Genomic DNA, 113,869 nt, shown 5'->3' on the forward strand with positions numbered 1-113,869 from the left:
TCAGTCGTCGGCGGTTCAGTCGTCGGCGGTTCAGTCGTCGGCGGCACTGCTTCCTCGGTACCCTCGTCTGCAGTGCCGCCTTCGATTTCCTCAATCAGGTTCGCCGCCTCATTCGGGAAGGCGAACGCCAGCGGGTCGACGTTCTCGACAATGCGCAGCAGACGCACGAAGTCGTTACCTTCGCCACCGCTGCCACCGCTCAGGCCGGCGGCCGGATCTTCAAGCAATTCGTTGAGATCCGCACCTTCCGCCAGCGCCTGCAGCACCTCGGCCACCGAGGCGTCGGCGACGGCGGCGGCCGGCGCATCGGCGCGGGCGGTCTCGACCATCTCGCCACTGAGCGCGACGGACTGGTTCTCCACCACCGAGAACAGCTCGCCATCCGCAAGGGCCAGCTCGACGCGGGCACCCGCCCCCGTCACCACCGTCTCGCCTTCATACAGGGCGTCGCCCGCCTTCAGCAGCCGCAGACTACCGTCCGCCGCACGAGCCTGAACGCTTCCGCTGACTGCCACAACCGTTGCAATGATGCTGGCCATTTTGCGTCTCCTTGCGCTGCGGGGCGGACGGTATGCGACCGCCGCCCGCGATCTGTCGATTCACGTTTTGAGGCTACGCGGGTCGCCCCCGCGGGGACATTGGACGGAGGTACGAGGGCCGTGAAACGCGTCACGCCGCACGGTCGAAACGACCTCAGATGAGGTGTTCTTCGTCGTCCTCGAGCAGCCTCAGCTGGCGGTGCGCGGCACGCGCGTTCTCGCGCGCGAGCAGCTTCTGCTGCGCGGCCGGCGGAAAGTCGGTGAAGCGAATCACGGAGCGATCGATGAGCAGCTCGATCAGGTCCTCGAGCACGCGCACCAGGCCGAGGTCCGTCGCGCGCAGCTCATCGTCCGCACCGACCTGCGCGAGAAAGCGGGCCAGCTCGGGCGAGGCCGGGTCGATGGCCTCCCAGGAGCTGCCCGCCGGATCGTCGGTGTCCGGTGCCTCCGCGCGCACCGCGACGATCGCGCGATCACTTCCACGCTGAACGTAAGCCATCTTTCAGCCCGCCAGATCAGCGTCGGCGCCATGACCGAGGCGCAGCATGAGTTGCAGGCGATCGCGCACGCCAAGCTTGGAGAACACCATGCCGAGATGCGCCTTCACCGTGCGCTCGGCGATCCCGAGACGCTCGGCGACTTCCTTGTTCGACAGCCCGTCGGCGACGGCGCGGGCGACCTCGAGCTCGCGCGCCGACAGCGAATCCAGCTCGCTGGCCGCCGGTCGCGGCGGCAGGGCCGACGCCAGTGTGCCAAGGAGGCGGCTCATCAGCGCTTCGCCCAGCCACAGGCCGCCGTGCGCGACCACCAGCCCGACCTCACGCAGCAGGCCGGGGCTCGCCGCGATATGGCAGTAAGCGCGTGCGCCAGCGGCAAGGGCATCGCGCGCCTCGCCCACCTCGGGCACGGCAGACATCACCACCACCGCAGCCTGCGGCGCGCGCTGGCGCAGTGCGGTGAGCGTCGCGCGCCAGTCCGGCCCGGATGCGGGCAGCCACAGCACGGAGCCACTCGGCAACGCCGCCGACAGGTCGGATACGGCCAGGGTTCGCCCCTCCGGGAAGGCGCCCTGCCAGCGAGCGGTGAGTTCGCCGGGCGCGCCGGCAATCAGGTAGTTGTTCATGATCAGCGCTCCGTCAATGCATTGGCCTTGGCACGCAGCACAGGTTTCAGGAGGTAGGACAGGATGGTCTTCTTGCCCGTCAGCACGTCGACCTGGGCGACCATGCCCGGAATGATCGGCAGCCCCTCGCCCAGCACCGTTTCCCGGGTGCGGACGCGGACCACGTAGAAGGTGTTGCCGCGCTCGTCGGTGACGGTGTCGGCACTGATGTGCTCGACCTCCGCCTCGAGGCCGCCGTAGATCGAGAAGTCGTAGGCGGTGAATTTCACCATTGCCGTCTGTCCCGGGCGCAGGAAGGCGATATCCTGCGGCTTGATCCGCGCTTCCAGGATCAGGGCATCGTCCAGCGGCACGATCTCGACGATCTTGTTGCCCGGCTGGACCACCCCGCCGACGGTGTTGAGCAGCAGCCGCTGCACCGTGCCACGCACCGGGGAGCGCAGTTCCGCATGCTTGACCTTGTCCTGCAGGGCGCGCGCGCCTTCCGACAAGGTGCCCAGCCGCGCCAGCGTGTCCGAAAGTTCGTTGCGCAGCTGGTTGCGCACATTGAGCTCGACTTCCTCGATCTTGCGCTGGGCCTCGTCGATGCCGGCGCGCACGCGCGAGATCTGCGCCGCGGACTGATTGCGGTCGCCGCGCAGGCGGGCCAGTTCCCGTTCGAGCCGCAGCAGCTCCACTTCGGACACGGCACCGGAATTGATCAGCGGCCGGGTCACCTGCAGTTCGCGCTCGACCAGTTGCAACGCACTGTTCGCCTGCTGGTTGCGCGCCTGCGCCTCGTTCAGTTCCTGGCGGCGCTGGTTGAGCTGCTCGCGCGCGATCGACAACTGGGCCGCCATCTCGGCACGGCTCGATTCGTACAGCCGCCGCTCGTGCGCGACGATGTCCGGCGCCGCCAGTTCCACTTCGGGCGGCGGCGCGAACGGCGTGCCCTGCGTCAGCGCCTCGAGGCGGGCAGCCTTTGCGCGCAGTGCATGCGAGCCGGCCTGGCTCTCGCGCAGGTGCGATTCGAAGCGGGTGGAGTCGATGCGCAGCAGGAGCTGGCCGACATCGACCACATCGCCCTCGCGCACGGCGAGTTCCTCGACCACGCCGCCATCCACCGCCTGCACCACCTGGAGTTGCGAGGACGGCACGACGCGGGCCTCGCCGCGCGTCACCTCGTCGATTGGCGCGAAGGCTGCCCACGCGATCAGTGCCAGCACCAGCACCAGACCAACGCGCAGCAGCACGCGCGCGCGCAGGGGTTCCTGCTGCAGTCGCACCCAGTCCGCGTCGTCGGCCCAATCCAGGCGTTCGGCGCGCGGTGGCAGCACGCTGCGGCGGGTCGCGTCGTGCGCGGGCACAGGGGGCGGCAGCGGCCGCATCTCGGGCGCACCCATCACGACGCCCTCCCGACCCGGCCTTGGCGCAGCGCATCCATGACCTGCTTGCGCGGCCCGTCGGCCACAACCCGGCCACCATCGATGACGATGATGCGATCGACCAGATCGAGCAGCGAATTGCGGTGCGTGACCACCACCATCGTGCGGCCGTGAACGAATTCACCCAGCCGCTGCTTCACCTGTTCCTCACTGGTGTGGTCCATTGCCGCAGTCGGCTCGTCGAGCAGCAGGATCGACGGCGAATGCACCACCGCGCGGGCGATGCCCACCGCCTGGCGCTGGCCGCCGGAGAGCGATTCGCCGCGCTCGCCGACAGGCATGTCGAAGCCCTGTGGATGGGCATTGGCGTGCTCGAGGATGCCGCCGATGCCGGCCGCCCGCACCACGTCCTCATCCTCGGCGAAGGGTACGCCGAAGGTGATGTTGTCGCGCAGCGTGCCGTAGAACAGCGTCACGTCCTGGCTGACGTAGCCGATCTGGCGGCGCAGCTCGGCCGGATCGAGCTGGCGCAGGTCGATGCCGTCGACCAGCACCGCGCCCTGCGTCGGCCGGTAGAGCCCGAGGATGAGCTTCTCGATCGTGCTCTTGCCCGAGCCCACGCGCCCGATGATGGCCACGTGCTCGCCGGCGCGGATGCGGAACGACACGTTGCGCAAGGCCTCGGCAGTCTGGCCGGGATAGCTGAAGGCCACGTCACGGAACTCGATGTCGCCGCGCAGGTGGCCGCGCGAGATGAAGCCGCGGCCCTCAGGCCGCTCGACCTCGCGCGCCATCATCTGGTCGAGCGAGCGCAGCGCGGTGAAGGCGTTGTGATACTGCATCAGCAGGCCGACGACCTGCCCCGCCGGCGCCATGGCGCGCGAAGACAGCAGGTAGCAGGCGATCAGCCCGCCCATCGACAGCTTGCCGTCGGCGATCAGATACACGCCGAGCGCGATCATCGCCACACTGACGGTCTGCTGCACGAAGGCGGCACCATTCATCGCGCTCGACGCCAGCAGGCGCAGGCGCGCGGTCGCATGGGACAGCAACGCCACGCTCTGCTCCCAACGGCGCTGGATCACCGATTCGGCGACCTGGGTCTTGACGGCCTCGAGCCCGACCAGCCCTTCGACCAGCCCGGCATTGCGGGCGGCGCTGGCGCGATAGGTGGTTTCCGCCAGCTCGCGCATGCGACGCTGCATCGTCGCCGCGTAAAGGGCCAGCAGCGTCACGCCGATCGCAAAGGGCAGGATCATCAGCGGCGCGATCCAGGCAATCACCAGCAGGAACAGCAGGGCAAAAGGGAGATCGACGAAGGCGACGACGGTGGCCGAGCCGATGAAGTCGCGCACCGACTCGAAGGCGCGCAGGTTGGCCGCGAACGAACCCGCCGAGGCCGGCCGCTCCTCCATGCGCATGCCCAGCACGCGCTCCATGATGTGGGTCGAGATGCGCACGTCGGCCCGGCTGCTGGCAAGGTCGACGAAATGCCCGCGCAGCGTGCGCAGCGCCACCTCGCCCACGAGCACGATCATCAGACCGGCAGCCAGCACCCACAGCGTCTCGAAGGCTTGGTTCGGCACCACGCGGTCATACACGTTCATGACGAACAGCGGCATCCCGATGGCGAAAAGGTTGATCAGGAAGGCCGCGACAAGTACGTCGCGGTACAGGCTTCGGTTGGCGGCGATCTCGCTCCAGAACCAGTGCGCGCCCTTGCGCGTGGTGACTTCGGGCGCGCGTGCATCGAAGTGGACGCGCGGTCGGGCGTAGAGGGTCCGGCCGGCATAGATGGCCTCGAGTTCGGCGCGCGGCAGCTCGACGGCAGTGTCGCCCAGTTCGGGGAAGATCAGCCGCGCCCGCGCCCCATCCTCGGTCCACCCGGCCAGCACGCAGGCGCGGTTGTCACGCAGCAGCAGGATGGCCGGCAGCAGCGCGCGGTTCAGCGCGTCGAGCGACGCAGCCACCACCTGGCTGCTCATGTTCGCGCGCCGCGCGGCGCGATCGAAGAGGGACGGCGTCAGGCCGTCCGGCCCAACCGGCAGCCCGGCAAGCAGCGAATCCGCCGTTGCGGTCAGCCCATGCAGGTTAGCCAGCACGAGCAAGCATTCGAGCAGGTCGTTGGCACGGGTCTGGCGCGAGGCGCCGGCGTCGCCGGCCCCATGCACGTGCCGCACCTGCGGCGAGGGCTGCGGCGCTTCAATACATCCAACAGAATCAACAGCTTCGGGTTTGCGCACGATGAAATCGTCAAAACCATGACGCGATTCATTATCAAACCCACGCTCCATGATGGCGAGCGCTAAGTCACCGCAAAGCGGTACAAAGTCACCGGCCGCGGTGCTTCAGCGGGCGCGCAGGCTCGATGCGCCTGAACGGAGGACGGAATTGCGGCGCAGGCGCGCATCGCCCACAATGGATTCGTCCCGTCCGCCCCGAGCGTCTGCCCCTTCCAACCCGCTTTTGCCGGAGCCCTGCATGCAAGCCGACCAGCGTCGAGCCCACGTCCGCGTCCCCTTCATCGAGGACGCCATCCTGATGCTCGAGAATGAAACCGCCACCTGCGAGCTGCACGACATCTCGCTGAAGGGGGCGCTGATTCTTGCGCCGGCCAGCCCGGATCTGCGGGTGGGCGCACCGTGCACGCTGCATATCCGCCTCGGTGACGACGACAGCAGCGTGATCGAGATCCGCGGGCACATCGCGCGCAGCGGCGAAGACCACGCCACGCCGCTGGCCGGCATCGCGTTCGAGGATATCGATGTGGACAGCATGACCCACCTGCGCCGGCTCATGGAGTTGAACCTGGGCGACCCGGCACTGATGGAGCGCGAGCTGTCCGCCCTGCTCCACGACTGAGACGGCCCCCAACCCGGCTCAGCGCGGCAGCGGGTCCTTGTATTCCTCGACCTTCATGCCGCGCATCTGGTAGCCGGCGCTGCCCATCTCGGACTCGACGCGACCGACGTTCAACACGCCATTCACCCACACCGGCGACATGTTCAAGCCCGCCGGCACGGGTTTGTCCGGAATCACGTGGATGAGCTGGTTGGCAGGCGGTGGCGGCACATGCACGCAGGCGCCGAAATAGGGCACGAGCAGGAATTCGCGGATGGTCTTGCCATCGCTCTCGAGCGGCACGACGAAGCCGGGAATGCGCACCTGCTGGCCCGAGAAGCGATCGACCACCGGCGCACGATCCCATTCGGCACGCATGCGCGCCATCACTTCGGTGGCCCGCGGATCGTTGTCCTGCAGGGCGTCGAGATCCAGATCAGCGAAGAATTTCTGCGGGTCCCAGTCGGCCGGGATCAGGTCGTCCCAGCTGATCTCACGAAAGGCCGCCTTGCCCGCAGCCTTGCCGCCCTTCGCAGGCGCAGCGAGGCGGTCGCCGACCTTGTAGTCGCCCCCTGCCGCACCCCCGGACTGCGCGGCGGCTGACGCCGACAGGCCGACGCCAGCCACCATCAGGACGGCCACGACGACCGATTGCAAACGTCTCGAATAAACCATCTCAGATCCTTATCGTCAGGCCGTCGGCCAGCGAGTAACGGTAGGCCCGCCAGGCCGGCACCAGGCTCGCCAGCAGACTGGCTGCAATCACGGCGCCCAGCAGACGCCACTCGCCTGCAGACGGCCCGCCCAGCCCAAGGTTCAAGCCCCAGGTGGCAGCCAGCCCGGGCGCCGCCAGCGCGCCCGCACCATATAGCAGACCGAGACCGAGCACGATGCCCGCCAGCGACAGAAGCACGCTCTCGAGCGCAAGCAGCGCGAACACCTGCGGCGGGCTGGCCCCGAGCGCGCGCAGGATCGCCAGTTCACGCCGGCGCTCGCCCAGGCTCGCAACCACCACGGCGACCAGGCCCGCCAGCCCCACCACGACCACCAGTGCCGACACCGCCAGCAGCGCCCGCTCGGCGACGCCGACCAGCGACCACAGCTCCTGCAGCGTGGCGCCCGGCAGGATCGCGGTCAGCGGCTCCTCGCCCATCGTGTTGATCTGGCGCTGCACGCGGAACACCGCGATGCGGCTGTCGAGACCGACCAGCGCCGCGGTCACGGACTTCGGACTCAGGTCGAACTTGCGCACATGTTCGGGCCCGATGGCGAGGCCCGGGATCGGCGCGCCGCCATGCCAGTCGACATGGATCGCCTCGATGCCCTCGAGCCCCACCAGCACCGCCCGGTCCACCGGTGTACCGCTACGCGCCAGCACGCCGACGATGGTGAAGGGCTTGTCGGCATGGTCGGCGAAACGCGGCCCGCCCTCCCCGCCCAGGCTGCCATGGCTCAGCACGATCCGCTGGCCGACGGCGTAGCCGAAGCGCGCCGCGACCTCGGCGCCGACGACCGCCTCGAACAGCCCGTCTGGCGCAGGCGCGAACGCTTTCCCCTGCGCAAAAGCCAGCGCGCGGCCCTCGCCGTGGCGGTAGTGGCGGAAGAAATCGTCCGTCGTGCCGACCACGCGCATGCCACGGTGCGAGTCCCCGAGCGACAGCGGCACCAGCCACTTCACCTGCGGCAGCGCCGCGACGCGCTGCATGCTCTGCCACGACACGTTGTTGCTGGCGTGACCGATGTGGAACACCGAGTACAGCAGCAGCTGCACTGCCCCACCGCGCGCGCCGACGATCAGGTCGGTGCCCGACACCGTCTGCGCAAAGCCGTCGCGCGCATCGTTGCGCACGCGCTCCACCCCGAGCAGCAGCGCGACCGACAGCGCGACCGCGACCACGGTGAGCAGCGCCGACAGACGCCGGTTGGCGATGCTGCGCAGGCTCAGGCTCAACAGCGGCGTCATGCCGCAGCCTCCCCGGAAACCGCAGCCTGGTTGATCTGCGCCAGGTCGACGATGCGGTCGAAGTGGCGCGCCAGGCGCAGGTCATGGCTGACGAAGAGCAGGGCCGCACCGGCCTCGGCGCATTCGTCGAGCAGCAGGTCGATGAAGGCCTGCTGGCGGTCGGCATCCAGCGCGGACGTCGGCTCGTCAGCGACGATCAGCCCCGGTCGGCCGATCAGGGCACGAGCAGCGGCGACACGCTGCTGCTGACCGACCGACAGTTCCGCCGCCGACCGATGCAGCACGTCGCCGAGCTCGAGCCGGCTCGCCAGACGCTGGGCTTCGGCTTCTGCCGACGTACCGCGCACGGCCAGCCGTGCGCGCCGTGCGGCGGAGAACCGGCAGGCAAGCAGGATGTTGTCGCGCGCTGACAGATAGGGCAGCAGGTTGAAGAGCTGGAAGACGAAACCCACGTGGTCGGCACGAAAACGGTCGCGTACCCCCGCCGACAACCGCGCCAGCGGCTGCCCCGCGACGCTGACCGTACCCGCCTGCGGCAGGATCACGCCGCCCACCAGCGACAGCAGCGTGGTCTTGCCGCTGCCGCTCGGGCCACGCAGGAACACGCGCTCGCCGCCGCCGACGGCAAACTGCTCGATCGCCAGGCAGTCTCGCGCCGCACCCGGCCAGCGGTAACGCATCGCTGCCACTGCGACGGCCGGCACATCTCGCCCCGCAGCCGTCTGTCGCTGCATCACAGGGGCAGCTCGGCCCGATCGGCCGTCAGCACTGCCGCGCCCTGCCCGCGGGCAGTCGCCCGCTCTGTCCGGAGTTCGCGCAAGCGGGGGAACGCGCCAAACAGCCCGACGCCCAGGCTCTCCAGTGCCGCCGGACGGGCGCAATCGAAACGGTATGCCGCCACCAGTTCCGCGTGCCCGTCACCTGCCGGCGCGGCATGTGCATGGGCGTGGTCATGGCCATGATCGTGGCGCCTGCCCTGCAGCCAGGGCGAATCGAGCGCGACATCCGTCAGGCGGCAATCGGCCGCCGCGGACGGCTGGAACAGCCCGGCACCGTTGCGCAGCACCGCCTCGGCGTCGGCCATCGCCTTGCGTTCGGCCGGCGTGCGGGGCTTGTGCTCGAAGCCCACCAGGCTGTCGAGCGGGCTGGCGAACTCGACGATCAGCGCACTGCCGTCGGCCACGACACGCAACTCGGCGACACCGTGTTCATGCGGTGCATGCGCATGCTGGGCCCGGGCGGGTGCGCTCGCGACGATTCCCGTGAGCACGACGGCGGCAAGGACTGCAGATTTCATGTCTTCTCCCAAAACGGTAGCGTACTGACGATCGATTCAAATGCTACAATGTTGCATCAAAAGCCGGCCCACGACCAGACTGCCATGCCTGATTACGCGCCTCACAGCCATCCTCACCCGAGCGCCCGCGACCTCATTGCCGCCCACGGCGGTCGCGTTACGCGCACGCGTATCGCGGTCATCGAGACGCTGCAGGCCGCTCAGCATCCGCTGTCGCACGACGAGATCGGCGCCGCACTGGCGGCAGCCGACATCGCTCACGACCGCGTCACGCTTTACCGCGCGCTCGACTGGCTGGTCGAGCAGGGCATCGCCCAGCGCATCGCCGGCGGCGAACGCGCATGGCGCTTCGAGATCCGCCACGACGGCGCGCACCGCCACGCCCATTTCCACTGCGACCGCTGTGGCCAGATCCTGTGCCTCGAGGAGGTCCCAACCGAGACCAGCCCGGCACTGCCTGCGGGCTTCGAGCTGGACCGTACCGAACTGGTTCTCCATGGCGCCTGCGCCGACTGCGGACGACAGGGCGCAAAGGCCGGCACGCGATGACGACGCCGACCTCGCACCTGCACGAGCACGCCGGCGGCCACGATCACCCGCCGTCCCACGCGCATTCGCACTTGCCGCGGCTGGCGCGCGCCTTCCCGCCACGCAGCCTGCTCGGCCTGGGCGTGCCCGCCCGCCTCGGCCTCGCATCACTCGCCACCGGCCTGCTGTGGCTCGCCGTGCTGTGGGCGTTGAACTGAAATGCATCCCGTTCCTCCGCCGCTGATCCGCATCGAGAACCTCACGCTGGGCTACGACCGCCACCCGGCGGTCCACCACCTGAACGGCGACATTCCCGCGGGTGCGCTGGTGGCCGTCATCGGCCCGAACGGCGCCGGCAAGTCGACCCTGCTCAAGGGGCTGGCCGGTGAGCTGCGCCCCATCGGCGGCCGCATCCTGATGCCGACGCTGCCGCCCGGCGCGCTGGCCTACCTGCCGCAGCGCGGCGAGATCGACCACAGCTTTCCGGTGTCGGTATTCGATGTCGTCGCCATGGGGCTGTGGCGCGAAGTGGGCGCCTTCGGCGGCCTGTCGCGCGCGCAGCGCCAGCGGGTGCGCGACGCGCTGGCCGCGGTGGGCCTGTCGGGCTTCGAGTCGCGGCCGATCGGCTCGCTGTCGGGCGGACAGTTGCAGCGCGCGCGCTTTGCCCGCCTGATCCTGCAGGACGCACCGCTGATCCTGCTCGACGAGCCCTTCGCCGCCATCGACAGCCGCACGGTGGACGATCTGGTGCAGCTCATCCTCGACTGGCATCGCGAGGGCCGCACCGTGCTGACCGTGGTGCACGATCTCGAGCAGGTGCGCCGCCATTTTCCCACCAGCCTGCTGCTGTCGCGCGAGCCGGTAGCCTTCGGCCCGACTGCCCAGGTGCTCACGCCCAAGATGCTGGCGCGCGCTCGCCGGCTGTCCGAGGCCTTCGACGAAGACGCCCCCGAGTGCCACATCGAGCTGCCCGAAGGCAGCGCGCCCGCGGAATCCGAACCGCAGGTGCATCAACACGGGCACGGACACGAGCCCCCCGAACACAACCACCGTCACTGAGCGCACCGCTCCGCCGCCCATCCGAGTTGCCCACGACGTGATCGAATTCCTCGTTTCCCCGTTCACCGACTTCGCCTTCATGCGCCGCGCGCTGGCCGGTTGCCTGGCGCTCGCGCTCGGCGCCACGCCGGTCGGCGTGTTCCTGCTGCTGCGCCGCATGAGCCTGATGGGCGATGCGATGAGCCACGCCATCCTGCCTGGCGCGGCGCTGGGCTATCTCGCCTTCGGCCTGTCGCTCGGTGCGATGACGGTCGGCGGCATCGTCGCCGGCCTGGTCGTGGTACTGGCCGCCGGTCTGGTGACGCGGGCCTCGGTCCTGAAGGAAGACGCCAGCCTCGCCGCCTTCTACCTGCTGTCGCTGGCAGCGGGCGTGATGATCGTGTCGCTGCGCGGGCGCAACCTCGACCTGCTGCACGTGCTGTTCGGCTCGGTGCTGGCGCTGGACGACGGCTCGCTGCTGCTGATCGCCTCGATCGCCACCGTGACGCTGTTCTGCCTGGCGCTGCTGTTCCGGCCGCTGGTGATGGAGTGCTTCGACCCCGCCTTCCTGCGCGGTGTCAGCCGCTGGTCGCCGGTGGCGCACTACGGCTTCCTGATGCTCGTGGTGCTCAACCTGGTCAGTGGCTTCCATGCGCTCGGTACGCTGATGGCAGTCGGCATCATGATCCTGCCGTCGGCCGCCGCGCGCCTTTGGGCGAAGGGCCTGCCAATGCTGCTCGCGCTGGCCGTGCTGTTCGCCTTCGCCAGCGGCGTGACCGGCCTGCTGCTGTCCTTCCATGCCGACGTCCCCGCCGGGCCGGCCATCGTCCTGGTATGCGGCGTGGTCTATTTCATCTCGCTGCTCGCCGCGCCGGGCGGGCTGCTGGTGGGCCGACTGCCGGTCCGCCATCACCTCAAGTCCTGATTCCCTACCCTCCCCTGTCTCCCGGAAACACTGCCATGACGCACGCCCGCCCCCTGCTGCGCCGGTTCGCCGGCCTCTGCACACTGTTCGCCCTTTCGAGTTCGGCCGCCCTGGCCCAGACCCCGCAACTCGAGGTCACGGCCAGCTTCAGCATCCTCGGCGACCTGGTCCATCAGGTTGGCGGCGACAAGGTCCGGGTGCGCACCCTGGTCGGACCCGACGAAGATGCTCACGCTTTCCAGCCACGCCCATCGGACGCGCGCGACATCGGCGCCTCGGCGCTCGTCGTGGTCAACGGGCTCGGCTTCGACGACTGGATGACGCGGCTGGCGCGCTCCGGCGGTTACAAGGGCGAAGTGGTGATTGCCAGCAAGGGCGTGAAGACGCTCGAGATGGACGACCACGGCCACGACCACAAGCACGGGCATGCCGCCGATCCGCACGCCTGGCAGGACATCGGGAATGCGCAGCAGTACGTCGCCAACATCGCTGCAGCGCTGGCTGCCGCCGACCCCGCCAACGCGGAGACCTACCGGAACAACGCCGAACGCTACGGCGGCGAACTGAAGGCCCTCGACGCCGAAATCCGCAGCGCCTTCGCCGCGCTGCCGGCCGAGCGCCGCAAGGTCGTAAGTTCACACGACGCCTTCGCCTACTTCGGCGAGGCCTATGGCATCCGCTTCCTGTCGCCGGTGGGCGTGTCGAACAACGCCGAGCCAACCGCCAAGGGTGTCGCCCGCCTGATCGGGCAACTGAAGAAGGAGAAGATCCCGGCGGTCTTCATCGAGAACGTCGCAGATCCGCGCCTGATCGAGCGCATCCGCGCCGAAAGCGGCACCCGCGTGGGCGGCACGCTGTATTCGGATGCCCTATCCGCTTCAGGCGGCCCGGCGCCCGATTACCTGTCGATGATGCGCGCGAACTTCAGGGCGCTGCACGAAGCGCTCGCCACCCAGTAAGGCAGCGACGGCCGGGGAATCGCCCCCGGCCCGCCTCAGCCAAATACGCTGTGCAGCATCTTGGCGCACAGCGCCATCAGCAGGCCGGCGAAGATCTTCTTCAGCGTGGCGACAGGCAGGCGGTGCGCAAGCGACGCGCCGATCGGCGCCATCCACATGCTCACCAGCGCCACCAGTACCAGCGCAGGCACATAGACATAGCCGAGCGTGAGCGGCGGCGTGCCCGGCGCATTCCAGCCATTGACCAGGTAGCCGATCGTACCGGCAATGGCGATCGGCAAGCCGATGGCCGCCGAGGTGCCGATCGCGTTCTGCACCTTGACGTTGCACCAGGTCATGAAGGGCACGGACAGCGAGCCGCCACCGATTGCCACCAGGGCCGACACGCCACCGATACCCAGTCCGGCGACTGTCATGCCCGCCGCACCGGGCAGGTCACGGCTGGGCTTGGGCTTGATGTTGAGCAGCATCTGGATCGACACGTAGGCCATGAACACGGCGAAGAAGATCGCCAGCGCCGCCGTATTGACCCGGGACGCGATGAAGGTCGCGCCGAACGTGCCGGCGAGGATGCCCGGCGTGATAAGGCGCACCACGTCCCAGCGCACCGCGCCATGCGCATGGTGCGCACGCAGGCTGGATACCGAGGTCAACACGATGGCGGCCATCGATGTGCCGAGCGCCATATGCACGACCTGCTCGAGCGGAAAGCCCTGCGCCAGGAACAGCGTGGTCAGCATCGGCACCATGATGCCACCGCCGCCGACGCCAAGCAGGCCGGCGAAGAAACCGACCGCCGCCCCCAATACGGGGTAGGTCAGCCACCAGATATCGAAAGTCATGCCCGTTGATCCATCAGTACGAAGGCGGCACGGCCGCCAAGGCGCGGGACTATTCCCGCTTCGACGCCGGAATGCAAGGCCTGGCCACGGCACACTGGCACCCCGTTAACGAAAAAAGCGCAACCGTACAACTGGCTGCGCTTTTGTCTGGCCCCCCGCCTGTGCCGTCTCCGCCGGGCATCCTGAACCATGGGTTCAGGGAGGTCGCATCCCTTCCGCTTCAGGATCACCCGCAGGGGGCGTTCACACCAGCGGCATCGATGGTCAGCAACCGTGTCTCTCGACTATTGGTTCAAGGAATCTACGACTTCGACGAACACTGCAGGGGATTGATCGGTATTGCGTATTGGCACCCTCAGAAGAGTTTTTCCTGCTGGGCCAGCACCCCATCGAGGCGTGCTTTCATGAGTCCGATTCTACGCTTCACGCCCGGCATGTCAAACCCGTTACCACGCTGGTGCTGCAGAAACTCATGGGCGATGTTGAGGGCGGTCATGACCGCCAGCTTCTCGCCGGATGCGTTCGACTTGGCGCCAAGTTCGCGGAACTTGTCGTCAAGATAGGCGACGGTCGCCAGCAGCTCGTCCCTCGTCTCGGGGGTGCAGGAAACGCGATACTCCTTCCCGAGCAACATTACGTCCAGATGATCCATCGACACGTCCTTCAGGCCTCCGGCAGTTTGTCGAGCAGGGCTTCGAGGCGCCCGATCGCCAGCTTGAGCTTGGCAGCAAGCTGGCGATTCTCCGCATCGAGCTGGGCAACGCGACCGTGCAGGCCGATGTTCTCGGCCTTGACGCGGTCGTGCAGGCTGATCAGTTGCTCGAGCTGGGCTTCGAGCTGGGCGAGTTCGCTATCCATGGCGCCGATCGTAGACAGGGGATTCCGGACGGTCAATCAGCGCTGGACCTGGGTCACGTCGCGCACCGCGCCGGTGTCGGCCGAGGTCGTCAGCGCGGCGTAGGCCTGCAGCGCGGCCGAGACGGCGCGCTGGCGATTCACCGGCTTCCATGCCGCACTGCCTTTTGCTTCCATCCCGGCGCGGCGCGCCGCAAGCTCGGCGTCGGCAACAGCGAGGTGGATACGGCGGTTCGGGATGTCGATCTCGATGGTGTCGCCGTCCTCGACCAGCGCAATCGCACCACCGCAGGCCGCCTCGGGCGAGGCGTGGCCGATCGACAGGCCGGAGGTGCCACCCGAGAAACGGCCATCCGTCAGCAGCGCGCACTCCTTGCCCAGGCCGCGGCTCTTCAGGTACGAAGTCGGGTAGAGCATCTCCTGCATGCCAGGGCCACCCTTGGGGCCTTCGTAGCGGATGATGACGACGTCGCCGGCCTGCACCTGCTCGCCGAGAATGCCTTCGACCGCATCCTCCTGGCTTTCATAGACGCGCGCCTTGCCGGTGAACTTCCAGATGGATTCATCCACGCCGGCGGTCTTCACGATGCAGCCCTTCTCGGCGATGTTGCCGTACAGCACGGCAAGGCCGCCGTCCTGGCTGAAGGCGTGCGCCTTGTCGCGGATGATGCCTTGAGAGCGATCCATGTCGAGCTCATTCCAGCGCCGGTCCTGCGAGAACGCGACCTGCGTCGGCACGCCGCCGGGCGCCGCGCGATAGAGGGTGAACACCGAGGTGTCGTGCGCCTGCATGATGTCCCAGCGCGACAGGGCTTCGGCCATGGTCTTGCTGTGTACGGTCGGGACGTCGCGGTTGAGCAGGCCGGCGCGATCGAGCTCGCCGAGGATGCCCATGATGCCGCCGGCGCGATGCACGTCCTCGATATGCACGTCGGCCACGGCGGGCGCCACCTTGCACAGGCAGGGCACGCGGCGGCTGATGCGGTCGATGTCCTTCATCGTGAAGTCGACGCCGGCCTCGCGCGCCGCCGCCAGAAGGTGCAGCACGGTGTTGGTCGAGCCACCCATCGCCACGTCCAGGCTGATCGCGTTCTCGAAGGCCTTGAAGCTGGCGATCGAGCGCGGCAGCACCGAGGCGTCGTCCTTTTCGTAGTATCGGCGAGCGAGGTCGACGATGCGGCGGCCCGCTTCCTTGAACAGCTGCTCGCGGTCGGCGTGGGTCGCCAGCGTGGTGCCGTTGCCCGGCAGCGACAGGCCCAGCGCCTCGGTGAGACAGTTCATCGAGTTGGCGGTGAACATGCCCGAGCACGAACCGCAAGTCGGGCAGGCGGAACGCTCGATAGCGTCCACTTCCTCGTCCGAACAGTTCTTGTCCGCGGCCTTCACCATGGCATCAACCAGGTCGAGCGAAATGACCTTGGCCTCCCACTTGACCTTGCCCGCTTCCATAGGCCCACCCGAGACGAAGATCGCCGGAATATTGAGGCGCAGCGCGGCCATCAGCATGCCCGGGGTGATCTTGTCGCAGTTCGAGATGCACACCAGCGCATCGGCGGTGTGGGCGTTGCACATGTACTCGACGCTGTCGGCGATGAGCTCGCGCGAGGGCAGCGAATACAGCATGCCGCCGTGACCCATGGCGATGCCGTCATCGACCGCGATGGTGTTGAATTCCTTGGCGACACCGCCTGCGGCCTCGATCTCGCGCGCAACCAATTGGCCCAGATCCTTCAAATGCACGTGACCGGGCACGAACTGGGTGAAGCTGTTGGCGATGGCGATGATCGGCTTGCTGAAGTCTTCGTCCTTCATGCCCGTGGCGCGCCACAGGGCGCGGGCACCAGCCATGTTGCGGCCAGCGGTGGAAGTGCGGGAACGATACTGGGGCATGACGACGCTCCGGAAAAGCTGCGGGAAAGCGTGTGATTCTAACGCGGGCGACGAAGCATGCGTATCATCCGGGCTCTCGACTTTCGCCAGGAGCCGTCATGCAGGACACCCCCGTCACCGACACTGCCAGCGAACCGGGCTTCGACCTCGATGCTGCCGAGATTCGCGTGCTCGGCGTGCTGATCGAGAAATCCTTCATCACCCCCGACGCCTACCCGATGTCGGTCAATGGCATCGTCACCGGCTGCAACCAGCTTACCGCGCGCGAGCCGGTGATGAGCCTGTCCGAATCCGAAGTCCAGGCCGCGATCGACAGCCTGATCGGCCGCCGCCTCGTCGCCAAGCGCGACCAGCCCAGCGCACGCGTCGCCAAGTACGAACACCTTGTGCGCCTGCGCCATTCGCTGCCGCCCGCCGAACAGGCCGTGCTGGCGATGCTGATGCTGCGCGGCGCGCAGACCGCCGGAGAACTGCGCCAGCGCTGCGAGCGCCTGCACCGCTTCGACGACATCGCCGCGGTGGATGCGGTGCTCGAGCATCTGGCGGAGAAATACCCGCCGCTGGCAGCCGCCCTGCCGCGCGCACCTGGCACCAAGGAAACGCGCCACGTCCATCTGCTGGGTGGCCAGGCCGCCGTCGACGAGATGGCCGACAGCCTGCAGTCCGGTGGCGGCTCGAGCGTCGGCCGCGGTCGCGTTGCGGAACTCGAGGACGAGATCCGCCGTCTGCGGGAAGACTTCGATGCCTTGCGGCGCGAGTTCGACACCTTCCGCCAGCAGTTCGACTGATCGCAAAGGGGCCTGCCATCACGGCCCCGCCCAACCCTGCCCACGCCCATGCTGACCCACCCGCAATTCGACCCCATCGCCCTTTCCATCGGTCCGCTCTCGGTACGCTGGTACGGCCTCATGTACCTGATCGCCTTCGTGCTCTTCGTCGTGCTCGGGCGTCTGCATGCGCGCCGCCGCCCCGAGCTGGGCTGGAATGCGCAGATGATCGACGACCTGCTGATGTACGGCGTGCTGGGCGTGATCGTCGGCGGCCGCCTGGGCGAAGTGCTGTTCTTCCAGCCCGGCTACTACCTGCAGCATCCGGGTGAGATCCTCGCCATCTGGAAGGGCGGCATGAGCTTCCATGGTGGCTTCCTCGGCGTACTGGCGGCGATGTGGTTGTACGGGCGGCGTCACGGCAAGGGCTTCTGGCAGGTCACCGACTTCATCGCGCCGCTGGTACCGACCGGCCTGGCGGCGGGCCGCATCGGCAACTTCATCAACGGCGAACTGTGGGGCCGACCAGTGGAGGCGGACCTGCCGTGGTCGATGATCTTCCCTTGGGTGGACGCCTTGCCGCGCCACCCGTCGCAGCTTTACCAGGCGATGGGCGAGGGCCTGCTGCTGTTTGCGCTCCTGTGGTGGTACTCGGCCAGCCCGCGCCCCGTGCGCGCAGTGTCAGCCGTTTTCCTGATCGGCTATGGCAGCCTGCGCTTCGCCGCGGAGTTCTTCCGCACGCCAGACCCCGGCATCTTCGGCACGCTCGCGCTTGGTCTGTCCACCGCGCAATGGCTGTGCGTACCCATGGTCATCGTCGGTGCGGGCCTGCTGCTGCACAGCCGTCGCTGAACCGGCTCGGCTGGCCACGAGTCGAACCGAACGGGGAACGCCGACGGCTTCGGGGCCGTGAAGAAGGTCCTGCCATTTCCTTCCTTTCCTGCCCATTTCGGGCCCAAGACGGGCGCCCCGCGTTATGATCCGTGGAAACACGCATGACGTATGAGGGGGAACACATGACGGCCGCAGGACTGGTTTCGCGAAGCCTTTCGAGGATGCGTCAGCTGGTCGGCGGGCAGGCCAGGCGCGACGCCGAGCCGAGCACCCGCGACCTTGAGCGCATCCGCAGCCAGCTGCAGGAGTGCGCCGAAGGACGGGGCGGCGAGATCTCGACGCGACAGCGCGCCGCAAGGCTCGCCGAGACCTATCTCCGCCTCGACGATGCCGGTCGCCGCGCGGTATTGAAGATGATCGCGCTCGAGTTCGGCCCCGACCCGGCACGCGTCAACACCGCGCACAAGGCCTACCAGGCTGCCGTCGGCACCCCCGGCCAGTGGGACGCGGAGGCCCAGCTCAGGGCCGCGATGCGTTCCCGCCGGCTGCGCATCCTCACGCAGTTCAACGCCATTCCGCAGGGCGTCAAGTTCCTGGTGGACCTGCGCGCCGACCTGTTGCGCTTCGTTGCCGACGAGCCGCTGCTCAAGCCGCTCGACCGCGAACTGGAAGCCCGTCTGTCGGCCTGGTTCGACGTCGGCTTCCTGGAGTTGCAGCGCATTACCTGGAGCTCGCCCGCCGCGCTGCTCGAGAAGCTCGTCGAGTACGAGGCGGTGCACGAGATCCGCTCGTGGGACGACCTCAAGAACCGTCTCGACTCCGACCGCCGCTGCTACGCCTTCTTCCATCCGCGCATGCCGCTCGAGCCGCTGATCTTCGTGCAGGTCGCGTTGCTCGAGGACCTGGCCGACGACGTACAGCGGCTGCTCGACATCGAGGCTCCGCTCACCGACGCGAGCAAGGCCACGACGGCCATCTTCTATTCGATCAGCGCCACGCAGACCGGCCTGCGCGGCGTGTCCTTCGGTAACTTCCTGCTCAAGCGCGTCGTGGACGACCTGCAGCGCGACTTCCCGCGCCTCAAGACCTTCGCCACGCTGTCGCCGATTCCCGGGCTCGTGCGCTGGGCGCAGAAGAATCCTCAGGAGCTCGCCGCGGCGATCACGCCCTCCGACTGGAAGCGCCTCGCCGCAGCCGGCATCGACAGCCCGGACTCGCCACGCCTTGCCCGCATTCTCGAGGCCAGCGCGGAATGGACCGAGGACGAAGCGCTCGCACGCGCCCTGCGCGACCCGTTGCTCAAGCTGGCGGCGCGTTACCTGGTGCATGCCAGCCGCGACGGCAAGCCGGTGGATGCAGTCGCCCGCTTCCACCTCGGCAACGGCGCCCGCGTCGAACGCCTCAACTGGCTCGCCGATACCTCGGCCAAGGGCCTCGGCCAGTCATGGGGCATCATGGTCAATTACCTCTACGACCCCGACCGCATCGAGACCAACCTCGAGGCCTTCGCCAGCGAGGGCCGCATCGATGCCTCCGCCGCGGTCAAACGACAGGCGCGACGCTGACACGACAACCGGCCCCATGACCCTCTCCCGCCCGCGCCCTCCACGCCAAGCCCCTGCGCGCTGAGAACCCAAGCATGCGCCTTCCCTTTCACCGCGCATCGATCCGGGTCCGCCTGCTGCTGGCCAGCACGACCGTGCAGGTCGTATTGCTGAGCCTGCTGCTCGCCAACAGTGTGCGCCTGATGAACGACGCCGCATCGGCCAGTCTCGACACGACCATCAGCCAGAACGCCAGCATGCTGCATGCGATGGCGACGGCCTACGGAGAACAGCAGCGCTACGAGGCGCTGGAAGACGTGCTCGGCGAACTCCTGGCAGGCACGACGGAAGGCCTGGTCTACGTGCGCATCGTCGCACCGGACCAGACGCCGCTCGTCAGCGCCGGGCTACCCGACATGGCGCAGCTCCCCGCGGCGACCGAGCCGGGTACCGGATTCTTCTCGCGCCTGCGCGGTGATGGACTGGTGCATGTGCGCCACCCCCTGCTGCTGCCGCGCAACGAAGTCGGATTCATGCAGTTCGGCGTTTCAGTGCAGACCCTCGCCGCCGCCCGGCGCGCGATCACCGAGCAGGGCCTGGTGATCGCCCTGGTCGAAATCGCGCTGACTTTCGTGCTGCTGTCGACTGTCGGCTACTTCCTCACGCGCAATCTCGGGCGCCTGCTGGCGGGCAGCCGGGCGATTGCCGACGGGCATCTCGACCACCGCGTCCCGGCGCGAGGCGACGACGAACTGGCAGTCATCGCCCGCCACTTCAACATCATGGCGTCGACCCTGCAGCGGCGCGTCGCCGAACTGCAGGAGAGCGCCGCGCGCCTGAAGGCCAGCGAAGAACGCCATGCGCTGGCCATGCGCGGCGCCAACGACGGCCTGTGGGACTGGGACATCCCGACCGGTACAGCCTATTACTCGGACCGCTTCTGCGAGATCCTCGGCCTCGCACCGGGTACTCTGCCGAACGTGCCCCAGGCCTTTCTCGAATACATCCACCCGGACGACGTCGCCCTCTACCGCGAACGGATGGTCGCCCATCTCAAGGGCGAAAGCAGCCAGTTCATGATGGAACACCGGGTACGCCAGCCGGCCGGCGACTACCGCTGGGTACTCACCCGCGGCGTCGCGCGCCCGAACGGCAAGGCGCGCGTCGGCCGCATGGCGGGCTCCATCAGCGACATCGACCAGCGCAAGCGGGCCGAGCAACAACTGATCCATGATGCGCTGCACGACGGGCTCACCGGCCTGCCGAACCGAGCGCTGTTCATCGAGCACGTCAACCACGCGCTTGCCCAGCGCCGCCGCGACGAAGGTTTCCAGCTGGCGGTACTGGCGATCAACGTCGAACGCTTCAGCCTCGTCAATGACAGCTACGGCCACGCGGTCGGCGACGATCTGTTGCGACGCGTGGCCAACCACATCACCTCGTTGATGCGCGAAGGCGACGTCGTCGCCCGCGTCGGCGGCGACCAGTTCGCCGTACTGCTCAACGGCCTGCAGAATTCCGCCGAAGCGCTGCGGATCGGCGAGTCGCTGATCGCGCTGCCTGCCTTCGTGGTGCGCAGCGCCGACCGCATCCTGCATCCACGCTGCCGGATCGGCGTCGCCCTCAGCGAGGACGACGAGGATGCACAGGGGCTGCTGCGCGATGCCGACAATGCCTTGCACAAGGCCCGGCAGAGCGAATCGGCGCCGATCGAGTTCTTCCATGCCTCGATGCACGCGCAGGCCGTCCGGGCCCTGCAACTGGAGTCCGACCTGCGCTGGGCGCTCGCCCATGGCGGACTCGCAGTGCATTACCAGCCCATCGTGTCGCTCACCACGCGCCGGACCTCCAGCTTCGAGGCGCTGGTACGCTGGCCGCACGCCACCCATGGCCTGCTGTCGCCGTCCGAGTTCATCCCGCTGGCCGAGACGCTGGACCTGATCCACGACCTCGGCATGGAGGTACTGCGCATCACCTGTGCCGACCTGCGCCGCTGGCGCGATGCCGCGCCCGACGCGCCGCCCGCGCGAGTGAGCGTCAATCTTTCTGCGCGCCAGCTGGCACGCCCGATGCTGACGACCGAGCTGCTCGCGGTCATCGACCGCCATGGCGTCGCGCACGACCAGATCCGCTTCGAGGTCACCGAAAGCCTGCTCGCACATCCGGCCGGACCAGCGATGAAGACGCTGCGCGACCTGCGCTCAGCCGGCATCGAGATCCTGATCGACGATTTCGGCACGGGTTACTCGACGCTGAGCTACCTGCACACGATGCCCTGCAACCAGGTGAAGCTGGACGGTTCCTTCGTGCGTTCGATCACCGAGGATCTCCGGTTGCGCGCGATCGTCCGCCGCAGCATCGAGCTTGCGCACGACCTCGGCATCGCCGTCGTCGCCGAATGCATCGAGGACGAACGGCAACTCGAGGTCCTGCGCGCCCTGGGCTGCGACTTCGGCCAAGGCTATCTTTTCGCGCGCGCGATGGACCGTGACGCCGCGCAACAATGGCTGCGCGGCGAATCACCGTCGCGACAAGCTGCGCACTGAAGGATGCGGCCGATGCCATCCTCCTCCCGCCGCTCCGTGCTCCGGACCTGGATCGCACGCTGCGCGGCGCTGGCGGCTCTGCTGGCGCCTGCCGTACATGCGGAGGTGATTCTCGTCACATCGGCCGATTCGAATGTGGACACGCTGAGCCGCGAGGAGGCCGAGCAGCTGTACCTCGGCCGCCGATCCTCGCTTGCCGACGGCCGCCCCCTGCTGCTGCTGGACCTGCCGCCGGGCCCGGTGCGCGATCAGTTCTACCGCCTGCTGACGGGGAAGAACCCGAGCCAGATCCGGGCTTACTGGTCGCGCATGGTCTTTACCGGCCGTGCCCTGCCGCCACGCGAATCCGTCAGCGTCGAAGACGCCCGCCGCTTGCTGCTGGAGAACCCCGGCACGGTCGGTTATCTCCCGGACACCTTCGCGAGCGACCCAAGCCTGCACATCCTGCTCCATCTGGAGTAGCGAACGCCTGCGCCGCGAGACGTGGTGCGATTGACGCGATCTCGCGTCCGTGATGTAATGCGAATCGTTCTTATTTTTGTAATCAGATCATGTCGATCAGCCCGTCCGACTCGCCCTCCTGCGCAGAACCGGTTCATGCCGGCACCTCCTCGGTGCGCACCTCGCAAGCAGGCGGGACAGGTCCGACGCTGTCGAGCGAGGCTCTGCTGGCAGGCCGCACGGCAGTGACGATCGAGCATCTGGGCGAGCGCTACGTCCTGCGCGCAACGCGCTCCGGCAAGTTGATCCTGACCAAGTGAAGCGCCCGCGCGACCGGGCAGAATCCAGCAACGAGGCTTAAACTATGTACGTCTGTGTGTGCAATGCCGTCACCGAACGCCACATCGTTGCCGCCGTGCGCGAGGGCGCCACGACCCTGCGCCATTTGCGGCGGGATCTCGGCGTGACGGCCGAGTGCGGTCGTTGCGCGAAGTGCGCGCATGACTGCCTTCGGGCGACTCTGGCCGAGCACACCAGTGAGCCCGCCGCGACACGCCCCGTGTTCGCGCGGCCTACGTTCCCGCTCGCTCTGGAGGCGATATGAAAGGCGACAAGAAGGTCATCCAGTTCCTCAACAAGCAACTCACCATCGAGCTGACTGCGATCAACCAGTACTTCCTGCATGCGCGCATGTACAAGAACTGGGGCTTCACCCGCCTCGGCAAGCATGAGTACGAGGAGTCGATCGAGGAGATGAAGCATGCCGACATGCTGATCGAGCGCGTGCTGTTCCTCGAGGGCCTGCCTAACCTGCAGAACCTCGACAAGCTGCTGATCGGCGAAAACGTGCCCGAATGCATGCAGGGCGACCTCAAGCTCGAACTCGGCGGTCGCGCCAACCTGATCGAAGCGATCGCCTACTGCGAGTCCTGTAAGGACTACGTGTCGCGCGAGCTCTTCGAGCACATCCTCGAGGACACCGAAGAACACATCGACTACCTCGAGACCCAGCTCGGCCTGATCGACAGCGTCGGCCTGCAGAACTACCTCCAGTCACAGATGGAGCCCAGCGCTTCCTGACCCTGACCACGCGCGCCCCACCGGGCGCGCGTTCAATTGCCGATGACCTCCGCTGCCCACGCGCTCCCGCCGTTGCCACTCTATCCGCCCCCCGATCCACGTAAGTACCGGCTCGAGTCCGTCGGCGCCTCCGTCCGGCTGCCGGGAGCGGGCCTGCGTCTCACCCGTGGCACCGGCACCCAGCGTGCGGGCGTGGCGGCCCTGGTCGTGTTCGCGCATCTTGCCGGTCTGGCAACGCTGGCCCATCTGGCGACGCGCCCCGTCGTGGTACCGGAACTGACGAGCATCACACTCGCACTGATTCCGGCCGAGCCCGCCGTCCAGCCGGTTTCGCCGGCGCCGGTCGACGTTCCTCCCCCACCTGCGCCACCTGAACCCAAGGTCGAGAAGGTCGAGCCGCCGAAACCTCTGCCGCCCAAGCCCGCAGCGAAACCGAAACCCCGTCCGGCGCCAACGCCGAAAGTCACGGAGTCACCGACCGCCCTGACCGAGAACACACCCGCGCCCGAGCCCGAGCCCAGCCCGCCGGCTCCCGCCGAACCTGTCGCCGCGGCACCAGCCACTCAACCCACGGCACCAGCTGCCGCCGCGCCGGCCGCGGCAGCGCCGATCACGGCGGCACGCTTCGATGCGGCCTACCTCAACAACCCGGCACCCGCCTACCCCATGCTGTCGCGCCGTCTGCGCGAGGAAGGCCAGGTCATGCTGCGCGTCCTGGTGTCGCCCGACGGCCGGCCGAACCGTATCGAACTGCGTACCAGCTCGGGTTCCGACCGCCTCGACCGCGCGGCCGAAGAGGCCGTCGCACGCTGGCGCTTCGTGCCGGCCCGCCAGGGCGACACGGCGGTCGAAGCCTGGGTGCTGGTGCCGATCGTATTCAAACTCAAAGGAAACTGAACGATGGAAACAACGCAGGCCTTCGGCCTTGCTCACCTGTGGGCGCAATCCGATGCCGTGATCCGCGCCGTCGCGCTCATGTTGCTGGTGATGTCGATCACCAGCTGGTATCTCATCATCGCCCGCGGCCTGCGCCAGTTGCGCGCACGGCGCCATGAAGGCGCGGTGGAAGCCTTCTGGACGGCACCGGACCTGGACAGTGGCCTCAAGCGTCTCAGCACCCAGGCACCCGACTCGCCCTTCGAAGCCCTCGCACAGCAGGGTGCGGCCGCCGCACAGCACATCCGCCGCCACACCGCCAGCGAAACGCTGGGTGGCAAGCTCGATGCCGACGAAGTCATCACACGCGCGCTGCGCAAGTCGATCGCGCTGTCGACGGCGGGCCTCGAGTCGGGCATGACGGTGCTCGCCTCGATCGGCTCCACCGCCCCCTTCGTCGGCCTGTTCGGCACGGTGTGGGGCATCTACCACGCGCTGGTCAACATCAGCGCCTCGGGCATGGCGACGCTGGACAAGGTTGCCGGCCCCGTCGGCGAAGCACTGATCATGACCGCCTTCGGCCTCTTCGTCGCAATCCCGGCCGTGCTCGCCTACAACGCCATCACGCGCGCCAATCGCGTCGAACTGTCCGAGCTGGACGCCTTCGCGCATGATCTGCACGCCTGGTTCTCGACCGGCGCCCGCATCGCACCAGTGACCGCGCAGGCAGCCAACGATCGCTCGCCCGCCAAGGTCGTGGCGCCGATCGGCGGGACGGCCAACGGAGCCGCATGATGGCCTTCGGCGGCTTCAACTCCGGGGACAGCCGTCCCCTGCAAAGCGAAATCAACATGGTGCCGCTGATCGACGTCATGCTGGTGCTGCTGATCGTGTTCATGATCACTGCACCGCTGCTGACGCACTCGGTCAAGATCGACCTGCCGCAGGCCTCGAGCCAGCCCACGCAGGAGAAACCGGAAACGGTGTCGTTGTCGATCAACGGCGAAGGCAAGCTGTTCTGGAACAACGACGCCCTCGACGACGCGGCCCTGCCGGCACGCCTGAAGGCCGCCGCCGAACAGAAGCCGCAGCCGGAGCTGCACCTGCGAGCCGACCGCGAGACGCGCTACCAGAAGCTCGCCGAGGTGATGTCGCTGGCACGCGAGGCGGGCATCGAGAAGATGGGCTTCATCACCCAGCCGAGCAGCGAGCCGGACGTCCGATAGTTCGCGGACGGAAGGAAGAAAAGGAACGCGGCCGCCCTTGTGGCGGCCGTTCTACATCCGGCAGCGCGTTCAGCCGCGCTTGCCGCGCACCCGGATGATCACGTCGACCTGCTCGAGTTCGATGCCCTCGGGCAGATGCGGCACGCCGACGACGGTGAGTTCGTCCGCCGCGACATCGCGCACTTCACCGGTATCGACGTCGTAAAGGTGGTAATGCGGGTCGGTGTTCGAATCGAACACCACCCGGTCCGGATCAACGATCAGTTCGCGTACCAAGTTCTTCTCGCGGAACAGGCGCAGCGTGTTGTAGACCGTGGCGCGGGAGGTGTCGGGCGCATTGACGCGCACCCGCTCGAGCACCTGATCGGCCGACAGATGCACCGGGCGCGCGAACAGGACGCGTGCAATCTCGATGCGCTGCTGGGTCACGGGGACGCCGACGCTGCGCAGGCAGGCAATCGCGTCTTGAGTGCTATGTAGGTTCATGTCTCTCTCTGGGCCCGTCCGGGTCTTGTCTTGTCTTCGGGACGAATGCGAAGCAGCTTCAAGTCTACGCCCGCCATTGCGTCCGTGCAAAAAAGCCCGGCCCTCCTTGAGGAGTCGGCCGGGCTCTTATTGCAAGGCTTACTGCCAGGGATTCGGCTTCGGCGTCGCGTTGGACGACGGCGGCAGGATCGGCATCACGAAGGTCGGCTGGTCGCCGGTCAGCGTCTTCAGGAAGGCGACGATGTCGGAGATCTCCTGTTCGCTGTACTTGCGACCCAGTTGCAGGCGGCCCATGAGCTCCACCGCCTGTTCCAGCGTCGCGGCTTCGCCGTCGTGGAAGTACGGGTAGGTGAGCTCCACGTTGCGCAGTGTGGGCACCTTGAAGTTCATGCGGTCTTCATCCTTGCCGGTGACGCCCGCACGGCCTTCGGCCGGGTTGTTCGTCTTGTACGGCTCGAACAGACCCATCTTCTGGAACGAGGTACCGCCGGCCGCCGGACCGTTGTGGCAGGCCACGCAGCCGCTTTCCTTGAACAGGCCATAGCCGGCGAGTTCGCGGTCGTTCAGCGCCTTGTCGTCGCCCTTCAGCCACTGGTCGAACGGCGAGTTCGGCGTGACGAGGGTTTCCTCGAAGGCGGCGATCGCCTGGGTGATCTTGTCGATGTTGATGTCGGCCGAACCGAACACCGACTTGAACTCCGCCACATAGCCCGGGATGGTACGCAGCGTGCCGACGGCGAGGTCGTGGGTGAAGGCCATCTCGCCCGGGTTGGCGATCGGGCCACCGGCCTGCTCCTTCAGGTCAGCCGCACGGCCGTCCCAGAACTGCGCCACGGCCAGGCTGGAGTTCAGCACGGTCGGCGAGTTGATCGGGCCCTGCTGCCACTTGTCGCCGATCGAGGTCTTCAGGTTGTCGCTGCCGCCCATCGACAGGTTGTGACAGGAGTTGCAGGAGATGAAGCCCGAGCGCGACAGGCGCGGATCGAAATATAGCTTCTTGCCCAGCTCGACCAGTGCCGGGTTGGTGACCTTGGCCGGCTGGATCGGCTGGATCGGTTCGTCGCGAACCGACGCGGCCCAGGCGGTGCCGGCCACGGCCAGCGCGGAAGCAATCGCAATCGCCTTCAACTTCATGGTGTTCTCCTTGCTTGATTGAAGCCTTGTTTTGAGACTGTTTTAGACTTGATCTAAATTTGACGCCCATTAGACCCGTGCTTGCAGCCGGCTTTCTTGATCCAGATCAGAAGTCGTGCGTGGTCCGATCGGTGGCTTCAATACGATACAAAGGCGCGTGCAGCGAACGTCTATGCTTGGCCCACTGTCTTCCAGAGGCCACGCGACGGCCCCTCCGACCTTTCCAAACGACACAATGACCCAATCCTCTCCCAACGCCCGCCACCGCGGCTTGCGCACCGGTATCGTCCTCATCGTGCTCGGCCTGGCTGCAACCGGCGCCTGGCTGGCCTGGCCGCAGCTTGTCGGCCGCAGCGATCCACTCGCCGCCTACCAGTTCGCCACCGTGCAGCGCGGCGACGTCGAAGATCTCGTGACCGCCACCGGCACGCTGCAGCCGCGCGATTATGTCGATGTCGGCGCCCAGGTTTCCGGCCAGCTCGAGAAGATCCATGTCGAGGTCGGCAGCGAGGTGAAGGAAGGCGACCTGCTCGCCGAGATCGACCCCACGGTCTACCGCGCGAGGGTCGACGCCTCGCGCGCGCAGCTGCGCAACCTGCGCGCCTCGCTGAAGGAGCGCGAGGCGCAACTCGCCCTGGCGCACATCCAGTTGCGCCGCCAGCAAGCGCTGATGGCCGAGGACGCCACCACCAAGGAGAGCCTGCAGACCGCCGAAGCAAGCGCCAAGTCGGCCGAGGCGCAGCTCGAGGCACTCGGCGCCCAGATCGAGCAGATCGAATCCACGCTGCGCGCCGACGAGGCCAACCTGCAGTACGCCCGCATCCTGTCGCCGATGAGCGGCACCGTGGTGTCGATCACCGCCCGCCAGGGCCAGACGCTCAACACCAACCAGCAGGCGCCGGTGATCCTGCGTGTTGCCGACCTCAACACCATGACGGTGCAGACCCAGGTGTCGGAAGCCGACATCAGCCGCCTCAAGCTCGGCATGGACGCCTACTTCACGACGCTGGGCGGTGGTGGGAAGCGCTGGCAGGGCAGACTCGAGAAGATCGAACCGACGCCGACCGTGACCAACAACGTGGTGCTCTACAACGCACTGTTCGACGTGCAGAACCCCGACGGCCTGCTGATGACGCAGATGACGGCGCAGGTCTTCTTCGTCGTCGCCCAGGCGAAGGATGCCTTGCTGGTGCCGATGGCGGCGCTGGCTCAGGGCGCCATCCGGCCCGCACCGGCGGCCGGCGGCGCCCGCACCGGCGGTGGCGCGAGCGGTTCGAACAACGGCGGCGGCGAAGCCTCTGGCGCCAGTCGCACTGGCGGTCCGCGCCCTGGCACATCGCGCGCCCCACTTTCGGGCGGCACGGTCAAGGTCCTCAACGCGGGCGGCGTGCTGGAGGAACGCAAGGTGCGCATCGGCGTATCCAACCGGGTGCAGGCCCAGGTTCTGGAAGGCCTCGAGGAAGGCGAGCGCGTCGTCGCCGGCCTTGGCAGCAGTGGCGCCGAAAGCAGCAACCGTCCGCAGATGCCGCCCAGACTATGAAGGCCGAACGTCTTCCACCGCTGGATTCGACCGCGTCGTCCACGCCCGCGTCGACCACCACGGCGCCGCTGATCGCACTGCAGGGCATCACGCGCAGCTTTCGCAACGGAGAGGTCGAGACCCAGGTGCTGCACGGCATAGACCTCGAGATCCACCCCGGTGAGTTCGTTGCTATCGTCGGCGCCTCCGGTTCGGGCAAGTCGACGCTGATGAACATCCTCGGCTGCCTCGACCGTCCGACCAGCGGCACCTACCGCTTCATGGGCGAGGACGTCGCCGGCTTCGACCGTGACGCGCTTGCGCGGGTGCGGCGCGAGGCCTTCGGCTTCGTGTTCCAGAGCTACAACCTGATCGGCGGTGCCACCGCGCGCGAGAACGTCGAGGTCCCGGCCGTGTATTCCGGCATGCCGCCCGACGAACGCCACCAGCGCGCGTCCGAACTGCTGTCGACGCTGGGGCTGGCCGAACGTGTCCACCACCGCCCCAACCAGCTCTCGGGCGGTCAGCAGCAACGCGTGTCGATCGCGCGCGCACTGATGAACGGCGGTCGCATCATCCTCGCCGACGAGCCGACCGGCGCGCTCGACAGCAAGAGCGGCGCCGAGGTCATGAAGCTGCTGCGCGAGCTGTCCGCCGCCGGCCACACCATCGTGCTGATCACGCACGAGCGCGAGGTCGCCGAGCAGGCGCAACGCATCATCGAGATCCGTGACGGCCGCATCGTCGCCGACCCCGGCCCGCGCCTGCCGCAGGCCCCTGAGCCCGACTTCGCCCCGCACATCGATCGCACCTCGCCGCTGTCGGACGTCGTCGAGGCCACCCGCACCGCGCTGCGGGCGCTGCGGGCCAACCTGTTCCGCGCCATCCTGACGCTGCTCGGCATCGTCATCGGCGTGGCCTCCGTAATCGCCATGCTCGCAATCGGTGACGGTGCCAAGCAGAAGGTCATCGACCAGGTCAGCGCGATGGGCACCAACCTGCTCACGATCCGCCCCGGGGCGCCCAATACGCGCGGGCGGGACGCGCCCGCGACGCTGGTGATCGAGGACGTGCAGGCCATCGCCGAACTGCCGAACGTGCTCGCCTCGGTCCCCGAGCAAGGGGGCACGATTACGGTGCGCACCGGCAACGTCGACCACCGCACCAGCGTCAATGCCACCTCGGCCGACTACGTCGTCGCGCGCAACTGGGCGCCCGCCGCCGGCACCTTCTTCAGCGCCGAGGACGAGGCGCGCTACGCCACGGTCGCCGTGCTCGGGCAGACGGTGGCCCGGGCCCTGTTCCCGGCCGGTGACGGCATCGGCCAGTTCGTGCTGGTGAACAACATCCCCTTCCAGGTGGTCGGCGTGATGACACCCAAGGGCGCCACGCCCTGGGGGCAGGACCAGGACGACATCGTGTTCGTGCCCTACACCACCGGCAGCCTGCGCATCACCGGCCAGCGCTTCCTGCGCAACGTCACGGTGGCGGTGGAGGACGTCGCGCAGATCGACGACACCCAGGCCGAGGTCACGAGCCTGCTGCTGGCACGCCACGGCGTCGAGGATTTCCAGATCCGAAACATGGCCTCGGTGATCGACACCGTGTCCGAGACGCAGAACACGCTCACCATCCTGCTCGGCACGGTGGCGGCGATCTCGCTGCTGGTAGGCGGCATCGGCGTCATGAACATCATGCTGGTGTCGGTGACCGAGCGCACGCGCGAGATCGGCATCCGCATGGCGACCGGCGCACGCATGAAGAACATCCTGCAGCAGTTCCTGATCGAAGCGCTGGTCGTGTCCGCCGTCGGCGGGCTGATCGGGGTGGCGGTCGGGCTGGGCAGTGCGGCGATCATCGCGCGCTTCGGCACCGCGGTGCAGTACTCGCTGACGCCAGTCGTGCTCGCCTTCAGCTGCGCCTTCCTCACCGGCCTCATCTTCGGCTACCTGCCGGCGCGCAAGGCCGCCCGGCTCGATCCCGTCGTCGCCCTGGCGTCGGAATGAAACAGAACGCCCCGCACATGCACTCCCTTCACGCCCACCCTCACCCTACCCACACCCCCATCGGAAAGCGCGTCGCGCTCGCCCTTCTCGCCGCAGGTGTCCTGGGCGGCTGCGCCATCACCGAGCCGGTCGTGCGCCCCGAACTCGCGCTGCCCGATCAGTGGTCCGAGGCCGCATCCGGCACCGCAGCGAAGCTTCCTGACACCTGGTGGCAGGGCTTCGGCTCGCCGCAGCTCGACGCACTGGTCGCCGAGGCCCTGCTCGCCGCGCCCGACCTGCTGATCCAGGCCGAGCGCGTGGTACAGGCCGAACTGGCATTGCGCCAGGCCGGCGCCTCGTTGCTGCCCTCGCTGTCGCTCGCCGGCGGCAGCGGCGTGCAGAGCGCGGAAGGTGACGAATCCGGCTCGACCAGCGTCAACCTAAACGCACGCTATGAAGTCGATCTGTGGGGCCGCCTGGCCGCAAGCCGAGACGCAAGCCGCGCCAACCTCGCAGCGACGCGCTTCGACCACGACGCGGCGCGCCTGTCGATGGCGGCCAACGTTGCCACGCTGTGGTTCCAAAGCCTGGCGCTCGAGGAACGCGTCGACATCGCGCGCCAGAACCTGACGATCGCCGAACGCGTGCTGCGCGTCGTGCAGGCGCGCTACGACAACGGTGCCGCGTCGGCGCTGGAGCTCAGCCAGCAGCGCAGCACGGTGCTGAACCAGCGCAAGGCCATCGAGCCACTCGAAGTCAGCCTGCGCCAGACGCGCTCGGCGCTTGCCACCCTGCTCGGGCGCAACCCGCAAGCCGGCTTCATCGCTGGCGAACGCCTTGCCGGGCTGCAGGTGCCCGCCGTCGGCGCCGGCCTGCCGTCCGAGCTGCTGCGGCGTCGTCCCGACATCGCCGCGAGCGAAGCCGGCCTCGCCGCCGCCGCCGCCAACCTGGCCGCAGCGCGCGGGGCGCTGCTGCCCAGCATCAGCCTGTCGGCCGGCGCTGCGACCAGCAGCGCGGAGTTGCTGTCGTTGGTCGGACGCAACAGCGTGCTCTCGCTGTCGGCCTCGCTGCTGCAGACGATCTTCGACGGTGGCCGCCTCGCTGCCGACGTCGACATCCAGCGCTCACGCCAGCGCGAGCTGGTCGAGACTCACCGCCGCACCGTGCTCGCCGCGCTGAAGGAAGTCGAGGACGCACTCGCCGACAGCGCCCGCGATGCTAACCAGGAAGCAGCCCAGCGCGAGATCCTGGCCGAAGCACAGCGCAGCCTGCGCCTGGCCGAACTGCGCTACCGCGAAGGCGCCGACAGCCTGCTGACCGTGCTGGATGCACAACGCACGCTTTTCTCCGCACAGGACCAACTGGCGCAGCTGCGGCTAGCGCGGCTGACGGACGCGGTCAACCTCTACAAAGCGCTCGGTGGCGGCTGGCAGGCGCCGAGCGACGGCTAGCCCGAAGCGGCTGCCACGGCCGAGCACTGCCCGGTACTGATCCGGCACACTCCTCAGCCATCCGGCCCACGCACATAGCGATGGTTTGCATGTTGTATTAATGCGAACTCTTCTCAGTCGCGTTGACACATGCAGCTCTCTTACTGAGAATAGTAAGCATCTGCAACAGCAGAGGTGGGATAGGTCGTCTGCGCTTCGCCACACGATCGATTTCCCGCCCTAGCCAGCCACTCCGCGACGTCGGATCAGCCAGCCAAGCCAGCCCTTCATCGCTTGACCCGGGGATCCGTACGTCCGATCACGGCGCACGCCACGAGCTGCTCGCCGTCTTCCCGCTCGACGCGGGCACCCACGCCATGCGGCCAGCCGTGCCGGCGTGAGCCGCTCGGCGAACACGGACTCGACATCCCCGCCAGGCCAGGGCTGATCACCCGAACGTTCTCGCAACCCGTGATCAGGAAAACTCGATGTCCATGAAGAACCCTCACGCCAGGCAGCCCGCATCGCTGCGCAAGCGCCCCGCCGCCATTGCCCTTGGCCTGTCGACTGCCGTGCTGATGCCGATGGCCGCCATCGCGCAGGAGCAGAAACCCGCCGACGAATCCAAGCTGGAGACCGTTAACGTCGTCAGCACTGCGCTCGAAGCCAACCCGAATGCCGAACCGGGCGTGCCCTACAAGGCGAAATACTCGGGCGACGAGCGCCACAAGCGTGCACTGGCCGATACGGCCCAGAACATCCAGGTCCTGACCAAAGCCCAGATCGAAGACTCCGGCTACACCGACCTGCGCGAGATCCTCGACGCCCAGCCCGGCATCACTCTCGGCACCGGCGAGAACGGCAACGCCTTCGGCGATCGCTACATCATCCGCGGCCAGGAGGCCCGCAGCGACGTCTTCGTCGACGGCCTGCGCGACCCCGGCATGACCATCCGCGAAAGCTTCGCCACCGAACAGGTCGAAATCTCCAAGGGCCCGAACTCCAGCTTCGCCGGCCGCGGCACCTCGGGCGGCGCGGTCAACTCGGTGACCAAGCAGGCCACCACCGACTACTCCTACACCCGCCTGTCGACCGGCTTCGGCACCGACAAGCACACCCGTCTGACGCTGGACACCAACCAGGTCGTCAACGAAGACCTCGCCGTGCGTGCCAACCTGCTGTACGGCTACGAGGAAGTGCCCGACCGCGCCCCGACCGACCGCGAGCGCAAGGGCCTGGCGCTGTCCGGTTTCTGGACCCCGACCGACGACCTCGACATCACGCTCGATTACTACGGCCTCGACGCGGACGACAACCCGGACATGGGCGGTTTCCTGGTGGGCGCCCTGCCCAATCGCAAGCCGGCCAAGAACGTCCCCGTCTATGCGCAAAAGCAGGATTTCCTCAGCTCCGACGTCGACATCTTTACCGCACGCCTGCGCTACCAGTTCGACCAGGACACGCGCATCACCAACCTGACGCGTTTCGGTCAGGCCGACAACGGCTACGTGACGACTGGTGCCCGCTCCGGCACCTTCGGTCGCAACGACCCGAACGCTGGCGCGTCGACGATCACCCTCAGCACCCACAACGGCTGGCAAGAAGTCGACTATTTCGTCAACCAGACCAACCTTCACCTGGACCGGGTCATCGGCGGCCTGAAGCACGAGTTCATCTTTGGTCTCGAGTACTCCAAGCACAGCGTGCTGAACGGCGTCTATAACATCACGAATTCGGGCCAGAACTGCATCACCGGCAACACCGCGACATCGAACAACGCCTGGTGCGCAACGGATGCGAGCGGCGCGGAGGTGAACGGCCTGAACACGCTGATGAACCGTCGCATCTCCAAAGGCGACTGGGATATCGACTGGAACGTCAAGACCGTGTCGCTGTCGGCCATGGACACGGTCGACCTGACCGACAAATGGACCGCTTTCGCCGGCCTGCGCTGGGATCGCTACGACTACGACACGACCGCCATCTCGCGCGGTGTATCGACCGACTACGCGTACTCCGACAGCCTGTGGAACGGCCACCTCGGCCTGACCTACAAGTTCCGTCCGGATGCCAATATCTACATCAGCTACGCCACCGCCAGCGACATCAACGGTGGCGAATCCGACGTCGGCTCCAGCTGCGGCTACGGCGGCATCTGCGTGGATAACGCAAACGGGGTCGAGATCGCCGACAGCAAGCCGGAGAAGACCCAGAGCATCGAGCTCGGCACGAAGTGGAACCTGATGGGCGAAAAGCTGCTGCTGTCCGCCGCGCTGTTCCAGATCACCAAGTCCGACGTGATGGAATCGGCACCGAGCGGTAGCGGCTACGAGTCCACCGGCGCGCTCAACACCGGCAAGAACCGTGTGCGCGGTCTCGAACTGGCCCTGACCGGCATGATCACGCCCAAGCTGACCGGCCAGGCCGGCGTGGCCTTCATGAAGTCGAAGATCCTCGAGTCGAACGTCGCTGCGAATGAAGGCAAGGTGCTCAGCAACTTCGCCGACAACACCGCCTTCCTCCAGCTGAAGTATCAGGCGACCGACAAGTTCTCCTTCGGGGGTGCAGCCAAGTACGAAGGCAAGAAATACGCCGGTCAACCTGACTCGGCCGCCGGCTTCGACGACCAGGGCCGTTACAGCCAACCGATCCCGTCATACACCGTGCTCGACCTGTTCGCCACCTACCGCATCAACAAGAACATGGACGTGCGCCTGAACGTGGGCAACGTGACCGACAAGGACTACTACGTTGCTGGTTACCGTTCGGGTTCCTTCCTCTACAAGGGTGACGCACGCAACGCCCGCGTGACCCTGAACTATGACTTCTGAGTCGTAGCGCTTTTCCCGGCCGGGCCGCGCCTCAGCGTGCAGCCCGGCCGTTTTCGTTTTGAACACTTTTGCCTGACTGACATTCCGCACAATTGGTCGGCGAGCCGACCCTCCGAGAGACGGAGCAACCATGCACGCCCAACCCACGCTTCACCTCGATCCCCCGCGTTTCAGCATCTCGCGTCGCCGCGCCCTTCAGACCCTGGCCGCCGGCACGGCAAGCATCGTCATGCCGCGACTGGCCCAGGCCGGACCGAGCGGGACACGCGCGGTCGTTGGGGCCGCCTGGCGCGGTCCGCGCGAGACCGACCCGAACTTCGCCGGCACCCTGATCGCCGACTGGGAGGCGCGCAAGCTCGGCTTCGGCTATGCGGTGCCGCTCCCGAGCCGGCCGCACGGACTGATGGCCGAGCCCGGTGGCGGGCTGCTGGTGTGCAGTGCCCGGCCCGGCACCTGGATGCTGCGTTGCGATGCGCAGGGCAAGGTGGTGCAGCAGATCGACGTGCAGGAAGAAGGTATGTGCCGTCTGGGCGGCCATGTCATCGCCTCGGCGGATGGCGAGCGCCTGTACACCACCGAAACCGATTTCCGAAGCGGCAAGGGCAGGATCGGCGTGCGCGACCGCCGCAGCCTGCGCAAGCTCGCCGAATGGGACACCCACGGTCTCGACCCGCACCAGCTGCTGCTCGACGCCCAGGGCCACCTGTTCGTCGCCAATGGCGGCATTCCGCGCACGCTGAGCGACAAGAAGGTCGACCTCCACCGCATGGACGCCTCGCTGGTGCGCATCGACACCGCCAACGGCGCCCTGCTCGGCCACTGGCGCATCGACGACCCGCGGCTGAGCCTGCGCCACATGGCCTGGAGCCGCCCGCCGCAGGACGGCGATGCCTTGCTCGGCATCGCGATGCAGGCCGAACACGACCTCGAGGCCGACCGTCGTCGCGCCCCGATCCTGGCCGTGTTCGATGGCGAGCACCTGAGCGTCCCGACGCAGGAGAACGACGGCATCGGCTACGCTGGCGACATCGCCCCGGCGCTGCATGACGGCTTCGCGCTCTCCAGCCACCAGGCCGACGTCACCAACCTGTGGCACCCCGGTCTGCCCGAGAAGATGCGGCCCATCGTGCAGCTCAAGGCGTCCTATGCACTGGCCGGCTGGCACGGCCCGCAGGACGGCGGCGGCGTGCTGGTCGCCACCGCCTACGGACTGGGCCGCTGGCATCCGAGCGCACCCGCCAACCTGCTCGCGTGGCCGGAGCCGATGGCGCTCGACAATCACTGGATCCTGATCGAGGAAGCCTGATCCACCGGGTACCGGAGCCTGCCGTCGGCGGCGCCCCGGTCACAGCAGGGCATATCGAATGAACGACACCACAACGCCGCGCCCACCCCTGTCACGGATTCCGCCCGACGTCCTGTGCGCACAGGATTACGAAGCGCTCGCCGCGCGTTTCCTGCCGGCCCCGCACCACACCTACATCGCTGGCGGCAGCGGCTTCGAAGGCACGCTGCGCGCAAACCGCGACGCCTTTGAGCACTTGCAGATCCTGCCACGGCTGCTGCGCGACGTGACCGCCGGGCACACGCGCGTCATGCTCCTCGGCCACGAACTGCGTCATCCGATCCTGCTTGCGCCGCTCGCCTTCCAGACCCTCGCCCACCCGCAAGGCGAACTCGACACCGCACGCGCCGCCGCAGCGACCGACGCCGGCCTGGTCGTCAGCACGCTGTCGGCCTGGCCGCTCGAGGACATCGCCGCCTGCAGCCGGGGCGAAAAGTGGTTCCAGCTCTACTTCCAGCCGCTGCGCGACAGCACGCTCGACCTTGTCCGCCGCGCCGAGGCCGCAGGCTATGGCGCACTGGTCGTGACACTGGATGCGGTCGTGCAGAGTCCCAGCCTTCGCGCACAGAGGGCAGGTTTCCGCATGCCCGACGCCGTGCGTCCGGGCAACCTCCTCCATCATGCAACGCCGCCACAAGTCGAACTCGAACGCGGCCAGAGCCTCATCTTCCAGGGCCTGATGCGGGAGGCGCCGACCTGGGATGACCTCGACTGGCTGATGCGTCACACCCGCCTGCCGGTCATCGTCAAGGGCGTGCTGCGTGCCGACGACGCGCTGGCGCTGAAGGCGGCCGGGGTTGCGGGGATCATCGTCTCCAACCATGGCGGCCGCGCCCTCGACGGCGTGCCAGCCAGCCTCGACGCGCTGCCTGCCGTGCGCGCCGCGGTCGGTGCGGACTACCCCGTCCTGCTCGACAGCGGCATCCGCGCCGGCAGCGACGTATTCAAGGCACTGGCGCTTGGCGCCGACGCGGTGCTGGTCGGGCGTCTGCAGGTCTTCGCCCTGGCCGTTGCCGGCGCGCTCGGTGTCGCCCACATGCTGAAGCTGCTGCGCGAAGAACTGGAGCTGTGCATGGCACTCGCCGGCTGCGCCACACTGCAGGAGATCACGGCGGACTGCGTCACCCACCGCCCCGCCTGAACCTCAGTCCAAACCCTGTCCTGTACGCGATTCACATCATGCTCATTTCAATCGAGAAGGTCCTGACCAAGGACGAAGTCCGCCAGTTCCGCCAGCACCTCGACCAGGCGCAGTGGGAAGACGGGCTGAAGACCGCCGGCACGCTCGCCAGCCATGTCAAGCGCAACCTGCAACTGGCGAACGGCTCGGATCTGGCCATCAGCCTCGGCAACCACATCCTGCGCAAGCTCGGGAGCCACCCGGAATTCATCTCCGCCGCCCTGCCGCAGCGCATCTACCCGCCCAAGTTCAACTGCTACCGCGGCGGTGGTACCTACGGCGCCCACGTCGACAGCGCCCTGATGACGGTGCCGGGCACCGACATCACCGTGCGCACCGACGTATCGGCCACCCTGTTCCTCGCCGAGCCGGACGAGTACGAAGGCGGCGAACTGGAGATCGAAGGTCCGTTCGGCGTGCAGACGGTGAAGCTCGAGGCGGGCGACATGGTGCTCTACCCTTCGACCAGCCTGCATCGCGTCACGCCGGTCACGCGCGGCGCACGCATTGCCAGCTTCTTCTGGATCCAGAGCCTGGTGCAGGACGAAGGTGAACGCACGCTGCTGTACGACCTGGACCAGTCGATCCAGGACCTGACAGCCTCAGGCCGCCCGGACGATCCCGACCTGCTGCGCCTCACCGGCGTATATCACAACCTGCTGCGGCGCTGGGCCCGGCCCTGAATCAACGCGGCGGTCGGCACAGCCGGCTGGCCGCCCAGTTCTCCAGCATCAGACGCTCGTAGGGCAGTGTTTCGCGCGCAGAGCGCGCACGTGCCGAATGAGCCAGGTAGTTCATGTCGGAGACCTGCTCGCGCCCCTGCACCACGGTCTGCCCACCCGCATCGATGAGCGCATACTCGAGTTCGATCCTCGGCCAGCTCACCTCGCGCAACACCCGCAACTCGACTGCGCTCGAGCGCGACCAATCGATGTCGCCAGCGAGATCCACCTCCCGCACCGTCACCGTCAGTCGTTCATCTTCCGCCACGCATTGCGCCATAGCCATACGCAAATGGCGTTCCAGCACGGTCAGGTTGCGGCCCCGTTCGGCATCGGATGCGCCGACGTCTGCATAACGCTCCGCATCGACGAAGCGGACCGTTACCTCGGCACTTGCGATGCCAGCAGCACAGGAAAGAAGTCCCGCTAGCATCATTGGCAAAAGCCGTCTCTCCGCATTCATCGGCATGCCCTCCTTCTCCGCAATGCCACCTATTGAGGAAACACGGCGCAGCGCGGCTCAAGCCGCGCCCGCCTCGTTCATCACTTCCTCGCAGCCCGTCCCCGAATCCGGCCGCGGGCCGACGAACACCGCGCCGAGGTAGCGCGCTGCAAGGCCATAGCCCAGCACCCAGGCGGCCACGCTCATCGCCTGCAGGCCGGCCACCGGCATCCCCGGAAGGCCGGCTGCCGCGCGTGCCAGCGCGGCGGCCACCAGCCCGGCCGCGGCCACCAGCACCCACGGCCGCAGATCCAGCTCATGGCCAGCGTGCGTGCGGCCGGCGATGCACAGCACGCCGAAGATCGACACGCCCATCGCACCGGCCGTCAGCAGGTGCAGTCCCGCGCTGGGCGCCACCGGCGCGCCAAGCAAGGACAGGCCGATCAGCGCGTAGCCCGCAGCCATGAGCCAATACACCGCGTAGAGCATGAAGGCCCAGCGCGACAGCAGGGCGCGGCCGACATGCCAGTCGTTGAGCAGGTTCAGCACCGCCGCCGCGGCCGCCAGCGCGACCCAGCCGGCAATGACCGAGCCGGGCAGCACGAACTCGACCACGGTGTACAGCGCCACGCCGAAGATGGCGAGATTGCGCCGCGGGGGGCGCGCACGATAGCCGGGCAGGTCGTCGTCCTCGCCGTGACGGCGGGTCGTGCCGCCATCACGGCGCAGGCGCTCGGCATCCAGCGCATCGTTGACGATGCGCATCGAGATGCGGCTGAGCGCGACCACGATCAGCACCATCATCACGCCGACGCCGGCCCGCACCCAGCGCATCGGATACGCGCCGCCGAGCGCATCGGCATGGAAACCCGCCAGCGCGATCCACATCGCACCCAGCCCCCACAGGAAGGCGAGGTGGCGCCGCTCGGGGTCGCGCCACAGCCGTGGCGCGACGATCACGATCAGCGCACCTAGAAAACCCACGTTGAGCAACGCGGCCAGCACCTCCCCCGCCAACCCCAGGGTTCCCGACAACCAGAACGCCAGGCGTGCCGCCGTCCACAGCAGGACCATGCCGATTGCGATGCGACGACCGAAGGCGGGCGTGGCGGTGAACTCGGGCACCGCCGTCAGCAGGAAACCCGCCACCGCCGCGAGCCCGAAGCCGAACATCAGCTCATGCGCGTGCCATACGACCGGGCCGCCGGGCACGGCCGGCACACCCAGCCCCGCAGCGAGAAAGCCCTGCCACATCAGCAGCAGGAGCACCGCATACACGGCGGTGGCGAGGAAGAAGGGGCGGAAGCCGCACATGAACAGCGGCCGTGCCGCCAGCCGGTCGAACAGCCGGCCGAACGGTTCGTGGTCGATGGGATGAGACATGGCTTTGTGCTCCTCAGCCGCCGCAACGCGCGCCGCCGCGCGCGCTCAGCACCGGCTCGGCCGGCACGACCAGGCGCAGACCCGACGCCGGACGCGTTGCCGCCGCGGCCTGCGGCGCGAGGTCGGCCGCAGGGGCCGCCACGGCAGGCGGCAATCCGAAGCTCTCGCGCACCGCCGCCGTCTGCAGCAGCTCGGCGGTATGGTGATAGACCCAGGCGTCGTCGCGGGTCGCCGCAGGCTGGCCAAGCGCGAAGCGGCACACGATGCGCCCGGGCTCGGGCGCCATCACCAGGATCGCGTCCGACAGCCTCACCGCCTCCATCAGGTCGTGCGTGATCATCAATACCCCCATGCCGCGCTCCGCCTGCTGGGCCAGCAGCAGGCGGTAGAGCTCTTCCTTGAGGCCGACGTCGAGCGCCGAGAACGGCTCATCGAGCAGCAACAGATCGGGCGCCAGCACCAGCGCGCGCGCGAGCGCCACCCGGCTCTGCATGCCGCCCGACAACTGGTGCGGAAACTTGTCGAGGTCGCGATGCGCCAGACCCAGGCGCAGCGCCAGTTCGCGCGAGCGGAACTGCCGTTCGTCGCGCCCGACGCCGACTGCCTTGAGGCCGAGCGCGATGTTGTCGATTGCCGTCTTCCACGGCAACAGGCGCGGTTGCTGGAACATGAAGGCGGTGGTCCCAAAGCGGTTCGACACCTCGCCCTCCTGCACCGTCAGCAGGCCGGCCGCCAGGTGCAGCAAGGTGGTCTTGCCACAGCCCGAGGGACCCACCAGCGCCACCACCTCGCCCGCGCACACGCGAAAGTCGATGCCTGCCAGCACCTCGTCGCGCGCGAAGGCGTGCGACAGGCCACGGACGCGCAGTTCGCCGCTCATGCGCCCTGCTCCCGCCAGCGCTCCACCTCGCGCTTGACCGGCTCCAGCACCAGGTACTCGACGGCCAGCAGCAGGCCGACCACCGCCGCAATCCAGGCCATCGTGGCCGCCGTGTCGAGATGCGAGCGCGACACGGCCAGCGCCGCGCCCACGCCGTCCTGGGTGGCGAGCAACTCCGCCATCACCACCACCTTCCAGGCCGTGCCGAGCGCAGCGATCCAGGCGGGGAACAGGTAGGACACCACGTGCGGCAGATAGACATCGAGGAACATCATGCGGCGCGGCAGGCGAAAGGCCTCGGCCATGCCGCGCAGCTGGTTGTCGAGCGTGCGCGTGCCCTGCAGCGCGCCGATGAAGATCACCGGAAAGGCGGCGACGAACACGGTGAACACCGGCGTGCCGTCGCTGGCGCCGAACCACAGCATCGCCAGCACCAGCCAGGCGATCGGCGGCGTGCCCATCAGCACGGTCACGAGCGGGCGCGACATCATCGACGCGGTCATCGACAGCCCCGCAACAAGACCAAGCACGCTGCCGGCCAGCACCGACAGGGCATAGCCCGAGAGCGCGCGGCGTGCGGTGGCGGCGAGTTCCGGCCAGGCGGCGCCGCTGTCGATCAGGCCCCACAGCGTGGCGAAGGCCGAGCGCGGGTCGGGCATCACCAGCGGGCCGTAAACCAGACTGACCGCCTCCCAGGCGGCCAGCAGCAGGAACAGGCTGGCGATCGCACCCCAGCCGCTCCACAGGTAGGCGGGCAAACCAGCCAGCCAGGCACGCAACAGACTCATGGCTTCGCGGCTCCGCCATAGAAGCCATCGTCGGGCAGCTTGCCGCCGACCAGCGCCGGATTCTTCTTCACCAGCTGGCCGAACATGAACTCGAGCTCGGCGCGCGCGGCCTGCACCGGCACCGCCTCCATCTGGCTGACCGCGATCGAGTCGGCCACCGCCTCGGGCGTCAGCAGGTCGATGCGGGCGGCGACGCCGCGGCCACAGGCCTCCGCGTTGGCGCGGCACCAGGCCAGCGAGCGGGCATATTCGGCCTCGATGCGTGCAACCACGTCCGGACGCTCGCGCAACGCCCCCATCACCGCGATGCCGGCCTGCGGAATGCGGGTGGCGCGCGCGAACACCCGGCCCCATTCCTGCTGCAGGTCAACGCTGCGATGCAGCTCCGGCGCAATGACGCTGATCGGGAAGGAGCCCGTCTTGCGCAGCGCCATCGACACCGCCGGCTCGGCCAGCAGCGCGTGGTCGACGCGGCGCATCACCAGCAACTGCATCGCGTCGATCGGGCTGGCGACGTAGCGCAGGCTCAGGTCCTTGCGGACGTCCATGCCCTGCTGCTCGGCGAGCAACTGGAACACGATGTCGGGCATGTCGCCGCGGAAGGGCATCGCCAGCTCCTTGCCGCGCAGGTCGGCAAGCGACTTGAGCGCCGGGTCGCGCGACACCAGCCACAGCACGCCCCAGGTCGACACGTTGAGCATCCGCAGCTTTGCGCCGCGGTTGTAGAGGTTGGCGGCGACGTTGGTCGGCATCGCCAGAATGTCGGCGCGGCCGTCGAGCGCCATGACGCGCAACTGATCGGGGTCGCGCCAGGGCACGAACTCGACAACCTCGGCAACGTCGGCCAGCGCACCGGAGTCGACCATGTGGATCAGCGGATTCGACACCGCCGCCGAAGGACCGGCAAGCGTCAGCCTGGGCAGCTTCTGCGCGTCGGCGGTGCCGGTCACGACCAGGAATGCGAGCACCACGCACGCGTGCAGCAGGAACCGGCTCCAGCCGGGCAAGGGTGGGCGTGGTGCCTGCATGTCAGAAACTCCCGGAAAGGCTCAAGGTGATGCCGCGGCCCGGCGCCGCCAGCTCCTGGCCCGAGACGCCGTCGGTCAGGTGCTCGTGGTAGCGCTTGTCGGCCAGGTTGTGCAGGCCGACTGCCAGCGTGGCCGCGTCGAAGGCGCCGACCGCGCCGAAACGCCAGCCCAGCTCGGCGTCGGCGGTGACGAAGCCGGAGGTCGCGTCCTCGGTGCCATTGGAGAACTTCGTCGCGATGCGATCCTGCTCGGCAACCGCGCGCAACTGCGCGCGCCAGTAGAAGCCGCGCTCGGCCGGCTGGCCGATGCCCAGTGTCAGCTCGGGTGCCGGCATCTGGTACAGCGGCTCGTCGTCCTGATGGTTCTTGCCACGCAACCAGGTGAAGCCGGCATCGGCGACGTAGGCGCCCACTGGCGCGCTGAGACTGCCTTCGACGCCGTAGATCGTGACCTTGTCGAGGTTCTCGGTGCGCTTGAGCGGCAGTCCCGTGCCCGGATGGGACGCACCGGTGATGCGTCCGGCGATGTAGTCGTCAATCCGCGTGTAGAAGGCCGCCAGCTGGTAGTTCAGCCCGGCACCTGCGCCCTTGAGGCCGAGTTCGAAGCTGGTCGAGACTTCCGGGTCGAGTTGCGGGTTGCCGACGTGGTAGTAGCCGTCGCCACGCGCCGAATCCTCGAAGCGCTCACGCATGTCCGCGGCGCGGTAGGCGCGGCCGACGTTGGCGTAGGCGTTGAGGTTGTCGGTGAGGGGATGGACCGCCCCGAGCGACCACGACAGGTTGTTGTCCGTGCTGTCCAGGCCGGTCGTCTGGGCCGACGGCCCCGTCCCCTTCTGCGCCGCGTCACCGCTGACGCGGTCGTAGCGCAGTCCGGCAACGATGCGGGTGGCGCCAAGCGCGAACTCGTCCTGCACGAACACGCCCACCGCCTCGATCTCGCCATCCGAGAACGGATCGTTGCGCACGTTGTTGTTGAAGAACGGCGCGTTGTTGTCCATGTAGCGCTCGGGATCGCCCTTCATGCGCCAGGTTTCGGCCCCGACCGTCAGCAGATGATCCGAGCCGACCGGGAACACGTACTTGGCGCGCGCGCCGTCGGTCGTGAAGGAGACGTCGTTGCGCACGTAGTCGCGACCGAGGTTTTCGCCGCGGGCACGGATCTGGCGGAACACTTCCTGGCGATAGATCTCGGCCGACAACTGCCCTTCGCCGAGCTTCGCATCGACGCCCAGTTCGTAGAGCTCGCGGCGCTGCTCGGGCGAATGGATGGTCGCCACGCCGAGCGGACGCGGAATGCCCGCGCCGGTGCGGGCCGAGCCCGGATACCACACGTCCTCGTCCTCATGACGCTGCAGATTCAGACGCAGGCTGACATCGTCGGTCAGGCGATGACGATACTTGGCCAGCAGGGTGTCGGACTGGTAGCCAGTCCGGTCCTCGCGCCCGTCGGGGCTGCGGTAGTCATCCACGTCGCGCCCGGCCACACCCAGCACCAGCGCGTGATCGGCGTTCGAACGCTGCACCAGCAGCGCACCGGCCACGCCCTTGTCGACACTGCTGAAGCGCACGCCGGCACGGCCGCCCATGCACTCCTCCGCGGTAAAGGCGGCCTCGGGCGTGAGCAGGTTGACGACCCCGCCCATCGCACCGCTGCCATGCAGCACCGAGCCCGGCCCCTTGACGACCTCGACACGGTCGAGCAGCCCGAGATCCATGAAGGACGCGATCGCCCCCTGAGGCTGGGCCGAGTTCACACGCAGGCCATCGACCATGACGACGACGCTTTCCTTCTTGAGGCCGCGCAGCACCGGGTTCTGTCCCCAGGCACCGTCGGACTGGGTCGCCAGCCCCGGCTTGCCTCGCAACAGATCACCGACGACCGTGGCGCCCGCCGTGGCCGGACGCAGGACCTCGATCGCCTGAGGTGTCTCCTGCACGTCGGCGGCGTAGCCTTTGGCGGTCACAACCTGCTCGCCGAGCACGGTTTCACCTGCGGCGAGCAGGGATGGTGCGAAAGAGACACCCAGCAGTGCCAACGCCATTGCGCGCATGCGCAGTTCCATGAACAACTCCATCGAGTAGTCGAGCTGGCTGGCGACGGCTGGCTTGCCCGGGATGATTCGGATCAGGTGGGACAACTTTACTTGAACGCGAATCATTCCTATTTGATTTCAATCAAATCTGCATGCGCTCGCTTGCCGAAATCACTTCTTGAATCTCGGGCAGCCCTTGCAGGGCTTGTCCTTCTTGCAGCACTTCTTGCTCATCAGGATCTCCATAACGGTCCCGCCCCAGGCCGGAACCGTCTCAGTGCGAAACGCGCGAGGCTTCAACCGCTGGCTGTTCGCTCAGCAAGGCATACGCACGCCAGTCCTCCACGAGGCTGGACGCGCACTCGCGCACCTCGGCGGCAATGCGCTGATCGGCGCCGATCACCTGCAGATGATCGACAATGGCCCGTGCAAGCGCGGGGGACTGCCGCGCCGGAAAGCGCGACAGCAGCTGAAGCACGGCAGCCAGCGCCAGCTCGGGTCGCGTACCGTAGTGCGGCGCCGACTCGCGCGAGGCACTGAAGTCCTGGCCGCAGCAGGGAGGCAGGCCGCTCACAGCCGCACCGCGTAGTATTCGACGACCTGCTGGACGTCGACCGGGAACGGGACCTCGTCGGGCGACGGTGTGCGCGTGACGCTGGCAGCGATGGCTGCTTCATCGAAGCTGAGCCACTCCGGACGCGTCAGTGCAGGCTCGCCGATCGTCTCGACGACGAAGGGAATTCGGCGGCCACGCTCGGTGAGCTGGATGCGGTCGCCCGGCTTGATGCGGATCGAGGGGATATTCACCGAGCGGCCGTTGAGCAGCACGTGCTTGTGGCGCACGAGCTGGCGCGCCGCCACCGCAGTGGGGGCGAAACCGGCGCGGAACACGAAGTTGTCGAGGCGACGCTCGAGCAGTTCGAGCAGCTTGTCGCCGGTCGGTCCACGGTCGCGCTTGGCCTCGCGGAACAGGCGCTGGATCTGCTTTTCGCCGAGGCCATAGTTGAAGCGCAGCTTCTGCTTCTCGATCAACTGCACGCCAAAACCCGACTTGCGTTTCGGGCGCTGGCCGTGCTGGCCCGGCGGGTAGTTGCGCTCACCGAGGGGCTTGCGCGACAGGCCGGGCAGTTCGGTGCCGAGCGCACGCATCACTTTCAGACGGGGGCCGGTGTAACGGGACAAGATGATCTCCTTCGATCAGTTCGGGAATGAAGCGGTTGAAACGCAGCCGCGCGAAGAGCGCGAGCGAAGCCGACTCGAAGTCGAGGCATCGCCGACTGCGTTCGCGCCGCCGAGATGTCGCGGATGGGATATCGCCTGGTCGAGTTGTTCGCACGATGTCATCAGCTCCTGATCCAGGGTGCTGGCGTCAAGGCAACGCAGCAGCAAGCCCGCCTGGTGCGCAGCACGGGGACAGCCGGTATCGAGGTAGCGCGAAACGTGCATCAGCACGCCGGCCAGCAGACGGGTCTGCTCGAGGGTCGAGTCCGTTGCCATGGAACACCTCTCTTAGTTGCGAATGATTCGCAATATCATCGATGCACCGTAGCTTGTCAACAAGTCACGAAGAATCGAGCCCCGCCGTCGCTGCCCGCCGACGCACCAAATGCCGGTGCGGGCCCGGACCGAGCGCGAGACTTGAGATAGATCAGGAAATAAAAAATGAGATCCATTATCATTAACGAATTGGCAATACCGGGGCATCGCCTTCAGCACCATGAATCACGCCGTCTCGCTCGCTTCTCCATCCGGCGCCCTGCGCACCCTCGCCCTCGTCGGCCATCCCAATGTCGGCAAGTCGGTGCTGTTTCACCGCCTCACCGGCACCTACGTCACGGTGTCGAACTACCCTGGCACCACGGTCGAGGTATCGCGTGCCGCGCCGCGCTTCGACCGCGAGGCCTCGCTGCTGGACACCCCGGGCGTGCTGGCCCTGCCCTCGCGCAGCGACGACGAGCGCGCCACCATGCGCGCGCTCCTCAATGAGGACATGCGCACGCTGATCCAGGTCGGCGACGCCAAGAACCTGCGCCGCACGCTGAACCTGACCGCCCTGCTCGCCGAACTGGGCGTGCCGATGGTGATGGCACTGAACATGACCGACGAGGCCAAGGCCCGCGGCGTGCATGTCGACGCCGCCGCACTGGGCGAGACCCTCGGTGTGCCGGTCGTCGCCACGGTCGCCACCGGCGGCGAAGGCGTCGCCGCGCTGACCGACGCCCTGCCGCACGCCGCCGTGCCCGCCCCGTTGCTGCGCTACGACCCGGTGCTCGAGCGCGACATCGTGCGCATCGAACAGCTGATCCTCGGCACCTGCCCGCATCCGCGCCTGGCCGCGCGCGGGCTGGCCATCCTCGCCATCGGCCGCGACCCCGAGGTCGAGGCCTGGCTGGCCGCGCAGCCCGGTAGCGAGCCGCTGCGCGCGACGCTTGCCGAACTCACCGCCGCCATCGGCCGCGACTCGCTGCCCGCACGCCTCGCGCGCGAGCGCGGCGGCGCGGCCGAGGCGCTCGCGCGCACCGTCACCCAGCAGGCTGGCGGCAAGGACCGCACGCTGTCGATGCTGCTCGGCCGCGTCGCTGTGCACCGCCTGTGGGGCTGGCCGATGCTGCTCGGCGTGCTCTATCTCGTCTATCTCTTCGTCGGCGACTTTGGCGCCAGCACCCTGGTCGGGTTGCTCGAAGAAGACTTCTTCGGCGAGGTGCTGAATCCGGCGGTCACTGACTTCGTACACAGCCACATCTCCACGCCCTGGCTCGCCGACCTCTTCGTCGGCGAGTACGGCCTGTGGACGATGGGCATGACCTACGCGCTGGCGCTGATCCTGCCGATCGTCACCACCTTCTTCCTCGCCTTCGGCGTGCTGGAGGACTCCGGCTACTTCTCGCGCCTGTCCGTGATCGCCAACCGTCTGTTCGCCGCCATCGGGCTGAACGGCCGTGCGGTGCTGCCGATGGTGCTGGGCCTGGGCTGCGTGACCATGGCCACGCTCACCACCCGCATCCTGCACACCCCGCGCGAACGCCTCATCACCATTTACCTGATGGCACTGGCGATTCCCTGCTCGGCGCAGCTGGGCGTGGTGCTCGGCCTGCTGGGCGGCATCTCCTTCGGTGCCACGGTGATCTGGGTCGCGGCGATCGTCCTGGTGCTGCTGTTCACCGGCTGGCTGGCGAGCAAGGTCGTGCCCGGCCGGCGCGTGCCGCTGATCACCGAGCTGCCGCCGATGCGCATGCCGGTGCTGGGCAACGTGCTGAAGAAGACCGGCGGGCGGCTCAAGTGGTACCTGATCGAGGTCATCCCGCTGTTCCTGATCGGTACGCTGATCATGTTCGTGCTCGACCGCAGCGGCGCGCTGCCGTGGATCATCGAGGCCGGCAAGCCGCTGGTGGTGGGCTGGCTCGGCCTGCCGCCCGAGGCCAGCGCCGCGTTCGTGATGGGCTTCCTGCGCCGCGACTTCGGCGCCAGCGGCCTGTTCGCGCTGCAGGGCGAGCTGTCGATGGTGCAGGCGGTGGTCGGCATGGTCACGATCACCCTGTTCGTGCCCTGCATCGCCAGCCTGATGATGATCGTCAAGGAACAGGGGATGAAGGTCGCCGCGCTGATGCTGGCGATGATCATCCCCACCGCCTTCCTCGTTGGCGGTCTGCTCAACCACGGCCTGCGGCTGTTCTTCTGAAGGAGCCCGACGCATGAACGCCAACCGCACGCCCACGCACGAACGCATCCGCCTCACCGGCACGCCGGTCGGCCGCATGGTCCGCATCACCGACTTCGGCGACGAGATCGATCCGCTGCAGCGCGAGCAGCTGCACGCCTACGGCCTGTCGGCCGCGCACGCGGTCAAGGTGCTGCAGCAGACGCCGATGACGGTGCTGCTGTGTGAACACGTCGAACTCGCCATCGAACACGAAGTCGCCCGCCACCTGTGGGTGGCGATGGCCTGAGGCCCGGGCTCTCAGCGCCAGCTCACCGGGGTCGCCAGCAGATAGCCGGCGCCGTACACCGTCTTGATGAACTTGCCGCTGTGCCCGCCCTGCTCGAAACGCTTGCGCAGGCGCGACACGCGCAGATCAATGCTGCGGTCGAGCGCGCTGACGTCGCGCCCGGACAGCAACTGCTCGCGCGACAGGATCTGGTTCGGACGCTCGAGGAAGGCGATCAGCAGCTGCGACTCGGCAAGGCTCAACGTGTCTTCGACACCGTCCGGCGACACCAGGCGGTGGGTGGCGCATTCGAAGCGCCAGCCCGCGAAGGATGCCACCCGCTGCCCGCCGCCCTCATCCGGCGGCTCCGGCTGGTAGCGGCGCAGGATGCTGCGCACGCGTGCGATCAGCTCGCGCGGCTCGAAGGGCTTGACCACGTAGTCGTCGGCACCCAGCTCCAGTCCCATCACCCGGTCATGGGTGTCCTCGCGGCCGGTAGCGATCAGCAGGCCGAAACGATAGCGGCTGCGCAACTGCTGCAGCACCTCCATGCCGTCCATGTCGGGCAGGCCCAGATCGAGGATGGCGAGGTCGGGCTGCTGCACGCGCAACTGGCGCAGGAAGTCTCCGCCACTCGAGAAAACCGCATGGCGGAAGCCGAAACGCTCCAGCGTCCCGGCGATCAGCCTTGCCACACCCTCGTCGTCCTCGACGACATGAATCAGCGCCTGCGCCTTGTCGTTCAATCCCCGTCCCCGAATGGTCAGGCGATCGCGGCGTGCAGGGCCTCCAGCAGGCGGTCCTGCGAGAACGGCTTGTCGAGCATCGGCAGGCCGAAATCCTCGCGGTCGGTATCGACCTTGTCCGCATAGCCGCTCATCAGCACCACCGGCAGCTCGGGCCGGAAACGGCGCACGAAGCGCGCCAACGCACGCCCGTCCATGCCGCCCGGCATCACGATGTCCGACAGCACGAGCGCGATCGCAGGGATATTCTCGACCATGTCGGCCGCCTCGTGGCCACTTTCGGCCTCGAGCACCGCGCAGCCGAGCGCCGACAGCTGCTTGCGCACCACGTCGCGCACCTTGTCGTCGTCCTCGACCAGCAGCACCAGGCGCCCGGCAAGCGTGTCCGCCGCCAGGGTCGCCACATTCCCGGCCGGCTCGGGCCGCAGCTGAGCCGCACGCGGCGCACAGGGCAGCAGCAGCGACACCGTGGTGCCCACCGCCTGCCGGCTGCGAATGCGCACCCCGCCACCCGACTGCTTGATGAAGCCGTACACCATGGCCATGCCCAGTCCGCTGCCGAGGCCGAACTTCTTGGTGGTGAAGAAGGGCTCGAACACGTGCGTCAGGGTCGCACTGTCCATGCCGGTGCCGTTGTCGCTCACCGCGATCTGCACGTAACAGGCCGGCGGCAGCTCGAGATCGGCGGCGGCGGCGCCTTCTATGCAATCGAGCGAGCACTCGATGCGCAGCTCGCCGCCATTGGGCATGGCATCGCGCGCATTGAGCGCGAGGTTGAGCAGTGCGCTCTCGAGCTGGTTGGGGTCGACCAGCGCATGCAGCTCGACGTCGCGCGACGCGGTGGTGATGGTGATCGAATTGGGCAGCGAACGCCGGATAAGCCGCGCCATGCCCAGCACCAGTTCGTTGACCTCGACCACCTCCGGCACGATCGGCTGCTGGCGCGAGAAGGCGAGCAGCCGCCGCACCAGCCCCGCTCCGCCCTCCGCGGCGGCCAGCGCCGGGTCGACGTACTCGGCCACGACCGGTGCCAGTTCAGGATGCGCGCCGAGCGCCTCGGCCAGCCCCTGCAGGTTGCCGATCACCACCGTCAGCATGTTGTTGAAGTCGTGCGCAAGCCCACCGGTCAGCTGCCCGATCGCCTCCATCTTCAGGGCCTGCGCCAGCGCGCTCTGCGTGCGCCGCTGCTCGGTGATGTCCACCGCATGGACGTAGCAGCCCACCACCTCGCCTTCGGGGCTGAAATCCGGCACCAGCGTGCTGCGCGCATACAGCGTCTCGCCGCCGCGGCTGGGCATGCTGTACTCGTAGCTGACCTCCTCGCCAGCCAGCGCGCGCCGTACCTTGTCCTCGACCTGGTCGAACACGTGGCGGCCGATGACCTCGAGGATGCTGCGGTCCTTCATGCACTCGCTGGTCGTTCCGAACCACTGCGCGTAGCGCTTGTTGCCGTAGCGGAACACCCAGTCGTGGTCGAAATAGCCGACGTGCGCGGGGATGGTGTCGGTGATCTGGCGCAAGCGCACTTCGCTGTGGCTCAAGGCCTTGCCGCCCCTCGATCCCTGCCCCGAACTCATGCCTGCCCGCTCCTGCCCCGACGGGGAAAACATGTCATTCTAGTGAGCGCCCCGGCACGGGCAAGGGCTCGACAAGATTCAGTACATTCCGACGAAATTGCGGACAAGATTTTTTGCCATCCTCACGCGCGGAGGGAGAATGGACGTCGGGATCCGCGCAGTTCATCCCCGACCGATAACCCGTTTCTAAAGATGGGAGTGGAGAAAGAATGTCGAATGCGTACGCTCAAGGACTGGACAAGAATCCGGCCAACTACGTCCCGCTGTCGCCGCTGAGCTTCATCGAGCGCTCGGCGATGGTGTACCCCAACCGCACCAGTGTCGTGCATGGCACGCGCAGCTACACCTGGAGCGAAACCTATACCCGCTGCCGCCGCTTGGCGAGCGCACTGGTCGCGCATGGTGTTCAGCGCGGCGACACCGTGGCGGTGATGCTGCCCAACGTGCCGGCGATGTTCGAAGCCCACTTCGGCGTGCCGATGACCGGCGCCGTGCTCAACACGCTGAACACCCGCCTCGACGCCGAGGCCATCGCCTTCATGCTGCAGCACGGCGAGGCCAAGGTGCTGATCACCGACCCCGAGTTCGCCGGCGTGGTGCGCGGCGCGCTCGACCTGCTCGAAGGCAACAAGCCGCTGGTCATCGATGCGCTCGACGACGAGTACCCGGGCACCGAGCGCGTGGGCACGCTGCTGTACGAAGACTTCATCGCCGGCGGCAACCCCGACTACGTGTGGAGCCTGCCCGCCGACGAGTGGGACGCGATCGCGCTCAACTACACCTCCGGCACCACCGGCAACCCGAAGGGCGTGGTCTACCACCACCGCGGGGCCTACCTGAATGCCGCCTCCAACATCATCAGCTGGGGCATGCCGCAGCACGCCGTGTATCTGTGGACGCTGCCGATGTTCCACTGCAACGGCTGGTGCTTCCCGTGGACGATGGCAGCCAACGCCGGCGTCAACGTCTGCCTGCGCAAGGTCGACCCGGCGCTGATCTTCGAGCTGATCCGCCGCCACAAGGTCAGCCACATGTGCGGCGCGCCGATCGTCTACGGCATGCTGATCAACGCCCCCGACCCGCTGCGCGCGGGCATCGAGCACAGCGTCGCCGGCCTCATCGCCGGTGCCGCCCCCCCGGCCGCCATCATCGAAGGTGCCGAGCGCATCGGCTTCGACATCACCCACGTCTATGGCCTGACCGAAACCTACGGCCCGGCCTCGGTCTGCGCCAAGCACCCCGAGTGGAACGAGCTGCCCATCGACCGCCGCGCCGAGCGCAACGGCCGGCAGGGCGTGCGTTACCACATGCAGGAAGCGATCACCGTGCTCGACCCGATGACGATGGAGCCGGTGCCTGCCGACGGCGAGACCATGGGCGAGATCATGTTCCGCGGCAACCTTGTCATGAAGGGCTACCTGAAGAACGAGAAGGCCACGCAGGAAGCCTTTGCCGGCGGCTGGTTCCACACCGGCGACCTGGCCGTCCTGCATCCCGACGGCTACGTCAAGATCAAGGACCGTTCCAAGGACGTCATCATCTCCGGCGGCGAGAACATCTCCTCGCTGGAAGTCGAGGAAGTCCTGTACCGCCACCCGGCGGTGCTGACGGCCGCGGTCGTCGCCAGGCCCGACGCCAAGTGGGGCGAGGTGCCGGCGGCCTACATCGAGGTCAAGGAAGGCGCCGGCGTCACGGCCGACGACATCATCGCCCACTGCCGCGAGCACCTGGCGCGCTTCAAGGTGCCCAAGCACATCGAGTTCTGCGTGCTGCCCAAGACCTCGACCGGCAAGATCCAGAAGTTCGCCCTGCGCGAGATGGCCAAGTCGGCCTCGGCGATCGAGTAATTCCCTAGCACGTCCCTTTCCGAGCCGTTCCCGGCCTGACCGGCCCGCTGTCGCAAGACGCGGGCCGGCGGGACGGCTTTTGCCCAAAACAAACAACAACACCCGGAGTTCAACATGGCTATCCAACGCCAACACGGTGCCGAGCACCCGTACTGGCCGCTTGGCCCCTTCAAGGTCCGCCTGCCCTTCATCCACTACCGCTGGGAGTACCCGGAGATGGTGCAGGGCCTGTTCATGTTCGTGGTCGGCCTGGCCATGATCCCGCTGCTGCAGAAATACCTGGGCATGCCCTACGAGGCGGCGCTGGCGTTCTGCGTCATTGCCGGCATCGGCTACATGCTGCCGGCGCTGCTGGGCGTGCCGCTGGTGCCCGGCTGGATCACGCCAGCGATCCCGGTGGTCATCCTCTTCCTGCAGGGGTTCGAGCCCGGCCCCGACGCCGTGCGCGCAATGTTCGCGCTGCAAATCATGGTGTTCGTGATCTTCCTGTTCCTGGGCATCACCGGCCTGGGCAACAAGCTGGTCACCGTCATCCCCAACTCGCTCAAGAGCGGCATCATCATCGGCGCGGGCATCGCGGCGATGATGGGCGAACTGAAGGCCGGCGGTCGCATCGACAGCACGCCGGTGTCGCTGCTGCTCGGTTCGATCGTGTCCGCCTACATCCTGTTCTCGCTGTCCTTCAAGCACATCGTCGAGACCAACAAGCTCGCCAAGACGATCTCCAACTTCGGCATGATCCCCGGCCTGTTCGTGGCGATCCTCGTCGGTTGGGCTGTCGGTGAATATCCGCTGCCGGACATCCAGTGGGGCATCACCCAGCCCGACTTCAAGGGCATGACCGAGTACCTGATCTTCGCTGTCGGCGTGCCCAGCCTGGACATGTTCCTGCTCGCCATCCCCACCGCGATCATCGCCTACGTGATCGCCTTCGGCGACATCCTGGTCGGCTTCACGCTGTGCAAGCGCGTCGACCACCTGCGCCAGGACGAGCAGATCGAACTCGACGTCACCCGCGTTCACCTGGTCACCGCGCTGCGTAACGGCATCCACGCCTTCTTCGCGCCCTGGCCCGGCCTGGCCGGCCCGCTGTGGACCGCCGCCCACGCCACCGTGGCCGAACGCTACGCGCTGGGCCGCAAGTCGATGGACTCGATCTACTCCGGCGGCGGCACCTTCTGGATCACCGGCTTCATCGCGCTCTTCATCCTGCCGCTGGTGTCCTTCTTCAAGCCGGTGCTGCCGATCGCGCTGTCGCTCACGCTCGTGCTGACGGCCTACATCTGCATCATGGTGGGCATGGAAGAACTGAAGAGCTCGACCGAGCGCGGCGTGGCCGGCATCGTCGCGGTGACGCTGGCGATGCCCGATCCGAAGGCGACGGTGTACGCGGTAGTCATCGGCCTCGTGCTGTACTGGCTGATCGAGCGCCCGAACGCCGCTGCACGTGCCAAGCAGGACCTGTCGATCATCGGCGACAACACCGCCGACATCGAAGCGGGCGACGAGCACGGCGTAGCCCGGAAGTAAGCGCGCCAGCGGGGCTCCGGCCCCGATGCGCATCGCAAGAGCCGCGAAAGGGGCTGGTGCCGGTAGCGAGCGCTACCAGCCCAGCCCCTTTCTCATCAGCAACAGCAAGCCCATGCCAAGCAGGAAGGGCAACCAGGGATTGCGCCAGCGCAGCGCCACGGCGATGACGACCAGGCCGGCGGCCAACTTGGGGTTGAAGGGCGACACCTCGCCGCCATCGATCAGCAGGTCGGGTACCACCAGCGCGGACAGCGCCGCTGCCGGCGCGTAGCGCAGCGCGCGCTGCAGGGCCGGCGGCAGGCGCCCCTTCTCACCGAGCAGGATGAAGCTGCCGCGGGTCAGGACCGTGGTCGACCCGATCGCCAGCAGCGTGAGCCACAACCAGATGCCTTCGCTCATCGCGGCGCCCTCCCGGACAGCGCCCGCTCCGCCAGGAACCCCGCGCCAATCCCGAGCGCGATGCCGACAATCAGGCCCATGCGCAGCGGCAGATCCCTCAGCAGTACCGCCCCCAGACCGCCCACCAGCGCCGCCAGCCACATCGGCCGCTCGCGCAGCATCGGGATCACCATTACCGTCAGCGCGATCGTGGTCATGAACTCGAGCGACCAGTCGCGCGGCATCACGCTGGCACCGAGCACGCCCACCAGCGTGCAGCACTGCCAAACCAGCCAGCAGTAAACCGACGGCGCGATGTAGTAACCCCAGCGCCAGTGCGGATCATCCGCCTTGATGAGCTTGTCTGCGCCCACGGCGAACAGGCCATCGACCAGCAGGTAGCTCGAGGCCAGTCGGCGCATCAGGGGATGGCCGTGAAAGACCGGTGCGAGCGCCGCGCTGAAGATGACGAAGCGCAGGTTCAGCACCATCGCGGTAGCGAAGATCAGCCACAGCGGTGCGCCGCTGGCGATGAGCGGCAGCGTGCCCAGTTGCGCGGTGCCGGCATAGACCAGCACGTTCATGCCCATGGCCTCGAGCGGCGACAGGCCGATCGAGCGCATCGCGATGCCGGTCACCATGGCCCAGGGCACGAGCCCGACCGACAGCGGCAGGAAGTCGCGCAGCCCCTCGCGGGCGCCGCGCCGAAAAGCGGATTCCATTCGGATGAGATCGCAAAAGCGACCAAGCATAGCAGCCGGAATGGAAAAGATTCAGCTTCCCGGACCGTGCGACTGCATCAGAAGCCCAACGACTCGCCGGCACCCAGCAAGGTCGCCACGCCCAGCACGGCAAAGATCACCGCCGCGATGCCGTGCACCAGGCGCACCGGCATGCGCTGCGCGATGCGGTCGCCCAGCAGTACCGCCGGCACGTTGGCGATCATCATGCCCAGCGTCGTCCCCGCCACCACCGCCACCAGGGCCTGATACTGCGCCGCCAGCGCCACCGTGGCGATCTGCGTCTTGTCGCCCATCTCGGCGAGGAAGAAGGCCACCACCGTGGCACCGAACACCCCCAGGCGCGGCAGGCGGGCTTCGTCTTCGTCGAGCTTGTCGGGAATCAGCGTCCATACCGCCATCGCGAGGAAGGACAGGCCCAGCACCCAGCGCAGGGTCTGCGGCCCCATCAGCGTGGTCAGCCAGGTGCCCACCGCGCCGGCAAACGCATGGTTGGCCAGCGTCGCGACCAGGATGCCGGCGACGATCGGCCAGGGACGGCGGAACTTGGCCGCGAGGATGAAGGCGAGCAGCTGGGTCTTGTCGCCGATCTCGGCGAGCGCGACGATGCTGGTGGAGATGAGAAAGGCGTCCATGTCCGGGCGAACTCTACGGGGGAGCGCAGTCTACCCTGCTCCCGTCCTGCCTGCTGCACCGCACACCCGCGATCGCCCGCTTGCCCAGCAGCCGGGGCACGTCCCACTCAGACCTTGCCGCGCTGCATCGCCATGCGATAGACGAGCGGAATCGCGAACAGCGTCAGCAGGGTCGAAAAACCGAGTCCCCACACGATGCTGGCCGCCACCGGCCCCCACATCAGCGACTTGCCCCCGAGACCCACTGCCAGCGAGAACAGGCCGCCGATCGTGGTCGTCGAGGTGATCAGGATGGGCACCACGCGCCGCCGCGCCGCGTAGATGATCGCGTGCTGCACGCTCATGCCGGCCTCGCGGCGCTCGTTGGCGGCGTCGATCAGCACGATGGCCGAATTCACCGCGATGCCGGTCAGCGCGATCACGCCGTACAGCGTGTACAGTGACAAGGGGTTGCCCGACACCAGCAGGCCGAGCACGACCCCGGTGAAGGCCAGCGGCACCGTCACCAGGATCATCACCGGCTGCCAGTAGCTGCGGAACTGCGCCGCCAGGATCAGGTAGATCAGTCCGACGCCAAGCGCGAACAGGCGGCTCATCGCATCCAGGCTTTCATAGATGTCTTCGAGCTCCCCCGAGAAATCCAGCGCCACGTCGGGGAAGCGCGGCTGCAGTTCGACCCAGGCGGCCTTCAGGCGCTCGTTCGCCGCCACCGTGTCGATCGCCTCGCGATCAAGGTCGGCCTCGACGGTGATCGCGCGGGTGAGCTGGTAGTGGCGGATGTAGCCTTTCGACAGTCGCAGCTCGTAATCAACCAGCTCGCCCAGCGCCACACTGTGTCCGCCGACCGCGAGCGGCACGCGGCGCTGCAGCAGCTCGGTCACATCGACGAAGGCCTCGGGCCGCGCACGCACCACCACCTCGATCTTCTCGCCCGCATCGCGGGTGGTGGCGACGACCTCGCCTTCGCCATACAGGCGCAGCAGGCGCGAGACCTCGTGCGGCCCCACCCCGGCGCGGGCGAGTTTCTCGCGGTTGAGGAGCAGCCGCATCTCGTTGCGGCCGGGCACATCGTCGTCGGTGATGTCCTTCGCACCCGGCAGCTTCGCCACCTCGGCCAACAGGGCGTCGGCAGCGGCCCGCAGCTGCGGGTAATCGTCGGACTTGACCTTGATGCTGATCGGCTTGGCTGTCGGGGGGCCACCCTTCATCTCGAGGAAGGACAGGCGCGCCTCGCCGTCCAGCGCCTCGATCTGCGGGCGCAGCGCGGCGATGATCTCGCCCGTGTCGCGCCCGTCGTCCTCGCGCGGCAGCAGCGACACCAGCACCTGCGCATACTGGTCGCCATAGACCGGCTCGGTGTCGGTAAACTTGAGGCCCGCATAAGCGGTCACGGCACGCACCTCGGCTGCCGGCAACTCGCGCTGCACCACCCGCGCCGCACGCTCGGCCTCGGCCAGCGAACGCTCCAGGGTCACGCCAGCCGGCATGTCGACGTTGACGTAGAACAGGCGCATCGAGTCAAAGGCGAAGAACTCCATCCTCACCAGGCCGCTGGCAATCGCGCCGCCGGCGGCCGCCATCACCAGCACGAGTGCTGCCAGGCCGGTCTTGGGCCGACGCATCACACCGACCAGCAGCCGCGCGTACTTCACCCGTACCGCATGGGTGAAGCGTTCGCGCCAGGGCTGGAAGCGGCTGCGGCGGCTGTCTAGCCCGAGCGTCAGGATGTGCGTGGGCATGATCCAGTAGGCCTCGAGCAGGCTCACCAGCAGGCCGACCGTGACCACGAAGGGCACGATGAACATGAAGTCGCCAAGGATGCCGGGCAGCAGCATCAGCGGCAGGAAGGCCGCGATCGTCGTCAAGACCGACGCCAGCACCGGCAGCCCGACCTCGCCAATGCCGTTGACGACCGCCTCGCGCGCGGGCTCGCCGCGCTGCAGACGGTAGTAGATGCTCTCGACGATCACCACCGCGTCATCCACCAGCATGCCGAGCGCGATCACGACGCCAAGCAGCACGGTAAGGTTGAGCGTGGTTCCAATCACGCCCACCGCGATGAAGGTGCCCGCCAGCGCGAAGGGCACGCCCAGGCCGACCAGCAGGGCGAGGCGCGAGCCGAGAAAGATCCAGCACATGCCGAGCACCGCGAACAGCCCGAACAGCGCATTCGATTCCATGATCGAGATCGCGTTGCGCGTGGCGTGGGTCTGGTCATCCACCAGGGTAAGTCGCACGCCCTGCGGGCCGAGCAGCACGTTGCGCGCATCGGCGAAAGCCTGCAGGCGCTCGACCAGTTGCAGCGTATTGGTGCGTGCCTGCTTGGTGATCGACAGCATCACCGCATGCTCGCCGTTGTAGCTGACGAGCTGTGCCGGGCGCTCGTGCCCGCGCGAAACGGCCGCCACCTCGTCGAGCGCCACGCGTCCCTGCGACGTGACGATGGCCGCCTGTGCCAGTTGCTCGGGGTCGGGCGTCTTGCCCTCGAGCCGTGCCAGCCATTCGCGGTCCTGCACGCGGATGCGTCCGGCCAGTGTGTTGCGGAACCAGGCGCCGACGCCGTCGGACAACGCGATCGGCGACACGCCGGCCGCCTCGAGCCTCGCCGGGTCGAAATCCACGTGCAGTTCGGGATCGTCGAAGCCGGCAGCGATGACCTCGTCGACCCCTGCCAGCCCCTCGAGATCCTTCTTCAATGCAAAAGCCTGCGCCCGCAGCATCTCGCCCGCCGCGCCGTGGAGTACCAGCACCGCGGTCGGAAAACCGTTGGAGCTGGTGATCTCCAGCACCTCGGGGTCGGTCGCATCGGCCGGCAGCTCGGCCGAGGCCTTGTTCTGGATCTCGCGTCGCAGGTCATTCACGCGCTTGTCGAACTCGCGCTCGGACAGCTCCTCGAAGCGCACCAGGATGGAGGACACGTTCTCGCGACTGGACGAGGAAACGAAGCGGATGTCCTTGACCTGCTTGATCGCATCCTCGAGCGGCCCGGTCAGCTCGCGCTCGACATCCTCGGCCGAGGCGCCGGGCAGCGTGGTGATGATGCTGACCCAGTTGAAGTTGATCTCGGGGTCCTGCGCGCGCGGCAGGGTGAGATAGGTGACGATGCCGCCCAGCAGCACGAGCAGGAAGGCGATGTTGGCGAGCGGGTGATTGTCGATCAGCCGCCCGTAGAACCCTCTCATTGCGCCCCCTGCAACGGCAGGTTGAAGCGTCCCTGGTCGACGATGCGCGTAGCCGGCGGCCAGTCGACCGTCACCGGCCGGCCGGCCTGCGCCTGTGGCAGCACGACAAAGACGGCTGCGCCGTCACGCTCCACCCAGGCGCCCAACGCACCGTCGCGCTGCTGCAAGTAGGTGGGCGGCAACTGCGGCGCGGTGCTGCGCCAGCGCAGTTCGCCCCCCAGCCCCGGCGGCAGCGGCTGCGCGGAATCGAGGATCACTTCGCGCGCCTGCCCGGCGGCATCCAGCAAGGGCGAGATCCGCCGCAGGCGCACGACATGGGTCGCCCCCCCCGCGACCAGGCTCAGACGCTCGGCGCCCTGCAGGCTGTCGACCTGCCCGGCCGGCACGCGGGCGCGGATCTCGGCATCGGCACTGGCGGCCAGGACGACGAGCGGCGTGCCGGCGACGGCCAGGTCCCCTACCGCCGCGCTGCGTTCGCGCACCACACCGTCGTAGGGTGCGCGGATCACACAGCGCGCCAGTGCGAGCTCGGCACTGGCCAGTGCAGCCTGAGCCGCATCGCGTTCGGCCATGAGCACGCCCAGCTCGGTCTCACGGATGCGCAAGCCATCGGCGCTGATGAAGCCCCGCCCGGATAGCGACCGCGCCTGGTCGAGCTGCGCACGCGCCAGCCGGATGCGATTGTCGACCAGGCTCAGCTGGGCGCGGGCACGCTGCACCTCGAGGCGATAGCTGGCGTCGTCGAGGCGCACGAGTTCCTCGCCGCGCCGCACCCGCTCGCCCTCGCGCACCGGCATGGCGAGGATGCGCGCACCGACCTCGGCCGCCAGGCGCGCCTCGTCGCGGGCCACCACGGTAGCCAGGGCGCGAAATTCGGGATAGACGGCCACCTCGGACAGCGGACGCGTGGTCCATTGCGCCGCGGCGGACGCCAGCGGCCACAGGGAAAGCAGCAGAAGAAGTGTTCGCATGGTGTGGCTCACAGTGTTCGTTCACCGGCACCGGATGCAGCGCGGCGGCGCTCAGTTCTCGTCGATGACGTGAAACGCGAGTGTGGGCGCGGTGAAGTCGTCTGGCTGTGCGCCGAGCCCGATTTCACCCTCGCCGTAAAGGGTACAGCTATCCCGCCTCAGAAACACCGGGGCAGGCGAGCTCGCAAAACGCACCCAGCTGCCATTGCTGCTGAAGTCGGTCAGAACGCATTGACCACCGGTCCATTCGATGCGGGCATGGCGACGCGAGACGCGCTGGTCGTCAACCGAGAAGCCGACGCCTTCGCCGCGGCCGATGATCAGCGGACCGTCGTTGGGGTGAAGCTCGAGATGCTGGTCGAGACGATGGATGTCCAGGCGCTGCACGGCACGCGGACCGTCGACCAGCTGCTGCAGGTCGAGCATGGACGTGATGGTGGTCTCGGCCGTACGTGCCCAGTCGATGCGCCACACGCGCATCGGTTCGGCCTTGCCCTTGATCGTGATGCGGTCGAGACTCTGGCAGGCCAGGCGCTGCGCTTCGGCCAGGCAGGCGAAGACCGATTCGCCGATCAGCGTCTCGCCCGCCTGGGCGCGATCGCTGAGGCGAGCCGCCACGTTGACCGCATCGCCATAGCAGTCGCCGTCGTGCTCGACGATCGGGCCGCGCTCGATGCCGGTCTTGATGCCGAGCGCCCCACCACGCGGCAGGGTCTGCGCCTGTTCCTTGAGGACGTCCTGCATGCGGGCGGCGGCCTCGACCGCCGCGATGGTGTCGTCGAACAGCACGAGCACGCCATCGCCCAGGCATTTAACGAGCTGGCCGCCGGCCTGGACGAGATGGCGACCGAGCGTGTGCGTGCAACGGGTGACGATGCGGGTCGCGACCACGTTGCCTGCCGTCTCGAAAAGACCGGTACTACCCGTCAGGTCGGCAAATACCACGGTCCTTACCGATTGCTTCACACGTCTCCCCGCTATGGATCTCGGAGCCTTCGCGCAGCGCACGCCCTCGCAAGGGTGCGCGACAGCCTGCCGCGGAGGCTAAGGAAGCACCGATGCTAGCATCAAGACTCTTGATCGTCATCGGCTCGCTGGATGCGAGCCGTGCCATCGCCGCCAAACCGCATGAAAATGCCAGATTCAGCAGACAAACAGACGATCAGCGGGCAGTAGACGGGTAGTCAGGCGACGCCGATCTGGCGCAGGGCATCGGCGAGCAGGGGCGCGACGCTGACGGCATTGCTCGGGTGCGCGATGCAGTCGGTGCTCCACACCTGGCCGACCCCGGCGGCCTGCAGCTTCGCGATCGCATCGCCGGCGAACAACGCATGGGTGACGGCCACATCGACCGAGGCCGCACCCGCCGTCTGCAGCAAGCGGGTTGCGCCGACGAGCGTATGGCCGGAACTGGCCACGTCGTCGAGCAGCACCACCGCGCGGCCCGACACGTCCAGCCCCTCGGGCAGCAGGATGTCCACATCGCGGTCGCCGTGGCGAACCTTGGTGCACACCGCATGCGCGAAGCCGTGGCGCGCAGCGGCTGCGGCCACCCACTGCGCAGACTCGGCATCCGGCCCGAGCAGCATGGCGCCGGGGCGTGCCTGCGCCACGATGTCCGCCAGCAGCGGCGCGCCCGACAGGGCGATGGCGTGCGGCACGGGAACGGCTTCGGCCAGCGTATCCACGCGGTGCAGGTGCGGATCGACCGTGACCACGCCGTCGAACAGGCCGGCGAGGAACTCGCCCACGATGCGCTGGCTGACGGCCTCGCCCGGGTGGAACTCGGTGTCCTGGCGCATGTAGGCCATGTAGGGCGAGACCAGCGTCAGGTGCTCCGCGCCCAACCGTCCCGCAGTACGCGCGACCAGCAGCAGCTCGAGCAGCTTCTCGTTCGGCCGGTGCAGGCTGCGATAGACGACGACCTGGCCGGGCAGGCGCTCGGGCAGGCGCAGGCGCAGTTCGTCATCGGGGAAACGGTGGCGCTCGATCAGCGCACATTCCAGACCGGCAGCCCGGGCCAGGCGCCCGGCCTCGAGCGTCTCGTCCTCGAAATGCAGCAACAGCGCTTTCATCAAAACTCCACGAACAGGTGCGGCAGCTCGTCTGCCGCACCGATGGCATAGCCCGACGAGCGCACCGCGGCCTGGCGGGCGAACTCGAGGTCGGACGGATAGTCGGCATGGACGCGGTAGAGCACATCGCCGCGCGCCACGGTATCGCCCAGCTTGCGCAGCAGGTCGACACCGGCGCCCTGCACCTTGGGCGCGCCAGCGACGCGCGCGATGCGGGCCAGTTGATGGTTGTCGATGCCGATGACGACACCATCGGCATCGGCCATCACCTCGAAGCTCAGACGGGCCAGCTGCGGGGCGTTGTGGTCGAACGGCTTGCCACCCTGCGCGCGGATGATCGCGTCCATTTTGGCCAGCGCGCGGCCCGAGTCGAGGATGTCGCGCGCGATACCGAAGCCGTCGCCGCCACGCACGTCCGGGTCGAACTCAAGCATGCGGCCCGCCAGGCGCAGCGCCTTCTGGCGCAGGTCGTTGGGCGCGCGCGGATCGTTCTCCAGCACCCGCATCACGTCGCGCGCCTCGAGCACCGGACCGATGCCGCTGCCGATCGGCTGGCGCCCGTCGGTGATGACGACGTCGATCGTCAGGTTCATGCGCCCGGCGACGAACTCGAACAGTTTGCGCAGGCGCTGCGCCTCCGGCATCGAGCGCACCTTGGCGGTGGGGCCGACGGGAATGTCGAGCAGCAGGTGGGTGGAACCGGCGGCCACCTTCTTCGACAGGATGGAGGCCACCATCTGGCCCGGCGAGTCGATCGACAGCGGACGCTCGACCGAGATCAGCACATCGTCGGCCGGCGACAGCGCCGCCGTGCCGCCCCAGGCCAGGCAACCACGGTGCTCGCGGACGATGTCCGACAGGTGCGCCATCGGCAGCTCGACATTGGCGAGCACCTCCATGGTGTCGGCGGTACCCGCAGGCGAGGTGATCGCGCGCGAAGATGTCTTGGGACACAACATGCCGTGCGCGGCGACGATGGGCACCACCAGCATCGAGGTCCGGTTGCCGGGGATGCCGCCGATGCAGTGCTTGTCCACCACGGGTCGTTCGTGCCAGTCGAGGCGCTGCCCGACTGCGGCCATCGCCTCGGTCAGGAAGTACACCTCCTCGCGGTCGAGTTCGCCCTGGTTCGACGCGACGACAAAGGCGGTCAGCTCGATCTTGGAATAACGGTGCTCGGCGATGTCGCGCACGATGGCGCGGAAGTCGTCGCGATCGAGGCGCTCACCGGCGATCTTGCGGTGCAGGGCGGGGATTGAGGTCGGCGGCTCGGCCTGCGCGACCTTGGCCGGGTGGCCGTTCTCCACACCGAGCTGCGCGAAGGCGTCCAAACTCAGCCCGATCTCGTTGCAACGGACGATGCGCGGATCGTCGACCACGTTCAGCGTGGCGAGCACGCGCCGACCGTTCGCCTGCACCTCGACCTTGGCCAGCGCCTGAAAGCCTTCGGCGCGGTAGATGGCGCAGTCGCGGTGCAGGTAGGCGACGTTCTCGCGGTAGGTGTCGATCGCGACGCGGCGCAGCGCGAGCGGGAAGGTCTGCTCGTTGCGGACAGCTTCGGCGGGCGTCGAGTCGGGGGTATCCATGGCTCGAAGGGTACTCTTGCGCCCCCGTGGATTGAAGGCGGAAATCGCTGCCGGCGAGAAACATGCCACGCTCCGCGAGCTTCCAAATCCGCTAAAGTCACCCCGAAAGCCGTCGTTATTAAATATATTAATATTGTCGGTAGCACCATAAGAAAAACAGAGGCGCCGTTCTGCGCCTCCCCTTGATCCGTGGAGCAGCAATCATGTCGTGGTGGAACAGCAAGAAGGAAACCGACGCACTGCGTCGCCAACTGAGCGACAGCGAGCGCGAACTCGCCGAGGCCCGGGCGCGGGTCGCGCGCCTCGAGAGCGAGCTCGCGCACCAGCAGGCCGAATGCGCCGAAGTGCGCCGGCGCGACAGCCTGCACGATGCCCTGTTCGGCAACCTGCGCACCTACGCCGAGACGATGGGCTCGGTGCAGCATTCGTTCGCGCATCTGGCCGAGCAGCTGGCCACGCAGGAGTCCGCCGCGGCCGACTCGACCCGTGCCGCCGACGAGAGCAGCAAGGCCATCGCCAGCGTGTCGGGCCACCTCGGCACCCTCGCCACCGAGACCGGCAACACAACCAGTTCCGTGCGCCAGCTCACCGCACGCGCCGCGCAGATCGACGGCATCGTGCAGCTGATCCGCGAGATCGCCGACCAGACCAACCTGCTGGCGCTGAATGCGGCGATCGAGGCGGCACGCGCCGGCGAGCAGGGCCGCGGCTTTGCCGTCGTCGCCGACGAAGTGCGCAAGCTCGCCGAACGCACCGCGGGCGCCACCAACGAAATCTCCGAACTGGTCAGCGCCATCCAGGGCGAGACCGGCCAGGTCGAGAAGGTCATCGGCGAATTGTCCGACAAGGCCGCCAGCGCAGCCAGCGAAGGGGGCGCCGCGCGCGGCAGCATGGACGCGCTGTGTGGTCTGGCACGCGGCATGGCCGGCACGATGAAGCAGGCCGCGCTACGCAGCTTCGCCGAGTTGGCCAAGCTCGACCACCTCGTCTTCAAGCTCGACGTGTATCAGGCGTTGACCGGGCACTCCACGACCGAGGCTGCGACGTTGTCGACCCACACCAGCTGCCGGCTGGGTCGCTGGTACCAGAATGCGGGGCGCCAGTTCGCCCACCTGCCGGCCTATCGGCAGCTCGAGGCTCCGCACGCGCGCGTGCACCAGAGCGGCAAAGCCGCACTCGAGCGCGTCGTCGCGGGCGACATCGACGCTGCGGTGGCGGCTGTTTCGGACATGGAGTCGGCCAGCATCCAGGTGCTCGAGAACCTGCAGCGCATCGCCGACACCGCCGGCGGCTGAGTGCCGTCGCAACGCGATCGAGAATTGCCCCTGCCGCGTTCCGGTTTTTGGCCTAGAGTGCAGGTAGATGATGCCTGCCACGCAACCTCTGACCGGAGCGCGACATGACCAACCGCAACATCTCCTTCATCGTCAAGGATCAACAGCCGCTGATGCTGCGCCCGACCGACTCGGTGCAGATGGCCTGCCGGCGCATGTGCGAGCGCAATGTCGGCGCCGTGCTGGTGACCGACAGCCACCACCACCTGAAGGGCATCTTCACCGGCCGCGACGCCGTGCAGATGATCGGCGCCGGTGGCCACCCGGCCGAGACCACACTGAGCGAAGTCATGACGCCGGACCCCGACACGATCGGCCCCGAGCACAAGGCGATCGAGGCGCTGCACATGATGTGTGACGGCGGCTATCGCCACCTGCCGGTGGTGGCGGACGGCAAGGTCGTCGGCATCGTGTCGCGCAGCGATTTCAAGGGCCTGGAGCTCGATCAGTTCGAGGACGAACAGAGCCTGTGGGAACGCATCTGCTGAGGTGGCTGCGCCATCCGGGAGGTTCGACCTACTGGCCGGCGTCTGCCGGCCGCACGCGGAAGCGCAGCGTCCCGATCATCTGATCGTCCTCGGTCAGCACTCTCACCTGCCAGCGCCCGGCCGGATCGGACGGGAAGTTCTGCTTGCGCGTCCAGGCGCGGTAGCCCTCTTCGCGTCCGCCACGAATGTCGAGCGCGATGCGGTCGATCTCGCGCCCCTCGTGGATCCACACGTGCTGCACGCGCTCGCGCAGGCCCAGCGGCGCACGGATCGCGGTGTAGGCGTAAAGGCCCTGCGCGACAAGCTGGGCCGCATCGATCTCGACCAGATTGTGGGTGGGCGCGCGATTGGCATCGTCGATCGCCGTCGCCAGGGCCATGTCCGTCAGGCGCAGCGTGGCGGGCGGCACCCACAGCCGCGCCAGCCAGCCGGTGGCCGCCAGCGCCAGCATCAGCACCGCCACCAGCACCCCGCGCCACCAGCGTGGCACCGTGATCGAGCCCAGCAGGCTCGGGAAGGCCAGCAGCACCGCGATGCCCAGCGCCAGTTCGTAGCTGCGGGCGGTCGGCACGTGCAGGATCAGGGGCATGGCCACCAGCAGCACCGCGAACAGCGTCAGCGTGTGGTAGGTCAGGAACAGCCAGCGCCGCGGCGCGAGCCGCTTGTAGTAGATCGGATCGATCAGCGCCACCAGCGCGGCCAGGATCAGACCGCTGGTGAACACCGCCTGCCCGCTGTTCCAGGATGTGCTCGCGAAGAAGAAGGGCAGCGCGAAGAACAGGCTCTCCTGATGGATCATCTGCGTCGCGTAGCGCAGCACGGTCGGCGGCAGCCGCAGGCCGAAGCGCGCCGCCAGCAGATCGCTGAGCACGCGCTCGAGCACCAGCCACACCCAGCCAAGCAGCATCACGACTGCGATGATGCGGGCGAAACCCTCGTGCCGCTCCACCAGAAAGAAGCTGGCCACGCCGGAGACGAAGCCGAAGGCCGCGATCACGCCGGGATAACGGCGGGCGAGCACGATGAGGCGCAGCAATCGGATCTTGAGTTTGGCCATCGGATGAACGTGTGGCGATGCAGCCGGCGCAAGCGATGGGTGGGGACCACGCCGTATCGCGCCGCAGGAGGCGGCAGACCTTACCGCACCGAACGCGCTACGGCACGTCATGACGAAAATTCTTGCCATTGTGCGCCAATGCGCGAGCGCCGGTGTTGACGCCACGCGCAGCAGACGCGGCTCATTGAGCGCACAATCAGCGTCATGACACGGCTCGCCAGGGAGGCGAAAGATGGACAAGACTGCGATGAAACTGCGCGGGGTCAACCTGGGCAGCTGGCTGGTGCTCGAGAAGTGGATGGTACCCAGCCTGTTCGACGGCCTGCAGGCCACCGACGAGACCACCTGGTGCGCGGAGATGGGGCCGCGCGCGACCGAACGCCTGCGCGCCCACTGGAACAGCTTCATCACGCGCGAGGACTTCCGCTGGATTGCCGGACACGGACTCAACGCGATACGTATCCCGGTCGGGCACTGGATCTTCGGCCCCGACTACCCCTACCACCCCAAGTACGGCGACAACCGCCACCCCTTCGTCACCGGCGGCATCGAGGTGCTGGACCGGGCGATGGACTGGGCGCAGGAATTCGACCTGCGCGTGGTGCTCGACCTGCATGCGGCGCCGGGCTGCCAGAACGGCTTCGACAACGGCGGCATCAAGGACGTGTGCGAATGGCACACCAAGGCCGAGTACCGCGATCATTCGCTATCGGTGCTCGAACGCCTGGCCGAACGCTACCGCAACCATCCGGCGCTGCACGCCATCGAGGTGCTCAACGAACCGCGCTGGGACGTGCCGACGGACTACATCAAGGCCTATTACCTCGATGCCTACGAACGGATCCGCCGCCACTGCCCGCCGGAGCGCGTAGCCGTGGTGTTCCATGACGGCTTCCGCTCCTTCCGCGAGTTCCTCGGCTTCATGCAGCCACCGCAGTACCAGAACGTCATCTTCGACATCCACCGCTACCAGTGCTTCGAACGCTGCGATATCGACGCAGACATCCACGCCCACCTGCGCAAGTCGGCCGGCGACTGGAAGGACGAGGCCGACGCGATCATCACCGAGCTGGGTTTGCCGACGATCTGCGGGGAATGGAGCCTGGGACTGGACCTGAAGGTGGTGTCGCTGTGGGCCGAGGGGCCGTTCAACCACGCGCTGGAGAACATGGACCAGTTCCAGCAGAACGTCGCCAGCCGCGGCTATGCCGACGCGCAGTTGCTCACCTTCGAGAAATACCAGGGCTGGTTCTTCTGGAGCTACCGCACCGAGACCACTCCGGCCTGGAGCCTGCGCAGCAGCGTCGAGCGCGACTGGCTGCCGTCAAGCTTCGCCTAGGAGCGCGCCCGCCGGCGCCGCCTGCACGTACTTCTCCTCGTGCAGGCGGTTGACCGCCAGTTTGTGGGTGAAGTGATGCGACATGCCGTTGTGGAAGCTGATCATCATCAGCGTGGAGTCGGGCAGCTCGCGGTGCAGGAGCTCGATCATCAACAGCTCGGTTTCCGGATCGAGCGCGTTGGTCGCCTCCTCCAGGAACACCCAGGCCGGGCGCTGCAACAGCACGCGCGCAATGGCGAGCCGCTGCCGGGCACGCAGCGGCAGGGCGTGATCCCAGCTGTCGCTCTCGTAGAGCCGCGGCGCCAGCCACGCCACGCCCGCACACTCCAGCACGTGCAGCAGGTCGCCGTGCTCGAACTCCGTCTCCGCATGCGGATAGCACAGCGCCGCCTTGAGCGTGCCATCGGGGAAGTACGGCCGCTGCGGCAGGAAGACGATGCCGTGATCGGCGGGCAGCACGATTTCGCCCTGCCCCCACGGCCAGAGCCCGGCCACGGCCTTGAACAGGCACACCGCCACCGAGGTGTCGCCGCCGATCAGCACGCGTTCGCCACGGCGCACGACGGTATCGAGGTGCTCGGCCAGCACGCGGCCGTCGGGGTTGGACAGCGTGAGATTGCGCAGCACCAGCTTGCGCTCGGTGCCGACGCGAACCTGGATGCGGTTGTGCGCGCGGGCACGTTCCGGCGCGGACAGCGCCTCGAGATCCTGGTAGAGACTGACGATGCGGTCCATCGACGCGCGGCAGCGCGCCAGCTCGCCGAGGTTGTCGACCGGCCACGACAGCGCCGAGGTCAGGCGCTGGAAGGCCTGCGCGGCCTGCATCAGCACGCCCAGCGTCATCACACCGGCGATGTACTGCGGCGCCGCCACCAGGATGGGAAAGACCGGCAGCAGCGTGCCATAGGCGGTGGAAAAGGACACGATGCCGAGATAGCCGATCGTCTGCCGGTTCCAGCCGCGCCCGACGTCGTCGAAGAGGGAATCGGCATGGCGGCGCTCTACTGCCTCGCCGCGCATCAGGGCGATGGACTCGGCGTGCTCGCGCTCGCGCGCCAGGCCGTAGCGCAGGTTAGCCTCCACCGTCTGCAGGCGGTTGGTGGCCTTGACCAGCGGCCGCCCGAGCAGCGCGCCCAGCACCGTGCCCAGGCCGGCATAGAGGAAGGCCAGCCACACCAGATAGCCCCCCACCACGATGTCCGTGCCCGGCACCTCGAAGCTGCCCGACACGCTGGACAGGATGTCGGCGAAGCTGCCGAGGATCAGCAGCGAAAACAGCAGCGAATGCGCCAGCCCGATCGCCGACTCGGTGGCGATACGGATGTCCTCGGCGATGCGGCCGTCCGGATTGTCATGGTCGCCGACGGTAAAGCGCAGCTGGTAAAGATGCCGGTCCGACAGCCAGGCATCGAGCAGGCGCCGCGTCAGCCACTGCCGCCAGTCGAGCTGCAGCCAGCGCTTGATGTGCAGGTGCGCCGCCGTCACCGCCACGGTGAGCGCGAAGATCACGCCGAACACCGCCGCCTGCACCAGCACCTCGCGCATCGAACGCGCCTCGAGGGCGTCGAACAGCTCGCGGTGCCAGTAGCTGATCCAGATCGCCAGCGCGACCTGTGCCAGCGTCAGCAGCACCAGCAGCAGGGTCGCGATGCCGGCCTTCCACTTGCGCTCGCTATGCCAATAGGGCATCGACAGGCGCCAGAACTGCCTGATCGAGCTGCCACCGGCGGGCGGTGAGGAAGAAGGCTGCAAGGACTGAACTCCGGTTCGGAAACGGTAGCGGCCGGAACGGCCTGCTCCGGCGGACGCGTATTTTGCTCGAACACGGCGCACTGCACCATGACGGATGTGGCACCGGCGACCCAAGTCCGTAGAATGCCGCTTTGCTCACCGCTCCCGCCACGCACCATGCCCCGCTACCGGCACGTCCTGTTCGACCTCGACGGCACCCTGATCGACTCCGCCCCGGCCATCCTCGCCAGCTACCGCGAAGCCTTTGCCAGCGCCGGCTGCGCCCCGGTGCGTACCATCGACGAATCCATTGTCGGCCCGCCGCTGACCGAAACACTGCAGATGCTGGCCGGCAGCAACGATGCGGCGCTGATCGCCGGTCTCGCGGAGCACTTCAAGGCCAGCTATGACACCACCGGCTACCGCCAGACCGCGGCCTACGCCGGCGTGGGCGAGATGCTCGAACGACTCGCCGCGGGCGGCTGCCAGCTGTCGATCGCCACCAACAAGCGCCTGCATCCGACACGGCTGATTCTGGCGCACCTGGGCTGGGCCGGGCACTTCGAGGCGGTATACGCGCTTGACATGTTCCAGCCCCGCCTGCCCGACAAGGCCACGATGATCGCCCGCCTGCTGGCCGACCACGGCATCGCGCGCGAAGATGCGATCTACATCGGCGACCGCGCCGAGGATGGCGAATCGGCCGACGCCAACCGCCTGCCCTTCATCGCCGCAACCTGGGGCTACGGCAGCCTGGAAGCGGACGACATGGCGCCCCACTGGCGGGCCGCGGACACCCCGGCAGCCCTGACTGACGCGCTGCTCGCGCGGTAAAGCCGGAGGAGGCTCAGGCGTTGGCCGCCTCCACGGCGGCCGGCACCTCGTCGTCCTCGGCCGCCTCGCCCAGGAAACCGCCGCTCTGGCGCGCCCACAACCGGGCGTAGAGGCCGCCGCGCGCCAACAGGCTGCGGTGGTCGCCCTCCTCGACGATGCGCCCCTTGTCCATCACCACCAGGCGGTCCATCGCTGCGATCGTCGACAGGCGGTGCGCGATCGCGACCACGGTCTTGCCTTCCATCAGCCGGTACAGGCTGGCCTGGATCGCGGCCTCCACCTCGGAGTCGAGCGCACTGGTGGCCTCATCGAGCAGCAGGATGGGGGCATCCTTCAGCATCACGCGCGCGATCGCGATGCGCTGGCGCTGGCCACCGGACAGCTTCACGCCCCGCTCGCCGACATGGGCGTCGTAGCCGTGGCGCCCCTTGGGATCGGTCAGGCCAAGGATGAAGTCGTGCGCTTCGGCGCGCGTTGCCGCGGAAACCATGTCGGCGTCGTTCGCATCCGGCCGGCCGTAAAGGATGTTGTCGCGCACCGAGCGGTGCAGCAGCGAAGTGTCCTGCGTCACCATGCCGATCTGGGCGCGCAGGCTGTCCTGCGTCACTGTCGCGATGTCCTGGCCGTCGATCAGGATGCGCCCCTGTTCCAGGTCGTAGAAGCGCAGCAGCAGGTTCACCAGGGTCGACTTGCCTGCACCCGAACGGCCGACGACGCCGATCTTCTCGCCCGGCCGGATCGTCAGCGAAAAGTCGTCGATGACGCGCTTCGCATCGGGTCCGGTGACGCCATAGGCGAATCCCAGGTGCTCGAAGCGGACCTCGCCGCGGCTGACCACCAGGGGCTTCGCATCCGGCCGGTCGACAACCGTATGCGGCCGCGACAGGGTGTTGATGCCGTCCTGCACCGTGCCGACATTCTCGAACAGCGAAGCCATCTCCCACATCACCCAGTGCGACATGCCGTTGAGGCGCAGCGCCATAGCCGTGGCCGCCGCCACCGCGCCGACGCCGATCTCGCCGTGGCTCCACAGCCACAGCGCGACGCCGCCGGTGGACAGGATCAGCAGCATCGACAGGCTGTGATTGACGATCTCGATGCTGCTGACAAGCCGCATCTGCGCATGCACGGTGTGCATGAACTCCTGCATCGCGCCGCGCGCGTAGCCCGCCTCGCGCCCCGCATGGGAGAACAGCTTGACGGTGGCGATGTTGGTGTAGGCGTCGGTAATGCGGCCAGTCATCAGCGAGCGCGCATCGGCCTGCGCCCGCGACACCTTCGACAGCCGCGGCACGAACCAGCGCAGCGAAGCGGCATACAGCGTGAGCCAGCCGAGGAAGGGGACGAGCATCCAAAGGTCGAAGCTCGCCACCACCGCAGTCAGCGTGACGAAGTAGATGACGACGAAGACCAGGATGTCGGTCATGATCAGGCAGGTGTCGCGCACCGCCAGCGCGGTCTGCATGACCTTCGCCGACACCCGGCCGGCGAACTCGTCCTGGTAGAAGCTCATGCTCTGGCCGAGCATCAGGCGGTGGAACTTCCAGCGCAGGCGCATCGGGAAGTTGCCGGCCAGCGCCTGGTGCTTGAGCATGGTCTGCACCGCCACCAGCGCGATGCTGCCGAGCACGATGGCCGCCAGCAGCAGCAGTTTGCCGCCCTCGTCGGCCCACAGCCGGGCCGGCTCCACCGCCGCCAGCCAGTCGACGACCTTGCCCAGCATGGCGAACAGCAGCGCCTCGAAGGCGCCGATGGTCGCGGTCAGCAGCATCATGCCGAGGATGAAGGGGCGCATGCCCTCGGTCCCGGCCCAAAGGAAGGCGAAGAAGCGCTTCGGCGCCGGCAGGGGCGGTGTGTCGGGATAGGGGTCGACGCGGCGTTCGAACCAGTTGAACAGCAAGGGAAGACTCCGAGTTGAAGCCGGACGACACGCCCGGGCAGGACATTGCGGGCTGTGACAGCGCGCTGCGAGCGAGAGTGCCCGCCCAAAACGAAATGCCCCGCACTTGGCGGGGCATCCATTCTACGACAGCAAAAGCGCGGATCAGGCCGGCGTGCTGGTGCGGATCAGGTGGTCGAAAGCCGACAGCGAGGCCTTGGCACCTTCCCCCATGGCGATGATGATCTGCTTGTACGGCACCGTGGTGCAGTCGCCGGCGGCGAACACGCCCGGCACCGAGGTCTGGCCCTTGGCATCGACGATGATCTCGCCGAAGCGGCTAAGCTCGAGCGTGCCCTTCAGGAAGTCGGTGTTGGGCAGCAGTCCGATCTGCACGAAGACGCCCTCGAGCTCTATGCGGTGCGTCTCGTCGGTCTTGCGGTCCTTGTACACCAGGCCATTGACCTTGTCGGAGCCCGTGACTTCGGTGGTCTGCGCGCTCTTGATGACGGTGACGTTGGGCAGGCTGTAGAGCTTCTTCTGCAGCACCGCGTCCGCACGCAGGTCGTCGGCAAACTCGAGCAGCGTGACATGGGCCACCACACCGGCGAGGTCGATCGCGGCCTCGACACCGGAGTTGCCGCCGCCGATCACCGCAACGCGCTTGCCCTTGAACAGCGGGCCGTCGCAGTGGGGGCAGTAGGCCACGCCCTTGCCGCGGAATTCCTGCTCGCCGGGCACGTTCATCTCGCGCCAGCGCGCGCCGGTGGCGACGATGACGGTGCGCGACTTGAGCGTGGCGCCGTTTTCGAGCTGGACCTCAGCCAGCGTGGTGCCATCTTCGCTGCCCGGCACGACCTTGGCAACGCGCTGCAGGTTCATCACGTCGACTTCGTATTCCTTGACGTGCTCTTCCAGGCTGGCGACCAGCTTCGGGCCCTCGGTGTACTTGACCGAGATGAAGTTCTCGATCGCCATCGTGTCCATGACCTGGCCGCCGAAGCGCTCGGCGACGATGCCGGTGCGAATGCCCTTGCGCGCCGCATAGATGGCCGCGGCCGCGCCGGCCGGTCCGCCACCGACGACGAGCACGTCGAAGGCCGCCTGTTCCGACAGCTTCTTCGCATCGCGCGCCGCGGCGCCGGTGTCGACCTTGGCGAGGATCTCGCCCAGCTCCATGCGGCCCTGGCCGAATTCCTGGCCGTTGAGGTACACCGTCGGCACCGCCATGATCTGGCGCTCTTCCACTTCCTTCTGGAACAGCGCGCCATCGATCATCGTGTGACGGATGTTGGGGTTGAGGATCGCCATCAGGTTCAGCGCCTGCACCACGTCCGGGCAGTTGTGGCAGGACAGCGAGATGTAGGTCTCGAAGTTGAACTCGCCTTCGAGGTTCCTGATCTGCTCGATCACGTCCGCCTCGACCTTCGGCGGGTAGCCGGCCGACTGCAGCAGTGCGAGGATCAGCGAGGTGAATTCGTGGCCCATCGGCAGGCCGGCAAAGCGCACGCGACCATCGCCGCCCTTGGGGCCGACGGAGAACGAGGGCTTGCGCTCGTCGTCGTCACGGCGCTCGATCAGGGTGATGAGGCTGGACTGCTCGGCGACATCGCGCAGCAGTTCTTGCATCTCGTGCGACTTGGGACCATCGTCCAGCGACGCCACGATCTCGATCGGCTGCGTCACCCGCTCCAGGTAGGCTTTCAGTTGAGTCTTGATGTTGGCGTCAAGCATGACGGGGCTTCCTTGGTTGTTTGTGCGACCGTCGAGGTTTCGGCGGTCCTCATACGACACAGCCGGCGCGTGGCCGGCTGCGGAGCGTGCAGCCCGGGCCGGGTAGGCCCGGGCAATTGCAGCGACCTGCTTAGATCTTGCCGACCAGGTCGATCGACGGGGCCAGGGTCTTCTCGCCTTCCTTCCACTTGGCCGGGCAGACTTCGTTCGGGTGCGAAGCGACGTACTGGGCGGCCTTCAGCTTGCGGACGGTCTCGGTGACGTCACGGGCGATGGCGTTGTCGTGCACTTCCATCGTCTTGATGACGCCTTCCGGGTCGATGACGAAGGTGCCGCGCAGGGCCAGGCCCGCTTCTTCGATATGCACGCCGAAGGCACGGGTCAGCTGGTGAGTCGGGTCGCCAACCAGAGGGAACTGGGCCTTGCCGACGGCCGGCGAGGTCTCGTGCCACACCTTGTGCGAGAAGTGGGTGTCGGTGGTGACGATGTACACCTCGGCACCGGCCTTCTGGAACTCGCCATAGTGCTCGGCCGCGTCCTCGATCTCGGTCGGGCAGTTGAAGGTGAAGGCGGCCGGCATGAAGATCAGGACGGACCACTTGCCCTTCAGATCGGCATCGGTCACTTCGATGAACTTGCCGTTCTTGTAGGCTTGGGCTTTGAACGGTTGAACCTGGGTGTTGATCAGCGACATCTGAAATCCTCCAGAAGGGTTGTTGGTACGGTGTGTCGAAACTCGATGGAGCGCAGTCTAGACCCCATCGCCGAATTGCTCTAATTGATTATCGAGATCCGCTTGATTGCTTTAGCCTATAACCAAGCCGCCCGACGATGGCAAGCGCCTGCCGCGGAGCACGGCGCACGCCAACTTTAATTAAATGGGGGATGGATGACAGGAAATCAAGTGCTCGCGAGGTGTCGACGCACCGAGATCGCGGCGCCCAGCCAGCCGAGGAAGGTGGCGAACAGCACGATGGCAAGCGCTGCGCGCCAGTCCGGCCCATTGAGCGTGAACACGGCGCCATAGGTTTCGGCCAGGCGCGCAACCGGCTGCGCCAGCACACGAACGCCCAGCCACACCGTACCGAGCGCAACCAGACCGCCCAGCGCGCCCTGCAGCCCGCCGAACCAGTAGAAGGGGCGGCGGATGAAGGGATCGGTGGCGCCGAGCAGGCGGCTCACCTCGATCTCCTGGCGCTGAGTCAGGATCTGCAGGCGGATGGTGTTGAAGGTGACAATGACGAGCGCGAAGCCGAGCAGCCCCGCCAGCATCAGCACGGCCGAACGACCGAGCGCCAGCAACGCATGCAGACGCTTCACCCAGGCCGAGTCGAGTTGCACGTGCGCGACCTTCGGCCAGGCGCGGATCTCGGTCGCCAGCTGCTCGAACACCTCGGGGTCTTCGCCACGCGGCGTCAGCACGAAGGCGTCCGGCAGCGGATTGTGTCCCAGGCCACCCAGCACGTCGCCCAGCCCACCCGCAGCGAGCTGCTTCAGCGCCTCGTCGCGCGGCACGTAGCGGTAGCTGGCCAGGGCCGGCAGTGCCTTCAGCCTTTGCTCGAGCGCCTCGGCATCGGCCTTCTGTGCCCCGGCGTCGAGAAAGACGCTGATCTCGGGCGTGCCCGACACGCCGCGCGCGAGCGAGGCGACGTTGTCCAGCACCAGGTAGCCGCCCCCGGGCAGGGACAGCGCGATGCCGACCACCAGCGCCGACAGCACGGTCCCCACCGGCTGTCCGGCCAGGCGACGCAGCGCATGCGCAATGGCGCGGAAATGGAGGTAGAACCAGTTGCTCATGCCGCCTCCTCGTGCGCCAGGCGGCCGGTCGGGCGCGTGTCCTCGGTCAGCAGACCCTTCGCCAGCACCAGGCGGCGCGGGCGACTGGCGGCGAACAGCGAGGCGTCGTGGGTCGTGACCAGCACCGTCACGCCAGCCTCGTTGAACGAGCGGAACAGGCTGGCGATATCGGCCGCGTAGGCCGGGTCGAGGTGGGCGGTGGGCTCGTCGGCGATCAGGATCGAGGGCCGGTTGACGATCGCGCGAGCGATCGCCACGCGCTGCTGCTCGCCGCCCGACAGGCCGGCGGGCATTTCCTTGCCGCGTCCTTCGAGCCCCACGCGCTCGAGCGCAGCCGCCACGCGGCGGGCGGCATCACGCGGCGGATGGCCAGTGATCACCAGCGGCAACATCACGTTGTCGAACACGCTGCGGTCGAACAGCAGGCGGCTCTCCTGCAGCACCAGGCCGAGGTTGCGCCGCAGGTAGGGGATCGCCGCCCTGGGCAGGTGCGAGACGTCCTGGCCATTGATCAGCACGCGCCCGGACGTCGGACGCTCGATGACCGGAATCAGCTTCAGCAGCGTGCTCTTGCCCGCACCTGAATGACCGGACAGCACCACCAGTTCGCCGTGGCGGATCTCCAGGCTGACGCCGGCCAGCGCCGTGTAGCCGCCCGCATAGCGTTTGGCCACCTCGTCGAAGACGATCATGCGCGTTCGCCTGCTCCGTTCTTCACCGCTGCCGCACCGGGCTCGAACAGCGCATCGACGAACTCGCGCGCCTTGAAGGGCTGCAGGTCGTCGATGCCCTCGCCCACGCCGATGAAGCGCAGCGGCTTGGGACACTGGCGCGCGATCGCCGCCAGCACGCCACCCTTGGCGGTGCCGTCAAGCTTGGTCACCACCAGGCCGGTCACCCCGATCGCCTTGTCGAAAGCCTTCACCTGCGCCAGTGCGTTCTGCCCGATGTTGGCGTCGAGCACCAGCAGCACCTCGTGCGGGCCGGAGGGGTCGGCCTTCGCGATCACACGCCGCACCTTGGCGATTTCTTCCATGAGGTGCAGCTGGGTCGGCAGGCGGCCGGCGGTGTCGGCCAGCACGATGTCGATGTTGCGCGCGCGCGCGGCGCTGATGGCGTCGAAGATCACCGCAGCGGCATCGCCGCCGTCCTGCGCGACCACGGTGACGTTGTTGCGCTCGCCCCAGGTCATCAGCTGCTCGCGCGCCGCCGCGCGGAAGGTATCACCCGCCGCCAGCAGCACGCTCTTGCCCTGGGCCTGGAAATACTTGGCGAGCTTGCCGATCGAGGTCGTCTTGCCCGAGCCGTTGACGCCCGCGATCATGATGATGAACGGCTGGTGGCTCGAAATGTCCAGCGGCTGCTCCAGCGGCGCGATGATGCCGTTCAGTCCGTCGGCGAGCGCCTGCTGCAGCTGGTCGGCCGTCTCGAGGCGGTCGCGCTTCCAGCGCAGGCGCAGGTCGTCGATCAGGTGCTGGGTGGCCTCGACGCCGCAGTCGGCCATCAGCAGCGTCGACTCCAGCTCCTCGAGCAGGTCCTCGTCGATCTTGCGCAAGCCGAACAGGCTGGCGAGGCCGCCACCGAGTTGCTGGCGGGTTCGCGCCAGGCCCGCCTTCAGGCGATCGGTCCAGGAGCGCTTCGCCGGCGCCTCGGCCGTGGCGGGCGGGTTCGCGACGACGGGGGCCGCAGCCGGTACGGGCTCGCTCGGAGCGAGCGCCGGCAGAAGCTCTTCGACAGGGACGTCCACCGGCCGCGCCGGTACGGCATCCGCCACGGTCTCGACTGCAGGCTGCTCGACCGCCACCGCGGTCTCGGTGACCACGGTCGCGTCGACAGCCGGCGTGACGGCTTCGGTCGCCTGCGGCTCGACGATTTCTTCAGCCGATGGCTGGCCCGATTCGGCCTGCTCGTTCTTGCCGAACTTCTTCTTCAGGAAACCAAACATGAAACGCTCGAGTCAGAGGGGACGTTTCGCGTCGGCAAGGCCCCACGCCAGCCGTGGGCACCCGTCGCCGATCACGTTAAGATGCGGCTCCCCGTCCGACCGGCGCAATCGGCACCGACCCCCGCGGAGCGCCGCGAATTCTAACAGATGCAGGACATGTCCATGTTTCTCCAGACGTTTGCCCGCGCCCTCCTTGTCGGCTGCGCGCTCGCCACCCCGCTGACCGCGCTCGCCAATCCCTACGAAACCACGCTGACCAATGGCATGAAGGTCATCGTCAAGGAAGATCGCCGCGCGCCATCCGTGGTGCATATGGTGTGGTATCGCAGCGGCGCGATGGACGAGCCCGAAGGGGTGTCGGGCGTCGCCCACGTGCTTGAGCACATGATGTTCAAGGGCACGAAGAACGTCGGCCCGGGCGAGTTCAACAAGCGCGTCGCCGCGGTCGGCGGGCGTGACAATGCCTTCACCAGCAAGGATTACACCGCCTACTTCCAGCAGGTGCCGCCCGACCGCCTGACCGAGATGATGGCGCTCGAGGCCGATCGCATGCAGCACCTCGTGCTCGATGACGACGCTTTCCGGCGCGAGATCGAGGTAGTCAAGGAGGAGCGCCGCCTGCGCACCGACGATCAGCCACGCGCCCTGGTGTACGAGCAACTGATGGCCACCGCCTTCAAGGCCCATCCCTACCGCCGCCCCGTCATTGGCTGGATGCCCGACCTCGAGACCATGCAGCCCGAGGACGCCCGCGAGTGGTACCGGCGCTGGTACACCCCGACCAACGCTTATCTGGTCGTCGTCGGCGACGTGGATCATCGCCGCGTGTTCCGCGATGCCGAACGCCATTACGGCCCGATTGCAGCCCGCACGCTGCCGGCGCGACGGATCACCGCCGAACCGCCGCAGCAAGGCCCGCGCCAGACGGTCGTGCGTGCGCCCGCCGAACTGCCCTACCTGACGCTCGCCTGGCACGTCCCGGCCCTGCGCAATCCCGCCACCGATCGTGACGCCTACGCGCTGCAGGTGCTGGCCGCGATCCTCGACGGCTATGACGGCGCGCGCCTGACCCGGCGCCTGGTCCGCGACAGCGGCATCGCCGTGTCGGCCGGCGCCGGCTACGACGGCAGCGGCCGCGGCCCCTCGCTGTTCTACCTCGATGGCGTCCCCGCACCGGGCCACACCACCGACGAACTCGAGGCGGCGCTGCGTGCCGAGCTGCAGCGCGTCCGCGACGAGGGCGTCAGCGAAGCCGAACTCTCCCGCGTCAAGACCCAGGCCGTCGCCAGCCGCGTGTACAAGCGCGACTCGCTCATGGGCCAGGCGATGGAGATCGGCTACCTGGAAGCGGCCGGCCTGTCGTGGCGCGACGAGGAGCGCCTGCTCGAAGGCCTGCGCAGCGTGACGGCTGATGAGGTGCGGTCCGTCGCCCAGCGCTACTTCGGCGACGACAGCCTCAGCGTCGCCCGCCTCGACCCGCTGCCGCTCGAGACCGCCCGCCCGCGCTCGCCCTTTGTCGGCGTGCGCCACTGACCTTTCTGCGAACCGATCCGACCACCCCGCCATGATCCTGACGCCCCGCTTCCTTGCCCCCGCCCTCGCCGGCCTCGCCCTGGTCGCGCAGCTGGCGCTTGCCCCGGCCGCCGTCGCCGGCCCGAAGATCGAGCAATGGACCGCGCCCTCCGGTGCGCGCGTGTCCTTCGTCGAAAGCCGCGCCCTGCCGCTGGTCGACATCCAGATCGACTTCGCTGCCGGCTCGGCCTTCGAGCCTGCGGACAAGGCCGGCCTCGCGGGCCTCACGCGCAGCCTGCTCGACGCCGGCACCAGCGCGCTCGACGAGCAGCAGATCGCCGAACGCATCGCCGACATCGGCGCGCGAATCGGCGGCAGCACCGACAGCGACCGGTCCGGCCTGTCGATCCGCAGCCTGTCCTCCGCCCCCGAGCGCGACGCCGCCGTGGACCTCGCCGCCACCCTGCTTGCGCAGCCCGTATTCCCGCCCGAGATCCTCGAACGCGAACGCCGCCGCGCCATCGCCGGACTGCGCGAGGCGCTGACCAAGCCCGCCACGCTCGCCGCCCGCCGCTTCAACGAAGCGCTCTACAGCGGTCACCCCTACGGCACCAGCACCACCCCGGAATCGCTCGAGGCGATCACCCGCGACGACCTCGTGGACTTCCACCGCCGCCACTTCGGTCCCCAGCGCGCCGCCATCGCCATTGTCGGCGACGTCGACCGCGCCACGGCCGAGCGCATCGCCCAGCGCCTGACCGAAGCCCTGCCGCGGGTCGAGGCGGCCGCGCCATTGCCCGCGCCTGTTGCGCCGCAGGCCGAGACGCTGCGCATCCCGCACCCGTCCGCCCAGGCCCACATCCTCGTCGGCCAGCCGGGCATGGCGCGCGAGGACGCCGATTACTTTCCGCTGCTGGTCGGCAACTACGTGCTGGGCGGCGGTGGCTTCGTGTCGCGCCTGACCCAGGAAGTGCGCGAGAAGCGCGGCTTCGCCTACAGCGTGTATAGCTACTTCGCGCCGCAGCAGGTCGCCGGCCCCTTCCAGATCGGACTGCAGACCCGCGGTAGCCAGGCCGAGGAAGCCCTCGGCGTGGTGCGCGACACCCTGGCCGGCTTCATCGCCAAGGGCCCGAGCGAGACCGAGCTGCAGGCCGCCAAGGACAACCTGATCAACGGCTTTGGCCTGCGCCTCGACTCGAACGCCAAGACGCTGGACTACGTGGCGATGATCGGCTTCTACAGCCTGCCGCTCGACTGGCTCGACACCTACCCGCACAAGGTCGCAGCCGTCACGGTCGATCAGGTGCGCGACGCCTTCGCCCGCCGCATCCGCAGCGAACACCTCGTTACCGTGATCGCGGGCGGTGACGGTGACACGCAGGCCGCCCCCGCTGCCGCCGCGGAAACGCGCGAATGAGCCGGGTACGCATCGTCGGTGGGCAGTGGCGCTCGCGCCTGCTCGATGTTGCCGACGTGCAGGGGCTGCGCCCCACGCCCGATCGCGTGCGCGAGACCCTGTTCAACTGGCTCGGCCAGGATCTCGACGACCAGCACTGTCTGGACCTTTTCGCCGGCAGCGGCATCCTCGGCTTCGAGGCCGCGTCGCGCGGCGCATCCTCGGTCGTGCTCGTCGAGCGCGACCCCCGCGCCCTCGACGCACTGCACAAGGCGGCAAAGACCCTACAGGCATCGCAAGTAGAGATCGTGCGCGGCGATGCGGTAAGATTCGCGCAAACCACGCCTCGGACGTTCGACGGCGTGTTTCTCGACCCGCCCTACAAGCAGGGCTGGATCGAGCGCGTGGAACCCTGGCTGGACAGGCTGGTGAAGGCGGATGGATGGCTCTATGTCGAGTCCGAGACCGCGATCGACAGCCTGGGCAACTGGCTCCCGGCCAAGCAGGGCCGCGCCGGACAGGTCCATTTCCATCTGATGCGCAGGAGCGGGGCATGAAGGAAGCGGTGGCGGTATATCCGGGCACGTTCGACCCGTTCACCCGCGGGCATGAGGATCTCGTGCGCCGGGCGTCGGTGCTGTTCGACCGAGTCGTCGTTGCCGTCGCGCGCAGCAACAGCAAGAACCCGATCTTCTCGCTCGACGAGCGGGTCGAGATCGCGCGCTCGGCGGTGGCTGCCTTTCCGAATGTGGCAGTGGTCGGCTTCGACTGCCTGCTGATGGAGTTCCTGAAGCAACAGAGTGCGCGCGTGATCCTGCGCGGCCTGCGGGCCGTGTCGGATTTCGAGTATGAATTCCAGATGGCGGGAATGAACCGCAAGCTCTACCCGGACGTCGAAACCGTATTTCTGACGCCGGCCGAAGAGTACATGTTCATCTCCGCCACGATGGTGCGGGAAATCGCCCGCCTCGGCGGCGATGTGAGCAAGTTCGTGCAGCCACCCGTGCTGGCACGGCTGCAGGAAAAACTGAACTCAAAGCGATAGCAAGGAAGCGAAGACCATGGCTCTGATGATTACCGACGAGTGCATCAACTGCGACGTCTGCGAACCGGAATGCCCCAACGGCGCCATCTCCCAGGGCGATGAGATCTACGTCATCGACCCGGACAAGTGCACCGAATGTGTCGGCCATTTCGACGAACCGCAGTGCCAGCAGGTCTGCCCGGTCGACTGTATCCCGCTGGATCCGGGTCATCAGGAGACCAAGGACCAGCTGATGGAGAAGTTCCTGAAGCTGACCGGCAAGGCCTGACACCCGCCCGGCACGCCGGGCTGCAACAAGCACAAGGCCTTCCGCGGACATGCGCCGCGGAAGGCCTTGTGTCGTTAACTATTGGTGGCAGGCAGTGGAATCGGCCGCCCCCTTTCAGGCGGCCCGCCGGGTTTCGGTCGCCTCACCATCCTCCACGCCGAGCTTCTGGGCCAGTTCCTGCCGCAAGGCCTCGAGCTCCTCCAGCATGCCCAGCACGCCCGACTCGCTCTGGCGCAGCTCGTCGACACGATCCTCGAGCGTGTCGGTCGCCTGGTGGATGCGCTTGACGCTCTCGAGGCGACGCTTGAGCTGGATCTGGTATTCGCGCACCTGCGTTTCCAGCGGCGACATCACCGCGCGCAGCCACTGCTCGATGTCGCGGTTGGCGAGCTCGAACGTGCGCCGGGCCTGAACCGCGACCGTCTCGAAGAACTTCTGCGTCAGCGTGTGCTTCTCGGTGGTAACCAGCGTCAGCGTGGTATTCAGCTGGCGGTTGAAGGCCGACTCGAGGCGCTCGATCTCCTTCTCGTAACGCAGGGTCGAGAAGGTCTCGGGCGGCGCCAGCTTCAGGCCATGCTCGACGCTGAAACGCTTGTACATCGCGTCAAGCATCTTGGTGATCTCGGCGATCTCGCTGGTCGAGCGCTGCAGGTTGTTGCGCAGGTGCTGGAAGAAGCCCTCCATCGCGTCGCGCAAGCCCTTGGTGAAGGTGGATTCCATCATCGCCTCACGGGTGCGGCGTGTCTCGTCGCGCAGCGCATCCATGCCGATGTTGGACAGCAGGCTGTTGGTGAGACTGGAGAACACCGAGCGCACCGCGTAGTACTTCTGCAGACCCTGCTCGAAATCCTCCTTCTCGGTGCGGATCTTTCGCATCATGTATTCGATGACGCTCTGATTCTTGCCGCGCAGGTCGGTGAGTTCCTGCAACTGCTCGCGCAGGCTCGCCAGGCGAGCCTCGAGCAGTCCGCGCGTCTGCGCAAAGACCTCGCTCGTCTCGGCCTGCGTATCGTCACGCACGATGTCCTGCTTGGCGGGCAGCAGTTCACCGGTCAGCGCCTGCTCCAGCGACGATATGCGACTGCGCTGAAGCAGTTCGGCATCGCCATTGATGCGCGCAACCAGCCCTTTCTGCGCCGAGACCGGAAAGACAGCGGACGTATCGATATCCAGCGTGGAGGCGACCGAGCTGACCTGCTTGTCGATCTCGGCCTCGATCTGCGCCTCTTCGCGCAGCCCGTCCCACAATCCGTCAATCTTGTTCAGCACCACCAGGCGGCCACGCTGACGCGGACCTGCACCCTGCACGTAGTCGCGCCAAACAGCGAGATCGCTTTGCGTGACGCCGGTATCGGCGGCGAGGATGAACAGCACCGCGTGGGCGCTCGGCAGCATCGACAGCGTCAGTTCCGGCTCGGCACCGATCGCATTCAGGCCCGGCGTGTCGAGCACGACCAAGCCCTGTTCGAGCAGCGGATGAGGGAACTGGATGACGGCGTGACGCCACGACGGCACCTCGATCAGCCCGTCGGCGCCGGGTTTCAGCCCTTGCTCGCCCTTGGGGTCGATGATGAAGCCCAGGCGTTCGGCCTCTTCCTGGCGAACGCGGGTGGTCTCGCCGACGCGCGCCAGCGCTTCCTGCAGGCCGGAGGCATCCAGCGCCTGCAGGGGCACGACCTGCCACTCTTCCGGGTAGCGCTTGAGTTCGCTCACAGGCGCCTGGCGCTCGCGCGAGCGGATCGGCAGCAGACGCAGCTCGGGCTTCGCACCCTTGCTCCACTGCAGTTCGGTCGGGCACATCGTGGTACGGCCTGCGCTCGACGGGAGGATTCGGTCGCCGTAGTCGGCGAAGAAGATCGCGTTGATGAGTTCGGACTTTCCGCGCGAGAACTCCGCGACAAATGCCACGGTGAGCTTGTCGTCGCGCAGGCGATCGAGCAGGTATTGCAGCCGCAGATCGGACTGGGCATCACCGACCTCGTTGCGCGACAGCCAGTTGCGCAGGCGCGTCACGGTTTCGGCGGTGGAGGCACGCCAATCGGCGTAGGCGGAAAACTGGTCGATCAGCTGGGTCATCGGCTCACTCGTCGGACTGGAGTCGCGCACCGGGGCGCGGGGGCGATCTTGATAGCGGCAGCATAACGGCGAACACGTTTTGCTTCCATCCCGGCGTTGCGCGGCGGGACCGGCGGCTCCCTCGGGGCGACGAACGTCTCAGGCCCGCCGCCGCTGGCAGCGCGGGCAGAAATAGGTGGCGCGCTGCCCGCTGACGATGCGCTGCACGGGTGTACCGCACTGCCGGCACGGCTCGCCCTCCCGGGCATAGACAAAATACTGCTGCTGGAAGTAACCCGGCCGCCCGTCGCTGCCGACGAAGTCACGCAGGGTACTGCCGCCTGCAGCGATCGCCGCGGAGAGGGTGTCGCGCACCGCAGCCACAAGTCGCGCGCACCGGCGCGGGCCGAGCGCGCCCGCGGGTTCGAGGGGATGGACCCCGGCGCGGAAAAGGCTCTCCGACGCATAGATGTTGCCCACGCCGACCACCCGGTGGCTGTCCATCAGCACATGTTTGATCGGCGCCCGCAAGCCGCGCGTGGCGCGATGCAACCACGCGCCATCGAACGCATCGCTCAGGGGCTCGGGGCCGAGCCGCGCAAGCAGCGGATGCGCATCGGCAGCGCCCGCTTGCCACACGACCATGCCGAACCGGCGCGGATCGCGCAGACGCAGCGCCAGATCCCCGAACACGAGGTCGACATGGTCGTGGGGCGCAGGCGGAAGCTCGGCATCCACCACGCGCAGACTGCCCGACATTCCCAGATGCAGGATCACCGAACCGGCACCGAAGTCAAACAGCAGGTACTTCGCGCGGCGCCACACCCGCCTCAGATTGCACCCGACGAGCAGGTCGGCGAGCTCGTCGGGCACCGGCAGGCGCAGACTGGCGTTACGGACGACCACCGCGGTCAGCGCCCGCCCCTCGACATGGGGGCGCACGCCGCGGCAGGTGATCTCGACTTCGGGCAGTTCGGGCATGGCATCCTGCGTGACGGAACAACACGGGCGGTACGCCGCACCCGTCCGTCTTGCGGGCATGGCGCCGATCTGCATACCATGGCGCGAACCGAATTCTAGAGCAGCGCTCAAACCCGCGTCTGCAACGAAGGATCTGCCATGGCCGCCCCCTCGGGCACGACCGCGCAGCGTCCTTCGACGCCCCGCCGCATCCGCCGGATCAAGTTCATGAAAACCCAGCCTGCCCGCCTCCTCAGAACCCTCTGCCTCGCGCTCGGCGTCGGCGCAGCGACCAGCCTCTCCGCCGCCGCGGACAACGACGGCATCGGCGGCCCGCTTCCGGCGCAGGAACTGACGCCGCGCACGGTATACCAGTTCCTGCTCGCCGAGATCGCAGGCGCACGCGGACAGATCGGCCTGTCAGCGCAGTTGTACCTGGACCTTGCCCGGGCCACGCGCGACCCGCGCATCGCCCGACGCGCCACCGAGATCGCCATGTATTCGCGCAACCCGCAGATGGCCGCCGAGGCGGCGAGCCTGTGGGTCGAAGTCGCGCCCAACTCGGAGGAAGCCCGCCGCATCCTCGCCGGCGTGGGCGGCGCCACCGGCGGCGCTGCGAATCTCGACAACGTCCAGACCCAGCTCGCACGCGCGCTGGCCCAGTCGAACGGGCGGTTGCCGCAGAACCTGCTTGGGCTCAATCGCGCACTCGCCGGCATCCCGGACAAGGACGCCGTGCTGCGCATCGTGCAGCGCCTGACCGAACCCTACCTCGACGCACCCGAAGCCTACGTCGCGCGCGCCCAGGCGGCGATGGTTGCGCAGGACCCGATGCTCGCGCTTGGCGCGGTCGATTCGGCGCTGCAGCTACGTCCGGGCTGGGAGCCGGCCGTGATGCTCAAGGCGCAGATCCTGCAGCATTCCGGCGCCAGCGCCGAGGCGGCGCGCCAGCTCGAGATCGAAGTCGAGCGCAACCCCGACAACAACGCTCTGCGCCTGGCCTATGCCCGCTCGCTGGTCAGCGCCCAGCGCTTCGAGGACGCTCGCAGCGAGTTTCGCCGCCTGCTTGCCGCCAGCCCCAACGACGCCGAGCTCCTGTACGCGGTGGGCCTGCTGTCGATGCAACTCGACGACAAGGCCGAAGCCGAGGCGCACTACCTGCGCGCCCTCGACAACGGTCATCCGCAACCCGACCTGATCCGCCTGCAGCTCGGCCTGCTTGCCGACGGCCGTGGCGACGGCGTGGCGGCACGCAAATGGTTCGGAGAGATCACCGACGAACGTCATGTTCCCGAAGCCATGATCCGTAGCGCTCAGAGCATGGCCCGCGAGGGCCGCATCGACGAGGCACGTGCCTTGCTAAAGGCGCAGGACGGCAATGACGAACTCCAGCGCCGCTACCTGATCGCCGAGGCGCAACTCCTGCGCGAAGCCGATCGCACCGCCGACGCACTCACCGTGCTCGACGATGCACTACGCGACCAGCCGGACGATACCGACCTGCTGTACGAAACCGCCATGCTCGCCGAGCGGCTCGACCGCATCGACCTGATGGAAAGCCGCCTGCGGCGCGTGATCGAACTCAAGCCCGACCATGCCCATGCGCACAACGCGCTCGGTTATTCGCTGGCAGACCGCAACCTGCGACTGGATGAGGCCGAGGCCTTGATCGTGCGCGCCCTCGAGCTGTTGCCGGACGACCCCTTCATCCTCGACAGCATGGGCTGGGTGCGCTTCCGCCGTGGCGACGCGAAGGAAGCCGCAGTTCACCTGGAGCGCGCCTATGCCATCCGCGCCGACGCAGAGATCGCGGCCCACCTCGGCGAAGTGCTGTGGACGCTGCAGCGGCAGACCGACGCCAACCGCATCTTCGACGAAGCACTGAAGGCGCATCCCGACAACAAGCTGCTGGCCGACACCGTGCGTCGCCTGCGCGGCCAGTGACCGTGCAAGCCCGCCTCACCCTCAGCGCCGCCGCGGCGGCGATCGTGGTCGGACTCGCCGCCTGCGCTCCGCTGCCCGTCACCGCGCCACCTACGATCGCTGCACGCAGCGCCACCGAAGCCTTCGAGCTGCAGGGCCGCCTGTCGGCCAGCGACGGCCAGCAGGCCGCAAGTGGCCGCGTCGAATGGCAGCACATCCGCAGCACCCACCATTTCACCCTGCTTTCCCCGCTCGGCCAGGTCGTTGCACAGCTCGATGCCGACGCGCTCGGTGCCCGCCTGCAGACCGCCGACGGACAGGACCTCAGCGCGGACAGCGCCGAAGCCCTGCTCCCCCGGGTGCTGGGCGTCGATGTCCCGGTCAGCCGCCTTGGCCTTTGGGTTCAGGCCGCACCGGGTCCCGATGCCGAGATCCGCAACCGCGACTCGACCGGCCGCCCCGCGCTGGTCATCGACCAGGGCTGGCGGATCGAATACCTCGAATATGCCGGCGAGAGCGGCGACGCTCCGCCTGCCCGCCTGGACATCTCCCGCGGCGACGCCCGCATCCGCCTCGTCATCGATTCATGGACCACCCTGCCCTGAGCGGCCTCGGCACCGCGGACCCGCGCCGCCTGCTCGGCTGTCCCGCTCCCGCCAAGCTCAACCTCTTCCTGCACGTCGTCGGGCGGCGTGCAGACGGCTACCACCTGCTGCAGACCGCCTTCCGCCTGCTCGACTGGGGCGACACGCTCGATTTCACGCTGCGCACGGACGGCGAGATCCGGCGCACCAGCGACGTTGCCGGCGTACCTGCCGAGCACGACCTCGTCGTGAGGGCCGCACGTCTGCTGCAGGCGCACACCGGCTGCAGACTGGGCGCCGACATCGCGCTGCACAAGGTGCTGCCCATGGGCGGCGGCCTCGGGGGCGGCAGCTCGGACGCCGCGACGACCCTGATCGCGCTCAACCGCCTGTGGGACACCGGACTGACCCGGACCGAGCTGCAGACCCTGGGCCTGCAGCTCGGTGCCGACGTACCGGTCTTCATCTTCGGCTGCGATGCCTTTGCCGAAGGCGTGGGCGAGGCCCTTCAGCCACTCGAACTGCCGCCGGCGTGGTACGTGATCCTGTCGCCGGGGGTCTCGGTCCCGACCGCCGAAATTTTTTGCGCAGAGGACTTGACGAGAAATACGCCGCTGATCAAAATGGCGGACTTCGCAGCAAGCACCACGCGTAACGACCTGCAGCCAGTGGCTTGCAATCGGTACCCGGAAGTGAAAAGCGCGATCGACTGGCTGGCACAGTTTGCGCCGGCACGGATGACAGGCTCAGGCGCCTGCGTCTTCGCTGAAGTTGCTTCGGACGATGACGCGGAACGCATCGCAGCCAGCTGCCCGGAGCGATGGGCAGCCTGGAAAGTGCGATCTGCCTCTCGCCATCCGCTGTACGAGTGGCTATAATCGCCGCGCTTCGTCAGTCGATGTGTAACGCTGACGAAACAGGTTTCTTGGGGAGTCGCCAAGTCGGTTAAGGCACCGGATTTTGATTCCGGCATTCGAGGGTTCGAATCCTTCCTCCCCAGCCATATAACGACGGGCAGACCACGGGTCTGCCCGAGTCGTTTTTACGCGCAGAATATTCGCGCGTCGTTTCTTACGGCACTCGGAGTAGCAGAAATGCCCCACGGCAGCCTGATGGTCTTCACCGGCAACGCCAACCCCAAACTTGGCGCCGATGTGACGCGACGTCTGGGTATCTCCCTCGGTTCGGCTACGGTCGGCCGGTTCTCGGACGGCGAGGTCAACGTCGAACTGCTCGAGAATGTGCGCGGCAAGGACGTTTTCGTCCTGCAGCCCACCTGCTCGCCCACCAACGAAAACCTGATGGAACTGCTGGTGCTGGTCGACGCGCTCAAGCGCGCCTCCGCCGGCCGGATCACGGCAGCCATTCCCTACTTCGGCTATGCCCGCCAGGACCGTCGCCCGCGCTCGGCGCGCGTGCCGATCACGGCCAAGGTCGTCGCCAACATGCTGCAGGCCGTGGGCGTCCAGCGCCTGCTGACGATGGACCTGCACGCCGACCAGATCCAGGGCTTCTTCGACATCCCGGTCGACAACGTCTACGCCGCCCCGGTGCTGCTCAACGACCTCGACAAGCAGAAATACGACGACCTGCTGGTCGTGTCGCCCGACGTCGGCGGCGTGGTGCGTGCGCGTGCCTTCGCCAAGCGCATGGAATGCGACCTGGCGATCATCGACAAGCGCCGCCCCAAGGCCAACGTCTCCGAAGTCATGAACATCATCGGTGAGGTCGAAGGCCGCACCTGCGTGATCATGGACGACATCGTCGATACCGCCGGCACGCTGTGCAAGGCCGCCTCCGCACTCAAGCAGCACGGCGCCAAGCGCGTGCTGTCGTACTGTACCCACGCCGTGCTGTCGGGCGCTGCGGTGTCGCGTATCAACGATTCGGAACTCGACGAGCTCGTCGTCACCGACACCATCCCGCTGCGCGAGGACGCCAAGGCCTGCCCGCGCATCCGCCAGGTCTCGGTCGCGTCGCTGCTGGCCGACACGATCCTGCGCATCAGCAACGAGGAATCCGTCTCCTCGCTGTTCATGGAATGAGTTTCTCGCCCGCCCCTTCCGACGAAGGGGCGGGCTTTCAACGTCTTCGCCTGGTCGCGGACGAAGACATCACCACTAGGAGCAACACATGCAGATCCAATTCAAGGCCACCAAGCGTGACGCCCAGGGTACGGGTGCGAGCCGCCGCCTGCGTCGCGCCGGCCAGCTGCCGGGCATCATCTACGGCGGTGTGGGCGAAGCCCTGCCGGTCACGTTCGACCACAACGAGCTGTACCACCTGCTGAAGAAGGAAGTGTTCCACTCTTCCGTCCTGACTATCGACGTCGATGGCAAGAAGGAAACGGTCGTGCTGCGCGACACCCAGTGGCACGCCTTCAAGCCCCAAGTCCTGCACATCGACTTCCAGCGCGTGGCTGCTGACCAGAAGATGCACCTGAAGGTGCCTCTGCACTTCGTCGGCGACGACGTCAGCCCCGCAGTCAAGCTGGGCGGCTGCATGATTTCGCACGTCGTCAACGAAATCGACGTCCAGTGCCTGCCGAAGGATCTGCCCGAGTTCGTCGAAGTCGACCTGTCGGCGCTGGAAGCCGGCCAGTCGGTGCACGTCTCGCAGATCAAGCTGCCGGCCGGCGTCGAGCTGGTCCTGCACGGCGAAGGCGACCCGGTGGTTGCCAGCGCGCTGAAGGTCAAGGGCGCGGCCGAAGCCGAAGGCGAAGGCGAAGCCGCCTAAGCTGCCTTCCGGCCTGCCCCAACGGATGCTGGAGACCGAACAACGATGAGCACAGCGCCTTCGCGCCCCCTGCGCCTCGTCGTCGGTCTCGGCAATCCGGGGGCTGAATACACCGAGACCCGGCACAACGCCGGGTTTTGGTTTTGTGAGCGGCTCGCCGACAAGCTCGGCGTGCGCTTCTCGCACGAGTCGCGTTTTCATGGCCTGGTTGCCAATGCGCGTGAGGCCGGTGTGTGGCTGCTTATGCCGCAGACCTTCATGAACCGCTCCGGCCAGGCCATCGGCGCGCTCGCGCGCTTCTACCGCATCGAACCGTCCGAGATCCTCGTCGTGCACGACGAGCTCGACATCCCGCCCGGCCAGCTACGCTTGAAGTTCGGCGGCGGTCTCGGCGGCCACAACGGGCTGAAGGACACCTCCGCCCATCTCGGCACCCACGATTACTGGCGCCTGCGCATCGGCATCGGCCACCCGGGCGACCGCAACGAAGTGGTCAACTTCGTCCTCAAGCCCGCCCGGCGCGAGGAGCAGCAGCAGATCGACGAAGCGATCGACAAGGCGCTGGCGACCTGGCCGCAGCTCGCGCGTGGCGAACTCAACGCCACGGCCACGAAGCTCAACGCCCGCCCCGCGCCCCCCAAGCCTCCCAAAGCACCCAGGCCCCCGAAAGAGACGAAGCCGGGACCGGCGCCCGAAGACGCCGGCGCCTGAACGCCGCGGTCTTCCGTATCAGCAGCCCACCGCCGCCAGCGCACGCAGCGGGCCGACCCGGCGAATCGCGTCGATCTGCTCCGGCTGGCGCGTGTACAGCGTGCCACCGAAGCACACCGCACTGATCGAGATGCCCTCGAAGCACTCCTGGCTGCGCGGCAGCATCAGCAGCCAGCCCTCGCCCACCAGCAGATTGCACGGCGGCAGCAGGCCGTCCTCGCCCGGCGCCAGACCCAGCTCGTCGCACGCATTGCGGTAGCCCGCCAGCAGGCTGTCAGCTGCCACCTCGACCGGCACGCCCCGGCCGCTGAGCACGCGGACAAACACATGCTTCATCGGTAGCGCCGGGTGTGTTGCGACGCCCTGCTCGGGCAGCCCCAGCGGCAAGCCGCCGGCAAACAGGCGCAGGCTGGCGTTGCCCTCGGCCTCGGGCATCCACTGCAGGTGCTTGTGGCGCTGGCTGGCGCCTGCCGCCGCGCCGCCGTTGTACAGCCCGATGCCGCCCGCTTCGGCCATGATCGTCGCCAGTGCAGCGAAGTCGCTGTGCTCCAGCGGCCGCAACTGCTCCTCGAACGTCCGCCGCGCCAGCACGAGGTGGCGCTCGCACAGCGGAAACTTGTTCAGGATGGCGACATGCCCGTCGCCCACCGGCCCCACCGTCAGTTCCGGGTCCGGATTGAGAAAGGGGTTGAAGTTCGGGTCACGCGGCCCGCCCGGAATCGCCACTTTGGCCGCGTCCTTGACCGCCAGCGACGACACCCAGCGCACGGTGAAGCGCATGCCGTCATCCTCCATCTCGATCTGTTCGGCCTGCACCGGTTGCAGCGCACCTGACGCAAGCGCAGTCGCGCTGCGCTCATCGATTGACTCCAGCCATGCCCTACCCATGTCATCTCCTCCCTTGGTCTACTTTTGGGCCAATGCAAGCCGGGCATTGTAGGCCGGGAGAACGGGGTTTGCGCACGCCACGAGGACGGCGCTTTGAACGCACCCCCGGCGACACGGTACAATTACGAGTTTTCCACACCGGATCAAGGCCGTAGCGCGACTTCCACGCAGCCGCCCCGGAACGACAAGGATTCACATGAGCCTGAAATGCGGAATCGTCGGCCTGCCCAACGTCGGCAAGTCGACCCTGTTCAATGCGCTGACCAAGGCCGGCATCCAGGCCGAGAACTACCCCTTCTGCACCATCGAGCCCAACGTCGGCATCGTCGAGGTGCCGGACCCCCGCCTCGATGCGCTGTCCGAGATCGTCAAGCCGCAGAAGATCCAGCCTGCCATCGTCGAATTCGTCGATATCGCCGGGCTCGTCGCGGGCGCCTCGAAGGGCGAAGGCCTGGGTAACCAGTTCCTCGCCAACATCCGCGAGACCGACGCCATCGTGCACGTCGTGCGCTGCTTCGCCGACGACAACGTGATTCACGTCTCGGGCAGCGTCGACCCGATCCGCGACATCGAGGTCATCGACACCGAACTCGCGCTCGCCGACATGGCCACCGTCGAGAAGGCGCTCAATCGCTACAAGCGCCCTGCCGCCTCCGGCGACAAGGAGGCCAAGATCCTGGTCGCGGTGCTCGAGAAGTGCTTCACCCAGCTCGATCAGGGCAAGGCGGTGCGTGCGCTGGACCTGTCGAAGGAAGAATGGGCTTCGCTCCGCCCCTTCTGCCTGATCACCGCCAAGCCGGTGCTGTACGCTGCCAACGTCGCCGAGAACGGTTTCGACAACAACCCGCACCTGGATGCGGTGCGCGCCCACGCCGCGGCCGAGGGCGCCGAAGTCGTCGCCCTGTGCGCGGCGATCGAAGCCGAGATCGCCGACCTCGACGATGCCGACAAGAAGGATTTTCTCGAGTCCATGGGTCTCGAGGAGCCGGGCCTCGACCGCCTGATCCGCGCCGGCTACAAGCTGCTCGGCCTGCAGACCTATTTCACCGCCGGCGTGAAGGAAGTGCGCGCCTGGACCATCCACGTCGGCGACACGGCCCCGCAGGCAGCCGGCGTGATCCATACCGACTTCGAGCGCGGCTTCATCCGCGCGCAGACCATCGCCTTCGAGGATTTCATCCAGTACAAGGGCGAGACCGGCGCCAAGGAAGCCGGCAAGATGCGCGCCGAGGGCAAGGATTATGTGGTGAAGGATGGTGACGTACTGAACTTCCTGTTCAACGTCTGACCCAAACAAGCCATTTCTCAGGATTTCACAAGATTACTTTGAAGCCCTGAAGCAGCGACAGAACCCCGGAAAATCCGGGGTTCTTCGTTTCCATGGGTTGCATGAGATTGCCCGGCCTTGCCCGCGGAAAGTGACTACGTAGGTGTATACGAAAATTAGACCTAGCAAAATAAGGTGTATATGATCCATCCATCACCCCTTCTTGCCGACCCCGTGACACCATGCTTACAGATGCTCACTGCCGTGCTGCCAAACCGAAGGAGCAGCTCTACCGCCTGAATGACCTTCGCGGCCTTTACCTTGAAGTGAAGCCCAATGGGGTGAAGGCTTGGCGCTACCGCTTCAAGCTGGGCGGCAAGGGGTCGTGGTTCGCGCTGGGCGACTACCCTGCCGTCAGCCTTGCCGAAGCGCGGGACAAGTGCGAGGAAGCGCGGAAGCTGGTCAAGCAGGGCATCAACCCCGTCCAGCACCGGCAGCTTGAGCGCCTCAAGCGCGAAGAGGATTCCGCCAATACCTTCGAGACCGTCGCCAAAGAGTGGCTGGCTCTGCGGGACTGGGAGGACATCACCAAGAAACGCCGCCTGGACATGCTGGGGCGGGTGGTCTTCCCCAGCATCGGCAAGCTTCCGGTGCGCGACATCACCCCTGCGCACGTTCTCGACATCCTTACCAAGACCGTGAAACGCGGTGCGCCGACTGTCGCTGCGGAAGCCAAGCGCACCATGTCCGGTGTCTTCGAGCTGGCAGTTGCCACCTTGCGGGCAGACAACGATCCCGTCTGGCCCGTCCGCAAGGCTTTGCCCGCCAACAAGACGCAACACAAGACGGCACTGACCACCGCGCAGATCGGCAAGCTGCTCAACGACTTCGACAACCACCGTTGCGGCTATCAGGTCAATTTCTGCATCCAGTTGATGTGGTGGACACTGGCGCGTCCCAGCGAAGCGGCAGAAGCGGAATGGGCTGAATTCGATCTCGATGCCGCGCTTTGGACGATCCCAGCCCGGCGCATGAAAGCCCGCCGTGAACATGTAGTGCCGTTGCCAACGCAGGCCGTAGAGATGTTGCGCCGCCTGCACGCCATCAGCGGTGATCGGACGCACCTATTTCCCGGCAGGGATGACCGCAACAGGCCGATGTCGGTGCATTCGATCCGGCAGGCGCTCAAGGTGCTGGGCTGGAGCGGCACCTACAGCCCGCATGGCACCAGAACCACGGGCAGCACCCGGCTGAACGAAATGGGCTATCGCCCGGATGCCATTGAAGCGCAGCTTGCCCACGCGGAACCCAACTCGGTGCGTCGCACCTACAACCATGCCACCTACCTTGAAGAACGGCGGAGCATGATGCAGGCGTGGGCGGACAAGCTCGAAATCTGGAAGCAGGAGAGCACAGGTGAAGTCAGTAGAACACAGTGAGTACCTGCCCGACACGGAGGCAGGACGCTCACTATTCAGGGAGCGCCTGATTGCAAAAATTCAGCAACATCGCGATTTCAAGGCGCTGCCACAAGAAACTCAGTCGAGCTTCTTTGAGGAATTAGCTGAACTCACCCTCTTCGGCACCAACAACTGTTCGGTGGAGACACATAGCCCTAGGATACGCAAGCTCGAAAAACTGGCCGATAGTTATCGCCGGGTTGCCAATAGCATTGCACTGCTTTCGGAAATAGATGAACTGCTGCTCGATGATGCCTTTCAACACAGCATGCCTTTGCAACAGCAAAAGAAACTGATGCGGCAGCTGGCTGCTGATATTAATGGCCTGATAGGCGCTATGCGTCAGACGCCCGCTGGCACATCTGAGCGGTTTTTGCTACGACTGCAGGGCGCGAGCTTTCTGAAGAAATTGGAAAAGCTGGGAGTCGCCTGCAAGATCAACAATGATTTTCAGAAAATCGACCAAGATGATGTGTCGCACCGCGAGGAAAGCGAGGGCGTGCAACACTTTCTGCCGGATCTTTCGCAAAGTATGACTCTTGCCATGCTCTGTACCATGCTGACTATCCTCAACAATGGCCAGATCGTTGAATGGAGCTATTGCCGAAGGCTGCTAAAGGAAGGCAAAAAAGCGCTTGCTTTTGAACGTCGACTCGCTGAATCACTACCAAGATCAGACGAGTTATTAGTGTTAAAAAACCAAATTCTCCAACATGGCCAGTGATGCTAAAAGCTGGAAATTAGTATTGCCGTATTAGTCTCAAAAGACGATGAGAGTTTTCGCTCAGCAAAATTGCTGCTTCCTGGGTGGAAATGCCCCATGCTTGTCCTAGGTGCCTAGCTGTGAGGTCTGCGCTCCAGGGTGGAACTGGCTTGTCATCGACCTGTGCAAACGGGCCGTCACTTTCGGGAACAACAAAGTGCCGCGGTAGCTTCGCCGCCAAAGCCCGGCCACTACTCGATGCAAGTGCCGCCGGCCCGATGCTGAACCAGCAGCCACGCTCTTCCGCAGCTCGCAGCTCCTTCACCGTCCCTGTGAACCAGTGCATTACTGCGGTTCCAAATCTGGCATGTCGATCCAAAACAGCCAGTACGTCATTTACAGCTTGGCGTGAATGAATGCTGAGCACACGACCGCCCAGTGCCGAGCTACGTTCAATGATGGCCTCAAATAGGCCGCGCTGAACATCGTAGCTCTTGCGGTAGCGAGACGAGCCATCAAGGCCCACTTCGCCAACGGCTGTGACATCGCCCATTTGCGTCAACAGAAGGTCGAGCTCGCCGGCACGCTCGTGCGCAATCTCTGGATGAAGTCCTGGGGTGACGAGTACATTCGCTGCGCCGGTAAGCACACGCGCAGTCGCAACAAAGGCCTTTGGGCTGGTAGTCACCAGCCATGTGAATTCATTCTTTTGCGCAGCTTCCTTGAATACCTCGCGAGCGTTCGGATAGAGGTCAAGGTGGCAGTGGAAATCCATCACAGTACGCCATCCCTCTGTAGCAAGGCTTCAAGCTCATTCAGGCCATTAGCAAGTACGTTCCTGTATGCCAATCTGGCAGCGGGCTCGGCAAATGCCAGAGAGGCCCCCAGGAATCGGTCCAAGCCCTTCTGCCGGGCCGTGAGTACGGCAAGGGCTGCAGCCATCGCGTCATCAGGTCCGCTAGTCTTGTTCGCGTCGGCCAACGAGCGGTGTACGTACTCGGTTGTATCGCGGGCAGGGTCCCAGGCGATAAAAGCGGCTTTGCGAATCATGCAAGGAACACACCGGCCGCAGTGCTTTCGGTTGTAGGTGCGAAAACGGCCGCAACTCGTGGAGTCCGCCGCCAACTGCTGAAGCAGAGGCTGGTTGAGACACTCGTTGAGCATCTGGCCTTTGGTTTTGAACTGATAGGGAAGTTCAAGCCGAACAGGCACATCCAATCCGTCCAACACGCTCTGCAACATTGCGATGAACTGCGGGTGCGTGGTCCGGGTGCTCAAACTAGAGACGCGTCCTGGCACCAAAGGCGGATTGATGCAAATGAATCCATTTTCTGGAACAAACACCTGGACAGGATCGGCGGCAACCCGCGAGGCAGCCAGCACCGCGAACGCGTAAAAGGCCAGAGACCGAGCGCGCGTTGAAGTCTCACGTTGGCCGCTAAAGCTGATCCCATGGCTCCATTGCCAGTGAGACCCCACACCGCCAAGCTGCGCTGCGTAATTCCTCTGACGCTGAGAATCCTCATGGGCCAGCTGCGACACAAACATCGGGCGGCGACCTTGTGCAACGAGGTCTATCCCCCCGATGAGGCTATCGAGGCCGCCTGATAGCAGGGACACGCAGTCGTGCGCAGTCGCGACGGGCCTGCCATCCGGTGGCGCTGCTCCGCCAGCTACGAAATGGAGCTTCCAGTAGTCGCCAGTGAGAACCTTGAGAAGTGCTTCAAGTTGTTCTTGGAAAGGCAGCCAGCGCAGTGGCTCATGCAGGCCGACAGTGAGCTCAATCACGCGCGTCCAGCCATCCGCACTCGTGCTTCGAAGACAGGCCAAGTCGGCGGCGCAAACTGCTAGGCAGAACTGAACGAAGTCCCAGACCTGAGCGCTCGGTGCGAACCCGCGCCGCTTCAACGAACCTCGCCATCCTTTCGCGATGGTGCCAACCCCAGGGCGTCGGGCGCTCTTGAAGTAGGTAAATGCGAGTTCTCCAGCATCGAGGTGCGCAGGCAAGAAGTCAGGTGTTGTACATAGAACTTTCATTCGACAAATACCTCAAGGGTTGAGGCCAAGACTTCACTGGCAAGTCGTTGATGGTCAATCCCGCGTGGTCCTTGTCGGTCAAGAACCACCTTGACTTGCGCGTTGACATATTCCTTGATGTCGTTCCGATACAGCTGGATTTGCCGCGCGTCGAACTTAAGCTTCTCGTATGTTTGACCCAGTTGCAGGTCAACGCGATTACATAGGTCGTTGGCGACGATGTAGCCGATGAGGTCGCCGATTTGTGCATCTGTCAGATTGAAGATGTCGACTTCAGGGGCTACCTCATACAGCTGACCAAGCGCTTCTGCCGCAGCGTTCCGAATGGATTCTTCGTCGACACTTCCTGTGTTCGGAAGAACTTCTTTGACCACCTCCAGGACGAGGTCGTTTGCTGAAAGGTTCTGGGCGCGAACCCGATGGACCCAGTCGACAACTCGTGGGTCCGTGGCATCCCGTGCGGACGCAAGAAATTGCCCCAGTTGGCCGGCCCCCTGAGCCGTCGCTCTCATGGTGGCCGCTGCTCGTCGCGGGCCGCCCATTCCCTTGCTGACCATGCTCTTGGTCGCACTGCGCAAAGCTTCGCGCCCCCCGCCACCAAGGAATGCCGACATGCCAGAACGGGCTGGAGCAAAGCGGCGGTCAGGCGCTAGCGCAGGCCCGGTCACATCACCGTCTTCACCGCCAGCCGCGTCGCCCTGCCCGTCAGCGTTGGCGTCGTTGGCATCAGCTGTAGGAGGGCCTTCGCCATCACCAGGCGCAGGACTGTCTCCGCCATTGCCGCCTTCGGGCGGCGACAGCCACTCAGGATCAAATGGGGAGCGGGAGCCACCACCTTTGCTTGATGTTGACGTTCCCATCAGCGCGCTCCTTTCCTGGCTTGTTCAATGGCTTGCTTGACCGGTCTGGAAGCATCACCGGAGGCATGCCACTGATCGAGCACAGGGCGAGCCCACGTCTGCTCATAAAGGAGAGGGACGAGCCCTGGACCGACCTCCTTGATGGGCGCCTGGGCCAGCAACGCGGCGGCCTTTGCACCAAGGTCAGGAAAGATCTTGGAGATTTCCAGCAATGGCACAACATCTTCGGTTTGTCGCCAGTTTCGCTTTGGTGACTTCAGCTGCCACACCTTGGCCATTACCGCGTCAGCCTGACTCATTCCAGCTGCTCGAATTGCCTGTGTCAGCGGCTCATTTGCGCTGGTCGCAACCATCAGCGCATCCCGCAAAGCACGGCCTTCGGTCGTCAAGCTGTCGTCACCGAAGTCCCGCATCGCGGAGTCCCTGCTCAGGTGGAGCAATGGGCGCAGGTCCATTTCGCCGAGCGCAGGCGCAAGCCCAAGCCACTCCCTATGGAAGAACTCATCCTTGAAGGGCTCAGGCAAGGCTCCACCTTCTCGGGTGGCCTGTTCAGCCAGTCGAATGGCATCAACACGTCCTTCCGTCGCGGAAGTGACCCGGCCTGCAAGTGCGTTTGCCAAGGCTTCGTCGCAGCGCTCCAACAGGTGCCATTTGGCCAAAGCCTTGAGGTCCAATTCAATCCCCTGAGGCTTGGCCAAGGCTGACCGGAGAAAGACAGTGTTGAGGAACCGCTTCATCAGGCGCGGATTGGCGTTTACCTTGCTCGAACTCGTGAGCAGCGGTGCCAACCCCTCAGCCAATTCCATCAGCTCGACCAAGTGAGCGTTCTGAGGGTTGATGAGGCCCTTCAAAAATTCCAGCGTCACCGCATCACCGCGCCAACTGGTCTTGAGGCGTTCAGCGACGGCCTGAACCGCGCGAGTGAACTGACCATCGACGAACTGGCCGTCAGCAACGGCCCGCTCCAGCAGCAACAACGCCAGGTAGGCCTTTGCCTCGTTCACCCCTAGCCTTGGCACATGCAGCGGGACCTGGATAAGCTTGTCGAAGTAGTTCGTCGCAACCTCATCGCTGATGCCCGTCCCCGCAAAGTGCACTCGCACAGCACCTCGGATGAACTCGTTGTCGGCAGCGACAACAAACGCACTGCGTTTCAGGAACAGCAGCAGGCGAATGGACTCAAGTGTCGAAATGGCCGTCTGCGGGAGACAACGATCAAGGTCGTCCACGAACACGACAAGGGTAATCTTCAGCTCCTCCAGAAGCTCCTCAAGTGCGTCTCGAAATGCCTGAATTTCGCCTGGTAGAGAGACCGGCTCGGCAGGCTTCAGTACCCCCCAATCCTCATCCTTCTCGGCCCGGTCGTCGCCAGCCTCTCCCTGTTCGTCGCTCAAGCCAAACTTTGCGAGCGCACGTCCAATCAAGCCAATCGGAATGCCTGTGGCGATCGTTGCCGCCGCTTCGCCCCCGAGTTGAACAACTCGCAACAGATTGATGCGCTGAAGAAGCCTTTTGGCTTTCTTCACCAGTCCCTCGTCAGCGGCAGCTCGGCGCAACACTTCATCACCGACCATTTGAAGAAGAGCACTACGTGCGCCCTCAAAGTCCTGATACAGCCAAGGATTGAAGGTGACCACCACGTACGTATTCTTGTCGGGATCTGCGTCGACGTTCAGCCGTGACGCGACCATGCGTACCAATGAGGATTTCCCAACGCCCCAGCCGCCGGATACGCCAATAGAAATGGGCTGGCCGTTGGCCTGCTGCAGAAGCTTTGCGCAGGCATCCGCAACGACGCCGAAGTTCAAGTAGTCCGTGGTTGTTTCGTTGTCATGCCACATGTTCTCCTCCCTGATAATCGAGTGCTTATAGTTGCCCGCCTACACCCTTGAACTTCTCAACAAAGGCAGCGATCTTCTGGAAGACAGTCTGCTTCTTGGTCAGGAATTGCGGGTTCAATGGGCTCATCTTAGGCAGAACCGCATTGAGCTCCGTGCCATTCTCGGTGGCGAACTCGCGCTTCAGTGAGTTGGTGATATAGCGTTTGGCGGCTTCTGCGTTCAGGCCCTCGTCGCTAATCAGCTCTGCAGCCTCTCGCTGCTGTTCCGCTTGAGCGAAAGTGAAGAAGGCCTCAATTACGCTGGCCTTGTCGCCGATCTGGTCCAAATCGGTCTGGTTGATGAAGTCCACCACCAGACTTTCTTTCGCGCGGTTGCCCAGGCTGGCGCGAATCACACGCCGCACTTCATCCACCAGCTCAGACTTGCTTTTGGTCTTCTTGTTGTGCTCGAAAATCAGTTCCAGGATGTAGTCCAGGTTGATTTCCTGAGACTTCAATAGGTCCACCTCAAAGACCACGTCATCCCAGTCGATGGTGGATTTTTCTTTCTCGGCCCCTGCTTTCTGGCGGCGCAGCCAGTCACGTACGTCGTTGTAGGTCGAGCGATAGTCCTGAATCTTCCGCTCGGACGGAAGCGTGATGGCCTGCAGCGCGGTCAGATCTTCATCGCCCAGGTAGTGCTTGGCCTTGAACGCCTCTACTGCGGCAGGGTCCGTCAGATCGACGCCCTGCAACGCCTTCAAACTGGCAAATTCGTCATAGTTCTGCAGCACGTTTTCGACGCGCAAGTACTCGCCGAACAGTTTGACGAAGGCCTTCTTGTCCGCCTCCTTCTCAATGGCGGCAGGGTCGGGGAAGCGTGCTTCCAGTTCCCGCACCACATCCATGAAGCCCCGACGCGCCTCACCGGTGGCCGCATCGGTGAAGCCTTCCATGTACTCCTTGTAGCTTTTCTCCAGCACCACGTTCCTGGTGTTCTTGTCACCAAACAGGGTGATGGCATCGATGGTGGCCTGCTCCAGGTCTCGGAAGGTGACGATGTTGCCGAAGGTCTTGGTGGCGTCATAAATGCGGTTGGTGCGCGAATAGGCCTGCATCAGCCCGTGGTAGCGCAGGTTCTTGTCGACAAAAAGCGTGTTGAGCGTGGGGGCATCAAAACCGGTGAGGAACATGCCGACCACAATCAGCAGATCGACATCCTGTTCTTTGACGCGCTTGGCCAGGTCGCGGTAATAGTTCTGGAAGCCATTGCTGTCCACACTGAAGTTGGTCTTGAACAGCGCGTTGTAGTCGGCGATGGCCGCGCTCAGGAACTCCTTGGCGCTGCTGTTCATGGCCGACACATCAAAGCTCTCGTCCTGGATATCGCCAATCGCATCCTGCTCCTCGTTGGCAGCAAACGAGAAGATGGTGGCCACCTTCAGCGGCTTGTCGCTGCTCTTCTGCAGTTCCCGGAAACACTCGTAATACAGCTTGGCCGCATCCACGCTGCTGACGGCGAACATGGCATTGAAGCCCTTGTTGCCCGGTTGCAGGCGGTGGGTCTTCTGCCGGAAGTTGTTCAGGATGTACCGGGTAATCTCGCGGATGCGATCCGGGTGCAGCAGGGCTTGCCGGTTCTCCGCCGCACTCAGCTTCTTCTCGTCCTGTTCGGTCTCGATGGCCTTGAATTGCGGGCGCACATCGTTGTAGTCCACCTTGAACTTGAGCACCTTCTCGTCGCGGATCGCATCAGTGATCACGTACGCGTGCAGCTCACGGCCAAACACGCTGGCCGTGGTTTCGGCGCCCAGTGCGTTCTGCGGGAAAATGGGCGTGCCGGTGAAACCGAACTGGTAGAACTTCTTGAACTTCTTCTTCAGGTTCTTCTGGGCCTCGCCAAACTGGCTGCGGTGGCACTCATCAAAGATGAACACCACCTGCTTGCCGTAGATGGGCAAGTCCGGCTCGCTCTTCATCAGGTTGTTGAGCTTCTGGATGGTGGTGACGACGATCTTGTTGTCGTCCTTTTCCAGGTTGCGCTTCAGGCCCGCCGTGCTGTCCGAGCCGTTGACGCTGTCCGGCGAGAAGCGCTGGTATTCCTTCATGGTCTGGTAGTCCAGATCCTTGCGGTCCACCACGAAGAACACCTTATCGATGAAGTCCAGCTCCGTGGCCAGGCGCGCTGCCTTGAAGCTGGTCAAGGTCTTGCCGCTGCCGGTGGTGTGCCAGATATAGCCGCCGCTTTCCGTGTTGCTCCAGTTCCTGGCCTGATAGCTGCTCTTGATCTTCCACAGAATGCGTTCCGTGGCGGCGATCTGGTAAGGCCGCATCACCAGCAGCGTATTGCTGACATCGAACACCGAGTAATGCAGCAGCACATTGAGCAAGGTGTGCTTCTGGAAGAAGGTGGCCGTGAAGTCCTTCAGGTCCTTGATCAGCGTGTTGTCCGCCTTCGCCCAGTTCATGGTGAAGTCGAAACTGTTCTTGTTGCGCTGCGTGGTATTGGCAAAGTAACGGGTGTCGGTGCCGTTGGAGATCACGAACAGCTGCAGATACCTGAACAAGGAATGCTCGCTGTTGAAGCTCTCCTTGCTGTAGCGATGCACCTGGTTGAAGGCTTCCCGGATCGCCACGCCGCGCTTCTTCAGCTCCACCTGCACCAGCGGCAGACCATTGACCAGAATCGTCACGTCATAGCGGTTGGCATGACTGCCCGTCTGCTCGAACTGCTTGATCACCTGCACCTTGTTGCGGGCGATGTTCTTCTTGTCCAGCAGGTAGATGTTCTGGATGCGTCCATCGTCAAAGATAAAGTCGTGGATGTAGTCGTCGTGAACCTTGCGGGTCTTTTCAACGATGCCCTCGCTGGGCTTGTCCAGCCAGGTTTCCACGAAGCGCAGCCATTCGCCCTCGGTGAACTGAACGGCGTTGAGCGCCTGCAGTTGCACACGCACGTTGGCCAGCAAGGCTTCGGGCGTCTTGATGGACGAGGCGAACTCGTAGCCCTGATTGACCAGATCCTGGATCAGCTCCCGTTCCAGGTCGCTTTCGCTCTGGTAGTGCTCGGCAACCTTCCACTCCCGGGTGTACTTGTCCAGAACAATGAAATTATTGGATTCGGCGATGGCCTTGTAATCAAGCATTCTTGGCCTCTTGCTCATTGAAGCGGTAGGTTTCGCTCAAAAATGAAACCAGTTCAGCAAGCCTTTCCTTATCAGAGTCTTCGATCTCAGCCACTTCTTCACCTGCGTGCGCAGAATGACTAGAAAAATTCAGGATTCTGCTTACGAATGGATCCGGGACACCATCCGCAGTCTTCTCAAGCAAATCTTCCCATCGTGGATAGCCAAGGAATGTCGCAGTCTTTTCGAGTATATTTCTCAAAAAATTGAAGTGATATTTTTTTATCTGTCCATCTCTAACCGCGCATCGTAGTTCGGCCAGCAGGAACAGGTGGTAAGAAAAGGGGTGGTCATTTGATGAGTGCAGATCAAATCCCCCATCCGCCTTCTTTTTTAGAAGATATTTTTCGGATTGACCACGCTTGTAAACCCATGAGGAATTACCTTCCTGATTTACCCTCTTCAAATCATTGTTGAACTCGTTGTGCAGAACATTGTAGAAGAGAGGACTGTGTGTCGTTACAACAAACTTCAGCCCCTTGCCATCGGTGAAAGAACTGCGCTTTATCAATCCAGCCAAATCGACTGCAAGTGCAATGAGATGACTATCATCCAAGGACGACACCGGGTCATCAATAAAGACATACTCAAGGTTGTTGAATTTGTCAGTGACTCTGTCACCCACGTTGGGTTCATCCAATGTCGATACAACTTGCTGGAGAAGAGTGAAGAAAACGCTCCAGATAAAATTACTCTCTTCGCCCCTGGATATCTTTATAGCCTTGTAGTGCCCTTGGGCTGTATGGTGCTCGTCATTTGCAGAATCAGCGGTAGATTCATCTCTCTCAGGAACACTGGACGCCACCTGAAAAACAATTTCCGTGAAGGCTGGAATGGTAATCTCTACCTCTTTCCCATTAAAGTCCTTGGCTTTCCTCTTGTATTCCTCATTGAAGATGGGATTGGCATTGCTACCCGTATATCGCTGGAAGTTAGAAACAATATTTCCATCTTCACCCAGCTCTTTGAGTAAGGTAATGAGCCAGTCCGTGAAAGTATTCGGTTGAATTTTCAGCTTTGGCTCGGAGTCAGCCTCCAAGTCGTTATCCCAGTAAAACAAGTCTTCGGTAAAGGCGCTATAGTAAAGTATCTTATTGCGCGCGGGGGCTGCTTCATCATCGTTCTGCTGCCCATTATTCTTCGGGGCTACAAGCTCTTTGAACGTACGGGACAGCCGTGTTTTTCCCGATCCATTAAACGCATAGATCAGTTGCACTTTCTTATTGGCGTCGATTAGCTTCTTGGCGATTTCTTTCAGTGTTTTGCTCACTTTATTCCCCCGCAGCCTCTGGTTTCGAGAAGTTCAGAAGCAGATTGCGGTAATGCTCATATTGCTTCTGACGCAACTCAATTTCGCGGGGTAAGCCGTCGCTGATGGAGCCAGTCAAGGCGTCGAATTTATCCAAGATGTCAACGATTCGCTTCTTATCTTCTGGAGGTGGATTCGGGATGCGAATACTTTCAAGACTCTTCTTATTTAGCTTTGGCTGAGCTGCTCCTGAGATATAAGGCGTCAAGTCGATGCTATTCAAATAGTATTCAACGTACTTTCGCTCGACAGATGTTTTGAATTTCAGTACGTGAGCATGATTATTCACCCAGCTCTTTCCGCTAATACTAAATGCGATTGGCGTGTTTCGTGCTAATAGATTCGCTCCATCTTCGGAAACAAGTAGAAGGTCGCAATCAAAGATATAGTCTTTGACATAGTCAACGATTCCCGAGGCTCCGTAATATGGGATATCACCTGGCTCTCTTAGCCCGCTAGTGATTGGCCTTCGCATTGAGTCGAGGTTCTCTGCGAGATCCCCCAGCGCCTTCCACTCCACTTCCCCTTCTTCAAAACTCAACAACTTGTCGCGATAGTAGTTGTATTGTTTCTTGCGGGCGGTCAGCTCGGCGGTCAGCTCGGCGGTCAGCTCGGTGAAGCTGTCCAGTATGCGAACGATTTCGGCCTGGATTTCAAGCGATTTTTTGGGGTTGTCCGGGCAGGGGATGGGAATGGGGATTTCTAAAATCTCACTGGGTCGCAATGCGGGTATGCCCGCACCGTGTTGCTTACCGGCCAGACGCACCTGATTGAGTTTTAAGAGATGGTAAACATATCGGTTCTCAACTGCCTCAGTATTTGGTAGCACTACATAGCAGTGCGCATTGGCATAAAACTTGGATGTGACGAAATTAACAAAACCAGCAGACGCGCCACCCTGACTTATTATGGTTTTGTTTTCTGAGTAATTGAATGTGTCGGTAAACCCGGAATGCGTTACCCCTCCGTTATAGGCCGGGTAAGGTCCGTTTTCACAAAGCAGTTCTTTATTTAGCTGGCGGCCTTTTTCTAATCTGATGACATCCCCCAGCTCTTTCCACTCCACTGCCTCCCCATCCAGCAGCTTTTCCAGAAAACTCACACCGCTCATACCTCCAACTCCCCGCCTTCAATCTCCGCCACAATGGCATCAATGTCCTTGCGCAGTTGGTCGATCCGGGCAACGGTGGTTTTCAGTTCGGCATTGAGCTGGGCGATGTCCACCACCTCGCGGTTGTCTTTGGCTTCCACGTAGCTGCTGACCGACAGGTTGTAGTTGTTGGCAGCCACATCTTCCAACGGCACCGACCTGGCGAAGTGGTCGACGGTTTCCTTGCTGTCGAACACCGCCATGATCTGGTCGATATGCGCATCCAGCAGCAGGTTGTTATTGGTGCCCTTCTTGAACAAGTCGCTGGCGTCGATGAACTGGATGTCGGTATCGGTCTTGTGCTTGGACAGCACCAGGATGTTCACGGCGATGGTGGTGCCGTAGAACAGGTTGGGCGCCAGCGATATCACGGTTTCGACGTAGTTGTTATCCACCAGATACTGGCGGATTTTCTGCTCGGCACCGCCCCGGTAAAAGATGCCGGGGAAGCAGACGATGGCGGCGCGCCCCTTGCTGGAAAGGTAGCTGAGCGCGTGCAGCACAAAGGCAAAGTCGGCCTTGGACTTGGGCGCAAGCACACCGGCCGGGGCGAAGCGTTCGTCGTTGATCAGCGTCGGGTCGTCGCTGCCGATCCATTTCACTGAATACGGCGGGTTGGAGACGATGGCGTCGAAGGGCTTTTCATCGCCAAAGTGCGGCTCTGTCAGCGTGTTGCCGAGCTGGATGTTGAACTTGTCGTAGTTGATGTTGTGCAGGAACATGTTCATCCGCGCCAGGTTGTACGTGGTGTGGTTGATTTCCTGCCCAAAGAAGCCGTCTTCGATGATGTGATCGTCAAACTGCTTCTTGGCTTGCAGCAGCAACGAGCCAGAACCGCAGGCCGGGTCGTAGATCTTGTTGATGCTGGATTGCCCATGCATCGCCAACCGGGCAATCAACTTGGAGACCTGCTGCGGGGTGAAGAACTCGCCGCCTGATTTCCCCGCATTGGCCGCGTAGTTGGAAATCAGGAACTCGTAGGCGTCGCCGAACAGGTCGATGTGGCTGGCGTCGAAGCCGCCGAAATCCAGCTCAGCCACACGTTTGAGCACCTTGGCCAAGCGCTCGTTCTTGTCTTTGACGGTGTTGCCCAGGCGGTTGCTGGTGGTGTCGAAATCCGCAAACAGGCCTTTGATGTCGTGCTCGGAGGGGTAGCCGTTGGCCGACGCTTCGATGGCCTTGAAGATGTTGGCCAGGTCCGTGTTCAGGCTTTCGTTGGTGTTGGCATTGGCGGCCACGTTGGCGAAGAGCTGGCTGGGGTAGATGAAATAGCCCTTGGTCTTGATGGCGTCATCCTTGGCGGCCGCAATGTTAGGGTCATCGTCTGCCATGGCGGCGTAATTGACGGACGGGTCGCCGCCGGTGATGTAGTCGGTGAAGTTTTCGCTGATGAAGCGGTAGAACAGGGTGCCGAGCACGTATTGCTTGAAGTCCCAGCCATCGACGGCACCGCGCACGTCATTGGCGATATCCCAGATCTTGCGCTGTAGCGCGGCGCGTTGTTCGTTGCTTGTCATCTTGAAAATCCAGTTTTGATTCGTTGTGTGCTGCTCAGGCTTGACGCTTGAACTGCAGGAAATGGGAAGTTATGCCAAGAGGGCCGCTGCCTATCTCCCGGTTTTCTTCGTCTTGCGTCGATAGAACCCCTTGATTCCTCGGGCGGTTGCCGGTGTATCGCCCAGTCTCTATCGCCCATCTATCGACAATAGAATGCAGGTTGTCCGATAGGCTGCTCATACCACCGCCCAGTACCGCCGCCAGCGGTTGTTGCCTTCAAAGCGGACTTCCCCGCGCTTGATCAATTCTTCCAGCGCACGCTTGACCTGCTTGGGATGGATTTCGCCGCCAACGCGCTGGTGAATGTCGCTGATGGCCGACCTGGGGTAGCGTTGCAGGTCTTCCAACACCAGTGCGGCCAGGCGATGCGGCTCGATGCGCTTGAGAGTGGTCCCGCCGGTGAACTGGAGACTGCGCAGCAGGCCTGGATCAACAAAGTAACGCGTGGCCTGGGTACGCCCAGCGCTTTGCACCAACTGCCAGTCCAGCAGGCGCTTGAGCCAGGCTTGCAATGCTTCTACCGATGGCAGTTCAAGCAACGTTGCCAGCTCGCGTGCCGTCAGCGCATCGTGCTGCGCCAACAGACCCAATGCGATCCGCTCACGCTGCGTTAGCTGATAGGTCTGGTCCGCTTTCGCAATGAGGTCGATGACCTCGGGCTTGAGGATGCGGCGGCGCACCGTCACCTGCACGCGGTCGTGGGTCTCGATCAATTCGGGAGCCGGGCGACCTTGCGAGAGCAGAACCTCGTAGATCTTGTCGAAGCCGCTGCCTTCCCGCTCCATCAGCTTCAAGTCATGGAACAGCCGTGCCAGGTGTTCATTACGGCGTACCGTGGTGTGGAGGATGTTCCGCGGCGAGACGCCCAGCGGCAAAGGTCCGGGGTTGACCACTTCCAGCCGGTCCGAATGTAGGTTCAGGAAGATGTCGCCGCGCTGGGTGTAGGGGCGGTGTACCAACGCGTTGACCAATAGTTCGCGCACCACGATCTCATCGAAAGCGGGCACATTCTGACGGTACAGGCCATCAGGAAGCTCGTAGCGCTCGCGGAAGTCAGGCACCTCCTGCCAGACCGCTTCGATCAATTCCATCGGGCTTTGCGTGTGGTCGTCCCAGACCAGCTTGTTGACCTTCTGTCCGTGCTCGTCGTACTTGATGAACTGGATGACCGGAGCGGTGGTCAGTTGAGCGCGATGATGCTGACGCCCCAGACAGAGCACGCCCAGGTTGGTGAGGTTCGGTCCTTGTGCGAGCTGATAGTGATCGAGCAGTTCGTCGTCGGACTTCTCCTTCACGGAAGGCTTGACGCGATCCGATGCACGCAAGGCTGCGAGCAGCTTGTGGCGTTTGGCGGCATCACTCTCGGTACGGGGAACATGCAGGGTGGATTGCGTTTCCCACGGCAAGGCGGAACGCTCGTTGGCCAGACGCATCACGTCATCGCCCGTCACCGGCTTGCTTTGATCGGCTACGCGCAGGAAGTAGCGGCCATCCGTGGTGGATGCGACTGCCATGGATCGCGGAATGCGCAACTCGATGTATTGGCCGCCATTAGGGGCGGTGACGATATCCGGCAACACCGTCACGTTGACTGTGCGCTCTGCCAGTTTGCGACGTAGTGTGTCAGGCAGGTCTGGGGGAATGCGCTGATCGGCTGGAGGCTCGCTCTGACCATCCTCGATCCCCAGCAGAAGACGACCACCAGTTGCATTGGCAAAGGCAATGCAATCCTTGGCGATTTCGTTCCAGTCTGCCGTCTTGCCGGTCACGGCCCGCAAGGACTTCTGGTCGAGGAGTTGCCCTTCCAAGCTCACGCGTCACCTTCCCCTGCTGGATTCATTTTTGTTCGCTCCCATCGCCCGATGCTTCATCGGCACCTCCAGCTCGTACCCACTCATCCACTTCCGAGAGCTGGAACTTCCACAGCCGCCCTACGCGGTGCGCGGGCAGACCCTTGCGCTCGCGCCAGCGGTACACGGTGTCCTTGGCCACGCCCAAGTGCTGGGCGACGTGCTCGGCGGTAACCCACGGTTCTGTACTCATGTCGATGGCGCTCGGAGGTTGCGATTGAAAGTCGTCTTAAATCGTCTGAAGTCTACCATTTAGGTGCTGTGGAAGCATCCCGATTGCCTTTGACTGCGTTCGCTGTAAGTTGAATGTGGTAACAAAGGGCGCAGCACCACACTGTCACCACCATGGCTACACACTGTCGCCATAGGGTGACCACATTGTCGCCACCATCCTTGCCACCCATTCAACACATTGTTCGCACAAGGTTGCCACGTTGTTGCCAGCATGCCGCCACACTGTTTACACAGTTAGCCGGCAGCCCGACCTGATCGCACAGATAATTTTTGCTGGTCACAAAGCGCCATGCCACGTTACTCCCTCGCCTGGGCACAAGATAAGCAATAACAGTCAAGGGATTTGGAATGCACGCCCGCCGATGTTGGTATGTACGCAATCGGAAATAGGACTTCTGGTGCCTGACCATGTGCCCGAACAGCAGAGCGTTGGAAAGAACGCAATGCACAATCAGTATGTACGCAAGCCTAAATAGGGAGTAACGGGGCATGTGACCAGCTAAAAGTCATTGCGATCAGCGCCGTAGGATTTGGAAACCCGATGGCTGGAAACAGCGCATTTTTTGTCTACTCAGTTGGCGGCATGTCCGCATTGCCGCCGCTGCGGAAATGGGCGTCAACTACGCGGGCGATGTCAGCAGGTTGTGCTCCTGCGTTGAATGCAAAGCGCAGCGCCTGCTCCAATCGTTGCCAACCTTGCGGGGAAGCAATATTGCTATCAACAGTTTCGCTCAGACGGAACATCAGCCCTTCCAGCAGCTCTTCGTCCCCCACGTCCGCAGCAGCCTGCTCCGCCAGTGCCAAAAGTGCGCTACGTGCTGACTCAAGTGATTCACTTGGCACCCCGGCCAATGCCGTAGGTGTGGTGATGACACGATCCACCCTGACGACTGTCACCAGATCAAGGGCCTGATCGACGCCTGGCTCGATCTCCATGCGGATCAGCACATCGCCAGCCAACAGAAAGCGCGTCTTGATCAGCCCCGGCTGTTCATCCTGAAACAACCACACTGGCTGCGTGTTGGCCAGCAGCGTGCCTAGTACAAGCTTGCTGTCATCCAGCGCCCCGCGATCATGCCAAGGGTGCAACACGTCGGTACGCAGGCGGCCGCCTTCCACACCGAGGTGGTGCAACAGGCCGACCAGTCGTTTGGCGGAGATCACCTGCTCCTTGCCACGCAGCCAGACCGAGAGGTTGGCAGTGCGGATACCGGTGGCCTCGGCGATCCGCCCCAGCGTTTCCCCGCGCAGTCGTATCAAGGCAGCGGCAAGGGCTGGCAATTGTTCGTTGGTAAGGCTTGGCATATCGGGCTCTGCGAATTCACTGTAAATCACTATAAGACTTATTGGCCGACAAGACGAGCGCGCGGAGTTTGGCGATTCGTGTAAATTGGCGTTATAGTAAATTATAGTTAGATGTTTTGAGAGGCCATCATGCGCAAGCCGAAGCAAATCCGTCCGTTGCGCCTGCGGGAATACGAAGCTGCCATTACTGCGCTCAAGGAGCAGCATCCCTGGCTTGCCCGGCAGATCGTCGAACCCGCGCCGGGGCATCTGGCTTTGGTAGCACATCTGTTTGCCCAGGTGGAATGCCTGCTGCCGCCCACAGTGCTCGCACTCAAGGGCTCACTGTCGGTGAGTTGCAACCGGGATCGCCTGGTCATTCATTACCAGCCGCCGCGACGCCACAGCGAACGTGCAGCGGCAGTGTTCGATCTGATTGCCCAGACCAAGCACCTTTCGCTGCAACAATGCCCCGTCTGCGGCGCACAGGTTATCGGGGACGGCATCCGTCCCCAGCGCTGCCCGCAACATGACGGCATCCAAGGGTTGTTTGCCGAAGAAGTGCGCCGCAGCCGCCAGCTCATCGTCGAACAGGGGGTACAGCAGGTGGTGCACGATCTGGGCAAGGTGACGACCGAAGATGTACGTGCCGCCGTGGCGGCTGAAAATGAGCCGGTCTTGAGTGAAGCCGAACCGGAGCAGGTTCAGGAGCAGCCGACAGAAGCCGCTAAATCAGCGCCCTTGCCGAGCATCGTCTTTCTCGATGAAGCCGGGCTGGAGGCGTTCGTGGATCGCCACCGACCAAAAGGCGACGACAAGTTCAAGCGCGCACAGGCGATGGCAGAGCGGATCAAGCGGGCGGGCCATGGCAGCCGCCAACTGGGCCTGCTACCCCCGGACTGGAAAGCCCTGCTGGATGAGTTCGCGCAGGCTTTCCCAAACTTCCATGAACTGGCCGAGCTGCTGCGTGATCACTTCGCCTTGTCCAGTCTGGGCGATGGCCGCGTGTCCTGGCCTGCCGTGTTGCTGGTCGGCCCGGCGGGCATTGGTAAAACCGAGGCGGCACGCTGGCTGGCCGATCAGCTCGTGCTGCCGTTTCGGGTCTTCGATATGGCGAGCACGCAATCGAGTTCGCCGCTCGCAGGTTCCGAATCGTTCTGGAGCAATTCCGAGCCAGGCCAGCTTTTCGAGCTGCTGGCCTACCAGCCGCTGGCCAACCCGGTGGTGGTGCTCGATGAGCTGGATAAGGCCAGCAACGGGCGACCGCAATACGATCCGCTGGCGGCGCTCTATACCTTGCTGGAACCGCGCAGTGCGCGGAATTTCATCGACCTGTCGATCCGTGATTTCTCCATCGACGCCAGTCATGTCAATTGGATGGCGACCGCGAATGAGCTGGAAGCGATTCCAGGGCCGCTGCGCTCACGGCTGACAGTGCTGCACATTCAACCGCCCAAGCCGGAGCAGGTCAGAAGCATTGCGCAGTCGATCTACAACCGGCTCCGCGACGAGTCGAGCTGGGGCACTGCCTTTGCCGAGCGACTGAATGATGATGTCCTGTCCCGTCTGCAAGCCTTGCCGCCGCGCAGTGTGCGTCTGGTTCTGCAGCGGGCCTTGGGCTCGGCAGCTCGTGATGACCGAGGAGTCGTCCAGGTGCAAGACATCAGGCCGCTGGTGGAGATCAGCCGCCGTGGCGTTGGCTTTGTCAGCGAGGGATGGAATTGAGGTTGCTCAGCGTTGTCCGGATAGCCAGGCCGCACCGGCGGCCAGTGCATCGGCCTCGCTGGGGTAAGTGGTCGATGGGCCGCTGATGATGCAGGGCTTGGTTTCGCCGTCGCCTTCCACCGTCCACAGCTCCCAGGTTCCGTCATTTTTCCAGCTAGGGATGGCGGTGTAGGGTTTGTCTTTCAGCGCAGCCAGCGCGGCATCCACTTCGGGACGGATCTGCAACTCACCCGAGTAGATATAGGGTGTCGCGCAGCGGGCATCAGATCGGCTCATGTTCCTTGCTCCAAAAAAGCTCCAGTAGTGCGCTCGCCTGCAGGTAGATACCGGGGTTGCGTGCTTCACTCGGGCCAGCAATGTTGAGAATACCGACGGGATGGCTAAGCAACCAGTCTTGCCATGCCGCCAACAGCTCTTCTGCAGGGTCATGCAAATCGCACAGCAGTAGCGGCTTGCCGTGTCCCGTCGCCAGATCGCGAGTGAGCAGGCTGCCACCTTCGATCCTGTCCCGGTAAATGATCAGTGTGGCATCAGCGTCCAGCACATTGCGTTTGGTGCGCTGGCGATAACCGCTGGATTCGGTCTCCATCAACTGGTAGCGAGCATCCAGTACGCCATCAGCGGCCCGTCGGCCTGCCGGGCACCAGCCGCCGTGCGGAATCTGCCGGGCAATGGCGAAATCCAGCGCCGCCCGGTCTACGCCGGTCTGGCCGCCGGAGAGGATGCGCTGAATGCTCACCCTTGCCCCGTTGCGGCGACCGTGCAAGTCACTTGAACCTCTGCGCTGGGCTGATCTGCCGAGAGCTGGCCGATGCGCCCGCGCTGGCTGGCAAGCTTCAGTTGCTTGCGCACCTGTTCCAGGCTGCGCTTTTCGATCACTGCGGTATAGCTCGCACCCAATTCACCATCCGGGTCGATGAACAGCTCGATACGCGTCACCGGCAACCCGAACACTGTGAAGCTGCGTGCCGGTGTCAGCGACCAACTGCCGGGAGCATTGGGCGCAATGCCGTCCAGTACGTGCAACGGCAAGGCTTGACGGCATTCCACGGCGGCGACGATGGCTGGCTCGATCCGCAACCAGTGGTTGAGGTCTGGGGCAGTGCCATCCATCAGCATCACTGGCATGGCCGCCAGCAGCAACGCTTTCATCCCTTGATGTTCCTGATCCAGAAGCGGCGGTCATCGACCGTGAAGTTGGGGTCATAGCCGACCAGCGTCAACAGTGAACTGACATAGTAAAGGCCGAACTGATTCATCAGCCAGCGTTCCATCGCTGGGTCGCCGGGCAACTTACTGTACGGTGGGATTGGGCCGTCGCTGCGAACCTGACCACTGGTTTTTCCGGAGATGGAAA

At 65.7% G+C, this 113,869-nt stretch carries 107 protein-coding genes, 1 tRNA gene, 1 other RNA gene and 1 pseudogene (1 of these 110 cut by a window edge); 49 read left to right on the forward strand and 61 right to left on the reverse strand.

The window, feature by feature from the left end:
- The 5 genes from CGK74_RS12095 to CGK74_RS12115 form a co-directional block, all read right to left on the reverse strand.
- Positions 1–539: retention module-containing protein (locus CGK74_RS12095; protein WP_133091854.1), on the reverse strand; the 539-nt coding region annotated here is incomplete at its 3' end.
- Positions 540–693: 154 nt separating this feature from the next.
- Positions 694–1,038, reverse strand: coding sequence for a hypothetical protein (locus CGK74_RS12100; RefSeq protein ID WP_094268736.1), 345 nt, complete (start codon positions 1,036–1,038; stop codon positions 694–696).
- A 3-nt stretch (positions 1,039–1,041) separates the two neighbouring features.
- On the reverse strand, positions 1,042–1,662 hold the full coding sequence (locus CGK74_RS12105) for a LuxR family transcriptional regulator (RefSeq protein ID WP_094268737.1): 621 nt from the start codon (positions 1,660–1,662) through the stop codon (positions 1,042–1,044).
- 2 nt (positions 1,663–1,664) lie between these two features.
- The gene (locus CGK74_RS12110) at positions 1,665–3,044 is read right to left on the reverse strand and encodes an HlyD family type I secretion periplasmic adaptor subunit (protein ID WP_094268738.1); all 1,380 of its coding nucleotides are present in this window, start codon (positions 3,042–3,044) and stop codon (positions 1,665–1,667) included.
- The gene (locus tag CGK74_RS12115) at positions 3,044–5,197 is read right to left on the reverse strand and encodes a type I secretion system permease/ATPase (RefSeq protein WP_240498708.1); all 2,154 of its coding nucleotides are present in this window, start codon (positions 5,195–5,197) and stop codon (positions 3,044–3,046) included. The genes CGK74_RS12110 and CGK74_RS12115 overlap by 1 nt, the downstream gene beginning before the upstream one ends.
- 310 nt (positions 5,198–5,507) lie before the next feature.
- Between CGK74_RS12115 and CGK74_RS12120 the strand changes: the two genes are divergently transcribed.
- Positions 5,508–5,888, forward strand: coding sequence for a PilZ domain-containing protein (locus CGK74_RS12120; protein ID WP_165770082.1), 381 nt, complete (start codon positions 5,508–5,510; stop codon positions 5,886–5,888).
- A gap of 18 nt (positions 5,889–5,906) precedes the next feature.
- Here CGK74_RS12120 and CGK74_RS12125 read toward each other — a convergent pair whose 3' ends face one another.
- The 4 genes from CGK74_RS12125 to CGK74_RS12140 are packed head-to-tail and all read right to left on the reverse strand — an operon-like array spanning position 5,907 to position 9,127.
- Positions 5,907–6,542, reverse strand: a complete 636-nt coding sequence (locus CGK74_RS12125) for a DUF3299 domain-containing protein (RefSeq protein WP_094268741.1) — start codon at positions 6,540–6,542, stop codon at positions 5,907–5,909.
- 1 nt (position 6,543) lies between these two features.
- The gene (locus CGK74_RS12130; protein ID WP_094268742.1) at positions 6,544–7,830 is read right to left on the reverse strand and encodes an ABC transporter permease; all 1,287 of its coding nucleotides are present in this window, start codon (positions 7,828–7,830) and stop codon (positions 6,544–6,546) included.
- Positions 7,827–8,510 carry an ABC transporter ATP-binding protein gene (locus CGK74_RS12135; protein ID WP_240498709.1) on the reverse strand — a complete coding sequence of 228 codons (684 nt, stop codon included), beginning with the start codon at positions 8,508–8,510 and terminating at the stop codon, positions 7,827–7,829. The genes CGK74_RS12130 and CGK74_RS12135 overlap by 4 nt, the downstream gene beginning before the upstream one ends.
- Positions 8,511–8,563: 53 nt before the next feature.
- A complete protein-coding gene (locus tag CGK74_RS12140) occupies positions 8,564–9,127 on the reverse strand; it encodes a DUF2796 domain-containing protein (protein ID WP_094268744.1) in 564 nt (187 codons plus the stop codon).
- Between the two features lie 84 nt (positions 9,128–9,211).
- Between CGK74_RS12140 and CGK74_RS12145 the strand changes: the two genes are divergently transcribed.
- From CGK74_RS12145 to CGK74_RS12165, 5 genes are read left to right on the forward strand one after another with little or no spacing between them, the layout of a single operon-like run.
- Entirely contained in the window at positions 9,212–9,676 is a 465-nt protein-coding gene (locus tag CGK74_RS12145; RefSeq protein ID WP_094268847.1) for a Fur family transcriptional regulator, read from the forward strand.
- Complete coding sequence (locus CGK74_RS12150; protein WP_094268745.1) at positions 9,673–9,873, forward strand: hypothetical protein; 201 nt, start codon at positions 9,673–9,675, stop codon at positions 9,871–9,873. Before CGK74_RS12145 ends, CGK74_RS12150 begins: the two co-directional genes overlap by 4 nt.
- Position 9,874: 1 nt before the next feature.
- Positions 9,875–10,714, forward strand: a complete 840-nt coding sequence (locus CGK74_RS12155) for a metal ABC transporter ATP-binding protein (RefSeq protein WP_094268746.1) — start codon at positions 9,875–9,877, stop codon at positions 10,712–10,714.
- Between the two features lie 37 nt (positions 10,715–10,751).
- The gene (locus CGK74_RS12160; RefSeq protein ID WP_094268747.1) at positions 10,752–11,618 is read left to right on the forward strand and encodes a metal ABC transporter permease; all 867 of its coding nucleotides are present in this window, start codon (positions 10,752–10,754) and stop codon (positions 11,616–11,618) included.
- 35 nt (positions 11,619–11,653) lie between these two features.
- A complete protein-coding gene (locus CGK74_RS12165) occupies positions 11,654–12,577 on the forward strand; it encodes a metal ABC transporter solute-binding protein, Zn/Mn family (protein ID WP_094268748.1) in 924 nt (307 codons plus the stop codon).
- 35 nt (positions 12,578–12,612) lie between these two features.
- Here the strand turns inward: CGK74_RS12165 and CGK74_RS12170 are convergent, their stop codons facing one another.
- The 5 genes from CGK74_RS12170 to ilvD form a co-directional block, all read right to left on the reverse strand.
- Positions 12,613–13,419 (reverse strand): sulfite exporter TauE/SafE family protein, encoded by an 807-nt coding sequence (locus CGK74_RS12170; RefSeq protein WP_094268749.1) that lies wholly within the window; start codon positions 13,417–13,419, stop codon positions 12,613–12,615.
- Positions 13,420–13,567: 148 nt separating this feature from the next.
- Positions 13,568–13,750: non-coding RNA, 6S RNA (gene ssrS / locus CGK74_RS12175), on the reverse strand.
- Positions 13,751–13,774: 24 nt separating this feature from the next.
- Complete coding sequence (locus tag CGK74_RS12180; RefSeq protein WP_094268750.1) at positions 13,775–14,071, reverse strand: cell division protein ZapA; 297 nt, start codon at positions 14,069–14,071, stop codon at positions 13,775–13,777.
- 11 nt (positions 14,072–14,082) lie between these two features.
- Positions 14,083–14,277, reverse strand: a complete 195-nt coding sequence (locus CGK74_RS12185; RefSeq protein ID WP_094268751.1) for a hypothetical protein — start codon at positions 14,275–14,277, stop codon at positions 14,083–14,085.
- 36 nt (positions 14,278–14,313) lie between these two features.
- Entirely contained in the window at positions 14,314–16,164 is a 1,851-nt protein-coding gene (gene ilvD / locus CGK74_RS12190; protein WP_094268752.1) for a dihydroxy-acid dehydratase, read from the reverse strand.
- 98 nt (positions 16,165–16,262) lie between these two features.
- Between ilvD and CGK74_RS12195 the strand changes: the two genes are divergently transcribed.
- The 11 genes from CGK74_RS12195 to CGK74_RS12245 all read left to right on the forward strand — a co-directional run bounded on the left by CGK74_RS12195 (position 16,263) and on the right by CGK74_RS12245 (position 25,478).
- Positions 16,263–16,952, forward strand: a complete 690-nt coding sequence (locus tag CGK74_RS12195; protein WP_094268753.1) for a YceH family protein — start codon at positions 16,263–16,265, stop codon at positions 16,950–16,952.
- Between the two features lie 48 nt (positions 16,953–17,000).
- Complete coding sequence (lgt, locus tag CGK74_RS12200) at positions 17,001–17,783, forward strand: prolipoprotein diacylglyceryl transferase (RefSeq protein ID WP_094268754.1); 783 nt, start codon at positions 17,001–17,003, stop codon at positions 17,781–17,783.
- A gap of 164 nt (positions 17,784–17,947) precedes the next feature.
- Positions 17,948–19,330, forward strand: coding sequence for a malonyl-CoA decarboxylase (locus tag CGK74_RS12205; RefSeq protein WP_094268755.1), 1,383 nt, complete (start codon positions 17,948–17,950; stop codon positions 19,328–19,330).
- A gap of 74 nt (positions 19,331–19,404) precedes the next feature.
- Positions 19,405–21,855: a putative bifunctional diguanylate cyclase/phosphodiesterase gene (locus CGK74_RS12210; protein ID WP_094268756.1), complete on the forward strand. Its 2,451-nt coding sequence runs from the start codon at positions 19,405–19,407 to the stop codon at positions 21,853–21,855.
- A gap of 12 nt (positions 21,856–21,867) precedes the next feature.
- Positions 21,868–22,317 (forward strand): hypothetical protein, encoded by a 450-nt coding sequence (locus tag CGK74_RS12215; protein ID WP_206186243.1) that lies wholly within the window; start codon positions 21,868–21,870, stop codon positions 22,315–22,317.
- An 89-nt stretch (positions 22,318–22,406) separates the two neighbouring features.
- Positions 22,407–22,616, forward strand: a complete 210-nt coding sequence (gene hemP, locus CGK74_RS12220; protein WP_240498710.1) for a hemin uptake protein HemP — start codon at positions 22,407–22,409, stop codon at positions 22,614–22,616.
- 44 nt (positions 22,617–22,660) lie between these two features.
- Complete coding sequence (locus CGK74_RS12225; RefSeq protein ID WP_094268757.1) at positions 22,661–22,900, forward strand: (2Fe-2S)-binding protein; 240 nt, start codon at positions 22,661–22,663, stop codon at positions 22,898–22,900.
- Positions 22,897–23,376, forward strand: a complete 480-nt coding sequence (bfr, locus tag CGK74_RS12230; RefSeq protein WP_094268758.1) for a bacterioferritin — start codon at positions 22,897–22,899, stop codon at positions 23,374–23,376. The genes CGK74_RS12225 and bfr overlap by 4 nt, the downstream gene beginning before the upstream one ends.
- A 42-nt stretch (positions 23,377–23,418) precedes the next feature.
- Positions 23,419–24,273 carry an energy transducer TonB gene (locus tag CGK74_RS12235; RefSeq protein ID WP_094268759.1) on the forward strand — a complete coding sequence of 285 codons (855 nt, stop codon included), beginning with the start codon at positions 23,419–23,421 and terminating at the stop codon, positions 24,271–24,273.
- A gap of 3 nt (positions 24,274–24,276) precedes the next feature.
- Entirely contained in the window at positions 24,277–25,047 is a 771-nt protein-coding gene (locus CGK74_RS12240; protein ID WP_094268760.1) for a MotA/TolQ/ExbB proton channel family protein, read from the forward strand.
- Positions 25,047–25,478: an ExbD/TolR family protein gene (locus CGK74_RS12245; RefSeq protein ID WP_094268761.1), complete on the forward strand. Its 432-nt coding sequence runs from the start codon at positions 25,047–25,049 to the stop codon at positions 25,476–25,478. Before CGK74_RS12240 ends, CGK74_RS12245 begins: the two co-directional genes overlap by 1 nt.
- A 69-nt stretch (positions 25,479–25,547) precedes the next feature.
- Here CGK74_RS12245 and CGK74_RS12250 read toward each other — a convergent pair whose 3' ends face one another.
- Together CGK74_RS12250 and CGK74_RS12255 are read right to left on the reverse strand one after the other, a co-directional pair.
- Positions 25,548–25,964 (reverse strand): Fur family transcriptional regulator, encoded by a 417-nt coding sequence (locus CGK74_RS12250; protein ID WP_094268762.1) that lies wholly within the window; start codon positions 25,962–25,964, stop codon positions 25,548–25,550.
- 138 nt (positions 25,965–26,102) lie between these two features.
- The gene (locus tag CGK74_RS12255; RefSeq protein WP_094268763.1) at positions 26,103–27,098 is read right to left on the reverse strand and encodes a cytochrome-c peroxidase; all 996 of its coding nucleotides are present in this window, start codon (positions 27,096–27,098) and stop codon (positions 26,103–26,105) included.
- Between the two features lie 235 nt (positions 27,099–27,333).
- Between CGK74_RS12255 and CGK74_RS12260 the strand changes: the two genes are divergently transcribed.
- The 7 genes from CGK74_RS12260 (at position 27,334) to CGK74_RS12290 (ending at position 38,071) form a co-directional block, all read left to right on the forward strand.
- The gene (locus CGK74_RS12260; RefSeq protein WP_240498711.1) at positions 27,334–28,638 is read left to right on the forward strand and encodes an efflux RND transporter periplasmic adaptor subunit; all 1,305 of its coding nucleotides are present in this window, start codon (positions 27,334–27,336) and stop codon (positions 28,636–28,638) included.
- Positions 28,635–30,623: a MacB family efflux pump subunit gene (locus tag CGK74_RS12265; protein ID WP_094268765.1), complete on the forward strand. Its 1,989-nt coding sequence runs from the start codon at positions 28,635–28,637 to the stop codon at positions 30,621–30,623. Before CGK74_RS12260 ends, CGK74_RS12265 begins: the two co-directional genes overlap by 4 nt.
- A gap of 17 nt (positions 30,624–30,640) precedes the next feature.
- Positions 30,641–32,053: an efflux transporter outer membrane subunit gene (locus CGK74_RS12270; protein WP_094268850.1), complete on the forward strand. Its 1,413-nt coding sequence runs from the start codon at positions 30,641–30,643 to the stop codon at positions 32,051–32,053.
- Positions 32,054–32,520: 467 nt separating this feature from the next.
- The gene (locus CGK74_RS12275; protein WP_206186244.1) at positions 32,521–34,863 is read left to right on the forward strand and encodes a TonB-dependent receptor; all 2,343 of its coding nucleotides are present in this window, start codon (positions 32,521–32,523) and stop codon (positions 34,861–34,863) included.
- A 130-nt stretch (positions 34,864–34,993) separates the two neighbouring features.
- A complete protein-coding gene (locus CGK74_RS12280; RefSeq protein WP_094268766.1) occupies positions 34,994–36,169 on the forward strand; it encodes a DUF1513 domain-containing protein in 1,176 nt (391 codons plus the stop codon).
- 58 nt (positions 36,170–36,227) lie between these two features.
- Positions 36,228–37,349, forward strand: coding sequence for an alpha-hydroxy acid oxidase (locus CGK74_RS12285; RefSeq protein ID WP_094268767.1), 1,122 nt, complete (start codon positions 36,228–36,230; stop codon positions 37,347–37,349).
- Between the two features lie 38 nt (positions 37,350–37,387).
- Positions 37,388–38,071 (forward strand): Fe2+-dependent dioxygenase, encoded by a 684-nt coding sequence (locus CGK74_RS12290; protein ID WP_094268768.1) that lies wholly within the window; start codon positions 37,388–37,390, stop codon positions 38,069–38,071.
- Position 38,072: 1 nt separating this feature from the next.
- On the opposite strand, the gene CGK74_RS12295 is transcribed toward CGK74_RS12290, so the two are convergent.
- The 9 genes from CGK74_RS12295 to CGK74_RS12335 all read right to left on the reverse strand — a co-directional run bounded on the left by CGK74_RS12295 (position 38,073) and on the right by CGK74_RS12335 (position 46,160).
- A complete protein-coding gene (locus tag CGK74_RS12295; protein WP_094268769.1) occupies positions 38,073–38,579 on the reverse strand; it encodes a DUF3016 domain-containing protein in 507 nt (168 codons plus the stop codon).
- A gap of 51 nt (positions 38,580–38,630) precedes the next feature.
- Positions 38,631–39,935 carry an NnrS family protein gene (locus CGK74_RS12300; protein WP_240498712.1) on the reverse strand — a complete coding sequence of 435 codons (1,305 nt, stop codon included), beginning with the start codon at positions 39,933–39,935 and terminating at the stop codon, positions 38,631–38,633.
- Positions 39,936–39,948: 13 nt separating this feature from the next.
- Positions 39,949–40,815, reverse strand: a complete 867-nt coding sequence (locus CGK74_RS12305; protein ID WP_094268770.1) for an ABC transporter ATP-binding protein — start codon at positions 40,813–40,815, stop codon at positions 39,949–39,951.
- Positions 40,812–41,603 carry an ABC transporter permease gene (locus CGK74_RS12310; protein ID WP_094268771.1) on the reverse strand — a complete coding sequence of 264 codons (792 nt, stop codon included), beginning with the start codon at positions 41,601–41,603 and terminating at the stop codon, positions 40,812–40,814. The genes CGK74_RS12305 and CGK74_RS12310 overlap by 4 nt, the downstream gene beginning before the upstream one ends.
- The gene (locus CGK74_RS12315) at positions 41,600–42,631 is read right to left on the reverse strand and encodes an ABC transporter substrate-binding protein (protein WP_094268772.1); all 1,032 of its coding nucleotides are present in this window, start codon (positions 42,629–42,631) and stop codon (positions 41,600–41,602) included. Before CGK74_RS12315 ends, CGK74_RS12310 begins: the two co-directional genes overlap by 4 nt.
- Position 42,632: 1 nt before the next feature.
- Positions 42,633–44,693 (reverse strand): TonB-dependent receptor plug domain-containing protein, encoded by a 2,061-nt coding sequence (locus CGK74_RS12320; protein ID WP_094268853.1) that lies wholly within the window; start codon positions 44,691–44,693, stop codon positions 42,633–42,635.
- Between the two features lie 244 nt (positions 44,694–44,937).
- Positions 44,938–45,237, reverse strand: coding sequence for a hypothetical protein (locus CGK74_RS12325; RefSeq protein WP_004292424.1), 300 nt, complete (start codon positions 45,235–45,237; stop codon positions 44,938–44,940).
- Positions 45,234–45,845, reverse strand: coding sequence for a 30S ribosomal protein S4 (rpsD, locus tag CGK74_RS12330; protein ID WP_094268773.1), 612 nt, complete (start codon positions 45,843–45,845; stop codon positions 45,234–45,236). Before rpsD ends, CGK74_RS12325 begins: the two co-directional genes overlap by 4 nt.
- Positions 45,846–45,860: 15 nt before the next feature.
- Positions 45,861–46,160, reverse strand: coding sequence for a hypothetical protein (locus tag CGK74_RS12335; RefSeq protein ID WP_004292427.1), 300 nt, complete (start codon positions 46,158–46,160; stop codon positions 45,861–45,863).
- A 220-nt stretch (positions 46,161–46,380) separates the two neighbouring features.
- On the opposite strand from CGK74_RS12335, the gene feoB reads away from it, so the two are divergent.
- The gene (gene feoB, locus CGK74_RS12340; protein ID WP_094268774.1) at positions 46,381–48,342 is read left to right on the forward strand and encodes a ferrous iron transport protein B; all 1,962 of its coding nucleotides are present in this window, start codon (positions 46,381–46,383) and stop codon (positions 48,340–48,342) included.
- 13 nt (positions 48,343–48,355) lie between these two features.
- Positions 48,356–48,610 (forward strand): ferrous iron transport protein A, encoded by a 255-nt coding sequence (locus tag CGK74_RS12345; RefSeq protein WP_004264446.1) that lies wholly within the window; start codon positions 48,356–48,358, stop codon positions 48,608–48,610.
- A gap of 11 nt (positions 48,611–48,621) precedes the next feature.
- Here the strand turns inward: CGK74_RS12345 and CGK74_RS12350 are convergent, their stop codons facing one another.
- On the reverse strand, positions 48,622–49,335 hold the full coding sequence (locus tag CGK74_RS12350) for a response regulator transcription factor (protein ID WP_004264447.1): 714 nt from the start codon (positions 49,333–49,335) through the stop codon (positions 48,622–48,624).
- Positions 49,336–49,352: 17 nt separating this feature from the next.
- Positions 49,353–50,912, reverse strand: a complete 1,560-nt coding sequence (locus CGK74_RS12355; RefSeq protein WP_094268775.1) for an ATP-binding protein — start codon at positions 50,910–50,912, stop codon at positions 49,353–49,355.
- A gap of 209 nt (positions 50,913–51,121) precedes the next feature.
- Here CGK74_RS12355 and CGK74_RS12360 point away from each other — a divergent pair, with 209 nt between their 5' ends.
- Together CGK74_RS12360 and CGK74_RS12365 are read left to right on the forward strand one after the other, a co-directional pair.
- Positions 51,122–52,759, forward strand: a complete 1,638-nt coding sequence (locus CGK74_RS12360) for an acyl-CoA synthetase (protein WP_094268776.1) — start codon at positions 51,122–51,124, stop codon at positions 52,757–52,759.
- A 114-nt stretch (positions 52,760–52,873) separates the two neighbouring features.
- A complete protein-coding gene (locus CGK74_RS12365; RefSeq protein ID WP_094268777.1) occupies positions 52,874–54,289 on the forward strand; it encodes a solute carrier family 23 protein in 1,416 nt (471 codons plus the stop codon).
- A gap of 72 nt (positions 54,290–54,361) precedes the next feature.
- Here the strand turns inward: CGK74_RS12365 and CGK74_RS12370 are convergent, their stop codons facing one another.
- From CGK74_RS12370 to CGK74_RS12405, 8 genes are all read right to left on the reverse strand, one after another.
- Positions 54,362–54,688, reverse strand: coding sequence for an AzlD domain-containing protein (locus CGK74_RS12370; protein WP_094268778.1), 327 nt, complete (start codon positions 54,686–54,688; stop codon positions 54,362–54,364).
- Positions 54,685–55,389 carry an AzlC family ABC transporter permease gene (locus CGK74_RS12375; protein ID WP_094268779.1) on the reverse strand — a complete coding sequence of 235 codons (705 nt, stop codon included), beginning with the start codon at positions 55,387–55,389 and terminating at the stop codon, positions 54,685–54,687. The genes CGK74_RS12370 and CGK74_RS12375 overlap by 4 nt, the downstream gene beginning before the upstream one ends.
- A 77-nt stretch (positions 55,390–55,466) precedes the next feature.
- Positions 55,467–56,042, reverse strand: a complete 576-nt coding sequence (locus CGK74_RS12380; RefSeq protein ID WP_094268780.1) for a TMEM165/GDT1 family protein — start codon at positions 56,040–56,042, stop codon at positions 55,467–55,469.
- Positions 56,043–56,149: 107 nt separating this feature from the next.
- The gene (locus CGK74_RS12385; protein WP_094268781.1) at positions 56,150–59,224 is read right to left on the reverse strand and encodes an efflux RND transporter permease subunit; all 3,075 of its coding nucleotides are present in this window, start codon (positions 59,222–59,224) and stop codon (positions 56,150–56,152) included.
- Positions 59,221–60,195, reverse strand: a complete 975-nt coding sequence (locus CGK74_RS12390) for an efflux RND transporter periplasmic adaptor subunit (protein WP_094268782.1) — start codon at positions 60,193–60,195, stop codon at positions 59,221–59,223. The genes CGK74_RS12385 and CGK74_RS12390 overlap by 4 nt, the downstream gene beginning before the upstream one ends.
- 51 nt (positions 60,196–60,246) lie before the next feature.
- On the reverse strand, positions 60,247–61,161 hold the full coding sequence (locus CGK74_RS12395; protein WP_094268783.1) for an adenylate/guanylate cyclase domain-containing protein: 915 nt from the start codon (positions 61,159–61,161) through the stop codon (positions 60,247–60,249).
- Between the two features lie 218 nt (positions 61,162–61,379).
- On the reverse strand, positions 61,380–62,270 hold the full coding sequence (locus tag CGK74_RS12400; RefSeq protein ID WP_094268784.1) for a ribose-phosphate diphosphokinase: 891 nt from the start codon (positions 62,268–62,270) through the stop codon (positions 61,380–61,382).
- A complete protein-coding gene (locus CGK74_RS12405; protein WP_094268785.1) occupies positions 62,270–63,856 on the reverse strand; it encodes a thymidine phosphorylase family protein in 1,587 nt (528 codons plus the stop codon). The genes CGK74_RS12400 and CGK74_RS12405 overlap by 1 nt, the downstream gene beginning before the upstream one ends.
- A 605-nt stretch (positions 63,857–64,461) precedes the next feature.
- On the opposite strand from CGK74_RS12405, the pseudogene CGK74_RS19470 reads away from it, so the two are divergent.
- The 3 genes and pseudogenes from CGK74_RS19470 to CGK74_RS12415 form a co-directional block, all read left to right on the forward strand.
- Positions 64,462–64,737 (forward strand): annotated as a pseudogene (locus CGK74_RS19470) (methyl-accepting chemotaxis protein); the annotation flags it as partial.
- Positions 64,738–64,788: 51 nt separating this feature from the next.
- The gene (locus CGK74_RS19475; protein ID WP_240498718.1) at positions 64,789–65,151 is read left to right on the forward strand and encodes a CZB domain-containing protein; all 363 of its coding nucleotides are present in this window, start codon (positions 64,789–64,791) and stop codon (positions 65,149–65,151) included.
- A 104-nt stretch (positions 65,152–65,255) separates the two neighbouring features.
- The gene (locus CGK74_RS12415; protein ID WP_094268787.1) at positions 65,256–65,678 is read left to right on the forward strand and encodes a CBS domain-containing protein; all 423 of its coding nucleotides are present in this window, start codon (positions 65,256–65,258) and stop codon (positions 65,676–65,678) included.
- 28 nt (positions 65,679–65,706) lie between these two features.
- Here CGK74_RS12415 and CGK74_RS12420 read toward each other — a convergent pair whose 3' ends face one another.
- Positions 65,707–66,735 carry a DUF5924 family protein gene (locus tag CGK74_RS12420; RefSeq protein ID WP_094268788.1) on the reverse strand — a complete coding sequence of 343 codons (1,029 nt, stop codon included), beginning with the start codon at positions 66,733–66,735 and terminating at the stop codon, positions 65,707–65,709.
- Between the two features lie 232 nt (positions 66,736–66,967).
- Between CGK74_RS12420 and CGK74_RS12425 the strand changes: the two genes are divergently transcribed.
- Complete coding sequence (locus CGK74_RS12425; RefSeq protein WP_094268789.1) at positions 66,968–68,074, forward strand: glycoside hydrolase family 5 protein; 1,107 nt, start codon at positions 66,968–66,970, stop codon at positions 68,072–68,074.
- On the opposite strand, the gene CGK74_RS12430 is transcribed toward CGK74_RS12425, so the two are convergent.
- Positions 68,060–69,826: an ABC transporter ATP-binding protein/permease gene (locus CGK74_RS12430; RefSeq protein WP_094268790.1), complete on the reverse strand. Its 1,767-nt coding sequence runs from the start codon at positions 69,824–69,826 to the stop codon at positions 68,060–68,062. The genes CGK74_RS12425 and CGK74_RS12430 overlap by 15 nt on opposite strands.
- Before the next feature lie 156 nt (positions 69,827–69,982).
- On the opposite strand from CGK74_RS12430, the gene CGK74_RS12435 reads away from it, so the two are divergent.
- Positions 69,983–70,639 carry an HAD family hydrolase gene (locus CGK74_RS12435; RefSeq protein WP_094268791.1) on the forward strand — a complete coding sequence of 219 codons (657 nt, stop codon included), beginning with the start codon at positions 69,983–69,985 and terminating at the stop codon, positions 70,637–70,639.
- Positions 70,640–70,652: 13 nt separating this feature from the next.
- On the opposite strand, the gene CGK74_RS12440 is transcribed toward CGK74_RS12435, so the two are convergent.
- The 6 genes from CGK74_RS12440 to ftsY all read right to left on the reverse strand — a co-directional run bounded on the left by CGK74_RS12440 (position 70,653) and on the right by ftsY (position 77,994).
- Entirely contained in the window at positions 70,653–72,539 is a 1,887-nt protein-coding gene (locus tag CGK74_RS12440; RefSeq protein ID WP_094268792.1) for an ABC transporter ATP-binding protein, read from the reverse strand.
- A gap of 144 nt (positions 72,540–72,683) precedes the next feature.
- Positions 72,684–74,252, reverse strand: coding sequence for an alkyl hydroperoxide reductase subunit F (gene ahpF, locus CGK74_RS12445; protein WP_094268793.1), 1,569 nt, complete (start codon positions 74,250–74,252; stop codon positions 72,684–72,686).
- 130 nt (positions 74,253–74,382) lie between these two features.
- Positions 74,383–74,946 carry an alkyl hydroperoxide reductase subunit C gene (gene ahpC / locus CGK74_RS12450; RefSeq protein ID WP_094268794.1) on the reverse strand — a complete coding sequence of 188 codons (564 nt, stop codon included), beginning with the start codon at positions 74,944–74,946 and terminating at the stop codon, positions 74,383–74,385.
- Between the two features lie 206 nt (positions 74,947–75,152).
- The gene (gene ftsX, locus CGK74_RS12455; protein ID WP_094268795.1) at positions 75,153–76,049 is read right to left on the reverse strand and encodes a permease-like cell division protein FtsX; all 897 of its coding nucleotides are present in this window, start codon (positions 76,047–76,049) and stop codon (positions 75,153–75,155) included.
- The gene (locus tag CGK74_RS12460) at positions 76,046–76,741 is read right to left on the reverse strand and encodes a cell division ATP-binding protein FtsE (RefSeq protein WP_094268796.1); all 696 of its coding nucleotides are present in this window, start codon (positions 76,739–76,741) and stop codon (positions 76,046–76,048) included. The genes ftsX and CGK74_RS12460 overlap by 4 nt, the downstream gene beginning before the upstream one ends.
- A complete protein-coding gene (gene ftsY / locus CGK74_RS12465; RefSeq protein WP_094268797.1) occupies positions 76,738–77,994 on the reverse strand; it encodes a signal recognition particle-docking protein FtsY in 1,257 nt (418 codons plus the stop codon). Before ftsY ends, CGK74_RS12460 begins: the two co-directional genes overlap by 4 nt.
- A 162-nt stretch (positions 77,995–78,156) precedes the next feature.
- Here ftsY and CGK74_RS12470 point away from each other — a divergent pair, with 162 nt between their 5' ends.
- From CGK74_RS12470 to CGK74_RS12490, 5 genes are read left to right on the forward strand one after another with little or no spacing between them, the layout of a single operon-like run.
- On the forward strand, positions 78,157–79,527 hold the full coding sequence (locus CGK74_RS12470) for a M16 family metallopeptidase (RefSeq protein WP_094268854.1): 1,371 nt from the start codon (positions 78,157–78,159) through the stop codon (positions 79,525–79,527).
- A 31-nt stretch (positions 79,528–79,558) separates the two neighbouring features.
- Complete coding sequence (locus tag CGK74_RS12475; protein ID WP_094268798.1) at positions 79,559–80,923, forward strand: M16 family metallopeptidase; 1,365 nt, start codon at positions 79,559–79,561, stop codon at positions 80,921–80,923.
- On the forward strand, positions 80,920–81,459 hold the full coding sequence (gene rsmD, locus CGK74_RS12480; RefSeq protein WP_094268799.1) for a 16S rRNA (guanine(966)-N(2))-methyltransferase RsmD: 540 nt from the start codon (positions 80,920–80,922) through the stop codon (positions 81,457–81,459). The genes CGK74_RS12475 and rsmD overlap by 4 nt, the downstream gene beginning before the upstream one ends.
- Positions 81,456–81,947: a pantetheine-phosphate adenylyltransferase gene (gene coaD, locus CGK74_RS12485; RefSeq protein WP_094268800.1), complete on the forward strand. Its 492-nt coding sequence runs from the start codon at positions 81,456–81,458 to the stop codon at positions 81,945–81,947. Before rsmD ends, coaD begins: the two co-directional genes overlap by 4 nt.
- Before the next feature lie 16 nt (positions 81,948–81,963).
- On the forward strand, positions 81,964–82,215 hold the full coding sequence (locus CGK74_RS12490) for a YfhL family 4Fe-4S dicluster ferredoxin (protein WP_094268801.1): 252 nt from the start codon (positions 81,964–81,966) through the stop codon (positions 82,213–82,215).
- Between the two features lie 114 nt (positions 82,216–82,329).
- Here the strand turns inward: CGK74_RS12490 and CGK74_RS12495 are convergent, their stop codons facing one another.
- Positions 82,330–84,291, reverse strand: coding sequence for a dynamin family protein (locus CGK74_RS12495; protein WP_094268802.1), 1,962 nt, complete (start codon positions 84,289–84,291; stop codon positions 82,330–82,332).
- Positions 84,292–84,429: 138 nt separating this feature from the next.
- On the reverse strand, positions 84,430–85,251 hold the full coding sequence (gene mutM / locus CGK74_RS12500; RefSeq protein ID WP_094268803.1) for a bifunctional DNA-formamidopyrimidine glycosylase/DNA-(apurinic or apyrimidinic site) lyase: 822 nt from the start codon (positions 85,249–85,251) through the stop codon (positions 84,430–84,432).
- Between the two features lie 207 nt (positions 85,252–85,458).
- Between mutM and CGK74_RS12505 the strand changes: the two genes are divergently transcribed.
- From CGK74_RS12505 to pth, 7 genes are all read left to right on the forward strand, one after another.
- Positions 85,459–87,174: a tetratricopeptide repeat protein gene (locus CGK74_RS12505; RefSeq protein ID WP_094268855.1), complete on the forward strand. Its 1,716-nt coding sequence runs from the start codon at positions 85,459–85,461 to the stop codon at positions 87,172–87,174.
- Between the two features lie 2 nt (positions 87,175–87,176).
- Entirely contained in the window at positions 87,177–87,758 is a 582-nt protein-coding gene (lolB, locus tag CGK74_RS12510; RefSeq protein WP_240498715.1) for a lipoprotein insertase outer membrane protein LolB, read from the forward strand.
- Positions 87,740–88,615, forward strand: a complete 876-nt coding sequence (gene ispE, locus CGK74_RS12515; protein WP_094268805.1) for a 4-(cytidine 5'-diphospho)-2-C-methyl-D-erythritol kinase — start codon at positions 87,740–87,742, stop codon at positions 88,613–88,615. The genes lolB and ispE overlap by 19 nt, the downstream gene beginning before the upstream one ends.
- Before the next feature lie 48 nt (positions 88,616–88,663).
- A tRNA-Gln gene (locus CGK74_RS12520) sits at positions 88,664–88,740 on the forward strand.
- Positions 88,741–88,831: 91 nt separating this feature from the next.
- Entirely contained in the window at positions 88,832–89,782 is a 951-nt protein-coding gene (locus CGK74_RS12525) for a ribose-phosphate pyrophosphokinase (protein ID WP_094268806.1), read from the forward strand.
- Between the two features lie 88 nt (positions 89,783–89,870).
- Entirely contained in the window at positions 89,871–90,473 is a 603-nt protein-coding gene (locus CGK74_RS12530; protein ID WP_094268807.1) for a 50S ribosomal protein L25/general stress protein Ctc, read from the forward strand.
- 45 nt (positions 90,474–90,518) lie between these two features.
- On the forward strand, positions 90,519–91,184 hold the full coding sequence (pth, locus tag CGK74_RS12535) for an aminoacyl-tRNA hydrolase (protein WP_094268808.1): 666 nt from the start codon (positions 90,519–90,521) through the stop codon (positions 91,182–91,184).
- 18 nt (positions 91,185–91,202) lie between these two features.
- Here the strand turns inward: pth and CGK74_RS12540 are convergent, their stop codons facing one another.
- On the reverse strand, positions 91,203–92,072 hold the full coding sequence (locus CGK74_RS12540; protein ID WP_094268809.1) for an ATP adenylyltransferase family protein: 870 nt from the start codon (positions 92,070–92,072) through the stop codon (positions 91,203–91,205).
- Between the two features lie 196 nt (positions 92,073–92,268).
- Between CGK74_RS12540 and ychF the strand changes: the two genes are divergently transcribed.
- The 3 genes from ychF to CGK74_RS12555 all read left to right on the forward strand — a co-directional run bounded on the left by ychF (position 92,269) and on the right by CGK74_RS12555 (position 95,523).
- On the forward strand, positions 92,269–93,360 hold the full coding sequence (gene ychF / locus CGK74_RS12545) for a redox-regulated ATPase YchF (RefSeq protein WP_094268810.1): 1,092 nt from the start codon (positions 92,269–92,271) through the stop codon (positions 93,358–93,360).
- A gap of 221 nt (positions 93,361–93,581) precedes the next feature.
- Complete coding sequence (locus CGK74_RS12550; protein ID WP_094268811.1) at positions 93,582–94,778, forward strand: tyrosine-type recombinase/integrase; 1,197 nt, start codon at positions 93,582–93,584, stop codon at positions 94,776–94,778.
- Positions 94,756–95,523, forward strand: a complete 768-nt coding sequence (locus tag CGK74_RS12555; protein WP_196637389.1) for a hypothetical protein — start codon at positions 94,756–94,758, stop codon at positions 95,521–95,523. The genes CGK74_RS12550 and CGK74_RS12555 overlap by 23 nt, the downstream gene beginning before the upstream one ends.
- A gap of 16 nt (positions 95,524–95,539) precedes the next feature.
- Here the strand turns inward: CGK74_RS12555 and qatD are convergent, their stop codons facing one another.
- From qatD to CGK74_RS12610, 11 genes are all read right to left on the reverse strand, one after another.
- Entirely contained in the window at positions 95,540–96,277 is a 738-nt protein-coding gene (gene qatD / locus CGK74_RS12560) for a Qat anti-phage system TatD family nuclease QatD (protein ID WP_094268812.1), read from the reverse strand.
- Positions 96,277–97,539 carry a Qat anti-phage system QueC-like protein QatC gene (gene qatC, locus CGK74_RS12565; RefSeq protein ID WP_043218901.1) on the reverse strand — a complete coding sequence of 421 codons (1,263 nt, stop codon included), beginning with the start codon at positions 97,537–97,539 and terminating at the stop codon, positions 96,277–96,279. Before qatC ends, qatD begins: the two co-directional genes overlap by 1 nt.
- Positions 97,536–98,399 carry a hypothetical protein gene (locus CGK74_RS12570; RefSeq protein ID WP_054286761.1) on the reverse strand — a complete coding sequence of 288 codons (864 nt, stop codon included), beginning with the start codon at positions 98,397–98,399 and terminating at the stop codon, positions 97,536–97,538. The genes qatC and CGK74_RS12570 overlap by 4 nt, the downstream gene beginning before the upstream one ends.
- Entirely contained in the window at positions 98,399–100,240 is a 1,842-nt protein-coding gene (locus CGK74_RS12575) for a KAP family P-loop NTPase fold protein (protein WP_054286760.1), read from the reverse strand. Before CGK74_RS12575 ends, CGK74_RS12570 begins: the two co-directional genes overlap by 1 nt.
- A 25-nt stretch (positions 100,241–100,265) precedes the next feature.
- Positions 100,266–103,364, reverse strand: coding sequence for an HsdR family type I site-specific deoxyribonuclease (locus CGK74_RS12580; RefSeq protein WP_054286759.1), 3,099 nt, complete (start codon positions 103,362–103,364; stop codon positions 100,266–100,268).
- A complete protein-coding gene (locus tag CGK74_RS12585) occupies positions 103,357–104,673 on the reverse strand; it encodes an AAA family ATPase (RefSeq protein ID WP_054286758.1) in 1,317 nt (438 codons plus the stop codon). Before CGK74_RS12585 ends, CGK74_RS12580 begins: the two co-directional genes overlap by 8 nt.
- Before the next feature lies 1 nt (position 104,674).
- A complete protein-coding gene (locus CGK74_RS12590) occupies positions 104,675–105,823 on the reverse strand; it encodes a restriction endonuclease subunit S (RefSeq protein WP_094268813.1) in 1,149 nt (382 codons plus the stop codon).
- Positions 105,820–107,379, reverse strand: coding sequence for a type I restriction-modification system subunit M (locus CGK74_RS12595; protein WP_054286756.1), 1,560 nt, complete (start codon positions 107,377–107,379; stop codon positions 105,820–105,822). The genes CGK74_RS12590 and CGK74_RS12595 overlap by 4 nt, the downstream gene beginning before the upstream one ends.
- A gap of 216 nt (positions 107,380–107,595) precedes the next feature.
- A complete protein-coding gene (locus tag CGK74_RS12600) occupies positions 107,596–109,233 on the reverse strand; it encodes an ATP-binding protein (RefSeq protein WP_094268814.1) in 1,638 nt (545 codons plus the stop codon).
- A 22-nt stretch (positions 109,234–109,255) separates the two neighbouring features.
- Positions 109,256–109,462, reverse strand: a complete 207-nt coding sequence (locus CGK74_RS12605) for a helix-turn-helix domain-containing protein (protein ID WP_054286754.1) — start codon at positions 109,460–109,462, stop codon at positions 109,256–109,258.
- Between the two features lie 608 nt (positions 109,463–110,070).
- Positions 110,071–110,808, reverse strand: a complete 738-nt coding sequence (locus CGK74_RS12610) for a helix-turn-helix domain-containing protein (protein ID WP_054286753.1) — start codon at positions 110,806–110,808, stop codon at positions 110,071–110,073.
- Between the two features lie 129 nt (positions 110,809–110,937).
- On the opposite strand from CGK74_RS12610, the gene CGK74_RS12615 reads away from it, so the two are divergent.
- A complete protein-coding gene (locus CGK74_RS12615) occupies positions 110,938–112,512 on the forward strand; it encodes an AAA family ATPase (RefSeq protein WP_054286752.1) in 1,575 nt (524 codons plus the stop codon).
- A 6-nt stretch (positions 112,513–112,518) separates the two neighbouring features.
- On the opposite strand, the gene CGK74_RS12620 is transcribed toward CGK74_RS12615, so the two are convergent.
- The 4 genes in view from CGK74_RS12620 to CGK74_RS12635 are tightly spaced (each overlapping or abutting the next) and all read right to left on the reverse strand, a layout consistent with a single transcriptional unit that may run on beyond the window.
- The gene (locus CGK74_RS12620; RefSeq protein ID WP_017936950.1) at positions 112,519–112,788 is read right to left on the reverse strand and encodes a hypothetical protein; all 270 of its coding nucleotides are present in this window, start codon (positions 112,786–112,788) and stop codon (positions 112,519–112,521) included.
- A complete protein-coding gene (locus CGK74_RS12625) occupies positions 112,775–113,251 on the reverse strand; it encodes a putative molybdenum carrier protein (RefSeq protein ID WP_094268815.1) in 477 nt (158 codons plus the stop codon). Before CGK74_RS12625 ends, CGK74_RS12620 begins: the two co-directional genes overlap by 14 nt.
- Entirely contained in the window at positions 113,248–113,664 is a 417-nt protein-coding gene (locus CGK74_RS12630; RefSeq protein ID WP_043218884.1) for a hypothetical protein, read from the reverse strand. Before CGK74_RS12630 ends, CGK74_RS12625 begins: the two co-directional genes overlap by 4 nt.
- Positions 113,661–113,869: the final stretch of a hypothetical protein gene (locus CGK74_RS12635; protein WP_094268816.1), read on the reverse strand. 436 nt of this gene lie beyond the right edge of the window; the window shows 209 of its 645 coding nt (coding positions 437–645); its start codon lies beyond the right edge, outside the window — the gene reads right to left on this strand; it ends in the stop codon at positions 113,661–113,663. Before CGK74_RS12635 ends, CGK74_RS12630 begins: the two co-directional genes overlap by 4 nt.

This window comes from Thauera propionica (assembly GCF_002245655.1).
In the GTDB taxonomy this organism is placed as follows: Bacteria; Pseudomonadota; Gammaproteobacteria; order Burkholderiales; family Rhodocyclaceae; genus Thauera; species Thauera propionica.

Coding starts and splice junctions, on each gene's coding strand:
- CGK74_RS12245 (WP_094268761.1), top strand. CDS start 25,047: ATGGCCTTCGGCGGCTTCAACTCCGGGGACAGCCGTCCCCTGCAAAGC.
- CGK74_RS12250 (WP_094268762.1), bottom strand. CDS start 25,964: ATGAACCTACATAGCACTCAAGACGCGATTGCCTGCCTGCGCAGCGTC.
- CGK74_RS12295 (WP_094268769.1), bottom strand. CDS start 38,579: ATGCCGATGAATGCGGAGAGACGGCTTTTGCCAATGATGCTAGCGGGA.
- CGK74_RS19475 (WP_240498718.1), top strand. CDS start 64,789: ATGAAGCAGGCCGCGCTACGCAGCTTCGCCGAGTTGGCCAAGCTCGAC.
- CGK74_RS12385 (WP_094268781.1), bottom strand. CDS start 59,224: ATGAGAGGGTTCTACGGGCGGCTGATCGACAATCACCCGCTCGCCAAC.
- CGK74_RS12145 (WP_094268847.1), top strand. CDS start 9,212: ATGCCTGATTACGCGCCTCACAGCCATCCTCACCCGAGCGCCCGCGAC.
- CGK74_RS12235 (WP_094268759.1), top strand. CDS start 23,419: ATGACCTCCGCTGCCCACGCGCTCCCGCCGTTGCCACTCTATCCGCCC.
- lgt (WP_094268754.1), top strand. CDS start 17,001: ATGCTGACCCACCCGCAATTCGACCCCATCGCCCTTTCCATCGGTCCG.
- CGK74_RS12495 (WP_094268802.1), bottom strand. CDS start 84,291: ATGACCCAGCTGATCGACCAGTTTTCCGCCTACGCCGATTGGCGTGCC.
- CGK74_RS12165 (WP_094268748.1), top strand. CDS start 11,654: ATGACGCACGCCCGCCCCCTGCTGCGCCGGTTCGCCGGCCTCTGCACA.
- CGK74_RS12185 (WP_094268751.1), bottom strand. CDS start 14,277: ATGGATAGCGAACTCGCCCAGCTCGAAGCCCAGCTCGAGCAACTGATC.
- CGK74_RS12360 (WP_094268776.1), top strand. CDS start 51,122: ATGTCGAATGCGTACGCTCAAGGACTGGACAAGAATCCGGCCAACTAC.
- CGK74_RS12530 (WP_094268807.1), top strand. CDS start 89,871: ATGCAGATCCAATTCAAGGCCACCAAGCGTGACGCCCAGGGTACGGGT.
- CGK74_RS12135 (WP_240498709.1), bottom strand. CDS start 8,510: ATGCGTTACCGCTGGCCGGGTGCGGCGCGAGACTGCCTGGCGATCGAG.
- CGK74_RS12320 (WP_094268853.1), bottom strand. CDS start 44,693: ATGGAACTGCGCATGCGCGCAATGGCGTTGGCACTGCTGGGTGTCTCT.
- CGK74_RS12355 (WP_094268775.1), bottom strand. CDS start 50,912: ATGAGTTCGGGGCAGGGATCGAGGGGCGGCAAGGCCTTGAGCCACAGC.
- CGK74_RS12550 (WP_094268811.1), top strand. CDS start 93,582: ATGCTTACAGATGCTCACTGCCGTGCTGCCAAACCGAAGGAGCAGCTC.
- CGK74_RS12125 (WP_094268741.1), bottom strand. CDS start 6,542: ATGGTTTATTCGAGACGTTTGCAATCGGTCGTCGTGGCCGTCCTGATG.
- CGK74_RS12580 (WP_054286759.1), bottom strand. CDS start 103,364: ATGCTTGATTACAAGGCCATCGCCGAATCCAATAATTTCATTGTTCTG.
- CGK74_RS12265 (WP_094268765.1), top strand. CDS start 28,635: ATGAAGGCCGAACGTCTTCCACCGCTGGATTCGACCGCGTCGTCCACG.
- CGK74_RS12375 (WP_094268779.1), bottom strand. CDS start 55,389: ATGGAATCCGCTTTTCGGCGCGGCGCCCGCGAGGGGCTGCGCGACTTC.
- pth (WP_094268808.1), top strand. CDS start 90,519: ATGAGCACAGCGCCTTCGCGCCCCCTGCGCCTCGTCGTCGGTCTCGGC.
- CGK74_RS12270 (WP_094268850.1), top strand. CDS start 30,641: ATGCACTCCCTTCACGCCCACCCTCACCCTACCCACACCCCCATCGGA.
- CGK74_RS12405 (WP_094268785.1), bottom strand. CDS start 63,856: ATGGATACCCCCGACTCGACGCCCGCCGAAGCTGTCCGCAACGAGCAG.
- CGK74_RS12210 (WP_094268756.1), top strand. CDS start 19,405: ATGCGCCTTCCCTTTCACCGCGCATCGATCCGGGTCCGCCTGCTGCTG.
- ispE (WP_094268805.1), top strand. CDS start 87,740: ATGGACCACCCTGCCCTGAGCGGCCTCGGCACCGCGGACCCGCGCCGC.
- CGK74_RS12390 (WP_094268782.1), bottom strand. CDS start 60,195: ATGCGAACACTTCTTCTGCTGCTTTCCCTGTGGCCGCTGGCGTCCGCC.
- mutM (WP_094268803.1), bottom strand. CDS start 85,251: ATGCCCGAACTGCCCGAAGTCGAGATCACCTGCCGCGGCGTGCGCCCC.
- CGK74_RS12225 (WP_094268757.1), top strand. CDS start 22,661: ATGTACGTCTGTGTGTGCAATGCCGTCACCGAACGCCACATCGTTGCC.
- bfr (WP_094268758.1), top strand. CDS start 22,897: ATGAAAGGCGACAAGAAGGTCATCCAGTTCCTCAACAAGCAACTCACC.
- CGK74_RS12505 (WP_094268855.1), top strand. CDS start 85,459: ATGAAAACCCAGCCTGCCCGCCTCCTCAGAACCCTCTGCCTCGCGCTC.
- CGK74_RS12285 (WP_094268767.1), top strand. CDS start 36,228: ATGAACGACACCACAACGCCGCGCCCACCCCTGTCACGGATTCCGCCC.
- CGK74_RS12415 (WP_094268787.1), top strand. CDS start 65,256: ATGACCAACCGCAACATCTCCTTCATCGTCAAGGATCAACAGCCGCTG.
- hemP (WP_240498710.1), top strand. CDS start 22,407: ATGTCGATCAGCCCGTCCGACTCGCCCTCCTGCGCAGAACCGGTTCAT.
- ilvD (WP_094268752.1), bottom strand. CDS start 16,164: ATGCCCCAGTATCGTTCCCGCACTTCCACCGCTGGCCGCAACATGGCT.
- CGK74_RS12215 (WP_206186243.1), top strand. CDS start 21,868: ATGCCATCCTCCTCCCGCCGCTCCGTGCTCCGGACCTGGATCGCACGC.
- ftsY (WP_094268797.1), bottom strand. CDS start 77,994: ATGTTTGGTTTCCTGAAGAAGAAGTTCGGCAAGAACGAGCAGGCCGAA.
- CGK74_RS12425 (WP_094268789.1), top strand. CDS start 66,968: ATGGACAAGACTGCGATGAAACTGCGCGGGGTCAACCTGGGCAGCTGG.
- coaD (WP_094268800.1), top strand. CDS start 81,456: ATGAAGGAAGCGGTGGCGGTATATCCGGGCACGTTCGACCCGTTCACC.
- CGK74_RS12380 (WP_094268780.1), bottom strand. CDS start 56,042: ATGGACGCCTTTCTCATCTCCACCAGCATCGTCGCGCTCGCCGAGATC.
- CGK74_RS12170 (WP_094268749.1), bottom strand. CDS start 13,419: ATGACTTTCGATATCTGGTGGCTGACCTACCCCGTATTGGGGGCGGCG.
- CGK74_RS12100 (WP_094268736.1), bottom strand. CDS start 1,038: ATGGCTTACGTTCAGCGTGGAAGTGATCGCGCGATCGTCGCGGTGCGC.
- CGK74_RS12475 (WP_094268798.1), top strand. CDS start 79,559: ATGATCCTGACGCCCCGCTTCCTTGCCCCCGCCCTCGCCGGCCTCGCC.
- CGK74_RS12315 (WP_094268772.1), bottom strand. CDS start 42,631: ATGCAGGCACCACGCCCACCCTTGCCCGGCTGGAGCCGGTTCCTGCTG.
- ftsX (WP_094268795.1), bottom strand. CDS start 76,049: ATGAGCAACTGGTTCTACCTCCATTTCCGCGCCATTGCGCATGCGCTG.
- CGK74_RS12630 (WP_043218884.1), bottom strand. CDS start 113,664: ATGAAAGCGTTGCTGCTGGCGGCCATGCCAGTGATGCTGATGGATGGC.
- CGK74_RS12255 (WP_094268763.1), bottom strand. CDS start 27,098: ATGAAGTTGAAGGCGATTGCGATTGCTTCCGCGCTGGCCGTGGCCGGC.
- ychF (WP_094268810.1), top strand. CDS start 92,269: ATGAGCCTGAAATGCGGAATCGTCGGCCTGCCCAACGTCGGCAAGTCG.
- CGK74_RS12130 (WP_094268742.1), bottom strand. CDS start 7,830: ATGACGCCGCTGTTGAGCCTGAGCCTGCGCAGCATCGCCAACCGGCGT.
- CGK74_RS12275 (WP_206186244.1), top strand. CDS start 32,521: ATGTCCATGAAGAACCCTCACGCCAGGCAGCCCGCATCGCTGCGCAAG.
- CGK74_RS12605 (WP_054286754.1), bottom strand. CDS start 109,462: ATGAGTACAGAACCGTGGGTTACCGCCGAGCACGTCGCCCAGCACTTG.
- CGK74_RS12120 (WP_165770082.1), top strand. CDS start 5,508: ATGCAAGCCGACCAGCGTCGAGCCCACGTCCGCGTCCCCTTCATCGAG.
- CGK74_RS12150 (WP_094268745.1), top strand. CDS start 9,673: ATGACGACGCCGACCTCGCACCTGCACGAGCACGCCGGCGGCCACGAT.
- CGK74_RS12620 (WP_017936950.1), bottom strand. CDS start 112,788: ATGAGCCGATCTGATGCCCGCTGCGCGACACCCTATATCTACTCGGGT.
- CGK74_RS12420 (WP_094268788.1), bottom strand. CDS start 66,735: ATGGCCAAACTCAAGATCCGATTGCTGCGCCTCATCGTGCTCGCCCGC.
- CGK74_RS12205 (WP_094268755.1), top strand. CDS start 17,948: ATGACGGCCGCAGGACTGGTTTCGCGAAGCCTTTCGAGGATGCGTCAG.
- CGK74_RS12155 (WP_094268746.1), top strand. CDS start 9,875: ATGCATCCCGTTCCTCCGCCGCTGATCCGCATCGAGAACCTCACGCTG.
- ahpF (WP_094268793.1), bottom strand. CDS start 74,252: ATGCTTGACGCCAACATCAAGACTCAACTGAAAGCCTACCTGGAGCGG.
- CGK74_RS12335 (WP_004292427.1), bottom strand. CDS start 46,160: ATGGCAACGGACTCGACCCTCGAGCAGACCCGTCTGCTGGCCGGCGTG.
- CGK74_RS12345 (WP_004264446.1), top strand. CDS start 48,356: ATGAACGCCAACCGCACGCCCACGCACGAACGCATCCGCCTCACCGGC.
- CGK74_RS12540 (WP_094268809.1), bottom strand. CDS start 92,072: ATGGGTAGGGCATGGCTGGAGTCAATCGATGAGCGCAGCGCGACTGCG.
- CGK74_RS12460 (WP_094268796.1), bottom strand. CDS start 76,741: ATGATCGTCTTCGACGAGGTGGCCAAACGCTATGCGGGCGGCTACACG.
- CGK74_RS12300 (WP_240498712.1), bottom strand. CDS start 39,935: ATGTCTCATCCCATCGACCACGAACCGTTCGGCCGGCTGTTCGACCGG.
- CGK74_RS12195 (WP_094268753.1), top strand. CDS start 16,263: ATGCAGGACACCCCCGTCACCGACACTGCCAGCGAACCGGGCTTCGAC.
- CGK74_RS12590 (WP_094268813.1), bottom strand. CDS start 105,823: ATGAGCGGTGTGAGTTTTCTGGAAAAGCTGCTGGATGGGGAGGCAGTG.
- ahpC (WP_094268794.1), bottom strand. CDS start 74,946: ATGTCGCTGATCAACACCCAGGTTCAACCGTTCAAAGCCCAAGCCTAC.
- CGK74_RS12290 (WP_094268768.1), top strand. CDS start 37,388: ATGCTCATTTCAATCGAGAAGGTCCTGACCAAGGACGAAGTCCGCCAG.
- CGK74_RS12370 (WP_094268778.1), bottom strand. CDS start 54,688: ATGAGCGAAGGCATCTGGTTGTGGCTCACGCTGCTGGCGATCGGGTCG.
- CGK74_RS12105 (WP_094268737.1), bottom strand. CDS start 1,662: ATGAACAACTACCTGATTGCCGGCGCGCCCGGCGAACTCACCGCTCGC.
- CGK74_RS12470 (WP_094268854.1), top strand. CDS start 78,157: ATGTTTCTCCAGACGTTTGCCCGCGCCCTCCTTGTCGGCTGCGCGCTC.
- CGK74_RS12280 (WP_094268766.1), top strand. CDS start 34,994: ATGCACGCCCAACCCACGCTTCACCTCGATCCCCCGCGTTTCAGCATC.
- CGK74_RS12140 (WP_094268744.1), bottom strand. CDS start 9,127: ATGAAATCTGCAGTCCTTGCCGCCGTCGTGCTCACGGGAATCGTCGCG.
- CGK74_RS12610 (WP_054286753.1), bottom strand. CDS start 110,808: ATGCCAAGCCTTACCAACGAACAATTGCCAGCCCTTGCCGCTGCCTTG.
- CGK74_RS12260 (WP_240498711.1), top strand. CDS start 27,334: ATGACCCAATCCTCTCCCAACGCCCGCCACCGCGGCTTGCGCACCGGT.
- CGK74_RS12570 (WP_054286761.1), bottom strand. CDS start 98,399: ATGGGAACGTCAACATCAAGCAAAGGTGGTGGCTCCCGCTCCCCATTT.
- CGK74_RS12365 (WP_094268777.1), top strand. CDS start 52,874: ATGGCTATCCAACGCCAACACGGTGCCGAGCACCCGTACTGGCCGCTT.
- CGK74_RS12490 (WP_094268801.1), top strand. CDS start 81,964: ATGGCTCTGATGATTACCGACGAGTGCATCAACTGCGACGTCTGCGAA.
- CGK74_RS12525 (WP_094268806.1), top strand. CDS start 88,832: ATGCCCCACGGCAGCCTGATGGTCTTCACCGGCAACGCCAACCCCAAA.
- feoB (WP_094268774.1), top strand. CDS start 46,381: ATGAATCACGCCGTCTCGCTCGCTTCTCCATCCGGCGCCCTGCGCACC.
- CGK74_RS12110 (WP_094268738.1), bottom strand. CDS start 3,044: ATGGGTGCGCCCGAGATGCGGCCGCTGCCGCCCCCTGTGCCCGCGCAC.
- qatC (WP_043218901.1), bottom strand. CDS start 97,539: ATGAAAGTTCTATGTACAACACCTGACTTCTTGCCTGCGCACCTCGAT.
- qatD (WP_094268812.1), bottom strand. CDS start 96,277: ATGGATTTCCACTGCCACCTTGACCTCTATCCGAACGCTCGCGAGGTA.
- CGK74_RS12435 (WP_094268791.1), top strand. CDS start 69,983: ATGCCCCGCTACCGGCACGTCCTGTTCGACCTCGACGGCACCCTGATC.
- CGK74_RS12615 (WP_054286752.1), top strand. CDS start 110,938: ATGCGCAAGCCGAAGCAAATCCGTCCGTTGCGCCTGCGGGAATACGAA.
- CGK74_RS12180 (WP_094268750.1), bottom strand. CDS start 14,071: ATGGATCATCTGGACGTAATGTTGCTCGGGAAGGAGTATCGCGTTTCC.
- CGK74_RS12575 (WP_054286760.1), bottom strand. CDS start 100,240: ATGTGGCATGACAACGAAACAACCACGGACTACTTGAACTTCGGCGTC.
- CGK74_RS12400 (WP_094268784.1), bottom strand. CDS start 62,270: ATGAAAGCGCTGTTGCTGCATTTCGAGGACGAGACGCTCGAGGCCGGG.
- CGK74_RS12240 (WP_094268760.1), top strand. CDS start 24,277: ATGGAAACAACGCAGGCCTTCGGCCTTGCTCACCTGTGGGCGCAATCC.
- rsmD (WP_094268799.1), top strand. CDS start 80,920: ATGAGCCGGGTACGCATCGTCGGTGGGCAGTGGCGCTCGCGCCTGCTC.
- CGK74_RS12310 (WP_094268771.1), bottom strand. CDS start 41,603: ATGAGTCTGTTGCGTGCCTGGCTGGCTGGTTTGCCCGCCTACCTGTGG.
- CGK74_RS12595 (WP_054286756.1), bottom strand. CDS start 107,379: ATGACAAGCAACGAACAACGCGCCGCGCTACAGCGCAAGATCTGGGAT.
- CGK74_RS12305 (WP_094268770.1), bottom strand. CDS start 40,815: ATGAGCGGCGAACTGCGCGTCCGTGGCCTGTCGCACGCCTTCGCGCGC.